Here is a 93,368-nt window from a genome sequence, read left to right on the forward strand (position 1 = left end):
AGTTAAGTGGAGCAATCGATTACGAAATTATTGGTGCCGATATTCTTCAACAAGATCGTAATTGTTTAATTGTTGCCAACCATCCTAGTTTAATCGATTACGTTCTCATTGCTTCACAATTAAATCGCTGCGACTGTTTAGTAAAATCGGCAATATGGTCGAATCCTTTTATGAAGCACATCGTAAAAGCAGCCGGATATATTCCCAATGAAGCGCCGGATGATTTATTAGCACTTTGTGATGAACGATTTAACAAAGGCAACGTGTTGCTTATATTTCCTGAAGGGACAAGAACAACACCAGATGTAGAACCAAAATTACAACGCGGCGCAGCACAAATTGCGGTAAGAACAGAACGAGATTTAAGGGTTGTCCATATTACGGTAACGCCAAGTTTCCTCACAAAAGAGAAAAAATGGTATCAAGTACCGGCAACAAAGCCTTTTTTCAGGGTTGAAGTTAAGGATAAAGTTGAGATTGACCCTTTTATAAAGCAAACTACGTCGCCGACAATAGCGGCGCGACGCTTACAACAGCACCTAGCTGAAAACATTTTTCCAGAAAACTTTTATTAATAAGCAGGTCCCAGTGGAACAGTTACACAACGACATTAAGCAACTTATTATTGATGCTTTAAACCTTGAAGATTTAACCGTAGATGATATTGAAACGGATGCACCACTTTTTGGTGATGGACTTGGCTTAGATTCTATCGATGCACTTGAGCTTGGACTCGCAATTAAAAAACAATACAACATCGTTATTGATGCCGACGACTCAAACACGCGCGAACACTTTGCTTCTGTAGCAAACCTAGCGAAATACGTTTCTTCTCAAACTAATGAATAAGTTGTAGGTATATTCATGACTGATGTAAATAAAGATCAAGTATTTGAACAAGTTAAAGATGCGCTTGTTGAGCTGTTCGAAATTGACGCAGCCGACATTCAGTCAGATGCGCACTTATACCAAGATCTCGACCTTGATAGCATTGACGCCGTTGATTTGGTCGTACACCTACAGAATGTCACTGGCAAAAAAATCAAGCCAGCAGAGTTTAGTGCTGTAAGAACCGTTGACGATGTGGTTAACGCCGTCACTGAGTTATTGAAGGAAAGTTAATGCGCCAATTGCTGACTGGTCTGTCTGCAATTGTACTGTTTGCCTACCCCTTCGCCGTCTATTTCGGTATAGATAAATTTGGCTTGAACTTAGTCGGGGGCTTGTTAATTGCTGCGTTACTTTTGCGTGTTTTCGTCGCAAATAAGACCCCACTAAAAGAGTTTAAATTCTTGGCGCTCGCTACGGGCGCTGTTGGCATTGTTCTAATTACACTTGGCATGGTGTTTAAACAACACGGGTGGCTTCACTTTTACCCTGTGGTTGTCAATGTATGTATGCTGTGTGTCTTTGGACTGAGCTTAAAACAGCCGCAATCAATCATTGAAAGGCTTGCTCGCTTGCAAGAGCCTGACCTTCCGGCTAGTGGCGTGGCTTACACACGCAAAGTGACGATGGTTTGGTGCGTTTTTTTTACGCTCAATGCTGCCGTTGCGCTCTATACCTGTTTCCTACCAGTAAAAATATGGACGCTTTATAACGGCCTCATCAGCTACTTACTTGCTGGTGGCTTGTTCGCTGGAGAATGGATCGTGCGTCAATTTGTTCGAAAGGAACACTAATCGTATGAATACAACGTATTCGAGCTTTACCTCCCTAGCGACCTTATTCGTCGCAGAGAGGCCTGAGCAATCCCCTGTCTCTTACGATCGCGACACAGTTATCACTTGGGGTGATTTCCAGCAGCACGTCGCAACGCTTGCTCAGCAGTTAGAAACCCAACCAACGCAAAACATTGCGTTGTGTTTTGGCAACAGCTGCCTGTTTGCCGTTGGCTTTTTCGCTTGTTGTTATGCAGGAAAATCCATTGTATTGCCTGGTAATTACCAACCAGAAGCACTCAAAGAACTCAGCGAGCACTACGATTTATTGCTGCATGATGCCGATGTCTCTGTTCCAGAACAGGTGAGTTCGCTTTTAATCGAAGCTAGTTCATTGTTAGAAACCACATTGACTAACAAACAACAAGTTGACCAACCTTATGTTTGGCGTGAATTAAACCTGGCGGAAATACCGGTAACGCTATTCACTTCTGGTTCAAGCGGCAAACCAAAAGCCATTGCAAAAACGCTGAAACAGCTCGATATCGAAGTTGCTATTCTAGACAACCTGTGGGGCGACACGGTTGCCAACACACGCGTTGAAAGCACCGTCTCTCATCAACACATTTACGGCTTGCTGTTTCGCGTATTGTGGCCTTTGTGTTCTGCACGTCCATTTTCAGCACGCAACCTCGAATTCCCTGAGCAAATTGTCCATCACGCCGATGCTGACACCACGCTAGTAAGCAGCCCTGCGTTACTAAAACGACTCAGTGAAGAGCACAATCCGGTTGCGATTCGGTGCGTATTTTCTTCTGGAGGCCCCTTGTCAAACCAAGCGGCGCAGCACAGCCAGCTGTTGTTTGGGTCACTTCCTATTGAAGTTTTTGGCAGCACAGAAACCGGCGGCATCGCCTACCGTCAGCAGCACGTAGCCAGCACTCCTTGGACGTTATTCCCTGGTGTTGAAGCCGAGCTTAACCATGAAAATTGTTTAAAGCTCCGCTCGCCACACATTGATGAAAACACTTGGTACCAAACTGCGGATGAATGCTATTTCCATGATAGTATTTCTTTTGAATTGCGTGGACGCACTGACCGAATCGTCAAAGTCGAAGAAAAGCGCATTTCTCTTGTCGAAGTGGAAAAACGTTTAGAGCAACTGCCGTGGGTTCAAGAAAGCGTGGTGATCCCAGTGGAAGAATCGGGTCGCCTCACGTTAGTCTCGATCATCGTACTTAACGATAAAGGCAGCGATGTGCTTAATGAACTTGGTAAAGGCAAGTTTTGGCTTGAACTTCGCAAAGCACTGCGCAATTGGTTAGAACCGATCGCTATCCCGAGAAAATTCCGAGTGGTCGACGAAATTCCATTGAACAGCCAAGGCAAACGCCAAGTTGCTGAAATTGAAAAATTATTCCAATAAAGCTAGTAACATGGAAAAAAGAAAACCAACTATTCAGAATATTGAAGTTAGTGACCACACCGCGGAGCTGTCGCTGCGTGTGGATGCTGACATCTTAGATTTCCAAGGTCATTTCAGTCACTTTCCTCTTTTACCCGGCGTCACTCAAATTGACTGGGCGTTGTTCTACGCCGTTCAATATTTGAACACCCCCAAGGTATTTAAAGGAATGGAAGTCATCAAATTTCAAGAGCCGATTCTGCCAAACGCCGACGTTTGTCTCTCACTCTCTTGGGACAATGAGCGCGAGAAATTGACCTTTAAGTACACATCGAAAAACGGTGAAACCTTGGTGACTCACTCGTCAGGCAAAATGAAACTGGGTGAGTCACGTGAGTGATTACCGTCCCTGCTTTTTAATTCCTTGCTACAACCACGGCAGCACAATTGCAGACGTGGTTGCATCGTTATCCTCTTTCGATTTGCCAGTGCTGGTCGTGGACGACGGCAGCAATGAAGACACCAAACAAGCGCTTTCAGCGTTGAGTGAGCAAGGACTGATAAAACTGATTAGTCTGAGTGAAAACCAAGGCAAAGGTGGCGCGGTGATGGCTGGCCTACATCAAGCTCACCAGCTTGGTTTTACGCACACCATTCAAATCGACGCAGACGGTCAACACGACCTAGAAGCACTACCCAAATTGCTCAGCGCCAGCGAAACAAAACCAGATAACCTGATTTCTGGCCAACCGATATACGACGAGAGCGTACCTAAAGCCCGTCTGTATGGTCGCTACGCTACGCACATTTGGGTGTGGATAGAAACCTTGTCACTGTCTATCAAAGACAGCATGTGCGGCTTCCGCGCCTACCCAGTGGCGAAAACGGTCGCCGTGTTGAACAAGTACAACATCGGCAAACGCATGGATTTTGATATCGAAATTCTGGTGCGAATGTACTGGGAAGGCGTCGATATTGATTTTGTTCCAACGCGCGTGATCTACCCTGAAGGTGGCATTTCCCACTTCGACGCATTGTGGGATAACGTCAAGATAAGCTGGATGCACACTCGCCTATTTTTTGGCATGTTGCCACGCATTCCTTCGCTACTCGCCAGAAAGCGCCGTCATACAGACGACAGCAATGCCCACTGGTCGAAACGAAAAGAACAAGGCACGATTTTAGGCATCAAAACCTTACTCGCGGTTTACCGCTTGTTCGGTAGAAAAGCGTTCGACCTGATTTTAAAATTAGTCATGCGCTACTACCACTTCACGGGTAAATCTGCCCGCGAAGCGTCTGAGATTTACCTGCAAAACTTACAGTACTACGCAGCGCAGCAGAACATCACACTACCAAAACAGTTGGACAGCTATCATCATCTGCTTTCTTTTGGGCGAACCATGCTCGACAAACTGGCGGCGTGGCAAGGTGACTTTAACGTCGACAACCTAACCATTCACGGCCAGCATCATTTCGAAGAGATGGCGCAGAAAAAACAAGGCGTGCTCATTTTAGGCTCGCACCTTGGCAATATCGAACTCTGCCGCGCGCTTGGTCGTCGACACTCTCATGTCAAAATCAATGCCTTGGTATTTACCCAACACGCTGAACAATTTAATGCGGTAATGAAGGCGGTAAACCCAAATTCGGAACTGAATCTGATTCAAGTCAGCTCAATGGGACCAGACACCGCAATTCTACTTCAACAAAAAATCGAGCAAGGCGAGTGGGTGGTGATCGTTGGCGATCGCACTTCCACCAGCAAAGAAAATCGTGTCGTTTGGGCAGATTTTCTTGGTAAACCTGCACCATTCCCGCAAGGCCCATTCATGCTAGCCTCGGTATTAAAAGCGCCGGTTTACCTACTCTTCGGCCTACGCGACGACGAAGCAAACACTCCGCATTTTAATGTGTACTTTGAACACTTTAGTGACCAAATCACGCTACCGCGCAAGGAGCGTCAGCAGGCACTAGAACACGTTGTTCAACAGTACGCACACAGATTAGAACACCACACACTGCAAGCGCCGTTACAGTGGTACAACTTTTTTAACTTCTGGACTTTAAGTAATCAGCCACATGACAAACAACAATAATCACAACATCACTTTTGGTGCCCAATCTTTAACCATCGAAGATGTCGTTGCCATTGCTCAAGGTGCAAAGGCAAACATGAACACCTCGCCAGAATTTACCGCGAAGATCGATCGTGGCGTGGCGTTTCTGGAACGATTACTGAAAGAAGAAGGTGTTATTTACGGCGTGACCACGGGTTACGGCGATTCATGCACTGTGGCGATTCCACCCGCTCTTGTAGATGAACTTCCGTTGCACCTTACGCGCTTCCATGGCTGTGGCTTAGGTCAAATCCTCTCTCATGAGCAAGCTCGCGCGGTATTGGCGACACGTTTATGTTCATTGTCGCAAGGCGTATCTGGCGTGTCTCACGATCTGTTGAACCAAATCGTTACGCTTATCAACCACGACATTGCGCCGCGTATTCCACAAGAAGGCTCGGTGGGCGCAAGTGGCGATTTAACGCCTCTGTCTTACCTAGCGGCGACCTTAATTGGCGAGCGTGAAGTGCTTTACAAAGGTGATGTGCGACCAACACAAGAAGTGTTTGCAGAGCTGGGCATAGAGCCAATTCGCCTAAAACCAAAAGAAGGTTTGGCGTTAATGAACGGTACTTCCGTGATGACTGCACTCGCCTGTCTTGCCTACAAACGCGCAGAATACCTAGCGCAGCTGTGCACCAAGATTACCGCAATGGTCTCTGTGGGTATGCAAGGTAACGATTTCCACTTTGATGAAGCGTTGTTTGCAGTAAAACCTCACCCTGGTCAACAGCAAGTTGCAACTTGGCTGCGTGATGATCTCAATGCTGAGCGTCCGCCACGCAATAGCGACCGACTGCAAGATCGTTACTCACTGCGTTGTTCGCCACACGTGATTGGCATGGTGCAAGACTCACTGCCTTGGCTACGTCAATTGATTGAGAATGAACTAAATAGTGCCAACGACAATCCAATTATCGATGGCGACAACGAGCGCGTTCTGCACGGCGGTCACTTCTACGGTGGTCATATCGCAATGGCGATGGATACGTTGAAAGTGAACATTGCCAACTTAGCTGATTTGCTGGACCGTCAGATGGCGCAATTGATGGATTACAAGTTCAATAACGGCCTGCCGTTTAACTTAACCGGTGCAGAAGGCGAGCGTAAACCGATCAACCACGGCTTTAAAGCGGTTCAGATTGGTATCTCAGCTTGGACGGCAGAAGCGTTGAAAAACACCATGCCAGCGAGCGTTTTTTCTCGCTCAACCGAATGTCACAACCAAGACAAAGTGAGCATGGGCACCATTGCGGCTCGTGATTGCCTACGCGTACTTGAGTTAACAGAGCAAGTTGCTGCGGCTTCACTCCTAGCAAGCGTTCAAGCGGTTGAGATTCGTCGCCGTCATAACGAATTGGACGAACACCACATGAGTCAGAGTTTGCGAGTAATTCGTGACGCCGTACTGAGCGAGTTTGAATTTGTGATTGAAGATCGCCCGTTAGAACAAGATTTGCGTCATTTCATTGAACGCATTCAGCAACGTCATTGGCCACTCTACGCGGAGGTATAATGCAAGAGCAGGTTCTCTACCCATTAGAAGCGGAGGTGACTATAGTCACCTCATTCCAAGATGCTGACCCGATGGGCGTGATTTATCACGGCAACTTCTTTCGATATTTTGAAGAAGCGCGTCGTGTGCTGATGGAGAAGATCCAATACAGCTATCGCGATATGCAAGACTCTGGGTACATGTGGCCGATCATCGATACGCGCGTTAAATACGTAAAGGCGATTCCGTTTAATCACACCATTCGTATTACCGCGCAACTCACTGAGTGGGAAAACCGCTTGCGTGTGGATTACGTGATTTACGACGCCGAAACGAATCAACGTATGTGCAAAGCGCATACAACGCAAGTCGCCGTATCCATTGAAAAGCAAGAGATGTGCTTTGTTTCTCCAGCTGTTTTTTTAGATAAAGTAGAGCAATGGCACAACCATGGGAGCCTGAACTAATGCAAAAGTGGTTACTCTCTTTTTTGCTGATATTTTCTGTTCCAGCACTGGCCACACCGACTGCAAACGTAACGGATTTAGCATCGCTTCAGCAGCAGTTGTCTCAGCATGAAATCGTACGCGGAGATTTTACGCAGCAGCGTCATCTGGAAATGTTTAGTCAACCTTTAACCTCTAAAGGTCAGTTCACACTGAGCAAAACACATGGCCTGTTGTGGCAACAAACAGAACCTTTCGCAGTCAATTTGGTATTGACGGAAAACAAACTTCGTCAGACTTTTGCCGACCAAGCACCGAAAACGATCTCTGCACAAGAAAACCCAATGGCGTTCTACTTTAGCCACGTGTTTTTATCCGTGTTCCACGGGGATACTTCTGCACTGCAAGAACAATTCACACTCGATTTTTCAGTTGAGAACAATCAGTGGCAGCTCGTTTTAGTGCCAAAACAGTCGCCATTAAATGCGGTGTTTAAAGCCATCACCCTTTCCGGTAAAACGCATATTGATCGCCTAACCCTGCAAGAGCTGCGCGGCGATAAGACCGAAATCACGTTTACGAACCAGACCTCTCTACCTCAGGAACTCACGGATGCCGAAGACGCTCAATTCCGTTTCTAAACTCAGTCTTGGCACTCATACCTTTGCTCTGGTTTGGCTCAATCTCGTTGTTTTAGCGGGCGCGTTGCTACTCAAACAATGGGTTTGGAGTGCAGAATCTCCGATTGAGACCAACATTTTAAAACTGTTGCCGAAGAACCAACAAAACCCGGTGGCTGAGCAAGCCTTTGAGTCGGTCTCGGCAAGTATGAGCGACAAAGTCATTTTCGTGATCACAGCGCCGGACAAAAATGCCCTTTTTGCAGCGGCCGCTGAATTTGATAAGGGGTTACGCCAAAGTGATCATTTTCGCGATGTGGTGGGAAAAATCTCACCTCAAGAACAGCAAGCTTGGGCGAGTTACTACTTTAAGCACCGTTTCCAATTGCTGACGCCTGAACAACGAGAACGTTTAAGCCAAAATCCAGAACAGCAAGTGCAGCATGTGATTCAGTCTCTGTACAACCCGTTTTCCGGAGTGACCGGGCAAGAGTTACAAAATGACCCTTTCTTGCTATTTCGGGATTATTTAAGCCAAGTTACCCAGCAATCGTCCTCTTTCCGGTTGGATAACGGCTATCTATCCGTCGAAAAAGACGGTGCTCAATACTTGCTTATTACTGCCGAACTAAAAGACTCGCCTTATAGCCTAACTGGACAGCTTGCCGTCCCTGATATTCAAGCACTAGAACAAAACGTCGCGCAGAAATATGGCGCTGAAGTGGCACATACTGGCGTTCTATTTTACGCCGACTTTGGTACGCAAAGTGCCAAATCGGAGATCAGTACCATCGGTGTGTTCTCTCTGCTCGGTATCATTGCATTGTTCGTATTGGTCTTTCTTAGTGTGGTGCCACTGTCCCTAGCACTGTTTTCCATCACCATTGGTTTGCTCGTTGCGTTGTCCGTTACGACGTGGATTTTTGGAAAAGTCCATCTGTTCAGCTTAGTGTTTGGCGCAAGTTTAATCGGCGTGTCTATCGACTACGCATTCCACTACCTAACGGAACGTCTTGCGGCGGGAAATGAATGGGATAGCGAGCAAGGGTTAAAGCATATTTTCATAGCTATCACACTGGGCTTAATCACCAGTTTGATCGGCTATTTGGGCATGTTGGTGGCACCGTTTCCTGGTTTGCAGCAGCTTGCGCTGTTTTCATCCATTGGTCTGATTGCCGCTTACATCACCGTGGTGGCTTGGTATCCGATACTGGCTCGTAACCCATCGCGATCCATTTCGAACTTACCAGGACAATCATTGTTGGCGAAATGGCTAACGCTTTGGAATCAACCTCGAATTAAAGTCGGATTGCCGATGTTATGTGTGGTTGTGAGTGGCTTTTTCTTGCTGCAATTGAACTACGATGACGACATTCGTCTGCTGCAAACGATGCCGAACGATCTCAAGCAGCAAGAAACCTTGATTACGACGCTCAGTGGTATGCAATCTTCTCAGCAAATGTTGGTCGTTACCGCCGACGATGACGAAAACCTAATGAAAAAGCTGGAGTCTTTGACGCCAACATTAGAAGCGTGGAAAGCGGACAGCACCATCGAAAGCTACCAGAGTCTGAGTCGCTACTTGAGCTCGGTGGAGCGTCAGCAACAAGACTATCAATTGATTCGCGATCTTTACGCGACACAATCCAGCCCACTAGCTTCCGGACTGAGCTTAAGTAAAAAGCCTAAAATGGACGCCGACTTTATCCCTGTCACGGTTGATCAGTACTTGCAAAACCCAGTATCAGCGCCTGTGCGTTTTCTCCATTTGGGTAAGATCAAAGGAAAATCTGCAACGGTAGTGGTGTTAAACCAATTGCAAGACTCCGCCGTTGTTAAGGCATTTGCCAAATCGCAGTCTGATGTTGTTTACCTAAACAAAGCTGAGGAAATATCCGCCCTATTTGGTGAATACCGAATCAAAATCATGGAGCTATTGGCAGCCGCTAGTGCTGTGATCTTTCTGGTATTAATCAAGCGGTACGGTCTGCAACACAGTTGGCGAGTTTTACTGCCATCATTGATTGCTTGCGCCTGCGGTCTGGCAACGGCAGTCGCGATGGGAACAACATTAAACCTGTTCAACTTGCTTGGCTTGGTGCTCATTCTTGGTATCGGGATCGATTACACTCTGTTCTTTGCCGAGAAAGCCCGCAGCGTGAGCACACTATTGGCGATCACCCTTTCGGCAATCACCACTGTGTTGTCATTTGGGTTGCTGTCACTCAGCCAAACTCACGCGATTCACAGTTTCGGCATTACGGTATTAAGTGGTATTTTTGTCGCTTGGCTGCTCTCTCCGATTGCAATTAAAACAGAGGAAACGACGTCATGATTTTCAATCACGCTTTTCGCTACGCGACGTTCATCACACTGAGTCTGTTTTTAAGTGCATGCAGCTTGGTACCTCACCAATCGACGCCTCAGGTCGACATTGCCGAGCACACCCAAGTTAGCTTGCCCACTCCCGCAAGCTTGGGCTATCAGTTGTCTGCCAGTCAGTTGATTACGGCTTCTTGGGCAATAGATGGTAAAACCACATCTGAGCAACTTCCGGTACAACTGCAAGTAACCAACAACGAAGTGGTGCTGGCAGGCTTCTCATCCTGGGGGACAAGAGTACTCTCACTGTCTTACGATGGAGAACAAATTCAAACCGAAGTGCTCAACGGTTTACAAGGTTCGCTACCGCAGCCAGAACAGGTATTATTTAACCTGATGATCACGCTCTGGCCGAGTTCCGCTTGGGAAGGGTCGTTAAATGAGGTAAGGTGGCGAATTATTGATAAAAATAATTCTCGCGCCATCTTTGATAGCGACGGTGAAAAGATCATTGAGATTCAATACAGCTCTTCTAACAAGTTAGAGGGTAAAATTGATTTTCATCACCTCAAACATCAGTTTTCAATTTCTATTCAAACACTGCAACATCAGATTAATTAAGAACAATTTAGAATAACAATATGCCTATTCGCTCTTCTCAACCTTTGTATATTCAGGCCTGTGGCTTCCACTCTGCCATGGGGCAAGATGACACGCTCATCCACCAGTGTTTATCGGGAGCGAAGCCATCCAACATGGTGGTTGACCAAGATATTTTAAATTCAGGCCGCCAAACCGTAATCGGTCGAATTGCACAGACGTTACCGCAATTACCGACCGCACTCAGCCAGTTTGATACGAGAAACAACCGCCTCGCACTTTCGGCTTTGCAGCAAATCGAAAGCGACGTGCATGACGCCATTGCTAAATATGGTCGAGACCGTATCGCAGTCGTGATCGGCACCAGCACGTCTGGCATTTCAGATGGCGAAATCGCATTTGGCGAAAAGCTGGCAAATGGTGAGTTTCCTGCCGACTACCATTACACCAAACAAGAACTTGGCAACTGCAGCGATTTTATTGCCGCCTACTTTGATTTGAGCGGCCCACATTACTCAGTTTCAACCGCCTGTTCTTCTAGTGGTCGTGTCTTTTTAACCGCGCAACGCCTGATTCGCTCTGGCATTGTTGATGCGGTCATTGTGGGTGGTGTGGATACCATTTGTCGCCTCACACTAAACGGCTTTAACGGTTTAGAAGCTCTATCCGATACCCTTTGTAAGCCGTTTGACCAACATCGCAACGGCATCAATATCGGCGAAGCCGCAGCATTAATGTTGCTAAGCAAAACACCTGCGCCCGTTGCTCTTCTCGGAGCTGGCGACAGCTCAGACGCACACCATATTTCCGCACCACATCCAGAAGGGTTAGGCGCAGAAGAAGCGATGAAAAAAGCGTTGGCCAATGCAGGACTTACAGCGCAAGACATTGGTTACATCAACGCGCATGGCACAGCAACGCCGTTAAACGATGCGATGGAAAGCAAAGCCATTCATCGCTGCTTTGGTGACTCCGTTCCCGTAAGCTCGACAAAGCCACTTACCGGACACACATTAGGCGCAGCAAGTGCAACGGAAGCCGCGATCGCTTGGCATATTCTCAAGTACAACCTTGATTTGCCAATACAACACTGCGAAACCAAGGCAGACGATATCCATATATCGTTAGTTGAGACGCCAACCAAACTGGGTAACAAAGCGATTCTCAGCAACTCTTTTGCTTTTGGTGGCAATAATATTAGTCTTATTTTTGGTTACGCTCATGACTAAACTTCCTCCCATCGAACAACTTTTGCCACACGACAAACCAATGATCTTGGTCGATCGTGCTTTGGATGTTCAACAAGATACGATTCACTGCCAGGTTGATATCGCAGAACACAACCCGTTCTTCGACTCGGCATCTCAAACTGTGCCAGCTTACGTTGGCATTGAGTTTATGGCGCAATCTGTCGCGGCGTGGTCTGGTTACCACGCATTAATGAAAGAACAAGCGCCACCGATTGGCTTTTTGCTTGGTAGCCGTCGATACACGTCTGAATGCGATACGTTTTCTCGCGGACAGGTGCTCGATGTGTATGCTGAAAAAGTTATGGAAGATAACGGTATGGCGGTTTTTTCAGCCCGTATTGAGCTACAAGGAACTGTTGTAGCGACTTGCCAATTGAACGTTTACGTTCCATCAGAAGAAAAATTACAAGAAATGAAAATCAGGAGTCAACAATGACCCGACAAGTCCTCGTTACAGGTGCCAGCAAAGGCATCGGTAAAGCCATTGCCGTTCAATTAGCCAAAGATGGTTTCCAAATCATTGTCCATTACATGGGCGATCAACAAGGCGCGCAAGACACCCTAGACACCATCGAACAGCGTGGTGGTAGCGGTCGTCTTATCCAGTTCGACATCAGTGACCGCGCAGATTGTCGTGAGAAGCTAGAAGCCGATATCGCCGAACACGGCGCTTACTATGGCGTCGTGAACAACGCTGGCATCACAAAAGATACCGCTTTCCCTGCGATGACCGAAGAAGAATGGGATGGTGTGATTCATACCAACTTAGATAGCTTCTACAACGTTCTTCACCCTTGTGTTATGCCAATGGTGCAAAAGCGTAAAGGTGGTCGAATTGTTACCCTTGCATCAGTATCTGGCCTGATGGGTAACCGTGGTCAAACCAACTACAGCGCAGCAAAAGCGGGCGTAATTGGTGCAACAAAATCACTCGCACTTGAACTGGCAAAACGCAAAATCACCGTTAACTGCGTTGCTCCGGGGCTTATCGACACAGGCATGGTAGACGAACACGTAAAAGAACACGCGATGCCGCAAATTCCTTTGCGCCGCATGGGAGAGCCAGAAGAAGTCGCTGGTTTAGTCAGTTACCTTATGTCTGACATCGCAGGCTATGTAACTCGCCAAGTCATTTCGGTAAACGGAGGCCTAGTATGAACCGTCGAGTCGTTGTAACCGGAATGTCGGGCGTGACTGCGTTTGGTAACGATTGGCAGTCTGTCGAACCAAAACTGCGTGACTGCCAGAACGCGACGCAATACATGCCTTCTTACGAACAGTATGATGGTTTGAACACCAAGCTCGCGGCACCAATTTTAGATTTTGAACTGCCAAAGCACTACAAGCGCAAGCAAGTACGCGGCATGGGGCGTGTTTCCAAATTGGCGACCGTCGCAACAGAAAACGCACTAAACCAAGCAGGTTTGATTGGTAACGACGTACTCACCAATGGTCAAACGGGTATCGCATACGGCTCATCAACAGGCAGTACTGACGCAATCGGCGCATTTGGTGTCATGCTGAATGAGAAAACCACGAAAGCGATCACTGCAACGACTTACGTGCAAATGATGCCGCATACGACGGCAGTGAACGTTGGTCTATTTTTCGGTTTGAAAGGCCGAGTGATCCCAACCAGCAGTGCATGTACCTCCGGCAGCCAAGCAATCGGCTATGCCTACGAAGCGATCAAACACGGCTACCAAACGGTCATGGTTGCTGGTGGCGCTGAAGAATTGTGCCCAACGGAATCCGCGGTCTTCGATACCCTTTTTGCCACCAGTCTGAAGAATGAAGACCCGAAAAGCACACCAAGACCTTATGACTCCGATCGCGATGGTTTGGTGATTGGCGAAGGTGCGGGAACGCTAGTTCTGGAAGAGTACGAACACGCCGTCGCTCGTGGCGCGAAAATCTATGCAGAAATCATCGGTTTTGCCAGCAACTGTGATGCCGCACACGTCACTCAACCTCAGATGGAAACCATGCAAATCTGTATGGAAATGGCTTTGCAAAACGCGGGCATTCCTGCTGAGAAGATCGACTATGTATCTGCTCACGGCACTGCCACCGACCGCGGTGATATTGCAGAAAGCAACGCAACAGCGAATGCTCTAGGTAAAGTGCCAATCAGTTCACTCAAGAGCTACTTTGGCCACACACTAGGCGCGTGTGGCGCGATTGAAGCGTGGCTAGGTTTAGAAATGATGCACACGGGTTGGTTCAACCCAACGCTCAACCTAGAAAACCTCGACGAGCAATGTGGCGATTTAGACTACATTGCCGGACAAGGCCGAGAGCTGGACGTGAAATATTTGATGAGTAACAACTTCGCCTTTGGCGGCATCAACACCTCCATCATCTTTAAAAAGATGTAATGCCCTTAGTAAATGCAAAAGCGCTGGTTAACCAGCGCTTTTTTGTTAGTTACCAATCAAACTTCATTTATCACGAGGTAATAGCAAACGAGATATTACCATTCCGCGATACACAGGCGACTTTTAACACCACGAATTTGTAATCCCATCGCTTCAAAGACATGCTCAAAATCTTGGCAAGATGCAGGTACATTAGGCAACGACATTGAAGCCTCAGTGAAAAATGTCCGACTCAAAGTATCCGTCTCTCCCCACGCTAACTGCCACCAATCCAAAATTCGCGGCTTGGATGCGTTTAATCGATAGCTAGCAGGAATACGATCACGCTTGTTTAGGTTTTCAACCTTAGATGTTGGTAGTAAGTTCCACTTATCATTATTGGGCCAATAAGCAAAAGGCAAACAGTGATCAACGTGATACTCATTTCGTAATTTGCTTCCACTCCATACACTGACAATGTCGCAATGGCTGAGCTTCAACTGTTCAATTCTCTTTCGCACGACTCGCGTATCATGGTCTTTATCAATCCAGACCAAACAATCATGATACGTTTGCAGTGGAATACCCCGCTCTTGATTAGACCGAAATCGTTGCATTTCCATAATCCACTGGTTGACCACCAGCGGCTCAATCCAAGAGTTATACAATCGAAAACAATCCCAAAGGCTTTCATCCAACACAAACAGCCCATAACTTTCGAGGAATTCGCTATCCACAACAATTGAACTTTTTGGCTTCTTAGCTGAACGAATCATTTCAAAGTAAGGGTTTGATTTATCACCTTGATAGGTAAAGGTGACGGGACCATCTTTTATGGTTTTTAAGCTGTCTTTTATTGCTTTATCAAGCGCCACTGCATCTTCACCCAAAAATGTCGTGCCTATAGCAAGATCATCAGGACTTAAATGGGAAAGTCTGCCCCAACCATCGGGCTTTATAAAACCTAGCCCTTTAGACGAGTTCGAGCTTTGCTGGATGTTCTCTTTATCGATTAAACGCTTAAATTGACGAATCCAATATAAGCCGACTAATCCTAATGGGATGGCAACTTTACCTTCGCTGCGATCAACCACTGCACCAGAATGAGCGTCTGCAATACGTAGTAAAGTACGTAGTAGTGCTAGTTTATAGGTAGCCGATTTGGAATCATTGACGATAATGTGGCGAACCTTATTCAGATCACCAGAACCATCATCAGGCAAAGACATCACTACCGTTTGCCAAGATACGCCCGTTCGCTTTAACTGATCATCATCGAGAGATACGTTTCTCACCATTAAAGCGCTATTCTTTGCAAACTTTTCGAGCTCTTCAACCGATACCGGATAAGCTTTACGACCGTCAGAAAAGTCACCGTGACGAAGGCTAATCACCAATCGACCATTAGGCGCTAACAAATTTGCAAGTTTGCGAAATGCACGTTCACGGTGCGTAGGCGCAAGATGCATCCACACCGCACTGACAAGAATTAAATCGAAGCGAAAGCCAAGATTAATGGTTTTCTCAAGCTTAGGTAATGCATCTTCAAGCCAAGTAACGGAATCGCCACAGTAAGACTTACCAAGCCTTAGAAGTGCTTGAGCAGGCTCAATCGCAACAACTTCACACCCATGTTCAGCCATCCATTTCGCGTCTCGACCAGAGCCCGCGCCAACATCTAACACGCGATCTCCAGCCTGGGGCCAGAAAACTCTCCAACTCGCGTGGACATCCTCAAACTGGAGCGATGTGTATTGCTTCGCGAAAGAGTCGGCGTGTTGGTCATAAAAATTAGAAGTGGCAGGCATAAAGACTAACGAAAGATAATTAATATGCGTCCATATTAATTGCTAGAAATTGCAATGGCTAGAATGCCATTCAAAAGTTGTAGATAGAGTGGTAATTATAGCCAAAAACCTAAAAACGACAAAGCCCCGACAACTCAAAGAGTTATCGGGGCTTTTGAATAAATGGCACGCCCTATTGGATTCGAACCAATGACCACATCCTTAGAAGGGACGTGCTCTATCCAGCTGAGCTAAGGGCGCGCTACAGGGACAGGATTATACGAGTTCAAACGGGTAAATCAACGGGTTTTCATAACATTCTGATCTGAATGCCTAAAAAAAGTCCATCAAAACGCTTAATGTTCAAAAACACCACAAGGCAAACGTTTGCGTATGGATGTTAATAAGAAATTCTGCGACAATGCGCCGCAGATAATTTGCCTTCTTAATTTATAAGGAAAGTCATGACTGCTCAAAATATAGACGGAACTCTCATTTCCCAAACTGTTCGCTCCGAAGTGGCTGCACGTGTTAAAGCGCGCGTTGAAGCTGGGCTACGTGCTCCTGGTTTAGCAGTGGTTCTAGTTGGTGAAGATCCTGCTTCTCAGGTTTATGTCGGTAGCAAACGCCGCGCATGTGAAGAAGTTGGGTTTGTTTCTAAGTCTTTTGACCTTCCTGCGTCTAGCTCAGAAGAAGAGTTACTAGCGCTGATTGATGAATTAAACAACGATGATGAAATTGACGGCATTCTAGTGCAATTACCCCTTCCTGCGGGCATCGACACAACACATGTTTTAGAGCGCATTCACCCAGAGAAAGACGTGGATGGCTTCCACCCTTATAACGTTGGTCGTCTTGCGCAACGTATTCCAAAGCTTCGCTCTTGCACGCCAAAGGGCATCATTACCCTACTAGACCGTTACAACATAGAGCTTCGTGGCAAACATGCTGTTGTGGTCGGTGCATCAAACATTGTTGGTCGTCCTATGACACTTGAGCTGCTGCTTGCGGGCTGCACGACAACAACATGTCACCGTTTTACCAAAGACCTAGAGAGTCATGTGCGTCAAGCTGACGTTGTCGTGGTTGCGGTTGGTAAGCCAAACTTCATCCCTGGAGAGTGGATTAAGAAAGGTGCAGTGGTTATCGATGTCGGCATTAACCGTCTTGATTCAGGCAAGCTAGTTGGCGACGTGGAATACGATAAAGCACGTGAAAGTGCGAGCTTTATTACTCCTGTCCCTGGTGGTGTTGGCCCAATGACCGTCGCAAGCTTAATTGAGAACACGATGCTCGCTTGCGAGCAGTTCCACACAGACAAATAACGTAAACTTCAGATACGAAAAAGGCTCCGCAAGGAGCCTTTTTGCTAATTTTAGGTATCTCTTTCAGTTACAGACTTAAAATCACGCCCGCAATTGAAGCGCTCATTAAGTTCGCCATCACACCAGCGATAATCGCACGGAAACCATGCTTAGAAACAAATGCACGCTTTTCAGGTACCAATGAGCCCAGTCCGCCAATCAACATCGCCATACTTGAAATGTTTGCAAAACCACACAAAGCAAACGTCACGATTGCTTGTGAGTGTTCACTGAGTTGAGACTTCACTTCAGCAAGCTGGATGAAAGCAACGAACTCATTCACCACAATCTTATTACCAATCAGCGAGCCTGCTGTGGTTGCTTCTTGCCATGGTACACCTAATAACCAAGCGACAGGTGCGAATACATACCCTAGGATCAACTCGAAGCTTAGTGGCGTCCCAACAAGATCACCAATCCAACCTAGCATGCCGTTTAACATTGCAATGACACTGATGAAAGCCAATAGCGTACCACCTACCGATACAGCAATGCGTACACCCGCCATGGCACCATCGGCTAATGCTTCTACTACGTTGGTTGCACGTGGAATTTCAACTTGGCTAATGTCGATATCTGCTGCTTTATCCGTATCTTCTGGCATTAAAATTTTTGCCATCAGCAAGCCCGCAGGTGCCGACATAAATGCAGCAGCAATAAGATAGTTAAGGTCGACACCCAGTGATGCGTAACCGACCAACGTTCCACCAGCAACTGATGCCAAACCACCTGTCATCACCGCAAAAAACTGCGAGTCAGTCATGTGTTTTAGGTAAGGCTTCACCATCAATGGCGCTTCAATGGTGCCAACAAAGATATTCGCCGTAGCAGACAAAGACTCCGCACGACCGATACCCAGCAGTTTTTGAATACCGCCACCGATAAAGTTAATGATTTTTGGCATCACACCAATGTGATAAAGACCGGAGATAAGAGAGGAGAAGAAAACGATGATACCCAGAACATTGATCGCAAAGGTGAAGCCCCCTGTCGCCAAATTACCGAATAAAAACGCAATGCCTTCTTGACCGTAGTTGATCAAATTCGACACGACGCTGCTTACTGAATTCAGCGCATCTCGTCCTGCTGGTACATATAAAACCAACAATGCAAACAGCACCTGTAAAGCAAACGCAAACGTCACTGTTCTCAGCTTTATATTTTTTCTATTTGTAGAAAGTAGCCATGCTACGAATAGTATGGCTACGATACCAATAATTGAGTTCATAAAATGAATCCGACAGAAGGGGGATATGGAAGGCACCGGATTGTATAGCGGACTCAAAATGCTGCAAGTTGAGGATGTTAACAGTGTGAAAAGTTTAAGCGCCCAACAATTAACCTTAATTATAAGGCATTGAATTATAAGAATATAAACGTTTGCTTATTTTTATTGTTTCTATATAGAAAAGATGTTTCTAGTTCTGGAAAAATTTTTGTGAAGTGAATCACCTTATGTGTCGTTCAATAACGTCATTGATCCTGTTACTTAGGAATAGATATGTAAGGCGCTAGACGTTGATCCCAATGACACGGGTTACCGATCTTCTGTTTGATGAAGTTAATCACTGCGGATATTTTTTTGGGCATATGTTGGCGGCTTGGATACACCGCATAAAACGGCATCGACTGGCTGGCTTTCCAGTCCGGTAACAACTGTATTAACTTACCCGTCCTAAACTCATCACCCAGTAAGTAAGTGGCAAGGTAGGCAATACCCCAACCTGCAATAGCGGCATCCCGAACGGCTTCTGCCAGATCCACTGAATAGTTGCCCGAAACTTTTACGTTCAACTCCTGCTGATCTTTAGTAAACGCCCACCCCGTATAGTCACGCTCCCAGCTTCTGTATATAAGACAGTTGTGAGAAGACAAGTCATCCGGCTCTGTTGGCGTATCATGTTTCAATAAGTAATCTGGTGATGCCGCTACAACAAACTGGCAATCCGTCAAACGCTGCGCAATGTAGCCTTCAGGCAAATGCTCGTTGTTGGTTACCCATAAATCGAGCCCTTCGGCTAACATATCGACCTTATAGTCAAACAGATGTACTTCCACTTGAAGTTGAGGATACAGTTCGCGTAACTCTTGAATCGCAGGGATAATGTGCAAGGTACCAAATGATTGCGACAATCCAAGACGTACCAAACCTGCCACTTCATCCCGCTGGGTTTCCATCTCTAATGTGGCGCTGCTCACCGCTTGTACCACTTGCTCACAGTGATGAAAAAAGGTTTTCCCTGCCTCAGTCGGCGTAAAGCTTCGCGTAGTGCGTTGAACAAGCTTGATACCAAGAGACGCTTCTAGCTGACTCAACTGTTTACTCACATGAGACACCGACACGCCTAAGCTCTTTGCAGCAGCAGTGAAACTTTTATGTTTAAGAAGAGCGGAGAAGATCACCATTTGTGCAGCACGTTCAGATAACACGCTTTACCTCGATTTGATTATAGGAAAAACAAAGGACTCCGAAGAGCCCTCATATTGAATACTGGATGCCAAATGATTATTTGATAACAGCTCAGTATTTAATTCGGTCAGCCAAGTGACTCACGGCGAGTGCGAAGTAGTAAGAGCGGTTCCACTTCATCAGTACGTTGTAATTATTGTAAACCAGATACGTACGACCATTTTCGTCGTCCGGCATGATCAACCATGCTTTGATGTCTTCATCCAGTTTTGGCAACGGACTACCGTCGTATTTTGTGATGCCAAGTTTGCTCCACTCCTGAAGGTATTTACCTTTTTCAGCTGTGCGCCCTTCTAAGCTGCGATCAATGCCTTTAGGAACTTTCACTTGGCGACCCCAAGTGTATTTGTCATCCCAGCCGGACTTGCTCAAATAGTTAGCGGTTGATGCAAACACGTCGGCTTCAGATTGCCAAATGTCTTTTTTACCATCCCCGTTGCCGTCAGCGGCAAAACGAAGAAAAGAGCTTGGCATAAACTGACATTGCCCCATCGCACCAGCCCAAGAACCTTTAAAATTATCTAGCTCGATATGGCCTTGATCGAGGATCTGCAATGCCGACATGGTCTCTTTACGGAAAAACTCTTCACGACGACCTTCAAATGCCATTGTCGACAACGCGTCAATCACTTTGAAGTTACCCGTAAATTTACCAAAGTTACTTTCTACACCCCACAGCGCCACGATAAAGCGAGGCTGCACACCGTACTCATCGCCTATACGCTTTAGCTCGGTGTAATGCTCTTTATAGAGTTGTCTTGCTTGCTTCACCTTCCATTCAGGCACCGCGCGAGGAATGTATTCATCCAACGTCAGTTTCTTCTCTGGCTGGTTTCGGTCCGCTTTTACTGCTCGAGGCTTGTACTCAACATTCGCAAAAGCAGCACTAATGACCTGCTCTGAGATACCTTTATCACGCGCTTCAGCACGCAGCTTATTCAAGTATTCATCGAAACCCTCGCTACTTGCAAAAGCCGAGGTACACACACCAACGCTAAGCATGGTAGCCAGTATTTTTTTCATATTGCCCTCCTTGAGCAAGGCAGAAATCCCAGATGAAAAACGATGACGTTATTCGCCTTTCTGCTGGGCTTTTTGTTCTTTGTACTTTTCTAGTAGGTTCTCCGGCGGAGGCGGAACCTGCAAAAAGAAGCCATCATTTTGCAATGAAGCCTTCACTTTTTCGATATCAACTTGTGCCAATTTACGGCCATCAAGTTTAATCGTCATAACAGCGATAGGCTTACCGAACATCTGCATTAAGGTGTCAGGAACCTGTGAAAAATCATCCTTTTTCGGAATATAGAGATAAGTACCTTCTTTTTTCGAGCTTTTATAAATAGAACAAAGCATGACACGCCTTTTATGCTGATTTAGCCGCGTTGAGTGCGGATTAGGTTGAAAACGTCAAATTCTCGCAAACTTAATAGCAAATTTGAGATTAATTCACCTATTTGCCCACGAGAGAACTTGCTGCGTCAAAGGATGAAATATAACATGACAGACCTAGTTTAAGGCAACGCTCTTTCAATAAAGGCAAGAAGTCCACGATGACCCATTCACCAGACCTTAAAGGTAGCAGTTTTACATTGTCAGTTTTACACCTTTCTGACAATGAGATCGCAAAGACTGTCGAATTTTTGCAAGAAAAAGTTTCTCAAGCACCTTCTTTTTTTGCATCCGCGCCTTTGGTAATCAATATAGCAAAAGTACAAGGCGACATTGATTTCCCTAAGCTTAAACAAGGCATCTCAGATGCTGGTTTTATTCCGGTCGGTGTAACGGGCTGTAAAGACAAGCGTGTACAAAATCTTGCTTCCGAAGCTGGCTTCGCCATTATGTCGGCAAGCAAATCACCAAGCCAGGCGCCAGCCAAAATGGCACCAACGAAAGTAGTTCGCACGCCTGTTCGATCAGGACAACAGATCTACGCGAAAGATGGTGATTTGGTGGTGTTAGCGCACGTAAGTGCTGGTGCTGAAGTCATCGCTGACGGCTCTATTCATATCCATGGCACACTTCGAGGCCGTGCGATTGCAGGCGCAAGTGGTCAGCAGGAAGCGCGTATTATTTGCCACGATTTACAAGCAGAACTGGTATCCATTGCGGGTGACTACTGGTTAAGCGATCAAATTGAAAGCGAGTACTGGCAAAAGAAAGTAATGATCAGTAAAGCCGATGAATCATTACATTTAGAAGTTCTCGCGATTTAATCTAAAAAGGAAAAAAAATGGCACGCATTATTGTAGTAACGTCTGGTAAAGGTGGCGTTGGTAAAACCACTTCAAGCGCAGCCATCGCCTCTGGTCTAGCTCTGAAGGGAAAAAAGACCGCGGTGATCGATTTTGATATCGGTTTGCGTAACCTCGACCTAATCATGGGCTGTGAGCGCCGTGTCGTGTATGACTTTGTAAACGTCATTAACGGCGAAGCGACATTAAACCAAGCGCTGATCAAAGATAAGCGCACGGACAACCTATTCATTCTTCCTGCTTCTCAAACTCGTGATAAAGACGCACTGACAAAAGATGGTGTTCAGCGCGTATTCGGCGAACTTGATGAAATGGGCTTTGATTTCATTATTTGTGATTCACCAGCAGGTATCGAGCAAGGTGCATTAATGGCCTTGTACTACGCCGATGAAGCCATTGTCACAACGAACCCAGAAGTCTCTTCTGTGCGTGACTCTGACCGCATTCTCGGTATTTTAGATTCTAAGTCGCTGCGTGCAGAACAAGGGCTAGAGCCAGTAAAACAGCACCTGCTACTGACTCGCTACAACCCATCTCGCGTCACTCAAGGCGAAATGCTAAGCGTTGAAGACGTAGAGGAGATCTTACATATTCCACTACTGGGCGTGATTCCAGAAAGCCAAGCCGTGCTTAACGCGTCAAACAAAGGTGTGCCAGTCACTTTTGACGATAACACCGATGCAGGTATGGCTTACTCTGACACCGTTGATCGCTTATTAGGCAATCAGGTTGAATTTCGTTTCCTTACTGAGGAGAAGAAAGGACTCTTTAAACGACTCTTTGGAGGCTAGACATGTCATTATTAGAATTTTTCCGTCCACAGAAGAAAACTTCTGCGAATCTAGCTAAAGAGCGTTTGCAAATCATTGTTGCTGAGCGCCGCAGCCAAAATGATCCAGCGCCTTCTTACTTACCTCAATTGAAAGAGGACATCTTGAAGGTGATCAGTAAGTACGTGGCAATTGATCCAAATATGGTTGACTTAACATTTGAGCACAAAGACGACGATATCTCAGTTCTTGAGCTCAATGTGAAGCTACCAGACGACGAGAAGTAAACCACTTTTCCTCGCGAGATTGAATGCTCAGATTTGAATGAAAAAGGTTGGCACCGAGGCCAACCTTTTAACCTTTTATTACTTTAATGCTTTGTTCATCTTGTCGCCGAGTAGATCCAAACGCCACCCTTGCATCAAGTCAGGCAACACTTCTGGATCGCGATCTTTTTTCCACACCCAACTGATCAACTGATTAATCTGCTTTTTAGAAGCAAGGAACTCCGTCGCTAAGCCAGACTTCTGCGACGCCGATTTCACTATGTCTTTCATATTTTTGAAGACTTGTTTGTAACCTGGATAATCCATTAAGCGTTCAATTTTCGCTGGATACTCTTCAGAAGGTGTTTGCTTCGCTTGTTTAACAATCGCGGCAATCTTCGCGCCATGGCGGTTAATCGCTCGGATATCAATATCTTCTGCTTCCATCTTCTTAAAGTTCGTTAAGCCAAGACGAGCGACTGTTAATAGGTCACCTTCTTTGAAGATAAAGTTCAGCGCTAAATCTCGTTTGATTGCTTCACGATAACGCCACGTCGCCAATGGCTTTAAAATCGCCAGTTCAGAAGGTTTTAACTGCCAAGCACCTTTAATATCAAGGTAGGCATTCTCCTCATTAGTGACGCGAATGCGTTTTGAAACCAACAAATCACTTTCTTGTTGTACGGCTTCCCACCAACCTGCTTGCGTCACCTTATCGAACAGCTTTTCGTATAACGGTAATAAGTAATGCACGTCTGCAGCAGCATAATCTAATTGCTTTTGCGTCAACGGTCGAGCCATCCAGTCAGTACGTGATTCACTTTTGTCGAGCTCTACGCCTAAATATTCTTCCACCAGCGATGCGAAGCCTGTCGATAGGCCGTGACCGAGAAAGGCCGCCATCAACTGAGTATCTACCATAGGGAACGGCGTACAACCAAATGCATTTTGGAAAACTTCTAAATCTTCACCGCAGGCATGCAGCACTTTTAACACGGAAGTATCTTTTAATAGCGCTACGAACGGCGTCATATCCGTTAATTCGGTCGGATCAATCAGCGAGAGGCGATTACCATCGAAAAGCTGAATCAGACCTAACTGCGGGTAGAAAGTGCGAATACGGACGAATTCGGTATCCAGCATCACTACATCTGCCTCTCGGGCGTGAATGCAAACTTCTTCTAGGTCTTTGTTTTTGGTAATAATTTGATAATTCACATACTTCTCGCTATAAAAAATGCCAGCAAAACGCTGGCATTCTATCATTTTTTAAATCTTTCGACTCGACGAAATCGGCTTATGCGCTTTTCTTCGCAAGTTCAGCGTCGTTCTCTTCACGCAGAACACGACGCAAGATCTTACCGACATTGGTTTTAGGGAGGTCTTCACGGAACTCAACCAACTTAGGCACTTTGTAGCCAGTTAAGTGCTGACGACAATGCGTAATCACTTCATCTTTGGTCAAGCTCGGGTCGCGTTTCACGACATAGATCTTCACTAATTCACCAGAGACTTCGTGCGGTTGACCAATAGCGGCCACTTCAAGGACTTTGCCGTGTAGCGCTACAACGTCTTCGATTTCGTTCGGGTAAACATTAAAGCCTGATACCAAGATCATGTCTTTCTTACGGTCAACGATGTGCAGGAAGCCTTCATCATCGAACTTAACAATGTCGCCCGTTGATAGCCAACCGTCTTCGTTGATCGTATCTTTCGTTGCTTCAGGTCGTTGCCAGTAGCCTTGCATAACCTGAGGACCGCGAACTTGAAGTTCACCAGTTTCAGTGTTCGCAAGAGCATTGCCTTCTTCATCCACAATGCGAACTTCCGTTGATGGCACAGGCAGGCCAATCGATCCATTGTATTCAACAAGGTCATGCGGGTATGCCGCAACCAATGGAGAACACTCGGTTAGGCCGTAGCCTTCTAGTAGGTAACAACCCGTGGTCTTCTGCCATCTTTCTGCCACTGAGCGCTGCACTGCCATGCCGCCGCCAACGGCTAAACGTAGGTTACTGAAATCCAACTCGTGGAAGTCTTCGTTGTTGATCAAAGCATTAAATAAGGTGTTCACGCCCGTAATCGCAGTAAACGGATGCTTTTGTAGCTCTTTCACGAACCCAGGAATATCTCTAGGATTGGTAATAAGTAGGTTACGGCCACCCATTTCGACAAACAGTAAACAGTTTACGGTAAGAGCAAATACGTGATACAGCGGTAGCGCTGTCACGACCAATTCACGGCCTGGAGATAAAACCGGCCCGTACGCGCCTTTCGCCTGTAAAACGTTCGCAATCATATTACGGTGTGTAAGAATCGCGCCTTTCGCGACGCCTGTCGTCCCCCCCGTATATTGCAGGAATGCAATGTCATCCCCAGACATAAACGGTTTAACGTATTGTAGACGACGACCTTTACGTAGAGCCTGACGCATTGAGATCGCACCAGGTAAATCGTACTTAGGCACCATGCCCTTAACGTACTTCACAACAAAATCGACAATCGTACCTTTCGCTCGTGGCAGCATTTGACCAAGGCTGGTTAACACCACGTGTTTAACTGGTGTTTTATCGACGATTTGTTCTAGCGTGTTCGCAAAGTTAGACACAATCACAATCGTCGTCGCACCTGAGTCATTCAATTGGTGTTCAAGTTCACGAGGAGTGTAAAGTGGGTTAACGTTTACGGCGATACAACCTGCACGCAAAATACCAAACAACGCCACTGGGTATTGCAGTAGGTTTGGCATCATCAGAGCAACACGGTCACCCTTTTGCAGTTTTAACTCGTTTTGCAGATACGCTGCGAATGCGCGACTACGCTCTTCCAATTTACGGAAGGTCATAACCGAGCCCATGTTCATGAATGCTGGTTGGTCTGCATATTTTTGTACAGACTGCTCAAACATTTCTACCAAAGACTCATATTGCTCTGGATTAATGGTTTCAGGTACGTCACTTGGATAACGTGAAAGCCATGGTTTATCCACGATGTTACTCCTCGTTTATAACTGGCTAAAAAATAGCGTCCTTTTTATTTTGAAAGCTATTACAGCACAGCGAACGTGCTTGAGCACGCAACTCTCAAACACTTGTTTAAATTTTGTTAACTACACCAAGAATTCGCGTTGCGACCTCGAGTATTTGCTCTAAATGACAGTGATGACCACCCTTGACAGAAACCACTTGCGGTGGGTTCTCTCCCCAATCAGCTTGGTTAGATGGTAAATTCTGAAATCCTTGATCGCCTAATACGATCAAATGAGGACAACGTATTTGGCTGGTAATCGAGTTAGCATGCGCTTGCGCCATTCGGTAAAGCGACGCACATTTTAACTTGGCGTCATGCCGCCAATACCATTTATCTCCTCGCTGCTCCGTTCCTCGCTCGACTATCGGCAGAAGCTGCTCAGCGGTTAATTGGTTGGCTTGCACGCGTAATTTTAACGCCAGATCGAAGGAGGCAATGGCTCGCTCTGGCTTGTTTTGCTGTCTTATTCGACTTAAAACGCCATCGCGAAGACGAGGCAAACTGTTAGTAGGATCTTCAGTAAGAGGTCCTGCTCCCTCAATTTGCACAAGAGCTTCGACCTGCTCTGGAAACGCAGCACTATAGCAACTTGCGATTAAAGCACCAAGTGAATGCCCTACTAATATCAGTCTGTTTGGCGATAATTCGTCCAACAACTGATATAAATCGGCAATATAGTCGTGAAAGGGGTAATAGTTATCGTGAGATTTATGACTCGATAAACCGTGACCAAAATGATCGATGGCGAGGAGGTGTAAGTGAGGATTAAGTTGGTTCAACTGCTCCATGAGCGCTTTAAAGCTGCCCGCATTATCTAACCACCCATGAAGAAAAACGACTGACAAGTCAGCCGTTTTTTCGTTCCCTATCTCTAGGGCTGCCATTTTGCCGGCAGGAAGCTCGAATTGACGCTCATGCATCGCAGATTATTTGACCTGTTTTATCACTTTACCGTCTTGTGGGAAATCATTACGCCACATACGGCAGTTAATCGAGTAACATGGGTAAAAGTAGGTTGGCGAGTCATACATGCGTACACGTTCTTCAATTTTCCACAAACGGTAGCCTTGCCCCTTAATGATCGGGAATACGTATTCGTGCTCACCAATCTTTCCTTCTTCTTCTCCGGCGCCTTTACCTACAACCGTCACCAAACGGCCTTCACTAAAGGCGACAGGCTCTAAATAGCCATCAAAATAGGCGACAAAACGTCCCGTAGGCTCTTCATCAATATCCGGTTTACCAGATTTACTGATTGGTAGGTTTACAATCTCTAGACGGGTTTTATCTTTAAAGTTATCCACTTTAGCGATGATTCCACCAAGGCGAACATCTTCACTCACTTGCCCCTGAGACTCAGCAAAAGCTTTATAGTCTGTAACGACCAATTCTGTGCTTGCATTTAGCTCCTCTGGCAACGAGCTACACGCAGACAAACCAACCGTAGCAAATAATGCGAGAAAAAACCGTCCAAAAACCTTCATAAACCACCTTTCAATATTAGTAACCCCAAGCTGGGGAGATCTCACACGTAAATATCGACACCAAGTAATTGAGCCAGTTCCTCTTTTTTAGCTCGATTCATGACATCCATGTACTGCTCCATTGCTTTACGTGCGCTCCCTTCAGGAAGGTCATATTGCACTTGAGCTCGGTGAATTTGGGACTCATCCACGTGTTTTATGGAGTGCGCCACAGCGTTAGCAACCTTTGAAGGCTGACCTACAGGCTGCTTTGTTTGTGATTTATTTACCTGCTTCTTTTGACTGGCTTTATTAGTGCGATTTGCACCGGGAATCAAAGAAGGAGGCAAGCCATTAATCGACGCCATAGCACTCCATAAAAATACAGGGCAAACGCCCTGCTTTTTGTCAGGTTAATGAAAAACGGACTATTCGCGACCAGGAAGTTTTTTCCATGTCACATTATCACGTAAATAGACAGGGCTCGAATCTTCGACCGGCACGGTATTACCCTTTTTAAATTCTTGTTCAGCAAGAATCACGATGTCTTGTGAATCAGGGTACAGAACGTCACCATGCGTCAAATTAAACGGTAGGTCTGCTAATACTTCTTGGTAGGCATCCCAACCAGTACCTGCTGTCGTCCACGTTTTGTCGTCTGCTTGTGCTTCTTCAATTAGACGTGCTGGTGGAATTACGCACTCTGCATCCCTCCCTGCCCACTCACCGTTTGCTTGGCGAGTGTAACGTGCCCAGTAAACTTCACCCATACGTGCGTCAATAGCCACAGCGACATCGGTCACACCATGTAAGCGATAGCTACCTTGAGCCATTGCAGACAGGGTTGAAACGCCGATCATAGGCAAGTCAGCGCCGAACGCCAAACCTTGTGCGATACCAATACCGATACGAACGCCAGTAAAGCTACCTGGACCACGTCCAAACGCTAACGCATCTAGCTCTTGTAGAGTCAGGCCAGCTTCTTTTAGTACTTCATCAACCATTGGCAGTACTTTTTTGGTGTGATCGCGTGGTGCAACCGCGCTACGTGAAATCACTTGATCATTAGCCAACAACGCAACTGAACAGTTTTCAGTCGCTGTATCGATAGCAAGAATTTTTGCGCTCATTTAACTCTCTACAACTCTCATTTATTGGGTTATGCCTCAGCACTTGCGTCTGTGACAGATTGTTCTGCTTTCAGGAATGCTTTGATTCCATCTAAGTCTCGCGTTCTTGGGATAGGTGGTAGGCTTCCGAGGAAAATACCACCGTAGTCTCGCGTGACAAGGCGATTATCACAAATGATCAACGCACCGTGATCCTTCTGATCTCGAATTAATCGCCCTACACCCTGCTTTAACGTAATCACTGCATCCGGGATTTGTACTTCAGCAAATGGTTCACCACCACGTAATCGACAATCCTCGATACGGGCTTTGAGTAACGGATCGTCAGGGGCGGTAAACGGTAATTTGTCGATAATAACACAGCTCAGCGCATCACCTCTAACATCAATCCCTTCCCAGAAAGCGCCTGTCGCCACGAGTAAAGCGTTACCCAGTTCCATAAACTCCGCCAAGGTTTTCTGCTTACTCATCTCCCCTTGCATTAACACAGGCAGATCAAGTACTTCTCGGAACTTCTCACCTAGTTCACGCATCATGCTGTGCGAGGTACATAAAAAGAAGCAGCGACCATCATTTTCTTCAATCACCGGAGCAAGCATTCGGACTAACTTATCCGCTAAGCCGTTACTGTTTGGCTCTGGCAGATACCTTGGCACACAAAGGCGCGCTTGTTTTTGATAATCAAAGGGGGACGGCAGAGAAAATTGCTTTGTAGGCTTGAGGCCAAGGCGCTCAGTAAAGTGCTTGAAGTCGCCCGATACGGCTAGAGTTGCTGACGTGAAAATCCACGCGCCTTGTTTAATCTCTATTTGCTCATGGAACTTGTCCGCGACAGAAAGAGGCGTAATGTGCAGAGCGAAATGACGAGGCGAGGTATCGTACCAGTATGAGTAACCGGTAATATCGACATCGCATACCCGGTCGATGCGGCCTTTGATCAAATTGGCACGTTCAAAGGCGGTATCCAGTAATTGACTGCGCCCTAAGGCTATTTTGAGTACATCAATCGCCAATTCGAGGCTATCAGTTAAGCGCAACAATTCTCGCTTAATAGAGCCTGATTGCAACGCCTCACGCCAGTTGCCACGAAAGCCAGGCTCACCCAGTACAATCCGCATGTCCATTGCGCTTTGCATGAGTTTGTCGCCCACTTTTTGCAATTGGCGCATATCTTTTGCTTCGGTGCGATAGGCTATTTCAATGTCTTTGGCAAGATCGTGAATTTGGCGACTTGATACTGACTGGCCGAAATATTCGCTCGCAATATCTGGCAACTGATGAGCTTCATCAAAAATAAACACATCGGCTTCTGGAATCAGTTCGCCAAATCCTGTTTCTTTGATCGCTAAATCAGCAAGAAACAAGTGATGGTTCACCACAACAATGTCGGAATCCATGGCGCGCTTACGCGCTTTCAATACAAAGCAATCGGTGTAGCTCGGACACTCTTTACCTAAACAGTTATCATTGGTTGAAGTGATGGTTGGAATGATCATGCTGTCTTCTGGCAGATCATCACAATCACCAAGGTCACCTGTTTTGGTTTCTGATGACCAAGCACGCACTTTAACCAATTGAGTTAATAGCGTCGGGTCAGATTCATTAGTATGGCTTTCGACCATTTGGCGGCTCAAGCGATCCAAACACAGATAATTAGAACGCCCTTTTAATAACGCCACTTGACCATAAAAACCAAGCGCATTGACCATGAGCGGTAAGTCCCGATGGTACAACTGCTCTTGCAAGTTTTTCGAGCCTGTACTGATGATCACTTTTTTACCACTCAACAGCGCAGGGACTAGGTATGCGAAGGTCTTACCGGTTCCGGTTCCTGCCTCCACCACCAACTGGGTTTGATCTTTGATCGCACTGCTGACGGCTTCCGCCATATCGATTTGTGGCTGACGAGCTTGAAAGCCAGGAATGGCCTTACCTAACGCGCCATCAGAGGAAAAAGTTTTTGCGATCATGCTTGGTATTGAGTTTGAAAAATTATCGAGAGTATATCAGAGGAATAGGAGTGACATCAGCCCACAATCTGGCCAGCTTGCGGCGATGCACGGATATTTTGTTGAAACCAACGTAAGAATAGATTATTTATGGTGAAACATGGCAGTACAGTTACACCCGCCTGGGAATAATAACAAATTCGTACGCTAAAATATTAATGCATGGAAGTACCTGATTTATGGAAAAGAAAACACTGTTGACCCACTGTTCTGACGCCCCGGGTCTCATCTCAAAAATCACTAACATCTGTTACAAGCACCAACTCAACATCGTTCACAATAACGAATTTGTTGATAATACCAGTGGCCACTTTTTCATGAGAACGGAGTTGGAGGGATACTTCAACGATCAAACGTTTCTTGCCGATTTGGACCAAGCACTCCCGCAAGGTGCTAAGCGTAAATTGGTTGGCTCTCGCCGTAAGCGCATCGTCATTCTCGTCACAAAAGAAGCGCATTGTTTAGGCGATATTCTGATGAAAACCTACGATGGAAGCCTAGATGTTGAGATCGCCGCTGTGGTGGGGAATTACGACAAACTTCAAACTCTCACCGAGCGCTTCGACATTCCTTACCACCACGTGACCCATGAAAACCTTAGCCGTGAAGAACACGAGCAGAAGATGCTAGAAGTGATCGACCAATACGATGCTGATTTTTTGGTGTTAGCTAAATACATGCGCGTATTGACGCCTACATTTGTTGAGAAATACCACCACAAAATCATTAATATTCATCACAGCTTCTTACCTGCTTTTATTGGCGCGAAGCCATATCAACAAGCTTACGATCGCGGTGTGAAAATCATCGGTGCAACGGCACACTTCGTGACCAATGATTTAGATGAAGGGCCGATCATCAAGCAAGACGTAATTCCTGTCGACCATACATTCAATGCCCAAGATATGGCACAAGCGGGACGCGATGTAGAAAAGAATGTGTTGAGCAAAGCGTTGAATAAAGTCATTAACGACCACGTCTTTGTTTATGGAAATAAAACAGTGATCCTGTAATCCCTCCGCACTAGTGACAACGAGAATGAAACCCGTCCAACTTGGCGGGTTTCATCTTTTCAGGGATATCCCCCCGACTCTAACCATCAAAATTAAACCGATATATTATAATTTTTCATTTCACTACAACTATTTACTGAGAGAATGATTCCGTTTATCATTTGGTCCCCTTATAATAAACCACGTTAATATTACGGAATTAAAATGAAAAAAACGTTAGTGGCTTTTCTGATTGGGCTGACTTTGCCAGCAACCACAATCGCAGATACTCTTAAGCCTGTTCAGAATGATGTATCCACTCGCATTATTGGCGGCGAGCCAGCTAATACTTCCGACTGGAAGTTTATTGCTTCACTGGTCCGTAAAGGACAGCCAACATCTATTGGTCACTTCTGCGGCGGTAGTTTCCTTGGTGGAAAATACGTATTAACTGCTGCGCACTGTGTGGAAGGTCTTAATGCGGACGATATTGATATCGCTCTTGGTCTTTATGATCAAAACAACGAGTCTCACGCGCAGCGCATCGCGGTTAACAATATCTACTCGCATACTGCATATAACAGTAATACAACGAACAATGACATCGCTCTTATCGAATTAGAACGCAATGTCGATAGCGCGACTATCGATCTGGCAACGCCAGAACTTTTAGATAGCGTACGTGTGGGAGACAAGTTGCACGTAGCTGGATGGGGAAATACGTCCACGACAGACAGAATATACCCAACCGTTTTACAACAAGTAGATTTGGAATACGTAGATCGAGCTACCTGCCAAAACCTACCAGGAAACTACTCTAATGTATCAGATGACGGCATTTGCGCCGGATACTATTGGGGAGGTAAAGATAGCTGCCAAGGAGATAGCGGCGGTCCGCTCATCGTTGACGATAACGGCATCAACAAATTATTAGGGGTGGTCAGTTGGGGTGATGGATGTGCTCAACCAAATGCTTATGGTGTTTACGCAAACGTCGCTCATTTTCAGCACAACGGCTGGATAGATAGTCATCGTAATACTATCAGCTACACTCAGTATCGAGATCTTCATTTCGTTGAGCGAAAAGCGCAGCAAGAGACCTTTACTATTCGTAATGACGAGGTGAATACGCCAATCAACATCACGGGCGTTACCCTAACAAGCGGAATCAGCCTCGCCAAAAATACCTGTACTGCGACACTGGCACCATCTCAGAGCTGTCAAATTACGGTGGGCTACTACCCAAGCTACTCGCACTCAGTTGAAACGATTGAAGTCTCTACTGATCATCCGAAACTATCTAAACTTTCGACTACCTTAATATATAGTGGTATTGATAAAGCAAGCAGCTCATTGAGCAGTGCCGTTACGCTAGCTGGCGCAAACGTGTACACCAATGAACACGCTTGGACCGCTGAAAATGGTGAACTTCAATCAGCAGACATGGGAACGTCTGCTGGCGCATCCATCTTGTATTTAACCGATCTTCCAAAAGGCAAACTATCAATGGACTTTAAAGTCTTGTCAGATGGTTTCGATGTTTTTGTCGTTTACGTCAATGGCCAAGAGTATGACTACACTCGCCAGCTTCTTGAGTACAATGAACTTTCTATCGATCTTTACCGGAAGTCAAACACGGTTACTTTTGCTTATCTGAAAAACTACGAGTTTAGCAGTGGTTACAACGCGCAAGCGTATATTCGCAATATCAAGATGTCAGTTAGTTCAGATAACACTAGCGAGAGCAGCGTAACAAAAACATCGAGTTCAGGCGGCAGCCTCTCAATTAGCCTATTAATGTTGCTAGCTGCAGGTCCTTTCCTGCGTCGCAAAAAAGGATAACAAGATGCAATATATACTCAAAACAATGCTGCTTGGTTTGAGCTCAATCAGCTTAGTCGCTTGCTCGGCAAATACAGAAATGCAGCAAGGTCAAGAGTCTGAACACCAAGCAATCATGGTAGAAGCGTACCGAACTAGCGATAGTCAAATTTCATTTATCGCCGAGTCTAATGGCTGCAGTAAGAACGATGACTTTAGCTTAAAAATAGAGCAAAACTCTTCAACGGAAGCCCTGCTCACAATCGTCAGGAACAAAGTGGATCATTGTAAACGAATGCCGTTTCCAAAGACTTTCACACTAACTCTAGATGAAGAGTTGAAAGGCAAAAAACTTTCCATTACCAACCCAAAAAGCAAGTCACCGGCTAAATAGTGATTCGCTTACGAAAGGGAGCCTCGGCTCCCTTTTTGCCTCTCGCAACTCAGCAATTTTCACTCTAGCGTTTTACGCCTGCTCAGACTCCACAATACGCTTAAGTGAATGCGGGTGCAGCTTGATACAAATGCCTTGGTACTTAAACGCCACGGTTGGGTTGTTCAAGCGTTCGCCTTCCCCTTTCGGGCTCGACAATTTGATCTTCACACCCAGCTCTTTTAACTCATCAAAACGCGCGCCAAACGCTGGGTAAGTGTGTTTCAAATCAGCAAGAAACTCATCTGCGGTTTCGGCATGAGACGGAATCACAAACTCCACATGTTCCCAGCTTTCATTTGGGTAGATTTTGCCTTCCGCAGGGTATGGCAGCTCTAGACACTCAATCTTCCAGCCACTGCTTTCCAACGCTTTGTCGAATTCGATAACGATGATTGGGCGACCGTTTATTTTCGCTTGTGAAATCACCTTACCGTATTGATTCCATGCTTCATGCGCGGCTTTCGCTGTTTCAGTATCATTAATACGCAGCGCAATATGGTCAGCTTGAGCAAAACTCAGATCCAGTTTTAACAGGGTTGCAAGCTCTTCAATCTTCGCCATAAATGCGTCCAGATCTTGGATCATCAATTCAGGCGTTAGGCGCTTTTCAACTAGTTGAGTCGTCATTGTGGCTCTCTTATGGGGCGATTTATCTCATTACTTTGAGCGCAATAGTAAACGCAAACTAAGCCACATTTCCATTCAATCGAAAAAGTAAAAATTTCGCCTATTCATCTCTGTATGAAAAGCAATAAAGTTGTTATGATTAGCCCCATTTTTGTGAACTCTAACAGAGCTCGGCGTACATTTTGCCGAGTTCTTTGTCCTTGAATTGAAGGAAACGCGTGTGAATATCCAAGCACTTATTAATGACAAAGTATCTCAGGCTCTAGAAGCCGCTGGCGCACCTGCAGGCAGTCCTGCAGCCGTTCGCCAATCAGCAAAGCCACAATTTGGTGATTACCAAGCAAACGGCGTAATGGGCGTTGCTAAAAAACTGGGTACTAACCCTCGAGAATTTGCACAGAAAGTACTGGATGTTCTGGACCTAGATGGTATTGCGAGCAAAACAGAAATCGCTGGCCCTGGTTTCATCAACATTTTCCTAAGCGAAGAGTTCCTTGCGAAACAAGCCGACGCGGCGCTAGCAGACGAACGTCTTGGCGTAGCTAAAGAAGAAGCACAAACCATCGTCGCTGATTACTCTGCACCAAACGTAGCAAAAGAAATGCACGTTGGTCACCTACGTTCAACCATCATCGGTGATGCGGTAGTACGTACGCTTGAGTTCCTAGGTCACAAAGTGATCCGCGCGAACCACATCGGCGACTGGGGTACTCAGTTTGGCATGCTTATCGCAAACCTTGAGCGTGTACAACAAGAGTCTGGCGAAGTTTCTATGGAACTTGCGGACCTCGAAGGCTTCTACCGTGAGTCGAAAAAGCTGTACGATGAAGATGAAGAGTTCGCAGTAAAGGCGCGAAACTACGTGGTAAAACTGCAAAGCGGTGACGAGTACTGTGCAGAAATGTGGAAAAAACTCGTTGATGTAACCATGATCCAAAACCAGCGCAACTACGACCGTCTAAACGTGTCACTGACTCGTGACGACGTAATGGGCGAAAGCATGTACAACGACATGCTTCCTAAGATCGTTGCAGACCTAAAAGAACAAGGTCTTGCCGTTGAAGATGATGGCGCGCAAGTTGTATTCCTAGATGAATACAAGAACAAAGATGGCGAACCAATGGGCGTTATCGTTCAAAAACGCGATGGTGGTTTCCTATACACAACAACAGATATCGCATGTGCAAAATATCGTTATGAAGAGCTAAGCGCAGACCGTGTGCTTTACTTCATCGACTCACGTCAACACCAGCACCTAATGCAAGCTTGGACGATTGTTCGTAAAGCGGGCTACGTGCCAGAGTCAGTATCTCTTGAGCACCACGCGTTCGGCATGATGCTGGGTAAAGACGGAAAGCCATTCAAGACTCGTGCGGGTGGTACCGTTCGTTTGGCAGATCTTCTGGATGAAGCAGAAGTTCGCGCAGCACAGCTGATCGAATCTAAAAACCCTGAACTAGATGCAGAAGAAAAAGAGAAGATCTCTAAAACAGTTGCAATGGCAGCGGTTAAATACTCTGACTTATCTAAACACCGTACGACTGACTACGTGTTCGATTGGGACAACATGTTAGCGTTTGAAGGTAACACAGCACCATACATGCAATATGCATACACTCGCGTAGCTTCAATTTTCGCTAAAGCTGGTGTTGCTATGGATGCTCTCCAAGGTGACATCAAAATCACTGATGAGAAAGAGAAAGCACTTATTGCTAAACTTATGCAGTTCGAAGAAGCGGTGCAATCTGTTGCTCGCGAAGGCCAACCACACATCATGTGTAGCTACCTATTCGAACTAGCAGGTCAGTTCTCTAGCTTCTACGAAGCGTGCCCTATCCTAGTTGCTGAAGACGAAGCAGTGAAACAAAGTCGTCTGAAACTAGCTGCGCTAACAGCGAAGACCATCAAGCAAGGTCTGTCTCTACTGGGTATCGATACTCTAGAGCGTATGTAATCCGCTTTTACGTAGTTAGCTTAAGTAGCACAAGCTAAATGATGACAAAGGTTGACGTGAAAGCGCCAACCTTTTGTTTTATCTGTCGTATACTAATTCAAACTAAAAATTAATCGGACAGCAATAATGAGTTTTGAACTTCATCCTCAATTGGCAAAAGACACTTCGGTGATTGGTCACTTCCCACTTTGCGTCGCGCTTCTTCATAAAGATAATGCTGTGCCATGGGTTATCTTGGTGCCTAAACGCGAAAATTTGAAAGAGCTACACCACTTGCCAATGCAAGAGCAACAACAGTTTTTGCTCGAATCTCAAGCGGTAAGCCAAGCACTCGAAGCGACATTCCGCCCAGACAAGTTAAACCTTGGCGCCCTAGGTAACATGGTGCCACAGCTGCACATTCACCATATTGCGCGCTTTAAAGACGATATGGCATGGCCAGGACCAGTTTGGGGGAATACAAAAGGAGAGTTTCGTACTGACGAAGAACAAGAAGAGATTCTTAACCGAATTCGTAATGTGTTGTCGTTAAGCTCTATCTTCCGTAAAGCGTAACCGTTATATAACTTTTAATTCAGGTAGAAAGTAAAAAGCCGCATCATTGCTGATGCGGCTTTGTTGTTTGTGCGCGATGGTTCATTGCTCCTACTACATGGTCACGGTAAGTGACAAACCATCGTGCTTTGTGACTGCATAGCGTATTCGCGTTATATGATGAGCTTTATTTGTATCTACCAAGCGAGAAATGCGACCTTTGTTAATCCATACACTTAACATGGCGTCTGCACCGTCTTCACTCATTCCGAACTGTTTTGCTAGCTCAGATTGGGAAACCGTTCCTTTTTCGGCAATATATTGATAAAGCTCTTTTAAAATCATACGACTTGCGCCTCAAACTCGCCTTGATGTTTCTTGCCTACGCGCTTGAAAACGCGGTACGTGCCAAAGAAAATCGCAATAATTATGGCAATCCAAACGCCGCTGGTGATAGGGCTATCAGCGAAATGCATAAGCTGATGATAGAAAGTCGCACTCAAGTACGCGAGCCCCATTGTCCATACCGCTATAAAGCGCGCAAAGTTATTGCCGAATTCTCGAACATAGGCACCCATCGCAGCCACACAAGGAGTGTAAAGTAAGATAAAAACTAGGTACGCAAAAGCAGCATGACCAGAAACAAATTTCTCTTTTATGTTACCAAAGATCGATTCATCAATTTCTTGCTCCTCTGCGACTGCATGAGAATCTGCTAAATCACCGACGTCAATCCCCAGAGGATCAGAATAGCTCAGCCCTGCTAGGTTTTCAGGAATGCTCATCACCGCTTCTTCTAGGCTACCCATAAGATCAAATTCTGCATCCTCTCCATCGGTTGGCGTAGTATATAAGCTGTTCAATGTGCCCACGACTGCCTCTTTCGCGAAGATACCAGTAATAATACCAACCGTTGCTGGCCAGTTATCCTCTTGAATACCAATTGGTGCAAACACTGGCGTCACAACCTGAGCGGCTTTTGATAGAACCGATTTATCACTGTCTTCATTACCGAATGTACCGTCAGTTCCTAGCGAGTTGAGGAAGCTCAAGATAGCAACAACCACTACGATGGTTTTACCTGCACCCAATACAAAACGCTTAAGCTTTTGCCAAGTTTTGATCACGACGTTCTGCAACGTTGGAAGCTCATAGTCAGGCATTTCCATCACCAAGCTATCACTGCTGCCAGGATACAGCGTGTGCTTGAGGAACAAACCGGTAAACACCGCGGCGACAATACCAAGTAGGTAAAGTGCAAACACAATGTTTTGACCAGAGGCTGGGAAGAAAGCGGCAGCAAATAAAGCGTACACAGGTAAGCGAGCACCACATGACATAAACGGTGCCATCGACGCAGCCAACTTGCGCTCACGCTCTTGGTCTAGCGTGCGCGTTGCCATGATTGACGGAACGTTACAGCCAAAACCAAGAACCAAAGGGACAAACGCTTTACCCGGCAAGCCGATTTTCTGCATCACTTTATCAAGCACAAACGCAGCGCGTGCCATGTAACCCGAGCTCTCGAGCACAGCAAGGAATAAGTACAAACACGCAATAACCGGGATAAAGGTCGCAACTGTTTGAATACCGCCGCCTAAACCATCAGCAATCACCGTAACTAGCCATACGGGGAGGTGACCATCTAATAAGTGGTGTCCACCATCAACCAGCAATGCGCCTACACCAATGTCAAAAAAGTCGATAAATGCACTACCGATGTTAATCGAGAACATAAACATCAAGTACATAACAACAAAGAAGAATGGGATCCCAATCCACTTGTTCAAAATAAATTGGTCGAGTTTTTCAGTCACGCTACGGCTCAATTTGCCTTCGCTTCGGCGAACTTTTTTACACTGTTCATGCAGGTATGTGTACTTGGTATCCGCGACATGCAAATCGATATCCAAATCTAAAGTCGCAATGACTTCCAATACTTTGCTTCTATCAATATCGGAAAGGCTATTGAGAACCATCGTATCTTTTTCAAGCGCACGAATCGCTAATGCACGATGGGCGACGGTTTGATCGTTAAAAAGTGCGGAAACAGTTTGAATCGCCAACTCCATCTTTTCACCGTAATGCAAAGATAACTCTTTAAGCGCGACCCCTTGAACAATGGACTTATGAAGTTTTTCTTTAAACTCTGCAACTTGAGTTTTATTGGTTGCAGATAAACTTACTACAGGACAACCTAACGTTTTCTCAAGCTCTGAAACGTTAATCATTTGACGTTCACGTTTTAGTGCATCCATTTTGTTGAGAACAACAATCATAGGACGGCCAAGTTCGCGAAGTTGTAACGTCATATATAAGCTGCGCTCTAAACTCGTGGCATCAACCACGTTGATAATGAGGTCGGCAGGATGAGTTAGAACCGCACGCGATGCAATGGATTCGTCAATACTATTGCTATCATTACCACTGTCTAACGAGTAAATACCAGGAAGGTCAGTGAGCAAAAACTCGTCACCCGCATGTTTGAATTGCCCCGTTTTCTTTTCAACGGTGACGCCTGCCCAGTTACCAACTTGCTGTTTTGCGCCAGTCAAACCATTAAATAGCGTCGTTTTACCACTATTAGGATTACCTACGGTAAGCACTTGATATTGCATTACACTCGCTCCACTTCAATTTTCTGAGCAATGGTTTCTCGCAATGCGACAGACACACCACGGACTTCGACTTGTAAAGGATCGCCCATTGGAGCACGTCGAATCACTTTGACTTCTGTATTGGGAAGCAGCCCCATTACCATGAGTTTCTTTCTGATATCTGATGAAAGACCATCTAACAACCGAATCGTCACCGTATCGCCAGGATTAATCTCTGATAACTTCATAGTGGCCCTTAAGAGTATTGCTAATGAGAAATATTATTATTTAATAAGTTTAGGCTGCCAATATTACTCTCCTATAACCCTTCAATCCTTGTGTGAAATCAAAGATTTCATAAATGTTTTCATGCTTTCAAACGTCAACTCCGTAAATTTCCTCTCGTTATTTACGTCAAAATTAACAATTAAAAATCACGACCAATGAAATAAAAATGTCACAAACAAATGGTAAAGATAAAAATCTCCACACAAAACAAAAGGTTAGATGACATTTAAAACTTTGTCGTTTTTCTCATATCAACATGGCGTTATTTTTATAAGAAAAATAAGTAACCTCTCGTATAGTTACTCCATCGAGAGGGCAACCTCTCAAATGAATTCCAGAGGTGGCATGGCAACATGTCACTCCGGCAGCAAGCGAAGGTGTCATTGACACCCGTGGTATAGTCCCCCCGGCTATACCACGATATTTTTTTTCATCTCTCTCTAAACTCTTTATCTTATCCACCTTTTCAGCACAGTTCTGTTTTCACGAATTTCGCATACCCCCACTACTCAAATGAACCAACGCACTCTAGATACAAAAATACAACCATTCATCTATTTGTCGCCGTAGGTAAATCCGTCCTCTTAAGCCATGTATGGTTATAGCTAAGAACAGCGCTACTAACAGATAGAGCGTGACCGTGCTTACGTATTGAGAATGGATTTGTAGGCTAGATGTGATGAAGAAGCAATGAGAATCACTGCATTGGTAGCTCTAGCAATAGTAGAGCACTATAAGCAGCTCCCCAGTCTTTTGAATATTCACTAGGGAGTGTGTAATGAGGTTTTTTAGTTGGTTTCTTGGCTTTCTTGAGTCAAAGCAAACTTGGAAGGAGGCAAACCAAAATGCAATTTAAACTTTTGGCTAAAGTAAGAAGGATCATTAAAGCCGCAGTTAAACGCTACTTCGCTGATTTTCTCGCCCGCTAATAACTGCTCACACGCCGTTTCTAAACGAACTTCGGTTACATAATCTTTTAACGTTCTTGACGAGGCTGATTTAAAGCGCCTCTGTAAAGAGCGTTCTGACATGAACAGCATTTTAGCCGCTAAAGCAGTACCAAACTCAGGGTCATGGTAATGCTCAGCCACCAGCTGATAGACTTTTTGCAACCATTCTTTCTCTGGGGTCACTTTATCTTCGACGATAGGTTCAGACTCAAATTCTTGCAAAGATTCATCCACATAACTCATTTCCTTCGCAGTTGGCCATGTAATTTCGATTTTATTTTGAGCGTCGGAAGTAAATACCGCCAAGTATCCTCCACTCGTTGTCACTAACTGGGCAAGATGATCAATACTCAATTCAGAGTGGTTCATATTAGATGGACGCCCGGTCGAGACTTTATTAGGCAGTTGCGTCCCATAATCAAGAAAACTCAATGAAACAATATCATTGCCCTCTTCTAGCATGATTCTCACCGTTTGGCCTCGGAAAGAACGCTTGATGATATTGGCAAAAATGCTGTTGAAGATAACATCAAGGTTAAAGCTTTCCAGAGCAATTCGACTTGTTTTTCTCTCATCTTCAAGCTCCACCATAGTCCCAGCCTTCGCAAAATCATCTTGCCATACATCAACCACCGATTGAGTTATCTGACTCAAATTGTAATTGTGACTACCGCCGCTAGCTTCGCCAGGAACACTTTTTAACTCATTTAATTGCCATGTCGTTTTCGCCAGATGATCTTCCGTAGCTGCATCCAAAGGTATGGGTAATTTTGACGCTATAAAATCCACACTGGACTTAATAGATTGCGCCACGTGATCAACCAACAGGTTTCTGACTTGAATCTGTTTACGTAGCTGTTGGTTACTCGTCAACAACACTCGGCTTTGATGCCTCAACTGGTTAGTTTTGAGTGTCACTTGCGCAGCTAAATCACGGTTAGCCTGTACAACATAGCGAGAACGCCAGTACATAAGTAGTGCAACCATGGCAATACTCGCGACCACAAAACCTAAAATTGCGAGTTGCGATAAATACCAAGGATTAAGCACAATAAAATACGACTCGAGCCCAACCAATCCAGCAGCGACTTGAGACTCATTACTTACCTGCAGATGGTATTCACCGGAATTGAGATGCTCTAGAGTCAGTTGGCCTCCCTCTAGCGCTTGCCAAGGATCATCGCTATTCAATCGATAATACAAATTTTGGCTGTCTGGTTTTGGCATCACGCCAAATAAGAAACTTAGAGAAGAGCCATACGGTAATTTTATTCCATTCAAATCGGCGCTACCAACTTGTAGAACCTCGTTTTCAAGCACAACTTGGCTCACGATAAACTTCGACTCTGGAGGGTTGGACACAAGCAGCTTGGATGCTTCAGCTTTTACCAACCCGTATTTCGACCCTAGGACGAGCTCTCGCTCACCACCTTCTTTTTGCTGTATAACACTGCAAATTCCTGGTAGAAACTCGTTGTTCATTAAGCCAGACGCCGATGAATAATGCTTCACTAATTCACCCGAAAGGTGGTAATAGCTTAATCCGACAGAAGAGGCTAACCACACACCTTGCCTGTCTCTGATCAAGCAAGCAGGTCGCGCGTTGGGCACACTCATTTCAACAACATGTTTCTCGTCACTTCCTTTAATCGTTTTAAAAACGCCGTAAGATGACGCAAACCACTGACTGCCATCAACCGCCGTGACCATGTCTAATGATTCACCAAATTTTTCGGAATAGCGGATGAACTGGATGTGTTCATTGCTGTATTGATAAACCCCATGATCGGTCCCTATCAATAGAGAATCTTCAGTGTCGTATAAACGCGTAACCTTAGCTGGTAAGTACTGACTTACTAGCCACTCACTTCCAAAGTTTCTTACGCTTTGCTTGGTTATATCAACATTGTAAAGATGGTATCCGCTTGATACCCAGAGACGCTCACTACCATCTACAGTCACGTGCTCCACTGCGTGTCCAGCCATAACCTGTAAATAAGGAAATGTCACTTTGTTAAGACCATTCAACTCGAATATTTCGAGCCCTTTAGAGGTCGCAAGCCAAAGCATCCCACCTTGAAATGCAAATTCATTGATCTGCGAATCAAGCTCCAAGACTTTGATATTGCCACTCTCACCTGTCCGATAAAGCTTTCGGTCATCCGCGAACCAAAGCGCATCATCAGGTCCTGTGGCGGTTTGTCGAATTCGCCCTGATAATGTTTGCGAGTCGTAACTACTGAAGGTTACTCGTTCAAACTTTTTACTAAACAAGGAGTAATAACGAATGCCTTGGTTAGTCGCGATCCACATCCCTCCCATGTTGTCACTCAATAGCGAATAGATCTTTGTATTATCCAGCTCCAGTTCAAGAAAGCTTGCAGGCTCGACTTCTGTCACTTCGCCTGACAAGAATGAGTATAAATACAGACCATGCTCAGTCCCCACCCAGTACTCTTGATTTGTCTCAGCGAAAGTCAATACATGAGAACCGCCAATCTTAATCACCTCTTTATCAGGTTGATAAATATTGAAAATTAATGCCCCACGCAACGTTCCTACCAGAATTTCTCTGCGCGTGTGTGAGTAGTAGATCTTTTCAATGTAGTTCTGACCTGAAGCGACTACATGGTCAAACTTATCTCCTTCTGAAAGATAAAAGCCAGAAGTTGTAGCAAGTGCCCACTTCTCTTCGAGCAGAACTGCATCGTTAATATAAACATAGCTATTGTTGCTATGTTGATAGAGCTGCAACAAAGAAAAGGACTTTAACTCGTTAGTATCGATGTTGTAAGTATAGAAATGTGCGCCATCACTAACCCAAATATAATCTTCAGAAGAACCGATTTTTCTTATTTGCGACCCGGGGTTTAAGCTAAAGACTAAACGTCTTTCTTGATTTGGATAAGTTTGATACACCTCATTCTCAACAAAGGTCCAGAACGAGCCTTCATGATAAGCCAGTTGCTTGGCAGACATTTGTAAAAAACTGCCTGATTTAGGTAGGATATTTTGGCCATCATAAAACAACACCCGCCCATGCACGTCGTGAATCCACAAGCCCCCTTGCTCACCCAAGAACAATTTTTTAGCCGCAATAAAAGTACCCTTAACCTGAGTCGGCAAAGGGTAAAAGATGGCATTCGCATTATGAAGAGCAAATGCTTGGAAAGATAGGAAAAAGCCCAACAAGACAAGGGCTAATTGGCGTAGCAAGACGAAAACCTTTTATATCAATTTGTGCTCGGCGCTCACCGTCCATATCTTCTACAGCATGGACTTATACGGTTATTTTGAGCTGCTAATTATTGATAATGATATCTCAATTACTGTTTGAGAAAAGGCTCGCCTTGCCAAAGGTTGTAATTCTTACTACTGGATCACGTTAAAAGGACTATTCCTACACAACAACACTACTTAATCCGTCTTTTGGCTCAAGCACTGCTCAAAATTATTCGCCATATTGTTGAGAAAAGTAAAGTAACTGCCCGGTTTTGCTTCAATTGTGCTCCCTAATGGGTCAAGTTCACCTTTGGCAACTTTGCTACCTCGCATCACGCTCTGAACGACAGCTGGAGTAAACTGAGGTTCAGAAAACACGCAGGCTACATCTCCTGAACTTAACTTTTGACGAATTTGGATTAAGGTTTTTGCGCCCGGCTTACGATCCGGGCTCACGGTGAAGTGCCCCATTTGATTTAACTCATAACGCTCTTCGAAATAACCATAAGCATCGTGAAACACAAAGTAACCTTTGTCTTTCACTGGCGATAATTTCTTCTTGATCTCCAGGTCCGTCTGGCTGAGCTCAGTTTCAAATTTTTTAAGGTTTTCTTGGTACTGTGCTGCATTTTCCGGATCAAGTGATCCCAGTTGATTCACGACAGCCTTGGCAACTTGTTGTGCTTGACTTACACCTAACCAAAAGTGCGGATCATGTGAACCATGATCGTGGCCATCATGGTCATGGTTGTGCTCACTATCAAACTCACGCAAATCTAGATCTGGAATTTGACTAATAGTCAGAATATTCGATCTGTCTGACACGACTTTTTCCAGAAACGGTTCGAGATCATGTCCGTACCAAATAACTAAATCAGCAGAAGCGATTTTCTTAACATCCGATGGGCGTAAAGCGTAATCATGGGGTGAAGTGTTGGACTGCAGTAATACATCTGGCGAAGTCACACCTTGAGTAAGTTCTGTCACTAATAACTGAATCGGTTTGATACTCGTTAGTACCGTTACTGCGTGTGCTGGCAACGTTAGCATCGCTGACGCAGCAAGAATTAATGCTCTTTTCATAGTTTTACTTGGGATATGGTGTAGAAAGTGTGATAATGTTACATTATAACATTATTGATTTGCAAATGAGTTTCATTCATGTCTTCCTTAGTCCATCTTGAGCACTTATGCGTCGAGTTCGATGGCCGCAGAGTTCTCGATAACATTAGTATGGAATTACAAAAGGGCAAAATAACAACCCTAATTGGTCCCAATGGAGCGGGAAAATCAACGTTAGTCAAAGTCATTTTAGGCCTTCAAAAACCGACTAGCGGCAAATTAAACCGACAAAGAAAACTAAAAATTGGTTATGTTCCTCAAAAATTGAAACTCAATGACTCTCTTCCATTGAATGTCACCCGTTTTCTAAATTTAGCAGGAAAATACAGTAAACAAGAATGTATTGATGCATTAAGGCTTGTTGGCGCTGAGCATTTAATTAGTAGTAACATGCATCGCTTATCAGGTGGTGAAAACCAACGCGTATTACTTGCGCGTGCTTTGCTTCAACGCCCAGAGCTGTTAGTGCTAGATGAACCTGCGCAGGGTGTGGATATTCAAGGTCAAATCGATCTCTACGATCTAATTGAAAGCATTCGTCACCGATTCGATTGCGGTGTATTTATGGTGTCACACGACTTACATTTAGTAATGGCCAAAACAGATGATGTCATTTGTCTGCATCACCATGTTTGCTGTTCTGGTTCACCTGCCACGATTACTCAGCACCCTTCTTACATCGCGCTATTTGGCAATGCAGCGAGAGAATCGCTCGCGTTTTATCATCACGACCACGAGCATCATCATCACGATTTATCCGGAACGCCAGTAACTGGCGATGCGACATCATGCTCCAACCATAAACACGGACATCATCACCATGATTGAGTTTCTTCTACCTTCTATTCTTGCTGGTATTGGCATCGCGATCATTGCAGGTCCTCTTGGGTCATTCGTCGTTTGGCGCAAAATGGCTTACTTCGGTGATACCCTGGCACATGCTTCATTGATGGGTTTGGCATTAGGCTTTCTGCTCAACGTGAACCTTTATCTTGCACTACTCGTTTGCTGTTTAGCACTCGCCGTATTGCTCGTGACATTGCAGAAACAACAACTGGTCGCAACCGATACGCTTCTGGGTATACTCGCCCATAGCGCATTATCTGTTGGTCTAGTTTCTGTTAGTTTCTTGGATAATGTCCGTGTAGATCTGATGAGTTACTTGTTCGGTGACTTACTCGCAGTATCTCCGCAAGATCTGATGTTCATTTACGCAGGTGTCGCTGCTGTTAGTGTGTGTCTTTACGTTTTTTGGCGACCTTTATTGTCGAGCACAGTTAGTGAAGAGCTTGCTGCCGTCGAGGGCGTCAATACAGACTTGGTTAGATTGGTGTTAATGCTTATGGTAGGTGTTGTGATTGCCGTAGGAATGAAGTTTGTTGGGGCACTTATCATGACTTCTTTGCTGATCATCCCAGCAGCAACAGCACGTAAGGTCTCTTCATCACCAGAGCAAATGGCACTGTTCGCATCTATTATTGGCTCTGTGGCAGTACTAATGGGGCTTAGCCTATCATGGCACTTCGATACGCCGGCTGGCCCATCAGTAGTAATCAGCGCAACATCTCTGTTTATGCTTAGCCAATTTATTCGCCAAAAATCGTAAAAAGTACCTTGATACAAAAAAGCCTAGCAATAATTGCTAGGCTTTTTTAGCTTTAAGCTTCGAGTTGGAAATTACCAGCCCGTTACTTCACGTAGACCTTGGCCGATCTCTGCTAGAGATTTCACAGTCTTAACGCCCGCCGCTTCTAGTGCAGCAAATTTGTCTTCAGCAGTACCTTTACCGCCAGAGATAATCGCACCAGCGTGGCCCATACGTTTACCAGGAGGAGCAGTTACACCAGCAATGTAGGAAACTACTGGCTTCGTTACGTTTTCTTTAATGTATGCTGCTGCTTCTTCTTCTGCAGTACCACCGATTTCACCGATCATAACAATCGCTTCTGTTTCAGGGTCTTCTTGGAACAGTTTTAGAATATCAATGAAGTTTGAACCTGGGATTGGGTCACCACCAATACCAACACAAGTAGACTGGCCGAAACCTTCGTCTGTTGTTTGCTTAACTGCTTCGTAAGTTAGAGTACCGCTGCGAGATACGATACCTACTTTACCTTTCTTGTGGATGTGACCAGGCATGATACCGATCTTACACTCGTCAGGAGTGATAACACCCGGACAGTTAGGACCGATCATGCGAACGCCAGTTTCTTCTAGCTTCACTTTCACGTCGATCATATCTGTTGTAGGGATGCCTTCCGTGATTGTTACGATTAGCTCGATGCCAGCATCAATCGCTTCTAGAATTGCATCTTTACAGAAAGGTGCTGGAACGTAGATTACTGTCGCTGTTGCGCCAGTTGCTTCTACTGCTTCGCGAACTGTGTTGAATACAGGTAGACCTAGGTGAGTTTGGCCACCTTTACCTGGAGACACACCACCAACCATCTGAGTGCCGTATGCGATAGCTTGCTCTGAGTGGAAAGTACCTTGACCACCAGTGAAACCCTGACAGATTACTTTAGTGTCTTTGTTAATTAATACAGACATTATTTAGCCTCCGCAGCAGCAACAACTTTCTGAGCAGCATCCGTTAGCGACTCAGCAGCAATGATATCAACATCAGAATTAGCAAGAACTTCGCGACCTAGGTCAGCGTTAGTACCTTCTAGACGAACAACAACAGGTACGCTTACACCTACTTCTTTAACCGCACCGATAATACCTTCTGCGATCATGTCACAACGTACGATACCACCGAAGATGTTAACAAGTACCGCTTTCACGTTGTCATCAGATAGGATGATCTTGAATGCTTCAGCAACACGCTCTTTCGTCGCGCCGCCACCTACATCTAAGAAGTTAGCTGGCTTGCCGCCGTGTAGGTTTACGATATCCATCGTACCCATTGCTAGGCCAGCACCGTTAACCATACAGCCAACGTTACCGTCTAGTGCTACGTAGTTCAGTTCCCACTGAGCTGCGTGCGCTTCACGCTCATCTTCTTGTGATGGATCATGCATTTCACGAAGCTTAGGCTGACGGTAAAGAGCGTTTGAATCGATGTTGATCTTACCATCAAGACATAGCAGGTTGCCTTCACCAGTAACCACAAGTGGGTTGATCTCTAGCAGAGCAAGGTCGTACTGAGAGAACATAGTGCCAAGACCCATAAAGATCTTAACGAATTGTTTGATTTGGTCACCTTCAAGACCAAGTTTGAACGCGAGCTCGCGACCTTGGTAAGCTTGTGGGCCTACTAGTGGATCGATTGCTGCTTTGTGGATAAGCTCCGGCGTTTCTTCCGCAACTTTTTCGATTTCAACACCACCTTCTGTTGAAGCCATGAAAACGATCTTACGGCTTGCACGGTCAACAACCGCACCTAGGTATAATTCGTTTGCAATGTTTGAAGCTTCTTCAACAAGGATTTTTGTAACTGGCTGACCGTTAGCGTCAGTTTGGTAAGTCACTAGGTTTTTACCTAACCACTTTTGTGCAAACTCTTTAACGCCTTCTTTTGTATCGTGCAGCTCTACACCGCCCGCTTTACCACGGCCACCAGCGTGAACCTGACATTTAACTACTTTCTTTTCTGTACTGATACGGCCTGCAGCTTCAAAAGCTTCTTGTGGTGTATCACACGCGTAGCCTTCTGGCACAGGCAAACCGAATTCTGCAAACAGCTGTTTGGCTTGGTATTCATGCAAATTCATTTCGATATTCCGTTTGTTTTTCCCTTAAGGGATTTATTATTTCCATAACGCTGCAGTCTTGGCTGCTTGTACGTCTGTAGGGTCTTCTCAAATCAATCCCTCATCACGAGTACTCATGGTGTGGGATTCAAATGAAGGCCAGACGTTGAGCTAGTCTAGCCATTGAAATTTTTAACGTCTAGCTACCTACGATAACTAGACGTTTTAGCGATATTAAACGTCTAATAGGAGACGTGCTGGATCTTCTAGCAACTCTTTAATCGTCACTAGGAAGCCAACAGACTCGCGACCATCAATTAGGCGGTGATCGTAAGACAGCGCTAGGTACATCATCGGCAAGATTTCAACTTTGCCATCCACTGCCATCGGACGCTCTTGGATCTTATGCATACCAAGAATCGCTGATTGAGGTGGGTTGATGATTGGTGTAGACATTAGTGAACCGAACACACCACCGTTTGTGATAGTGAAGTTACCGCCCATTAGCTCGTCTACCGTTAGCTTGCCATCACGACCTTTGATAGCCAGTTCTTTGATGCCTTTTTCAACATCAGCGAAACCAAGCTTGTCACAGTCTTTTAGGACAGGTGTAACTAGACCACGTGGCGTTGATACCGCCATGCTAATGTCGAAGTAGTTGTGGTAAACAATGTCATCGCCATCAATCGAAGCATTTACTTCTGGGTAACGCTTAAGCGCTTCTGTTACTGCTTTTACGTAGAAAGACATGAAGCCCAAACGAATACCGTGACGCTCTTCGAACTGATCTTTGTACTGCTTACGAAGGTCCATGATTGGTTTCATGTTCACTTCGTTAAACGTCGTTAGCATTGCCGTGTTGTTCTTCGCCTCTAGTAGACGGTTAGCGACTGTCTTACGCAGGCGAGTCATTGGAACACGTTTTTGGCTACGAGCCGCTGCCGGCACGTCAACCACTGCTGGTGCTTCTTCTTTTGGCGCAGCTTTAGCGTTCGCAAGATGCGCTTCAATATCTTCGCGCGTAATACGACCACCAACGCCAGTGCCTTTCACTTGGCTTGCTTCTAAGCCATGTTCAGCCAATAAACGACGTACTGCTGGGCTTAGTGCATCATTGCTTTCTTCGCTAAGCGCAGCTTTATGACGTTTATCAGGAGATGCTTCCGTACCTTCTGTTTTGTCTGCGGTAGGCTCACCTGCAACTGCACCTGGCTTCAATTTAGCAATGATTTGTTTAGAAAGTACTGTCGCACCTTCTTCTTCAACGATAGCTTCCAAAACGCCTGCTTCCGGAGCTGGCACTTCTAGCACGACTTTGTCTGTCTCGATGTCAACCAAAACCTCGTCACGCTCTACTGCGTCGCCTGGTTGTTTGTGCCATGTCGCTACGGTTGCATCAGCAACTGATTCAGGTAAATCTGGAACCAGAATTTCAATTGTCATATCTGTTTCTTCCTTTAACTTCTAGTTCTTAATTCGAAGTTTTTAAGTTCACGTTCAGAGCGTCTTCAACCAACGCTTTTTGTTGTTTCAAGTGCACCGACATGTAGCCAACTGCTGGCGAAGCAGAAGCTGGGCGACCTGCGTATTTAAGATCTGCACCTGCAGGAATAGCGGCACGGAAGTTGTGTTGGCTACAGTACCAAGCACCTTGGTTCTGAGGCTCTTCCTGACACCACACGAAGTCTTCAACGTTGGTGTATTGAGCAATCGCTGCTTGTACTTCTTCCATCGGGAATGGATAAAGCTGCTCGATACGCACGATAGCGACATCGTCTTGCTCGTTGTTACGGCGCTGCTCCAGTAGGTCAAAATAAACCTTACCTGAACAGAACACGACGCGTTTTACTTTGCTTGGGTCTAAATCATCTACTTCTGGAATTGCAGATTGGAATGTACCGTCCGCTAAGTCTTCAATTGTCGAAGTACATAGAGGATGGCGCAGCAAAGATTTTGGCGACATAACAATCAGAGGTCGACGCATTGGGCGTACAACTTGACGACGAATCATGTGGTATACTTGAGCCGGTGTTGAAGGAACTACAACCTGCATATTTTGCTCAGCACACAACTGAAGGTAACGCTCTAGACGTGCAGAGGAGTGCTCAGGGCCTTGACCTTCGTAACCGTGAGGTAGAAGCATTGTGAGACCACACAAGCGTGCCCATTTCTGCTCACCTGACGAGATGAATTGGTCAATCACAACCTGCGCGCCGTTGGCAAAGTCACCAAACTGCGCTTCCCAAATAGTCAAACCACCTGGCTCTGCTGTTGCGTAACCGTATTCAAATGCCAATACCGCTTCTTCTGACAGTACTGAGTCAAACACTTGGAATGGACCCTGATTGTCATGAATATTCGCTAATGGAATGTACGTACTTGCATCTGTTTGGTTATGAAGAACCGAGTGACGGTGGAAGAAAGTACCACGACCCGAATCCTGACCAGAAAGGCGAATTCGCTTACCATCATCAACTAATGTTGCATACGCCAATGTTTCGGCCATACCCCAGTCGATTGCTTTTTCACCGGTCATCATTGCTAGGCGATCGTTGTAAAGCTTATTAACACGGCTTTGCAGTTTATGGCTTTCTGGATACTGACAAAGACGATTACCCAACTCGATAAGACGCGTCTTGTCATATTTTGAATCCCACTCCATATCCCATTCATGCCCTAAGTAAGGGGACCAGTCTACAGAGTGCAACGCCATTGGACGCCATTCTTTAACCACCACTTCACCGCGGTCTAATGCGTCGCGGTACTCATTGACTAACTGAGTCGCTGTCTCGATATCTGATTCGTTTTTATCGATCAGAATATCCGCATACAATTTGCGTGGTGTAGGGTGTTTTTTGATTTTTTGGTACATCAAAGGCTGAGTCGCGTTTGGCTCATCGGCCTCGTTGTGACCATGGCGACGGTAACACACCAAATCAATCACGACATCGCGCTTGAACTCGTTGCGGTAATCCAAAGCAATACGAGTAACAAAAGCAACCGCTTCTGGGTCATCGGCATTCACGTGGAAAATTGGCGCCTGAACCATCTTCGCGATATCTGTACAGTACATCGTTGAACGCGTGTCACGAGGGTTAGACGTCGTAAAGCCAACTTGGTTGTTAATAACGATACGCACCGTACCACCGACTTGGAAACCACGAGCCAGTGACATGTTGAACGTTTCGGCAACCACACCCTGACCAGCGATTGCAGAGTCACCGTGGATAGTGATAGGAAGCACTTTGCTACCTTGATTATCACCCAAGCGATCTTGACGTGCTCGCACCGACCCCATGACTACTGGGTTGACGATTTCTAGATGCGATGGGTTAAATGCAAGAGCTAAGTGAACATCACCACCTGGGGTAGCAAAGTCGGCAGAGAAACCTTGGTGATATTTCACATCACCGGTGCCCCAAGTTTCGTCGTGTTTACCGGCAAACTCATCGAATAGATCTTGAGGCTTCTTACCAAGCACGTTCACCAGCATGTTCAAACGACCACGGTGAGCCATACCGATAACCACTTCACGCATCCCACTTGTTCCCGCGTGACGGATCAACTCTTTCGTCATCGGAATCAGTGCGTCACCACCTTCTAGAGAGAAACGTTTTGCACCTGGGAATTTCGCTCCGAGGTAACGCTCCAAACCTTCAGCGGCTGTTAGCTCTTCTAGGAATGTGCGCTTCTCATCTTTGTTGAATGATGGCTGGCCTACGACAGACTCAAGACGTTGTTGGATCCAACGTTTTTGCTCTGTGTCAGTCATGTGCATGTATTCAGCACCGATGGAACCGCAGTAAGTTTTGTTGAGGGCTTCATAGATGTCTTTCAACTTCATGGTTTCTTGCCCAACAGCAAAAGAACCTACGTTGAAAGTTTCTTCGAAGTCATCTTCGGTAAGATTATGAAAAGCAGGGTCTAACTCCGCCACGGTTGGGCGTTGCCATAGACCTAGTGGGTCTAATTCTGCAGCTTCATGTCCGCGGAAACGGTATGCGTTGATTAGCTGTAGAACTTTTACTTGTTTTGCATCGACATCTGGGTCACTAACTTGGACATTGTAATGCTTTGTTTCTCTAGCGAGTCGACGGAAGTAGTCACGGACACGTGAATGTGGTTGTTCTGCCACTTCTTCTGACGGCTTAGGTAAGCCTTCAAAAACACGTTTCCACTCCTCACTTACCAGATCGGGATCACTTAGATACAGTTCGTAGAGGTCCTCTACATACGTTGCATTGGCGCCAGCCAAGTGTGAAGACTCGAGCCATGCCTTCATCACGCCGTTGTGCATATTTTCCCTTAACCAGTAGTTTTCACGTTTGCTTCGGTCTTTGCCGAGCTATAAGAGCCGACCAGAACTAGTCGGCAATTTTTGTATTCTTTACTCGAAATATTCTTGAAGCAGTGAAGCGGTCATATCGGGTGATCCGCAACACTGCGACATTCCTAAGAGCGAGTAAATTAAACCGAGCGATTAACCAGCATCGACTTAATATGGCCGATGGCTTTCGTCGGATTTAATCCCTTAGGACAAACACTTACACAATTCATGATGCCATGGCAACGAAAAACGCTAAATGCATCATCAAGATCAGACAAACGTTCATCTGTTGCCGTATCGCGGCTATCAATTAGCCAACGGTACGCCGCAAGAAGACCAGCTGGACCGATGAATTTGTCAGGGTTCCACCAGAATGATGGGCAAGACGTTGTACAACATGCACACATGATACATTCGTACAATCCATCTAAATGCGCACGATCATCAGGCGATTGTAGGTTCTCGCGTGATGGTGGTAATGCACCATCATCAATCAAGAATGGTTTAACTTTCGCATAGTTATCATAGAACTGCGTCATGTCAACGATAAGATCGCGCACGACAGGTAACCCTGGCAGTGGACGAATAACTATCTTATCACCTTGTAGAGCAGATAACGGTGTGATACACGCTAGACCATTTTTACCATTCATGTTCAAACCATCAGAACCACATACCCCTTCACGGCATGAGCGACGGAACGCGATGCTTGGATCTTGCTCTTTTAGCAGAATCAATGCATCAAGCACCATCATGTCTGAGCCTTCGTCTACCTCAAGGGTATACTCTTTCATGTAAGGCTTGGTATCTACATCCGGATTGTAACGGTATAAAGAGAAGTTCAATTTCATAGTCGTATCCTCCCTTTAGTATGTACGTACTTTCGGCGGGAAAGCTTCACGATGCGTTGGCGTCATGTTCACATCACGCTTAGTCATCGCTTCTGTTTCCGGGTTGTAGATAGAGTGGCATAGCCAGTTCTCATCATCACGCTCAGGGAAATCGAAACGTGCATGTGCGCCACGGCTTTCAGTACGGTAGTTCGCCGCTACGGCTGTAGAGAATGCTGTTTCCATCAAGTTGTCTAACTCTAGACACTCAATACGTTGCGTGTTGAATTCAGAAGACTTGTCCGCTAGATGCGCATCTTTCAGACGTTCGCGAATTACTTTCAACTCTTCTAGACCCGTTGCCATTGCATCGCCTTCACGGAATACCGAGAAGCTGTTTTGCATGCAAGCTTGTAGGTCTTTACGGATTTGAACTGGATCTTCACCGCCAGTACTATTTTCCCAACGCATGGTACGCGCTAGAGATGCTTCAATATCAGATTCAGTTGCAGGGCGTGCCTCAGCTTGCGCTGCGAGCGTTTCGCCAAGGTGCAAGCCAGTCGCGCGACCAAATACGACTAAGTCTAGTAATGAATTGCCGCCTAGACGGTTTGCTCCGTGTACTGATACAGAAGCAATCTCACCACATGCATATAGACCTTGTACTTCCATCTCGCTGCCGTCAGCCTTTTGCTTGATTGCTTGACCAGACACTTGAGTCGGTACACCACCCATCATGTAGTGACAGGTTGGAATTACTGGAATTGGCTCTTTCACTGGATCAACGTGCGCGAAAGTACGAGACAGCTCACAAATACCAGGCAGACGTGACTCAAGCACTTCTTTACCAAGGTGATCCAACTTCAGCTTAATGTGTGGACCCCAAGGGCCATCACAACCGCGGCCTTCGCGGATTTCGATCATCATTGAACGAGCAACTACGTCACGACCAGCAAGGTCTTTCGCGTTTGGAGCATAACGTTCCATGAAGCGTTCGCCATCTTTATTTAGAAGGTAACCACCTTCACCACGACAACCTTCTGTTACAAGAACACCTGCACCAGCGATACCCGTTGGGTGGAACTGCCACATTTCCATGTCTTGCATAGGTACACCCGCACGCAATGCCATACCTACACCGTCACCAGTGTTGATGTGTGCGTTAGTGGTCGACGCGTAAATACGACCTGCGCCACCTGTTGCTAGAATCGTTGCTTTTGATTTGAAGTAACAGATTTCGCCTGTTTCCATACAAATCGCAGTACAGCCCATTACGGCGCCGTCTTGGTTTTTCACCAAGTCTAGTGCATACCATTCCGAGAAAATGGTGGTTTTGTGTTTCACATTTTGTTGGTAAAGCGTATGAAGAAGCGCGTGACCTGTACGGTCCGCAGCTGCTGCTGTACGTGCAGCTTGCTCACCACCAAATTCTTTTGACTGACCACCGAATGGACGTTGGTAGATAGTACCATTATCAAAACGAGAGAATGGAAGACCCATTTTTTCTAGTTCGATAACGGACTCAGGGCCATTCTTACACATGTATTCAATCGCATTTTGGTCACCGATGTAATCGGAACCTTTAACGGTATCGTACATGTGCCATTGCCAATTGTCTTTGTGCGAGTTACCCAGAGCAACGGTAATACCGCCCTGTGCAGACACAGTATGAGAACGTGTTGGAAATACTTTTGACAACAAAGCACATGATAGGCCTTGTTCTGAAATTTGTAGTGCAGCGCGCATACCTGCACCACCAGCGCCGATTACTACGGCGTCAAACTCACGAACTGGAATAGACACTTACGCACCCCACAGAATAAATAGACCAGAGAAGACATAGCCGAATAGCACGGCAATAACACCAAGTTGCAGTGCGCCACGCAGTTTCGCGCACTTAATGTAATCCGTTAATACCTGCCACAAACCGACCCATGCGTGGATCAGGATCGAAACAAGTGCCAACATGGTGAATACTTTAGTGAAGGTACCACCAAAGAATTGGGTCCAAGATGCGTAAGAGATATCTGAAAATGCACAGAAGCTAATCAGATAAATCGTGTATAGCGTCATAATGATTGCAGTTGCACGAATCAGTAGGAAATCGTGTACACCATTACGACCAAATGAAGATACGTGTTTTACCATACCAAGATCCCCGCCAATAATGATAATACTGCTGTTGCACCAAACGCGACTTTAGCGCTCATCGTGCCAGAATCTAGCTCTTCAAAGTGACCTAGATCCATCAACAAGTGACGGATACCACCTGCAATGTGGTAGGCAAGTGCAGTAAGAATTCCCCACAGGATGAATTTTACGAAGAAGCTATCGACGATGTCAGCGGCTTCCATAAAACCCATTGGGGATGACAGAGAAATGGACAGTAACCACAGTAGTATACCCACCGCAACAAACGTAATTACCCCAGACACACGGTGTAGGATGGATGCGATTGCTGTGATAGGAAAGTGGATGGTCTGTAAATCTAAATTAACAGGTCTTGACTTTCTTTCTTTCACGGGCTTGCTCACTCAGCTCCATTGAGCATTTATTGTTATAACCAATTTCAGCTTCCAAACGTACAAAAGTTAACATCTATTTAACAAATATCGCGAGTAACCACCCAGATAATTGTAAACAACTTGTTAACAATCGGAGTCCAGCAACAAACCTCACTCTTTGTTTCTAGCCCCGAATTTATAAGGATTTAACTAAAATTTTCTTAGCCAATATACGGCGAGCAACATTCTAATACAATTGGTGTAACAAATTATGCTACATAGAACAGATTTTTAACGATTTTCATGAGAAAAATCATAACAAGTGCACACAAAGATGGAGAAAAATTGACTTTAAGCTTTAACAACAGTACAAAAATGGCACATAAACATCCTGGACGGATTAAATAATAAACAAAGGAGATTGTTATGGCGGATAAGAAAGCGACCCTTCATGTTGAAGGTCAAGCGCCAATCGAACTGCCAATTATGGACGGTACGCTAGGTACACCTGTAATTGACGTTCGTAAGCTGGGAGCCAATGGTTACTTTACTTTTGACCCAGGTTTTCTTGCCACTGCATCTTGTGAATCATCAATCACGTACATCGATGGCGGCAAAGGTATTCTTTTGCACCGCGGTTTCCCGATTGATCAATTAGCCAATAACGCAGATTACTTAGAAGTATGTTACATCCTTCTTTATGGTGAAGCCCCTACCCGAGAACAATACGAGCAATTCAAGACGACCGTAACGCGTCATACTATGGTCCACGAGCAAATCGCAAGCTTTTTCCATGGCTTCCGACGTGATGCTCACCCAATGGCAGTAATGTGTGGTGTAGTCGGTGCACTTGCAGCCTTCTACCACGACTCTCTTGACATCAACAACGACGAGCACCGTGAGATCGCGGCGTACCGTCTGCTATCGAAGATGCCGACACTGGCTGCAATGTGTTACAAATACTCTATCGGTCAGCCATTTATCTACCCACGCAATGATTTGAGCTACGCAGAAAACTTCCTACACATGATGTTCGCAAACCCTTGCGAAGAGTATGAAGTAAACCCTGTCGTTGCTCGTGCGATGGATAAAATCTTCACGCTACACGCGGATCACGAACAGAATGCGTCGACGTCAACTGTACGTCTAGCTGGCTCTTCTGGTGCTAACCCATTTGCATGTATTGCCGCTGGTATTGCATCACTTTGGGGACCTGCTCACGGTGGTGCAAACGAAGCGTGCTTGAGAATGCTAGAAGAGATTGGCAGCGTCGATAACATCCCTGAGTATGTAGACCGCGCGAAAGACAAAGATGACCCATTCCGCTTAATGGGCTTTGGTCACCGCGTTTATAAAAACTACGATCCACGTGCGACAGTAATGCGCGAAACGTGTCATGAAGTTCTCAAAGAGCTAAACATTCAAGACCCTCTACTAGATGTAGCAATGGAACTTGAGCGCATTGCGCTTTCTGATGAGTACTTCGTTTCTAAGAAGCTGTACCCGAACGTAGACTTCTACTCAGGTATCATTCTTAAAGCGATTGGTATTCCAGTTTCTATGTTTACGGTTATCTTCGCGATTTCTCGTACCATCGGCTGGATTGCTCACTGGAACGAAATGCACAGCGATCCACTGAACCGCATCGGTCGTCCTCGTCAGCTATACACTGGTGAAACACAGCGTGAGTTTTCTCCACTTCACGAACGTGAATGATCTTTTTAGTTAGAAGATAAACAAACAAAAGGGTTGAGATTTTGTCTCAACCCTTTTTTCTTTTCAGCGTTTCACGATATGAATAGCGAACACTAAACCGGATTATCAATATCGATAAACTCGACATGTAGGCCGTATTCATCCGCTAGCCATTTTCCTAAAGCCTGAACACCATAACGCTCAGTAGCATGATGACCTGCAGCAAAGTAATGAATGTCCATTTCTCGCGCAGTATAGGTTGTACGCTCAGAAATTTCGCCAGAGATAAACGCATCTAATCCGTGTTGTACAGCAAGCTCAATAAAATCCTGCCCTCCACCAGTGCACCAACCGACCGTCTCAATCATCTTATCGGTATTCTCTGGAGCAATATGCAGTGGTTCTCTATCAAGAACTTGATTGATCTTGCTCGCAAACTCAGCACCAGACATCGGTTTTTTCAAGCGTCCAAACATGGCTACTGATTGAGGATGTCCTTCAAGTCCACCTTCTACTTCGATTTCAAGTAAGCGAGCTAATTCGGCGTTGTTGCCTAGCTCTGGGTGAATATCCAGAGGAAGGTGATAACCATATAAGTTGATATCGTTTTTGATCAGACTACGAATTCGTTTACCTTTCATACCACGAATTGGCTCAGGTTCACCTTTCCAAAAATAACCGTGATGAACGAGTAATGCGTCTGCATTAAGCTCAATCGCTTTATCGATTAAGGCTTGGGAGGCAGTTACGCCAGTGATAATACGCTTTACGGCTGGCGTCCCTTCTACCTGTAACCCGTTTGGTGCGTAATCTTTAATTAACTGCGGTGACAGTTTGTCATTAAGAATCTGTTCTAGCTTTAAGTTATTCATTATTACTTCCAATTTCTAGCGCATGTAAACCTAAATAACCTCTCGATGAAATCAGACCGAGAGTGTGCAACCTAGTTGATACAACAACGTTTTGACATCTGGCACCTTGATATCATTTAGGTATTTAAAGTGTATCTCGAACCCTAATATCGATGCTAGCCACCCTACCCTCAAAAGCAAATTTAGTTACAATAACAAAGCTTGTCGCCTCACCATACATTTAGGGATACGGATGAACCAACTGCAACGCTTTTACCAATGGATCGCCACTTCACCTCCTCTTTTCAAGTTACGCCCTCCGTTTGCAACCTTAGAGGATCTTACGGTAACGCCTTTAAAGAACACTGAGCAATACAATGGTAATCCAAGATTGGGCTTTTTATATCAGCACTTATGCACTGCAGTTCTCTCTAGTTCAGAACGATATCAGGTTATCGCGGAAGAGGTTCAGTTAAACGACATCGAAGGTAAGACCATTGGTGCTATAGATTTGGTGTTGCGGAATACAGAATCAAATCAAATAGAACACTGGGAAGTGGCGATTAAGTTTTATCTTCTTTATAACGGCGTTTGGTATGGTCCGAATGCTCACGACCAGCTGCATACAAAACTGAATAGAATGCTTACTCATCAGTTGAAAATGAGCGATCGCCCGGAATTTCAAAAAATAATTCCGTTAAACGACGCCCCACAAGAGCATCTATTGATGCAAGGACGACTCTATATTAATCCGTTTACTCCAGAGCCAACTCCTAGCGAGTGCTTGGGTTATGAACTAAATCCAAGTCAGATTAGTGGTTACTGGTGCTACCAGAGCCAATGGGAGTTAATCGGTAAGCCACTTTATCATTTACACAAACCATGCTGGGCGATTGGTACGGACGATTTCTCTCAACCCATTGAAAAGCCTTCAGACCGATTTGTACATGCACAAACGGAGGACGGTCAATTCTGGTTTGTGGTACCGGATTCCTGGCCCGGCAACAACTCAGTTCAGGAATCTTAAAACGCAAAAGGGTTGATGCTTGCACATCAACCCTTTGTTTTCTAAATCGACTATTGAATGGTTTACAGGCCGGCAGCTGCAAACACTTGATTAACGATCTCTTGTGCTTCTGCTTCGATTTGTTTTAGGTGTTCTTCACCTTTGAAGCTTTCACAGTAAATCTTGTAGATGTCCTCTGTGCCTGATGGACGAGCAGCAAACCAGCCGTTGGCAGTCGTTACTTTTAGACCACCGATTGCAGCACCATTACCAGGCGCATGCGTGAGACGAGCCGTAATTGGATCACCCGCTAGTGTTTCAGCCGCGACCATTTCTGGTGACAACTTCTTCAGTACGTCTTTTTGAGGGCCATTCGCTACAGCTTGAATACGGTTGTATTTCGACTCACCGTGTTTCGCCGCTAGCTCTTCATAGTAGTCTTGTGGGTTCTTACCCGTTACCGCAGTGATCTCTGCCGCTAGAAGACATAACAAGATGCCGTCTTTGTCTGTTGACCAAGGCGTACCATCTTTACGAAGAAAAGATGCCCCGGCACTTTCTTCGCCACCGAAGCCGAATTTACCAGTGTACAGACCATCAACAAACCATTTAAAGCCTACTGGTACTTCACATAGCTCACGACCTAGATCCGCAACAACACGGTCAATCAGTGCACTTGATACTAGTGTTTTACCAACAGCTACATCTTTACCCCATGCGTCACGATGGCGGTATAGGTAGTCGATACAAACGGCTAAGAAGTGGTTCGGGTTCATCAAACCTTTTGGCGTAACGATACCGTGACGGTCGTAGTCAGGATCGTTACCAAATGCTAAATCGTATTCGTCTTTCAGTGCCAATAGACCCGCCATTGCGTAAGGAGAAGAACAGTCCATACGTACAACACCGTCTTTATCGAGAGACATGAATTGGAAAGAAGGATCAATCGCTTCACTTACTAGCGTTAGGTCTAGGTTGTATGCCTGACCAATTTGACGCCAGTAATCGATGCCGCTGCCACCCAATGGATCTACACCAATCTTCAGATTTGCTTTTTGGATTGCTTCCATATCGATAACGTTCACCAGATCATCGATATAGGGTTTAACCAAGTCCATCTCCACAAACAGATCCGATGCTTTTGCTTCTGCTAGTGGTAAGCGTTTAACACCTTGTAAACCTTCGGCAATCAGTGCGTTCGCACGATCTTCGATAGCTTGAGTCAACTCAGCTTCTGCTGGACCACCGTGAGTCGGATTGTATTTGATACCGCCGTCTTGTGGTGGGTTATGAGATGGCGTAATCACAATACCGTCTGCTTTTTCATCGTGCTTGATGTTGTAAGTCAGAATTGCGTGCGAGATACCTGGTGTTGGCGTGTAGCCGTTATCCTGCTGTACGATGACTTTTACGCCATTCGCAATCAAAACTTCAATCACGCTAGAAAATGCAGGTTCAGACAAAGCATGCGTGTCTTTACCGACAAACAAAGGACCTGTGGTCCCTTGCTGGGCACGAACTTCTGCAACCGCTTGAGCAATAGCCAAAATGTGGTTTTCGTTAAATGTATGCTTATCAGCGGTACCACGGTGACCTGATGTGCCGAATTGAACCTTGTGATCGGGGTTCTTAGCATCAGGTTGAAGCAAGAAGTAATTGGCAACAAGTGCCGGAATATTATGGAGATCTTCCTGCTGCGCTTTTTGCCCAGCACGAGGGTGCATAGCCATGTTTGACATCCTTTCTTTAAATACAAATAAAATTAAAAAAGCCTCATAATATCCGCAAACTGCGACACATTATGAGGCTTCTATCAGGTTTCTTAGATTGAACCTGTTACTTTTTCTATTAAGTCAGGTTGGTACCCCATGTGTGTCATCACTTGTTCAACCATCTGTCTTTTACGACTGGTATTGTTGTTCGTGATAACCCAAAACGGTGTGCCAGGAATGGCTTTTGGCTTGGTCGTGTTGCCATTTGCCAACAAGGTTTCTTCATTATCTGCAAAGTACACGCGTTTGCGTCCCTTTACATTCGTAGCCTGTGCGAAACCTTCTGGATTTAATTTATGTAAGGTCGATAGTACTAACATAAAGCGATCAATCGCTTTTTTTAGACCGGCAAACTCATCAGAAATAAGCAGCGAACGCATTTCTTTCACTACATCAACAGATTCCGTTTTACCCGCATCTTTACTTACTACAATCCCTTGTGGCTTCTCTACTACAGGCGCGGCTTCAGCTTCCTGCAACTGACCATCAAGGTTTAAAAGGCGTCGCAAAATATCCGAGGCGCTTTCACCGATATGCTTAGTTTGGCTAGCAATGTAACGGTATAGATCCTCATCAACCTCAATTGTTTTCATTCGCTTTTCACATTCTCAATGTTTAAACTCTGGGGGATTATAACGAGATCCTCTCGGATACTCCACGTTAAACCCATCACGAATAAGATAAAATGTCAGCATTACTCAACTATAAGCAGGAAGGCCAAGGCCAAACAGTTGTTTTGATTCACGGATTGTTTGGTAGTTTAAGTAATCTGGGTCTACTAGCCCGCGATCTTACTAAAGATCACACGGTGATCAGTATTGATCTGAGAAATCACGGCCTCTCTTTTCACTCAAACATTCATAATTACGCCGACATGGCAAAAGATGTGGCACAACTCCTACAACACTTAAATGTTGAACCATCTATTATTATTGGGCATTCAATGGGTGGAAAGGTCGCGATGACACTGGTGGACATTGCTCCAGAGCTCGTCAAACAGTTGGTTGTGCTCGACATGGCACCTGTCGCCTACACAGCAAACCGTCACGACAATGTGTTTAATGGTTTACACGCCGTAATTAACGAAAAGCCAGCAAGCCGTCAACAAGCGATGGATATCCTAGCTCAACATGTTGAGATCGACGGTGTAAGACAATTTCTCTCTAAGTCACTATACAAAAATGGCGATAAAATGGACTGGCGGTTTAACGTACCGAGCCTTTTTGAGAATTACGCACAAATTATCGGCTGGCAGGAAATTGCCCCAACAGACATACCCACTCTGTTTATTAAAGGTGGTGATTCCGATTACTTAATGCCAGAGCACCAACCTGCGGTGCAAAAACAGTTCAAACAAGCAAAAGCACATATTATCGCTAATACTGGCCACTGGCTTCACGCCGAAAAACCGGCTGAAGTAATGAGAGTCATTCGGAAATACATTTCGAGTTAACAAATTCGAAAAGCAACAATAGATTATTGAAATAACCCTTCTTGTAGTGCATTAACTTTACCGTTTAACAGTGGTATAGTGCGCCCAAGATTTTTCGGCATGAAGGACTAAAATGCTTTACGACTATATGGATATGCTCGAGTCTATTGGGCTCGATCTTCTTTTTGCTGCTATCTTCTTTTTCATCGGGATGGCGATAAAAGATGTGCTAAAGCAAGGCAATGTACCTGTTTTTGGTCGTCGTATTGTGTGGTTAGTCCTTTTCCTAGGCTGTGCTGGCTTTATTGCAAAAGGTGTAATTCAGCTAACTTGGGAAGGCTCTGGGTTAGGTTAAACCCTTAGTACCATCGCCAATAACAAACAATGTAAAGGTATAGACTCTATGGCAAGTGTAGGTATCTTCTTCGGTAGCGACACAGGTAATACTGAAGCCGTTGCAAAGATGATTCAAAAGCAACTAGGTAAGCATCTAGTTCACGTTCAAGACATCGCGAAAAGCAGCAAAGAAGACATCGATAACTTCGATCTTCTTCTTCTAGGTATCCCAACTTGGTACTACGGTGAAGCACAATGTGATTGGGATGATTTCTTCCCAGAACTTGAGCAAATCGACTTCTCTACTAAGCTAGTGGCTATCTTTGGCTGTGGCGACCAAGAGGACTACGCAGAATACTTCTGTGACGCGATGGGCACAGTACGTGATATCGTTGAGTCTAAAGGCGGCACAATTCTTGGCCATACTTCAACAGAAGGCTACGAATTTGAAGCGTCTAAAGCACTTGTTGAAGGCGACGACAGCCAATTCGTAGGTCTATGTATCGATGAAGACCGTCAACCGGAACTGACTGACGAACGTGTTGAGAACTGGGTTAAACAGATTTACGAAGAAATGTGTTTAGCTGAGCTTGAAGGCTAAATAAATCGAATTATACAAAGACCTCCGATTGGAGGTCTTTTTGTATATTTTCACAAAGCATCGGTGAGCACTTCCTCTTCGCGATACTGAGGTTTCTTTCTTACATAAAGCTTGCGTTGAACCTCTGAAACCACATTCCCCTGCTTATCTTTTACATGGGTAATAAATTCAGGAAAACACTTTTCTCCATTCCGTGTCATTTGATAAATGTTTTCTAGCATTCCTTCAGTGACCTCGAATTCTGCAAATAAATCACTTTGCCCTGGCTTAATAAAGTTAATACTCGCCTCTTTATCCCACACATAATACTCCTCGCGTAGAATCCCCATCAGCATCAACGAGTAAATGGGATCAGTTAAAGAGAAAATACTGCCACCATACTGAGTACGATTGGCGTTTTTATTCCACCAGCGAAGTTTCAAACGCACCTTCACAGCACGAAAGTCTTCAGAAATATGTAAGATTTTAATACCAGCGCCCCAAAAAGGTGGCCAAATATTGAGTGCGAATTTTACAATTCCTGGTTTGTATATCTTCGCAAGTCGCTTATTCATCACAGTCCGTGCCCTCTCCAAGCTCAATGTTACATAATTGTAACTGGTCAGATCTGTAATATAATCGACCTGTTTCTAATTTACAAAAAGATTCTATTAACCCTTTGAAGTTCGTGGTTTAATGTTCTGAGCGCATATCCTATAATGGTAGGAAGATTGAATTCTGTTAAATCGCTGCAGATGATCCAACGGGAAAGTATATGTCAGATAATAATCAGGCGCTGAAGGATGCGGGTTTAAAAGTAACCCTTCCAAGGCTAAAAATTCTAGAAGTACTTCAGCAGCCAGACTGCCAGCACATCAGTGCTGAAGATTTGTACAAAAAGTTGATTGATCTAGGTGAAGAGATTGGCCTAGCAACTGTTTACCGAGTTCTAAACCAATTCGATGATGCTGGTATTGTAACTCGTCACCACTTTGAAGGTGGTAAGTCAGTCTTCGAATTATCGACTCAACATCACCACGACCATCTAGTGTGCCTAGACTGTGGTGAGGTAATTGAATTTTCTGACGATCTTATTGAAGAACGTCAAAAAGAGATTGCAGCTAAGTACAATGTCACGCTAACAAACCACAGCTTATACTTGTACGGCAAGTGCAGTGATGGTGGTTGTAAAGACAATCCAGATGCACACAAACCAAAAAAATAACGGTTTGTTGATTTAAAATAAACGTCAGCTCATGCTGGCGTTTTTTGTTTCTGAGGGCGATATCTTTCAATAGCTGAATTGCCGTACCAACTTTTGTAAAGCGTCGATTAGACTTACCAATTCAAACCTTAATAAACATCATTGTTTTGCTTCCAAACCGAACATTTATCAAACGTCCCTCGTTCTTAAGCAACTCCCTACATTACCTGTAACCGCCGAATTACGATAATGAGAATAAAAAAATGCCAGCATTTGCTGGCATTTTTATCGATTTTTGCATTAATCGAGATTATTGGTTCTCAATTTTTGCCCAAGTATCACGTAGGCCAACCGTGCGGTTGAATACTAGTTTATCTGCTGAAGAATCTTTCGAGTCTGCGCAGAAGTAACCCATACGCTCAAACTGGTAGCCTTTTTCTGCTACTGCAGACGCTAAGCTAGGCTCTACAAAACCATTGATCACAACTAATGATTCAGGGTTGATTGTAGAAGCAAAGTCTTCTGCTGCACCCGGGTTTGGAACCGTAAATAGACGATCGTACAGACGGATTTCCGCTGGTAATGCTTTATCAGCTGATACCCAATGAATCACACCTTTTACTTTACGGCCATCAGCCGGGTTCTTACCTAGTGTGTCTGCATCATAAGAACAGAAGATAGTCGTGATGTTGCCTTCGGCATCTTTTTCAACGCGCTCTGCTTTGATCACGTAAGCACCACGTAAGCGAACTTCTTTACCTAGCACTAAACGCTTGTACTTTTTGTTCGCCTCTTCACGGAAGTCTTCACGCTCAATCCACAACTCACGAGTGAATGGTACTTCACGCACACCCATCTCTGGTTTGTTTGGGTGATTAGCAACCGTCAAGTTTTCTACTGCACCTTCTTCAAAGTTTTCGATAACAACTTTAACAGGATCCAGCACAGCCATTGCACGCGGAGCGTTCTCGTTTAGGTCATCACGAATACAAGATTCTAATGAGCTAAACTCGATCATATTTTCTTGCTTCGTTACACCAATACGCTTACAGAATTCACGGATAGATGCTGGCGTGAAGCCACGACGACGCAGACCAGAGACTGTTGGCATACGTGGGTCATCCCAACCGTTAACCAGTTTTTCAGTGACGAGTTGATTAAGCTTACGCTTAGACATCACTGTGTACTCAAGGTTTAAGCGACTGAACTCGTATTGATGCGGACGGCTTTCGATCGTGATGTTGTCCAGAACCCAGTCGTACAGACGACGGTTATCCATAAACTCAAGCGTACAGATAGAGTGTGTAATGCCTTCTAATGCATCAGAGATACAGTGCGTGAAGTCGTACATTGGGTAAATGCACCACTTATCACCAGTTTGGTGGTGCGTAGCAAAACGCACACGGTATAAAACTGGATCGCGCATAACCATGAATGAAGAACCCATGTCAATCTTGGCACGAAGACACGCTTTACCTTCTTCAAATTCACCAGCGCGCATTTTTTCAAATAACGCTAAGTTCTCTTCAACAGAACGGTCACGGTATGGGCTTGGTTTACCTGGCGCCTTTAGCGTGCCACGGTATTCACGAATCTGCTCTGGACTTAGCTCATCTACGTACGCTAAGCCTTTGTTAATCAATTCAATTGCATATTCGTAAAGCTTATCGAAGTAGTTTGATGAGTAACATACTTCACCACTCCACTCAAAGCCCAACCAGTTTACATCTTTCTTGATAGACTCAACGTATTCGATGTCTTCTTTTTCAGGGTTCGTATCGTCGAAACGTAGATTACATTGACCCTGGTAGTCCTGAGCAATACCGAAGTTCAAACAGATAGACTTAGCATGACCGATATGCAGGTAGCCATTTGGCTCCGGCGGGAATCGAGTATGCACGCTAGTGTGTTTACCATCCGCTAGATCTTTATCAATGATCTGGCGAATAAAGTTTGATGGACGAGCATCAGCTTCACTCATCTATAGCACCTCAAAAATATTAGTATTGTCAGAGAAAACGGAACTCTGCATCCAAGTATGGTTCTGCAGAGTACATTGTTTCTAATGATCCACAATTCTAAGCAATTAGACAACAAGAACTCGCGCTAAAACGACAATATTTATCGAGTTAGTGCGAAAGCACAGCAGATTCAAAGTGCCAAAACAAAAAAAGACCTCCCGAGGGAGGTCTTAGTCAGATATCAGTTCGATGTAATTAAGGCAGTTTTACATTCGATAGGTCTTCATTAGCACCGATTGCTTTCATTTCGCCAGCAACGATTTCAGCTAGAGGGCCAAGGATAACTTGAAGGTTGTTTTCACCAAGTTTAACCACACCTTTCGCACCCAGTTTCTTCAGTACTTCCTCATTAGCGACTGAACGATCTTTTAGCGTCAAGCGTAGTCGAGTGATACATGCGTCGATTGAAGTTAGGTTGTCATGACCGCCAAGTGCTTTTAAGTATTGGCGAGCTAGGTCACCACTTTTCTTCTCACCAGCAGGCGCTGCTGCTTCGCTGTCGTCATCTTCACGACCAGGCGATTTCAAGTTGAATGCGCGGATTGCGAAGCTGAATGTGAAGAAGTATAGAGCACCAAAGCCAAGACCAACTGCACCAAGTAGTAGCGGCTTAGTTGCTAGACCGTAGTTCAACAAGTAGTCAATTAGACCAGCTGAGAATGTGAAGCCGTGTAGCGTACCAAGCATGTTAGCAACAACAAGCGACAGACCAGTGAACACTGCGTGAATCGCGTATAGTGCAGGCGCTAGGAATACGAACATGAACTCTAGAGGCTCTGTGATACCAGTTAGGAATGAACAGAATGCAACAGAGAACAATGCACCACCAACTTGGCTGCGTTTCTCAGCAGGAGCCGCTAGGTACATAGCAAGCGCCGCACCAGGTAGACCGAACATCATTACTGGGAAGAAACCGTTCATGAACACACCAGCGCTCTTATCGCCGCCGAAGAAACGGTGTAGGTCACCAGATTTAACTGTTTCAGTTACTTCCTTCACTGTTGCAGTGATTTCAGGAGTGACAGAGTTAGCGAATTCAAATGTATGAGTTTGACCAGCCACAAGCGTTTTCGCTAGCGCAGGATCAACACACAGTTGTTGTAGAGCAGGAAGCGCTTGACCCGCAGCATTTGCACCAGTTACTAGCACTTCTTGACAAGACCCCATACCAAACCAGAAGAATGAGTTAAGTACGTGGTGTAGACCTACAGGAATAAGGGCTCGGTTCAGTGTACCGTAGATAAACTGACCAATAGCGCCAGAAGTTGAGATACCATGCGCAAGCGCATCTAGACCACCTTGAATTGTTGGCCATACAATGCCACCAACTGCACCAGCAACTAAAGCGAATAAACCTGCCATAATCGGCACTAAACGTTTACCAGAGAAGAAAGCAAGCCACTCAGGAAGACGTGTAGCATGGAAAGCGTTGTAAGAGTGGCCAGCAATAATACCTGCGATGATACCACCAAAGAACGACATGTTTACTGATGCATCAATTGTTGACGCTGTCGCTGTCAGTACAAAGTACGCAACTGCACCAGCAAGGCCAGCTGCACCTTGACCATCTTTAGATAGACCGATCGCAATACCAAGGCCAAATAACAATGGAAGGTTAGAAAAGATTGAGTTACCTGCTTGTGCCATAAATGCGATGTCAAAAACATCCGGCTGGCCCAAGCGCAGTAACAAGCCTGCGATTGGCAAAGTCGCAATAGGAAGCATAAGAGCTTTACCTAACTTCTGCGCGTATCCGAGAATATTCACCTTAAGTTCCCCCTATAGGATTAGATGTTATGTTGAATGACTTATTTCAGTCGTCCAATTTAGTCATCCTCAGTTTATGACATTAATTTTGCTCCGCAAATTAAAAGCTCACCGTTTGTGATCATAATCACCACAATTTGCCCTTTCGGAAGGTTTTTGCTAGCGAGATCATAAAACTTATTTTATTATACGAAAAAATGGCGTTTTAAAGATAATATTCTCGCACTTTATGCAAGGCAGAATCAGTGTTATTTTGGTATCTAGGCGGGTAAATCACTGTAACTTTGCTCTGAAAAAGAATCATAAAAAACCATACAATTATTACTTTTCAGTTAGTTACTATGACAATAACATCGATAAAACGCGACTTGCTGTATGTGACTCGTTATCTAATTCAGTGATACAAACTAAGTACCCATATGACTAAAGCAGTCTCCACTTAGGTAACGATATAGAAATTGAATTCTCATCTATAAGGACTAGCTGACTATGTACGCGCTAAGTAACTGTAAAATTTATACCGGTAGTGATGTTCTTACCGATCATGCGGTCATCATCGAAAACGACCTTATTCAATCTATTGTACCGGCTGCAGAGCTACCTCAGGGCATCGAAGTGAAAGACCTCGCAGGCGCAAACCTAAGTCCGGGCTTTATCGACCTGCAACTGAATGGCTGTGGCGGTGTAATGCTAAACGATGCAATCACACCGGAAACCATGCAAATCATGCACGAAGCAAACCTCAAGTCCGGCTGTACTAGCTTCTTACCAACGCTCATTACTTCATCAGACGAAGATATGCGAACTGCAATTTCTGCCGCTCGTGAATACCACAACCAATATCAAAACCAATCACTTGGTCTACACCTAGAAGGTCCTTATCTTAACGTCGCGAAAAAAGGTATCCACAACGTCGATTTTATTCGCCCGTCAGATGAAAGCATGATTGATCTTATCTGCGCAAACGCCGATATCATCGCTAAAGTAACGCTTGCACCAGAGCAAAACGATCCAGAGCATATTGCACGATTAAAAGCAGCCGGCATCGTGGTTTCTATTGGTCATACAAATGCGACCTACGCCGAAGCGCGTAAAGGCTTTGAAGCAGGTATTACTTTTGCCACACACCTATTTAATGCGATGACACCAATGGTTGGTCGTGAACCTGGAGTTGTTGGTGCAATTTACGATACTCCTGACGTTTATGCTGGCATTATTGCTGATGGTTTCCACGTAGACTACGCAAACATCCGAATTGCTCATAAAATCAAAGGTGAAAAGCTTGTTTTGGTGACGGATGCCACAGCTCCAGCAGGTGCTAACATTGATCACTTTATTTTTGTCGGTAAGAAAGTATATTACCGAGATGGTAAGTGTGTTGATGAAAACGGCACACTAGGCGGCTCAGCTTTGACAATGATAGAAGCAGTTCAGAATTCAGTTGAGCACGCGGGGATCGCTTTAGACGAAGCTCTACGAATGGCCACGTTATATCCAGCAACTGCAATTGGTGTTGAGGATCGCCTTGGCCGAGTTCGAAAAGGGATGGTTGCAAACCTAACCATTTTCGATCGTGACTTCAAAGTAAAAGCGACGGTTGTTAACGGACAATACGAGCAAAATTAAGCATGAATGGCGGACAGATTGGTAATGTAGATTTAGTAAAACAGCTTAACAGCGCTGCGGTATATAGGCTGATTGATCAGCAAGGTCCTATCTCCCGTATTCAAGTCGCAGATGTGAGCCAGCTCGCACCTGCTAGTGTTACCAAAATAACCCGCCAACTTTTAGAGCGCGGCCTTATTAAAGAGGTCGCCCAGCAAGCTTCAACTGGTGGTCGTCGTGCAATCTCTCTGACCACCGAAGTCAAACCCTTCCACTCTATTGCGGTTCGTTTAGGTCGAGATTACGTACAATTTTGTTTGTACGATTTAGGTGGCACTGCACTTGCGGAAGATCAACACGAACTGCATTACACCAACCAAGCTGACTTGATCGCTGGGCTTATCGATTTACTTAAAGACTTCGTAAACCGTTGCGAAGACAAAATTGATCAGCTCATCGCAATTGGTATTACGCTACCGGGCCTTGTAAACCCAACAACAGGCGTGGTTGAGTACATGCCGAATACCGATATCGATAATCTGGCGCTGGGTGAAATTGTTGGAGAGAAGTTTAATACCGCATGCTTTGTTGGGAATGACGTACGTGGCATGGCGTTAGCGGAGCACTACTTTGGGGCAAGCCAAGACTGTCAGGACTCCATTTTAGTTAGCGTTCACCGCGGTACTGGCGCAGGTATTATCGTTAACGGCCAGGTTTTTCTTGGCTTTAACCGCAACGTCGGTGAAATTGGTCATATTCAAATCGATCCGCTTGGTGAACAGTGCCAATGTGGGAACTTTGGTTGCTTAGAAACCGTAGCAGCGAACCCAGCCATTATCCAACGAGTAAAACAACTGATTGCTCAAGGCTATGAGTCAAGCTTGACTGACCTTGAAAACATCACGATTGAAGCAGTGTGTCAGCATGCAATGGATGGTGACGAACTTGCAAAGCAGAGTTTAGTGCGAGTGGGTAACCAGTTAGGTAAAGCGATTGCAATTACCGTTAACTTGTTTAACCCTCAGAAAATTGTCATTGCGGGCGACATTACTGCTGCACAAGACATAGTCTTCCCTGCAATTCAACGTAATGTCGAAAATCAATCTCTCAAAACTTTCCATAACGACCTTCCTATCGTGGCTTCACACATTGATAAGCAGCCAACGATGGGCGCATTTGCGATGATTAAACGCGCAATGCTAAACGGAGTTTTGTTACAAAAGTTACTTGAAGACTAAGTTTATACAACTAATTGAGTTACAATCTCGGGCTGTGTTTTCACAGCCCGTTTTTGTATATCAGGAATACAGCTCAACAGTATGGAAATTATTCTAATTACAACAGCTTTTTTAGCTGGCTTTATTGCGCTTAAATGTAGCCTCCCTCCCCTCGTTGGTTTTCTACTGGCAGGATTTGGTTTGCATGCATTTGGCTATCAAAGCAATGACGTTATCGTCACTCTTGCAGATCTTGGTGTCACTCTTCTTCTATTCACGATCGGACTCAAGCTTGATGTCAAAACGCTACTGTCCAAAGAAATATGGGGAGGAGCGACCGCCCACAACATACTGTCTACCGCTTTTTTTGCACTAGCGCTATCAGGTTTAAAACTACTGGGCTTAACTTCGCTCGCCAGTATGGATAGCGGTCAAATCCTACTTTTAGCTTTTGCACTATCGTTCTCCAGTACCGTTTTTGCCGTAAAAGCATTGCAAGAAAAAGGGGAAATGAACGCGACCTACGGCACACTCGCGATCGGTATCTTGGTTATGCAAGATATTTTTGCCGTGGTATTCCTGACTGCTTCAACCGGCAAAGTCCCAGAATGGTATGCCATTGGTTTGTTCGCATTGCCTTTCCTTCGTCCACTATTCTATAAACTGTTAGATAAAGTTGGCCACGGCGAAATGCTGGTGCTGTTCGGTATTTTCTTCGCGCTTGTTGTTGGGGCAGGGCTATTCGAACTGGTCGGAATGAAACCAGACTTGGGCGCGCTGATTTTAGGCATGCTACTCGCTGGCCACCCTAAAGCTTCAGAGCTATCCAAATCGCTATTCAATATGAAGGAGCTGTTCTTAGTCTGCTTCTTTTTAAACATTGGCTTGTCCGCTTCATTGAGCGTCAATGGCGTCGTACTCGCCCTACTATTTATCTTACTGCTGCCAATAAAAGGGCTCTTGTACTTCGTCACGATTAATCACTTTAAGTTTCGAGTACGTACCTCTTTGCTCGCCTCTTTATCGCTGTTCAACTACAGTGAGTTTGGCCTTATAGTCGCAGGGTTGGCTTACAAAATGGGCTGGATGCCAAGCGATATGCTCGCTGCGATTGCGGTTGCGGTGTCTGTGTCCTTTATTATTTCTGCGCCACTTAACCGCCTTAGCCACAAAATTTATCAACACTCCGGCAAGTGGCTGCAAGAGACAGCCGCAGAAAAGCTTAACCAGCGTGACCAACTCATTAACCCTGGGCATGCCCAGGTATTGATCTTAGGCATGGGCCGCATCGGGACAGGGGCCTATGATGAATTACGTGCGCGCTATGGCAAAATTTCACTAGGCATAGAAATTCGTGAAGATGCAGCACATCAGCACCGTTCAGAGGGAAGAAACGTGATCGCTGGCGATGCCACAGACCCAGATTTTTGGGAACGAATTTTAGATACAGGTCATGTCAAACTGGTGCTGCTTGCCATGCCTCATCATCAAGGTAACCAAACCGCACTTGAGCAGCTTAAACGCAGAAAATATAAAGGGCAAATAGCTGCTATCGCCGAGTACCCAGATCAGTTGGAAGGTTTGCTGGAAAGCGGAGTTGACGCCGCATTCAATATATACAGTGAAGCAGGTAGCGGTTTTGCTCGACATGTGTGTAAACAACTTGAACCTCAGTTCACACCAATAAAATAAGCAACCATACTAATATTTTTTAAAAGCCTTTCTATCAATAGAAAGGCTTTTTTGTATGGTTTTTATACCAAACCTTGATTCCATTCACCAAACCAGCCATTAAATTAAATAATATTTACACAACAAGGCTTTTTATCATTTTTATAATCACAAAACGTTGCTTTTTTTACTAGTAATGGCAAATTGAAGCCATACCGATTAGAAATTATTTAGTTTAGTAAGGATGTAGTATGTGTTCAGTATTTGGCATTTTAGACATTAAAAGCGATGCAGCCGCATTGCGCCCTATCGCATTAGAAATGTCGAAAAAACTTCGTCATCGTGGCCCTGACTGGTCTGGGATTTACTCTTCAGAGCGCGCTATTTTAGCGCATGAGCGCTTGGCGATTGTTGGTCTAAATAGTGGTGCGCAGCCGCTATACAGCCCTGATAAAAAGCTCATCCTTGCAGTCAATGGTGAAATCTACAACCATAAAGAAATTCGTGCTCGTTACGAAGGAAAATACGAGTTTCAAACCGATTCAGACTGTGAAGTCATTCTTGCACTGTACCAAGATATGGGTGCAGACCTCCTTGAAGAACTAAACGGTATTTTCGCTTTTGTTCTGTACGATGAAGAAAAAGACGAATACTTAGTCGGTCGCGACCACATTGGCATTATCCCTCTTTATCAAGGTCATGATGAGCATGGCAACTACTATGTTGCATCAGAGATGAAGGCACTTGTTCCAGTATGTAAAACAGTGAGCGAGTTCCCTCCTGGTAGCTACTACAGCTCAAAAGATGCCGAGCCAACGCGTTACTATGTTCGTGACTGGAACGAATACGCTGCCGTTCAAGGTAACACCACCAGCAAAGAAGAACTGACTGAAGCACTAGAAGCAGCGGTTAAACGCCAACTAATGACGGATGTTCCATATGGTGTTTTACTATCAGGTGGTTTAGATTCATCCATCACCTCTGCTGTGGCTAAACGTTTTGCTGCAATGCGAATTGAAGACGATGAAAAGTCAGAAGCTTGGTGGCCACAACTGCACTCTTTCGCTGTTGGCCTAGAAGGCGCGCCTGACCTGAAAGCCGCTCGCGAAGTTGCCGACCAAATCGGTACCGTTCACCATGAAATGACTTATACAATTCAAGAAGGTCTCGACGCGATTCGCGACGTGATTTACCACATCGAAACGTACGATGTGACCACCATTCGCGCATCCACGCCTATGTTCTTAATGGGTCGCAAGATCAAAGCGATGGGCATTAAGATGGTACTTTCTGGTGAAGGTGCAGATGAGATCTTTGGTGGTTACCTATATTTCCACAAAGCACCAAACGCGAAAGAGTTCCACGAAGAAACAGTACGTAAGCTGCTTGCTCTGAACATGTTTGACTGCGCGCGCGCAAACAAATCGCTAGCGGCATGGGGGGTTGAAGGCCGAGTACCATTCCTTGATAAAGAGTTTATTGATGTTGCAATGCGCCTAAACCCAGCAGATAAGATGTGTGGCAACGGCAAAATGGAAAAACACATTCTACGCGAGTGTTTTGAGCATTACTTGCCAGAGTCGATCGCATGGCGTCAAAAAGAACAGTTCTCTGATGGCGTAGGTTACAGCTGGATTGATACGTTGAAAGAAGTCGCAGAGCAAAAAGTGACGGATCAGCAGATGGAAACGGCTCAATACCGCTTCCCATACAACACGCCAACCACAAAAGAAGGTTACGTGTACCGAGAAATCTTTGAAGAGCTGTTCCCACTACCTTCAGCGGCTGAGTGTGTGCCTGGTGGTCCTTCGGTAGCTTGTTCATCAGCGAAAGCGATTGAATGGGATGAGTCATTCCAAAACTGTGTAGACCCGTCAGGTCGTGCGGTGCAAACCGTCCATAACGACGCTTACTAAGCGACTAAGTAGGGTGTCATGCCCTACTCCTAATCGGTAACCATCGTTGTTTTGCTAAGCTCGCTAAACAGCGTCCCACTGCTGGTGATTACCAGCAAGATTAAAAAAGAGGTGCCAAAGCACCTCTTTTTTTGTTTGTACACATTAGCTATTTCAAGTCTAAATCGCTGTTATCAATACTGACAGGCACTCGTTTAGTGATCATCTGCACTAACATGATTGAGCGTTTCTCACCATCTTGCTCTTGGAAGATAGCATCTATACCTGCAAACTGACCGCTCTTAACTCGGATTTGATCACCTGGTTTTGGCATACACTCAGAAGCGGTATTTTCATTACAGCATTTTTCTAGCTGCATCAATTCAAAGACTAAGTCACCTTGGACTTCTTTCGGTTGAGCACCAAAACGCACAAAATCAACAACCCCTCGAGTGGAGCGGACTGAGGTGAAGTTAGGTCCCTGTTCATAATCAAAGTACGCAAACACATAACAAGGAAACAGCGGCTCTTCGACTTTTTGTCTTTTCCCGCGCAAAATCTTCTCAACTTCTACAGTTGGATAAAAGCACTCTACACCTTGGTTTTCAAGGTGCTGTTTCGCCCTAACCTGCTCCCCACGTTTACAATAAAGTAGATACCAACGTTTCATCTTTTTTACTAGCCAATTCTATTTTGTTTTTATCCTAGCATTAAGCCAAAGTTGAGTCATTGACATTCAGTTTATCTATAAAAGTATGATTATACATCGCTCGCATTAACGGTATCTTTTCAAGAACTTACGAGAAGAAGTCCATAGACAAAAATGGAAATTAAGTTTGTAACACAGCCAACACACCATCATATCATCTGCAAATTCACCCCAAAACAGTCACTTAACAAATAACTTTAGTCGTAATGCAAAATTTTATTGTTTGTCACTCATTAAATTGCAATGTATACGTAGAAGTCGTTAAAAAATGTAATAACTATTATTAGAAGAGCTTATGTCAAACCAACATCAATATTTCGGCCATCCTCGTGGCTTGTTCTTATTGTTCGGTACTGAACTGTGGGAACGCTTTTCTTACTACGCAATGCGCGCCATTCTAGTACTTTACCTTACAGATACAACGATGAATGGCGGCCTTGGCTGGTCAACCAAAGACGCACTAGACCTATACGGTATTTATACTGGTCTTGTGTATATCACACCTCTCATCGGAGGTTACTTAGCGGATAACTATCTAGGTCAACGCCGTTCAATTTTGCTTGGTGGCGCGTTAATGGCTATCGGCCAGTTTACACTCGCACTTCCTGCTGACGCTCTGGGTATTGGTTCGCTACACAGTTTCTATTTAGGTCTTGGTCTGCTTATCACTGGTAACGGCCTCTTTAAGCCGAATATCTCAACCATGGTTGGCGATTTATATAAAGAGGGTGACAACCGTCGTGACGGCGCATTCACTATCTTTTATATGGGTATCAACTTAGGTGCATTACTTGCCGGCGTCGTTTCTGGCTCTGTGACAACCTCTTACGGTTGGAAAGCAGGCTTTGTTGCCGCTGGTGTGGGTATGCTGGTTAGCCTAGTGATGCAAATGGTACTGGCTCAATCATGGCTTGGTGACATTGGCCGCGAACCCGCAGCAAAACGAGATCTAAACAACAAAAACTCAACCACGAAGCAGCCACTCACCAAAGAAGAAGTGAATCGACTAAAAGTAATTCTGGTCATGAGCTTATTCACTATTGTCTTCTGGGCAGGCTTTGAACAAGCTGGTGGTCTGATGAACATCTACACTCAACAATATACTGATCGCATGATTGGTGGTTTTGAAGTTCCTGCTGCGTGGTTCCAATCACTAAACCCATTTTTCATTATTACTCTAGCGCCAGTTCTGGCTGTCCTTTGGGTAAAATTAGGTAAACGAGAACCCACTTCGCCAGTGAAATTTGCGATGGCACTATTTTTCTTGGCAATTGGCTTCCTATGTATGGTTGGCGCTGTGCTAGAACAAGGTGGAGACACAACGGTAAAAACATCAATGTTGTGGCTGGTGGGTGCTTTCTTCTTCCATACATTGGGCGAACTGTGCTTATCTCCAATTGGTCTTTCACTGGTGACCAAGTTAGCACCGCTTCGCTTAGCTTCACTCATGATGGGTGCATGGTTTGGCTGTAATGCGATTGCAAACTACGTTGCGGGCTATGTGGGATCTCACGTAGGCGAATTGGGCGCAATGGCTATCTTTAGTGGCATTGCCGTCAGCGCTACCGTGAGTGGTGTCATCCTACTTCTATTCTCGAATACGCTCGTTCGCTGGATGCATGGTGCAGAGAATACTCACAGCACAGCAGAACAAGTCGAAGAGCAGCAAGTACAAGTCGCTTAATCGCTCTACAAAAAAGGGTCGCTTTTGCGACCCTTTTTTGTACCTAAAGCTTAGAGTGAACTAACTCAGCCATCATTTCTATATGAAGCTCACTATCGTTCAAACAAGGAATGTAGGTAAAGTTTTCACCACCTGCTTCAAGGAAAATCTCTTTACACTCTTCCGAGATTTCTTCCAACGTTTCTAAACAATCCGAAGAGAATGCTGGTGTCACTACATTGATATTTTTTACCCCTTTTGCAGGAAGTGCCTCTAGGGTTTTATCGGTATAGGGCTGTAACCACTCTTCTCGGCCAAATCGAGACTGATACGTCATACCTATCTGTTGCTCGTTTAACCTTAACGCTTCAGCGAGTAAGCGAGTCGTTTCTTCACAGTGCTGAGGGTAAACATCTCCATTATCAGCGTAACGTTTTGGAATACCGTGATAAGAACATAGCAAGTAGTCTCCCTTACCATACTCTTGCCAATGTTCACGAACTGAATGCGCTAACGCTTCAATGTATTTCGGGTGATTGTAGTAATCCCGAATAAAGCTAAAGCCCGGTATCACGGGCAGGTTTTTAAACGCTTTAGTGATTCCGTCAGAAACCGCTGCCGTTGTTGTGCCCGAGTATTGCGGATACAAAGGTAAAACGATGACTTCCCCTACCCCTTGAGCCAACAGCGCTTCAAAACCTGATTGCAAACTTGGATTTCCATAAGTCATGCCAAGTTCGACTGGCATATCAAGCTTTTGAGCCAACTTTTCTGTTTGACGCTTAGAGTACACCATCAGTGGTGAGCCCTCTTCCATCCAAACTGATTGATAGAGTTTAGCAACCTTGGGAGCTCGGATTGGAAGGATAACGCCGTGCAATAGCGGACACCAAAGCCATCGAGTCATGTCTACCACTCGGTGATCATGAAGAAACTGACTTAAAAAGCGCTTTACGGCAGGAGCGGTTGGTGCGTCAGGAGTACCCAGGTTCACGAGGAGTACACCCTGTTTATTATTCTCTTTCATAACATCCTATTCATGGTAAACGGCTTGGTTCATATACTTAAATAGCCTCACAGCACTGCATCGCTGCAGCTTGAAGTTATTTAGATATATGTTTACGAGTAAACTAAAAAAAGCGACCACTTGGGTCGCTTTCAATATATCAAAATATTAAATTTTTGACTTCAGCAAATTAAGAAAGTGCTTTCTCGATATCTGCACTAACTTCAGCTACTTGCTTAGTACCATCAAACTTAAGGTACTTAGTGTTGCCTGCTTCAGCTTCTTTACCGTAGTAGTTGATTAGTGGTGCAGTTTGCTCGTGGTAAACACCTAGACGTGCACGTACTGTTTCTTCTTTGTCGTCATCACGAACAACAAGATCTTCACCAGTTACGTCATCTTTACCTTCCACTTTAGGTGGGTTGTAAACCACGTGGTAAGTACGACCAGAAGGAAGGTGAGCACGACGACCTGCCATACGCTCAACAATCACATCGTCAGCAACGTCAAATTCGATAACGTAGTCTACATCAACGCCCATTTCTTTTAGGCCGTCCGCTTGAGGAATAGTACGTGGGAAACCATCCAGTAGGAAACCGTTCGCACAGTCTTCTTGAGCGATACGCTCTTTGATAAGACCAAGGATGATTTCATCAGAAACTAGCTGACCAGCGTCGATAACAGCTTTAGCTTGTTTACCAAGCTCTGTACCTGCTTTGATAGCAGCACGAAGCATATCACCAGTAGAGATTTGTGGAATACCGTATTTTTCCATGATGAAGTTTGCTTGTGTGCCTTTACCTGCACCTGGAGCACCTAGAAGAATGATGCGCATGATTTATCCTCTTTAATATTTAAGATTTATACCGAAGCTCACAATAGCTGGGCTTCTTAGACATCAAACCCGAGAAGCACTCGCAACGATAAGTTTCGGTATAACGTATATAGGCGAGCAAAAATACACGCCTTATTACTCACATTCAAGTCGCAGATTCTATCACAGGTTCGCCGCGCAAAGAGTGTATTAAGACTAAAGAATGTTAACGATACCCTCTTTCACGCCCTATTGATTATTAACTCAACACCTGAGATGCAAAATTTTGCGACAACAAACAAAAAGCTCGCGAAATGCGAGCTTTTTGATGTACTGAGGTTATTACACCTTAGTCAAAAGTTTATTAACAGCTCCTAAGAACTCCGTTGGGTCCTCAATTGAGCCTCGCTCTGCAAGCATTGCTTGACCAAGCAGGACTTCTACCCAACGACCAAATGCCTCTTCATCCGCTTCGTCAGCCATGCGCTTAACCAGCTCGTGCTCAGGGTTTAGCTCAAAGATGTACTTCACTTCTGGCACTGCCTGACCCGCCGCTGCAAGAAGCTTCGCCATTTGAGTGCCCATTTCGTAGTCGTCCGTTACCACAACAGCAGGTGTAGACGCGAGTTTAAAGGTCGTACGAACTTCTTTCACACGATCGCCTAGGTAAGACTTCGTGCGTTCTACAACCGACTTAAACTCTTCTTCAGTTTCTTTCTGCTTCTCTTTTTCTGCTTCATCTTCAAACTGACTTAGATCGAGCCCAGCTTTTGTGATTGACTGGAACTGCTTACCATCAAACTCAGTTAAGTAGTTCATCAGCCACTCATCAATGCGGTCGTACATCAAGATAACTTCAATGCCTTTCGCTTTGAACTGCTCTAAGTGAGGGCTGTTTTTCGCAGCTGCATAGCTGTCTGCCGTCAAGTAGTAGATTTTATCTTGACCTTCTTTCATGCGCTCAACGTAAGCAGCTAGACCCACGGTTTGCTCCGCAGAATCCACTTCAGTTGAAGCAAAGCGCAATAGGCCTGCAACTTTCTCTTTGTTTGCGAAGTCTTCTGCCGGCCCCTCTTTCATCACAAGACCAAACTCTTTCCAGAATGATTGGTATTTCTCTTCATCATTCTTTGCCATGCGCTCTAGCATCGTTAGCACACGCTTAGTACAAGCATTACGTAGAGATTGAGTCACTTTGTTATCTTGTAAGATCTCACGCGATACGTTAAGTGGCAGATCATTGGAGTCTATTAAACCTCGTACAAAACGTAGGTAAGACGGCATGAACTGCTCTGCATCGTCCATAATGAACACGCGTTGTACGTACAGTTTCAAGCCTGATTTGTGGTCGCGGTTCATCATATCCCATGGCGCTTTAGATGGGATGTAAAGCAAGCTCGTGTAATCGTTTTTACCTTCTACACGGTTATGGCTCCAAACCAATGGATCGGCAAAGTCATGTGATACGTGCTTGTAGAACTCTTGATACTCTTCATCTGAGATATCCGATTTATTACGCGTCCACAGTGCTTGAGCTTTGTTGATTTGCTCCCACTTCTTCTCATCCGTTTCTTTGCCTTCGTCATCGCGAACAACAGTTTGGATTGAAACTGGGATGCCAATGTGATCCGAGTACTTACTGATCACATCACGTAGACGCCATTCATTTAGGAATTCTTTACCTTCTTCACGCATATGAAGAATGATGTCAGTACCACGCGATTCTTTAGTGATGTTTTCGATGGTGTACTCACCTTCACCGGCTGAGTGCCATTGTACTGCTTCATCAGCGGCTAGGCCCGCAGCACGAGTACGTACGGTGACGGCATCAGCAACGATAAACGCCGAGTAGAAACCAACACCAAACTGACCAATAAGCTGAGAGTCTTTGCTCTGCTCTTCAGACAGTTTCGAGAAAAACTCTGCGGTCCCGGATTTTGCAATCGTACCCAGGTGCTCGATCACATCATCGCGGCTCATACCGATACCGTTATCAGAAATGGTTAAGGTATTTGCGCTTTCATCAAACGACAGTTTCACGCAAAGATCTGCATTACCTTCATATAAGTCTGGGTTAGATAGCGCTTGGAAGCGCAGCTTGTCCGATGCATCTGATGCGTTAGAAATCAGCTCGCGCAAAAAGATCTCTTTATTTGAATAAAGAGAATGGATCATTAAATGCAGTAGTTGTTTTACTTCTGATTGAAAACCACGAGTTTCTTTGTTTTGAGATACGGTTTCGCTCATGTGTGCTCCATAACATCTAAACTAATTGGCTTTTTCATGGAGATAAGTTTGTGACTTTCCCCTTGAAATTACCTTACTGAGATGTCATTTAACATGTGGCTGACAAATGTAAATTCAAGGTCAATATTGCTAAAAACGGTGTTTTTTTAGAAAAATTTAATTATCCTACCAGCCTAAAAGCATCTAAAATGTCGTGCGCACTCCATGCGCTTCGGTAATTTTGTGACATAAATCACTATAATTACAACATCATCCATCTAAGAAGAACTAAATGACTAACATCGGCACCAAATTTCTACTTGCTCAAAGGTTCACCTTTGATCCAAATAGTAATTCGCTCGCTGACCAACAAAACGGCAACGACGTTGTACGATTAGGAAGCAACGAAAGCCGTATACTTCTGATGTTGGCAGAGAGACCAAACGAAGTTTTAACCCGTAACGAGCTTCACGAGTTTGTTTGGCGTGAGCAAGGTTTTGAGGTGGATGACTCAAGCCTGACTCAAGCGATCTCTACTCTGCGTAAGATGTTGAAGGACTCAACAAAATCTCCAGAGTTTGTTAAAACGGTTCCTAAACGCGGTTATCAACTCATTTGTTCAGTGGAACGCTTAAGCCCATTATCTGCTGACTCTAATACTGACGTTGAAGAAGCCACTTCTGAAAATGAAGCGCACGCTGCGGAAATAGAAACAAGTGACGCGCCGTCAACAGAAGCGGCGGCAGACACCACGACTGAAGTAGAGCCTCAAGTAGAACTACCTAAGGCACAGCCAAAACCAGCAGCCAACACGAATAACTGGCTGCCGCGTATGATCGTTCTTTTGTCTCTGCTGCTTCCTATTTGTGTATTGCTCTTCACCAATCCTGCAGAATCCCAATTCCGTCAGATTGGCGAGTATCAAAATGTACCTGTGATGACGCCAGTGAACCATCCGCAAATCAATAGTTGGTTGCCGTCCATTGAGCAGTGCATTGAACGCTACGTAAAATACCATGCAGAAGATTCAATGCCGGTAGAAGTGATTGCTACAGGTGGCCAGAACAATCAGCTAATTCTGAACTACATTCATGACAGTCAACATTCATATGAGAATGTGACATTGCGTATTTTCGCTGGTCAAAATGACCCAACCGATATCTGTAAATAAGGAGGCCAGAATGAAGATAAAATTAGCATCTGCGGTTTTGGCCGTATCCGTTCTTTTCAGTGGTTGGTTATATTGGGGTAGCGACCTAAAAGTGGAACAGGTCCTCACTGCCAATGAGTGGCAGTCAACCATGGTGACGGTCATTACAGACAGCTTACCTGACGATCCTGTCGGCCCACTGCGTCGTGTTAATGTTGAATCAAATGTGAAATATCTCCCTAATGGAGACTATATTCGCGTAGCAAATATCAAACTATTCGCTCAAGGTTCAACGGCAGAATCCACGATTAATATCTCGGAAAAAGGGCGCTGGGAAGTCAGTGACAACTATTTGTTGGTTTCGCCTTCTGAGTTTAAAGATATTTCATCTTCTCAATCAAAAGACTTCTCCGAAGCACAGCTACGTTTGATCACTCAAATCTTTAAGCTTGATGCCGAGCAAAGTCGCCGTATTGATGTCGTGAACGAAAAAACGCTATTGCTCACTAGCTTGAACCACGGTTCTTCGGTGCTGTTTAAAAACTAACTTTGATTTGATGATAAGGGGGCAAGACGCCCCCTTTATTTTGCTTATGGATTGGCTAGATACCCTCACCCTCTTTTTCGGCTCACTTATCGCCAATACTCTGGCTTCGCTTTCTGGCGGCGGTGCAGGCTTACTTCAATTCCCTTTGCTCATCTTTCTCGGCTTGCCATTCTCGGTTGCGCTGGGGACACATAAAGTGGCTTCCGTCGCTTTAGGCTTAGGGGCAGCAAGCACACACTTAAAAGCAGGCACAATTAAGTGGAAGGTCGCGCTCTACCTTATAGTCTCTGGCAGCATTGGCGTAGTCTTAGGGGCGAACTTAATTGTCCAAATACCTGATGGTATGGCGGAAAAAATGCTAGGGAGCATGATTCTCGCGCTCGGCATCTATTCACGATTTAAGAAATCGTTAGGCCAAGAAGAAATAATACGTAACCGTCACCCAATCGGTTGGGTCATCGGCGGTGTCGGACTAATGCTCATCGGTATCATCAATGGGTCGCTGACCGCAGGTTCTGGTCTGCTCGTGACATTATTTTTAGTTCGCTGGTTTGGGTATAACTATAAACAAGCCGTTGCTTACACCATGATTTGTGTCGGCCTGTTTTGGAATGGCATTGGAGGCATTGCCGTCGTCCAAGCTGGCGCTCCGATACATTGGGCTTGGTTGCCTGTTTTATTGTTAAGCTCATTTCTAGGCGGCAGTTTAGGCGCATGGGCCGCGACTAGATACAGCAACCGAGTGATTAAAATTGCATTCGAAATTCTCACGTTTTCCGTGGGTATCAAGTTGCTAGTTTAAACCGATTAAAAGGAAAGTTTCATGGATAAAGCAATCATTGATATTTATTACTGCCGCCAATGCAACTGGATGTTGCGTTCAACTTGGCTATCGCAAGAACTACTGCATACTTTTAGCGAAGAAATAGAAACGATCAGCTTACACCCAGATACGGGTGGTCGCTTCGAAATTTTCTGCAATGGCCAGCAAATTTGGGAACGGACAAAAGACAGCGGCTTTCCTGAAGCAAAGGTGCTAAAACAGCGCGTAAGAGACATTATCGACCCAGAACGCGATTTAGGACATTCAGACACAAAATAGGGAGCAATTCGCTCCCTATATTTTACTTAGTAAAACCGTTAAATCATGGTTTGTGCTAATACTTCGCCTTCTGGCGTTTTTACCGTTAGCGTATTGTCTTCTAAAGTACCAAAGCTTCTTGGTAAACCATTACGTGGAAATGTCATCGAGCCTGGGTTAAATATAATGGCCCCATCTTGCATCTCTGCGACAGGAACATGCGTATGACCGTGGGCGATGATATCACCTTCACGCAGTGGCGGCCGTTTTTCAGAGTTATACAAGTGACCATGAGTCAAAAAGATTCTCTTGCCAGATTCAAGTAGCACCCACGAGTAATCCATCATCATTGGAAACTTCAATAGCATTTGGTCCACTTCACTATCGCAGTTACCACGCACAGAAATAATTTGCTCACTGTATTGGTTCAATAGCTCCGCCACCTGCGGTGGGTTGTAACCTTCTGGAATCGGGTTTCTTGGCCCGTGGTTTAGCGTATCCCCCAACAAAATCAGGTGCTCCGCACCAGAGGCTAAAAATAGCTCAATAGTTTCTTTAGTTGCTGGCAAAGAGCCATGCAGATCTGAGGCAAAAAATAGTTTCACGACATCGTCTCCTCACAAAGTACGAGGTCATTCTACGGCATTTTTATGACAGCTCAACCAACGACTACTGATAGCGCAATGATTCAATGACCATAGGCAAAATATAGAACCATGCTGCATACGCAGTTCCAACCAACACCAGTATCCAAAACATCATCGACATAAATTTTGACTTAGCTAGGTGGTGCAGCGGGTCTGGCTCTCCGCATCCTGGGCATGCGTGAGCGCGCTTTGAGATTTGTTTCTCACACACAGGGCAAGAGACTAAAGGCATGATACAAATTCCTCGACAATAGACTTAGGGCGCAAAGAATAATGGTGAACTAACACATATGCAACCTAACATATATTAAATATTTTAGTTCTTTGTAACAGTCGCTGACTTGAGAAAAAATGCGTTGATTTTTCATTTATATCAACCCATTACACTTCTTCTCGCACCATGCCATTGATGACAATATTGTTATAACTCACCATGCCAATGACCTCCCCATCTTCAATGACCGGAGCTCGGCTAATGCCAAATCGTTCAAATAGGCGCGCACAATATTTCACATTCATATCAGGGTCGACACACAAAGCGGGCTTGGTCATGATCTCATAAATATTCGTGCGCTGTGGAGAGCGATTATTCGCCAGCACCTTTTTGGCGATATCATTCATCAAGACGATGCCATATTCATCGTTGTCATCTCGCTTTTTCACCACCAGCGCTTTGACTTGGTATTTTTTAGCCAACGTTATGCCTTCATAAACTGTCATTAGCCCATCAACCATGACATAAGTAGCCGCCATTACATCTCGAACTCTAATTATCGTTTGACTGCTCATAACTCATCCTCGACCACTTTGGTCAACGTCTCTACTTGATGCGCGACACCGACTGCATCCTCAATATCGATCTGAATAGCAATGCCCTGCCCCGACTCTCGGTCGAACTCACCAACTTCATTGATGGTTTCTAATATGTGTCGAGAAAGGTGCTCCTCAACGACAAACAGCAGCACATCTTTTTGTACTTCCAGCGTTAAGCCAAAAAACGTTCGCTTTTGATTTAAACCTTGCCCGCGAGCATTGTTAATCACTGTAGCACCGGTCGCACCAGCATCGCGTGCAGCGTCCAGTACCTTGTCTGTTTTGCTGTCTTCAACAAACGCAAGTATCAATTTAAAGCGCATTTTCTTCGTCCTCCGAGACATCTTTATTCAGCCATTGGGTTATTTGCGCATAGCCCATCACAGAGATCATAGGAAACAGACTGGCAAAAGCGATCAAGCCAAAGCCATCAATCATTGGGTTTCTTCCTGGGACGGTAGAAGCAAGCCCCAGCCCTAATGCGGTTACAAGCGGAACAGTGACAGTAGAAATCGTGACGCCTCCAGAATCGTAGGCGAGTGGAACAATAAGCTTTGGCGCATAAAACGTTTGAATCACAACCACGATGTAACCCGCAATGATGTAATAGTGAATAGGGTCACCGACAACAATCCGATAGCTCCCTAGCGCGATGCCAATGGCTACCCCAAATGCAACGGCCACGCGTAAGCCGTTAATACTGATGCTGCCACCAGAAACTTGGTTTGCTTTTATCGCTACAGCGATTAGAGAAGGCTCAGCAATCGTGGTACTAAAACCGATAAAAAAGGCGAAGGTATACACCCAATAGTAGTCGACCCACACTAAGGCTTTTCCCACAGAGACTTTAAACTCTTGTAAAAATTCCGGTGCCGTCAGTTGCACGGCCATGGTCTCTCCGAGCGGAAACAGAGCCATTTCTAATCCGAGCAAAAAAAGAGCGAGCCCAAGAATCACATAAACAAACCCAAGCAAAACCTTCTTAAGGTTGTTAACTGGACGCCTTAACACCGCTAACTGAAAACCAAAAATAATGCTGGCGATGGGAATGACATCTCGAACGGTCGATAATAAAGTGTCTAGGAAATGTTCAATTGAAATCATGTTACGACCATTCCGTAAACCATCACAAACATCATCGGTAGAAGCGAGGCAAAAGCGATTAAACCAAAACCATCCACCATGGGGTTGCGCCCTTTAATCGCCGATGCTAAACCAACCCCTAGTGCAGTGACCAAAGGCACGGTGATAGTCGACGTCGTCACACCTCCAGAATCATAAGCAACGCCAATAATGGCTTCCGGTGCAAACCACGTCAGGACTACAACGCCGACGTAGCCGCCGATGATCATGTAATGAATTGGCCACCCTTTTAAGATGCGCAGAACGCCAATAACGATGGCGATCCCCACAGAAAGTGCCACCGTTACTCGTAGCCCTTGTCCATAGTCCTGCATGGATTGCTCTGAGTTTGTGATCATCCCTCCTTCTGCCGCAACTTCTGATGCTTCTTCTGCTACGGCCGTTAATGCTGGCTCTGCGATCGTGGTGCCAAACCCCAAACAAAACGCAAAAACTAACAACCAGAACACGCTACCTTTTTTTGCAAAGGCTTGAGCCATACTCTCTCCGATAGGAAAAAGACCAAGCTCTAGACCAAAAATAAAAAACGTTAACCCTAAAACCACAAGCAATAAGCCAAAAAGAATGGAGATGAGATTAGGAAGTGGCTCTTGCAAAACAACTAATTGAAAAAAAGTGATAACAACAACGATGGGTAGCAGATCGCGAGCACTATTAAGGAGCGCTCGAAAAAGAGCAACAAATGCTTCCATACCTATCCTCCTTGATGGTGCAAACTGATTACGCTTTTTCCGTTAGCGATGTTTTTAGTCTGGCATAGATTTAGTTCTCCTACCGTGAACGAATTAGCGCCATGCATAACATTTAGTTACATTTTTTCAATATGTGAAGTCAGTAGCCTCGCTACAGGCTTGCCACTATCCTAGAAATAATAGTCGTGAGATGATCAAGCTCAGCACAAAACGACTATAATGTTCTAATACCTGTACATTCAAAGAGATAACATGAAGATATTACTCACAGGTGGCACTGGGTTTATTGGTTCGGAGTTGCTCAAGCTGCTATCCACTCACCAAGTTATGCTACTTACACGCTCTCCAGAGCATGCAAAACAACGCCTCCAACATGCTGATTTGGGTAATATCGAATACCTTGACTCGCTTGAGTCATTCGCCGATCTCAATCACATTGATGCCATAATTAATCTTGCGGGTGAGCCTATCGCAGATAAAAGATGGACCAGTGAGCAGAAAGAAAAAATCTGCAAAAGTCGCTGGAAAATTACCGAACAAATCGTTGAGCTGATTCACGCCAGCACAGAACCTCCCGCTGTTTTTATTAGTGGCTCGGCCGTTGGTTACTATGGCGATCAACAAGACCACCCGTTTGATGAGTGCCTGCATGTTAACAGTGAAGACTTTCCTCACGAAGTTTGTGCAAAGTGGGAGCAAATAGCCAAACGCGCAGAGTCTGAACAAACACGTGTTTGTCTATTGCGAACTGGCGTAGTACTCGGCCTTAATGGCGGGGCTTTGGCGAAAATGCTCTTACCTTACAAACTTGGTGTAGGCGGCCCGCTCGGGAACGGTAACCAGTACATGCCTTGGATTCACATTCTGGATATGGTCCGCGCCATCATGTACTTGCTTGAAACACCACATGCCCACGGTGCGTTCAATATGTGCGCACCTCACCCTGTGACTAACCGTATCTTTAGCGGTACGTTGGCAAAAACGCTCAAACGACCACATATCTTGTTCACGCCTAAATGGGCAATGGAACTCCTAATGGGTGAATCTTCCTGTTTATTGTTCGATAGCATGAGAGCCAAACCCAAAAAGCTCACCGAACTTGGCTTCAAATTTAGCTACTCCAGAATAGAGCCAGCACTCAAGCACTTGCTTCATGACCGGAGCTGATGAATGATCACCTCATTCAATGTTGCTTGAGGCTTAATTTATGAAAAAGTCGATTCTTATTACGGGTTGCTCAACCGGTATCGGTTACGTGTGCGCTCACGCCCTGCAAAACGAGGGATTTCATGTCATAGCATCTTGTAGGAAAGAGCAAGATGTCCAACGTCTAATTAATGAAGGGCTAACCTGCATCAAGCTAGACCTAAACAGCCCTGAAAGTATTTCTTCGGGCGTAAAGCAAGCATTAGAGCTAGCAGAAGGTAAGCTTTATGCCGTGTTCAATAATGGTGCCTATGGCCAGCCCGGTGCATTGGAAGACTTGCCCACCGAGGCTCTTCAAGCTCAATTTCAGACCAACTTTTTTGGTTGGCACCAGTTAGTCAGAGAAGTGCTTCCTCACATGCGCATACAAGGCGAAGGTCGCATAATACAAAACAGTTCTGTTCTTGGCTTTGCTGCAATGAAATACCGCGGCGCCTACAATGCGTCAAAGTTTGCCCTAGAAGGCTGGACTGACACACTACGGCTAGAGCTTGCGGATACGAATATCAAAGTGGCATTGATAGAACCTGGGCCTATCGAAACTCAATTTAGAAACAATGCATTAAAAGCCTTCGAGAAGTGGATTGATATTGAATCCAGCCCTCACCGCCTCGCCTATGAAGGACAAAGAGAGCGACTCAACAACGACAAATCTAATAATCGATTTGTTTTACCTGCAGAGTCCTGCGTCGCACCTGTTCTTCATGCATTAACTAGCACTTCACCTAAAATTCGCTATCGAATTACTACGCCGACTAAATTATTCGCAATCTTGAAAAGGTTATTACCAACCCGTGTACTTGATAAAATTTTGCGACAGGCTGCATAAAAAAGTTTTGTCGAAATGTAATTTCACCGTAACAATGTGATGTCATTATGAACATGCAGGTTAAAAAAACCTCAACCAAACGAATCAATTTCTACGCAATTCAGCGGGGATTCTTTCGCCTAAAGTGATTGAGTTGCTTAGATTTGGTATCGCCACCCATTACGTTTTGTAGCAATGTTTTTACTACTGCGAGGCAACAATGACATTAAATCAGCTTAACTGGCTTAGTGTGGGTGTAGTGTTGACCATGTTCATCCTATTTTGATACCGCACTAACAAATAGCATTAGAACTGCGCTGCTTCGGCAGCGTTTTCTTTTTGCCTTACACCTATTCAGCAGTAACACTATTCTCTTACCGCATCCTTTCACAAAATAGAATGATTCATTATTGATGACGATTAGCAACCATCGCTTGAATTTCCCTTAAATCAACTCCATATCTATTATCAACGACAAGACACAAAGCAAGGATACTCTGATGCAATCCCCATTTATCGTTGAGATAACAGAACAGAACTTTCGCGAAACTCTTGAAGGATCAATGAACACGCCCGTTCTGATCCACTTTTGGGCCAATGCTCAACCAGAAAGCGCACAGATACTCCCTGAGTTGCAATCTCTTGCTCAACAGTACAACGGTGCATTTACGCTTGCTTTATTAAATTGTGAAGATCAGCCGGCTCTAGCGTCTCAATTTGGTGTGCAAGTATTGCCAACTATCGCGCTGTTTATAAATGGTCAAGCCGTCGATGGATTGGGTGGCCCTCAGCCAATTGATGCCATTGCAACCATGCTACAAAAGCATTTGCCAAGCCCAGATGAACAGCTATTAAAGCAAGTCAGTGAACTTCTTCAGCAAGGTGAACATGCTCAGGCTTTAAGCATCATCCACACTTTGCCGCCAGAACTGCAAGAGCGTGGCGATGTGAAACTCGCGATGGCTGATTGTTTATTAGAAACCAAACAATTTGATGTCGCCCAAGAGCTACTGAACGCTATCCCTCTTGAGTATCAAGATAACTACTACAAGAGTCTAATAGCCAAGCTCGAGCTGCATTTGCAGGCTGCAGATAGCCCTGAGTTACAACGACTAGAACAAGCATACGCAGCAGACATGGCAAACTTCGAACTTGCTTGTGAATTGGCGGTACAGTACAACCAAGTGGGTCGTGATGAAGAAGCGCTGGAACTGCTGTGGAATATTCTTAAAAAAGACTTGGGCGCCCAAGACGGTGAAGTGAAGAAGACTTTTATGGATATTCTCAGCGCGCTAGGTCAAGGCAACGCATTAGCAAGCAAATATCGCCGTCAGCTGTATTCGATTCTGTACTAACTCGCTGAAAAGCGAAACTTCAACTAAAGGCCGGATATTCCGGCCTTTGTTATATAAAAAACCAATAACCTCTTAAGGTTCTCAGAACTTCAATTGTCTATTGTCTATAAATAGGTAAAAATGAATCGGACATTATGCACTTAAGGGAATAACTCATGCCAATTGATTCACTGATTACCATCGGTATTTTCGTCGTTCTTGCTGTAGTTATCTTATCTTCAGCCATTAAGACGGTGCCACAAGGAAATAACTGGACAGTCGAACGCTTCGGACGCTACACCCATACGCTAAAACCCGGCTTAAACTTGATCATCCCATTTGTTGATAAGATAGGGCAAAAAGTCAACATGATGGAGCGCGTTCTTGATATTCCAGCGCAAGAAGTTATTTCAAAAGACAACGCTAACGTGGTTATTGATGCGGTCGGATTTGTTCAAGTCATCGATGCTGCCAAAGCGGCTTATGAAGTCAACGATTTGGAACATGCCATTAGAAATTTAACTCTCACCAATATCCGTACCGTTTTAGGCTCAATGGAGTTGGACGAAATGCTGAGTCAGCGTGACATGATCAACTCCAAGCTGCTGGCAATTGTTGACCAAGCCACCAACCCATGGGGTGTAAAAGTCACACGAATTGAAATAAAAGATGTCCAGCCACCATCCGATCTAACGGCGGCGATGAATGCTCAAATGAAAGCCGAGCGAAATAAACGTGCGGAGATTCTCGAAGCAGAAGGGGTACGCCAAGCTGAAATTTTAAAGGCTGAAGGTCATAAGCAATCGGAGATATTAAAAGCTGAGGGCGAAAAGCAGTCTGCTATTCTCCATGCTGAAGCTCGTGAACGCGCCGCACAAGCAGAAGCAAAAGCGACTTATATGGTTTCTGAAGCGATTGCCAAAGGCGATATGCAAGCAGTCAATTACTTCATTGCTCAGGGCTATACCGAAGCGATCAAAAGCATTGGTCAAGCCGAAAACGGCAAAATCATTATGCTTCCATTAGAAGCGACCGGACTAATGGGCTCGGTTGCAGGGATAGCAGAGATGTTTAAACAACAAGATAAAGAATAACTTATGGACTTTTTCAGTTTGCTGGAAGGCGTCTCTTTCTGGCATTGGCTAGCCTTCGGTTTTGCACTTCTAGCGGTAGAGCTACTTGGGACTGCGGGATATTTTCTCTGGCTCGGAGTTTCTGCACTTATCGTTGGGGCACTAATGACCGTTTTGCCAATGAGCTGGCAATTACAATGGCTTTGCTTTGCAAGTTTCAGCTTAATCACCACTTGGTTATGGTGGCGACGACAATGGTCTCAAGACAAGAAAGAAGACCAAGAAAGAGATCTGAACCAAAAGTATAAGCAGTTAATCGGACGCACACTTACCATTGAAGAGGACTTTTCTGTTGGGCTCAATCGTATCAAGGTTGCCGATACCACGTGGTCGGCACAGTCGGATCAAGCACTTCCAGCAGGAACGCGCGTTAAAATAAAAGATATCGATGGTATTATTTTAATCATTGAGCCTGATTCTAAGTAATTTATGCCAAAGTAATGGGGCAAACTATGCTCCACTACTTTAATCTAAACAACCGCTTTCATTTCATTGATTTAATTAAAATCGAACAAAAAATAAGTAGTAGAAATATTATTAATATCCTACCCTCTTCTTCCAATTATTTAATTCTTCATCATACGATAATCAATAAGATAGAAATATATCGATATAAATTATCTTTCTA

Annotated in this window: 89 protein-coding genes and 1 tRNA gene (1 of these 90 only partly in view); 47 read left to right on the forward strand and 43 right to left on the reverse strand. The window is 45.0% G+C overall.

What is annotated here, in order from left to right; genetic code table 11:
* The 16 genes in view from EX191_RS12900 to EX191_RS12975 are tightly spaced (at most 20 nt apart) and all read left to right on the forward strand, a layout consistent with a single transcriptional unit that may run on beyond the window.
* A protein-coding gene (locus EX191_RS12900; protein WP_193447892.1) for a lysophospholipid acyltransferase family protein crosses the window boundary here: on the forward strand, positions 1–575 show its 3' portion. It extends 193 nt beyond the left edge of the window; 575 of the gene's 768 nt are visible here — the last part of the coding sequence; the start codon falls outside the window, past its left edge; it ends in the stop codon at positions 573–575.
* Between the two features lie 13 nt (positions 576–588).
* Positions 589–849, forward strand: coding sequence for a phosphopantetheine-binding protein (locus tag EX191_RS12905; protein ID WP_005382278.1), 261 nt, complete (start codon positions 589–591; stop codon positions 847–849).
* A gap of 15 nt (positions 850–864) precedes the next feature.
* Positions 865–1,122: an acyl carrier protein gene (locus tag EX191_RS12910; protein WP_005382279.1), complete on the forward strand. Its 258-nt coding sequence runs from the start codon at positions 865–867 to the stop codon at positions 1,120–1,122.
* A complete protein-coding gene (locus tag EX191_RS12915; protein WP_012842028.1) occupies positions 1,122–1,682 on the forward strand; it encodes a COG4648 family protein in 561 nt (186 codons plus the stop codon). The genes EX191_RS12910 and EX191_RS12915 overlap by 1 nt, the downstream gene beginning before the upstream one ends.
* Positions 1,683–1,686: 4 nt before the next feature.
* Positions 1,687–3,087: an AMP-binding protein gene (locus EX191_RS12920; protein ID WP_193447871.1), complete on the forward strand. Its 1,401-nt coding sequence runs from the start codon at positions 1,687–1,689 to the stop codon at positions 3,085–3,087.
* 10 nt (positions 3,088–3,097) lie between these two features.
* A complete protein-coding gene (locus EX191_RS12925) occupies positions 3,098–3,466 on the forward strand; it encodes an ApeI family dehydratase (RefSeq protein WP_005460551.1) in 369 nt (122 codons plus the stop codon).
* Entirely contained in the window at positions 3,459–5,165 is a 1,707-nt protein-coding gene (locus EX191_RS12930; protein ID WP_193447872.1) for an LpxL/LpxP family acyltransferase, read from the forward strand. Before EX191_RS12925 ends, EX191_RS12930 begins: the two co-directional genes overlap by 8 nt.
* Complete coding sequence (locus EX191_RS12935; protein WP_193447873.1) at positions 5,149–6,702, forward strand: HAL/PAL/TAL family ammonia-lyase; 1,554 nt, start codon at positions 5,149–5,151, stop codon at positions 6,700–6,702. Before EX191_RS12930 ends, EX191_RS12935 begins: the two co-directional genes overlap by 17 nt.
* Positions 6,702–7,148: an acyl-CoA thioesterase gene (locus EX191_RS12940; RefSeq protein ID WP_005396015.1), complete on the forward strand. Its 447-nt coding sequence runs from the start codon at positions 6,702–6,704 to the stop codon at positions 7,146–7,148. The genes EX191_RS12935 and EX191_RS12940 overlap by 1 nt, the downstream gene beginning before the upstream one ends.
* A complete protein-coding gene (locus EX191_RS12945) occupies positions 7,148–7,768 on the forward strand; it encodes a LolA family protein (RefSeq protein ID WP_017819935.1) in 621 nt (206 codons plus the stop codon). The genes EX191_RS12940 and EX191_RS12945 overlap by 1 nt, the downstream gene beginning before the upstream one ends.
* Positions 7,740–10,082 (forward strand): MMPL family transporter, encoded by a 2,343-nt coding sequence (locus EX191_RS12950; protein WP_193447874.1) that lies wholly within the window; start codon positions 7,740–7,742, stop codon positions 10,080–10,082. The genes EX191_RS12945 and EX191_RS12950 overlap by 29 nt, the downstream gene beginning before the upstream one ends.
* A complete protein-coding gene (locus tag EX191_RS12955; RefSeq protein WP_005396018.1) occupies positions 10,079–10,690 on the forward strand; it encodes a DUF3261 domain-containing protein in 612 nt (203 codons plus the stop codon). The genes EX191_RS12950 and EX191_RS12955 overlap by 4 nt, the downstream gene beginning before the upstream one ends.
* A gap of 20 nt (positions 10,691–10,710) precedes the next feature.
* Positions 10,711–11,898 (forward strand): beta-ketoacyl-[acyl-carrier-protein] synthase family protein, encoded by a 1,188-nt coding sequence (locus EX191_RS12960; protein ID WP_193447875.1) that lies wholly within the window; start codon positions 10,711–10,713, stop codon positions 11,896–11,898.
* Positions 11,891–12,355, forward strand: coding sequence for a hotdog family protein (locus EX191_RS12965; protein ID WP_017634799.1), 465 nt, complete (start codon positions 11,891–11,893; stop codon positions 12,353–12,355). Before EX191_RS12960 ends, EX191_RS12965 begins: the two co-directional genes overlap by 8 nt.
* Positions 12,352–13,077, forward strand: coding sequence for a 3-oxoacyl-ACP reductase FabG (fabG, locus tag EX191_RS12970; protein ID WP_193447876.1), 726 nt, complete (start codon positions 12,352–12,354; stop codon positions 13,075–13,077). The genes EX191_RS12965 and fabG overlap by 4 nt, the downstream gene beginning before the upstream one ends.
* Complete coding sequence (locus tag EX191_RS12975; protein WP_193447877.1) at positions 13,074–14,297, forward strand: beta-ketoacyl-ACP synthase; 1,224 nt, start codon at positions 13,074–13,076, stop codon at positions 14,295–14,297. Before fabG ends, EX191_RS12975 begins: the two co-directional genes overlap by 4 nt.
* Before the next feature lie 95 nt (positions 14,298–14,392).
* On the opposite strand, the gene EX191_RS12980 is transcribed toward EX191_RS12975, so the two are convergent.
* Entirely contained in the window at positions 14,393–16,084 is a 1,692-nt protein-coding gene (locus EX191_RS12980; protein ID WP_124008634.1) for a class I SAM-dependent methyltransferase, read from the reverse strand.
* A gap of 163 nt (positions 16,085–16,247) precedes the next feature.
* A tRNA-Arg gene (locus EX191_RS12985) sits at positions 16,248–16,324 on the reverse strand.
* Between the two features lie 203 nt (positions 16,325–16,527).
* Here EX191_RS12985 and folD point away from each other — a divergent pair.
* Entirely contained in the window at positions 16,528–17,388 is an 861-nt protein-coding gene (folD, locus tag EX191_RS12990) for a bifunctional methylenetetrahydrofolate dehydrogenase/methenyltetrahydrofolate cyclohydrolase FolD (protein WP_005396027.1), read from the forward strand.
* Between the two features lie 67 nt (positions 17,389–17,455).
* Here the strand turns inward: folD and EX191_RS12995 are convergent, their stop codons facing one another.
* The 4 genes from EX191_RS12995 to EX191_RS13010 all read right to left on the reverse strand — a co-directional run bounded on the left by EX191_RS12995 (position 17,456) and on the right by EX191_RS13010 (position 21,250).
* Entirely contained in the window at positions 17,456–18,655 is a 1,200-nt protein-coding gene (locus EX191_RS12995; protein ID WP_193447878.1) for a NupC/NupG family nucleoside CNT transporter, read from the reverse strand.
* Positions 18,656–18,912: 257 nt separating this feature from the next.
* Positions 18,913–19,857, reverse strand: coding sequence for a LysR family transcriptional regulator (locus EX191_RS13000; protein ID WP_005396032.1), 945 nt, complete (start codon positions 19,855–19,857; stop codon positions 18,913–18,915).
* Positions 19,858–19,948: 91 nt separating this feature from the next.
* Positions 19,949–20,920, reverse strand: coding sequence for a lytic murein transglycosylase (locus EX191_RS13005; RefSeq protein WP_048626139.1), 972 nt, complete (start codon positions 20,918–20,920; stop codon positions 19,949–19,951).
* A gap of 48 nt (positions 20,921–20,968) precedes the next feature.
* The gene (locus tag EX191_RS13010; protein ID WP_005382303.1) at positions 20,969–21,250 is read right to left on the reverse strand and encodes a YcgL domain-containing protein; all 282 of its coding nucleotides are present in this window, start codon (positions 21,248–21,250) and stop codon (positions 20,969–20,971) included.
* Positions 21,251–21,447: 197 nt separating this feature from the next.
* Here EX191_RS13010 and minC point away from each other — a divergent pair, with 197 nt between their 5' ends.
* Genes minC through minE form a run of 3 tightly spaced genes read left to right on the forward strand, consistent with a single transcriptional unit; the run spans position 21,448 to position 23,206 of the window.
* The gene (gene minC, locus EX191_RS13015; RefSeq protein WP_005382304.1) at positions 21,448–22,110 is read left to right on the forward strand and encodes a septum site-determining protein MinC; all 663 of its coding nucleotides are present in this window, start codon (positions 21,448–21,450) and stop codon (positions 22,108–22,110) included.
* A gap of 17 nt (positions 22,111–22,127) precedes the next feature.
* Positions 22,128–22,940: a septum site-determining protein MinD gene (minD, locus tag EX191_RS13020; RefSeq protein ID WP_005388331.1), complete on the forward strand. Its 813-nt coding sequence runs from the start codon at positions 22,128–22,130 to the stop codon at positions 22,938–22,940.
* Positions 22,941–22,942: 2 nt separating this feature from the next.
* A complete protein-coding gene (minE, locus tag EX191_RS13025; RefSeq protein WP_005396037.1) occupies positions 22,943–23,206 on the forward strand; it encodes a cell division topological specificity factor MinE in 264 nt (87 codons plus the stop codon).
* Between the two features lie 78 nt (positions 23,207–23,284).
* On the opposite strand, the gene rnd is transcribed toward minE, so the two are convergent.
* The 7 genes from rnd to EX191_RS13060 all read right to left on the reverse strand — a co-directional run bounded on the left by rnd (position 23,285) and on the right by EX191_RS13060 (position 30,778).
* The gene (rnd, locus tag EX191_RS13030) at positions 23,285–24,403 is read right to left on the reverse strand and encodes a ribonuclease D (protein WP_082244853.1); all 1,119 of its coding nucleotides are present in this window, start codon (positions 24,401–24,403) and stop codon (positions 23,285–23,287) included.
* 79 nt (positions 24,404–24,482) lie between these two features.
* Positions 24,483–26,174, reverse strand: a complete 1,692-nt coding sequence (gene fadD / locus EX191_RS13035) for a long-chain-fatty-acid--CoA ligase FadD (RefSeq protein ID WP_005396044.1) — start codon at positions 26,172–26,174, stop codon at positions 24,483–24,485.
* Between the two features lie 106 nt (positions 26,175–26,280).
* On the reverse strand, positions 26,281–27,135 hold the full coding sequence (locus EX191_RS13040; protein WP_006743344.1) for an alpha/beta fold hydrolase: 855 nt from the start codon (positions 27,133–27,135) through the stop codon (positions 26,281–26,283).
* Positions 27,136–27,141: 6 nt separating this feature from the next.
* Positions 27,142–27,699, reverse strand: coding sequence for a Slp family lipoprotein (locus tag EX191_RS13045; RefSeq protein ID WP_104971403.1), 558 nt, complete (start codon positions 27,697–27,699; stop codon positions 27,142–27,144).
* A 41-nt stretch (positions 27,700–27,740) separates the two neighbouring features.
* Positions 27,741–28,046: a chromosome partitioning protein ParA gene (locus EX191_RS13050; protein WP_124008628.1), complete on the reverse strand. Its 306-nt coding sequence runs from the start codon at positions 28,044–28,046 to the stop codon at positions 27,741–27,743.
* Between the two features lie 60 nt (positions 28,047–28,106).
* Positions 28,107–28,808, reverse strand: coding sequence for a tRNA (adenosine(37)-N6)-threonylcarbamoyltransferase complex dimerization subunit type 1 TsaB (gene tsaB, locus EX191_RS13055; RefSeq protein ID WP_193447879.1), 702 nt, complete (start codon positions 28,806–28,808; stop codon positions 28,107–28,109).
* A 29-nt stretch (positions 28,809–28,837) separates the two neighbouring features.
* Entirely contained in the window at positions 28,838–30,778 is a 1,941-nt protein-coding gene (locus EX191_RS13060; RefSeq protein WP_006743347.1) for a DNA repair helicase YoaA, read from the reverse strand.
* A gap of 218 nt (positions 30,779–30,996) precedes the next feature.
* Here EX191_RS13060 and purU point away from each other — a divergent pair, with 218 nt between their 5' ends.
* The 3 genes from purU (at position 30,997) to EX191_RS13075 (ending at position 34,024) form a co-directional block, all read left to right on the forward strand.
* On the forward strand, positions 30,997–31,830 hold the full coding sequence (purU, locus tag EX191_RS13065; RefSeq protein ID WP_005382206.1) for a formyltetrahydrofolate deformylase: 834 nt from the start codon (positions 30,997–30,999) through the stop codon (positions 31,828–31,830).
* 204 nt (positions 31,831–32,034) lie between these two features.
* Positions 32,035–33,651, forward strand: coding sequence for a serine protease (locus EX191_RS13070; protein ID WP_193447880.1), 1,617 nt, complete (start codon positions 32,035–32,037; stop codon positions 33,649–33,651).
* Positions 33,652–33,655: 4 nt separating this feature from the next.
* Positions 33,656–34,024 (forward strand): hypothetical protein, encoded by a 369-nt coding sequence (locus tag EX191_RS13075; RefSeq protein ID WP_104971400.1) that lies wholly within the window; start codon positions 33,656–33,658, stop codon positions 34,022–34,024.
* A gap of 72 nt (positions 34,025–34,096) precedes the next feature.
* Here EX191_RS13075 and EX191_RS13080 read toward each other — a convergent pair whose 3' ends face one another.
* Positions 34,097–34,693, reverse strand: coding sequence for a VOC family protein (locus tag EX191_RS13080; RefSeq protein ID WP_193447881.1), 597 nt, complete (start codon positions 34,691–34,693; stop codon positions 34,097–34,099).
* Positions 34,694–34,913: 220 nt separating this feature from the next.
* On the opposite strand from EX191_RS13080, the gene argS reads away from it, so the two are divergent.
* Positions 34,914–36,647 carry an arginine--tRNA ligase gene (argS, locus tag EX191_RS13085; protein WP_012842044.1) on the forward strand — a complete coding sequence of 578 codons (1,734 nt, stop codon included), beginning with the start codon at positions 34,914–34,916 and terminating at the stop codon, positions 36,645–36,647.
* Positions 36,648–36,773: 126 nt separating this feature from the next.
* The gene (locus tag EX191_RS13090; RefSeq protein WP_012842045.1) at positions 36,774–37,202 is read left to right on the forward strand and encodes an HIT family protein; all 429 of its coding nucleotides are present in this window, start codon (positions 36,774–36,776) and stop codon (positions 37,200–37,202) included.
* Positions 37,203–37,295: 93 nt separating this feature from the next.
* Here EX191_RS13090 and EX191_RS13095 read toward each other — a convergent pair whose 3' ends face one another.
* The 5 genes from EX191_RS13095 to znuA all read right to left on the reverse strand — a co-directional run bounded on the left by EX191_RS13095 (position 37,296) and on the right by znuA (position 45,321).
* Positions 37,296–37,526, reverse strand: a complete 231-nt coding sequence (locus EX191_RS13095; RefSeq protein ID WP_005396058.1) for a FeoC-like transcriptional regulator — start codon at positions 37,524–37,526, stop codon at positions 37,296–37,298.
* Complete coding sequence (gene feoB / locus EX191_RS13100; RefSeq protein WP_193447882.1) at positions 37,523–39,799, reverse strand: Fe(2+) transporter permease subunit FeoB; 2,277 nt, start codon at positions 39,797–39,799, stop codon at positions 37,523–37,525. The genes EX191_RS13095 and feoB overlap by 4 nt, the downstream gene beginning before the upstream one ends.
* Entirely contained in the window at positions 39,799–40,026 is a 228-nt protein-coding gene (locus tag EX191_RS13105) for a FeoA family protein (protein WP_005382190.1), read from the reverse strand. The genes feoB and EX191_RS13105 overlap by 1 nt, the downstream gene beginning before the upstream one ends.
* 828 nt (positions 40,027–40,854) lie before the next feature.
* Positions 40,855–44,232, reverse strand: coding sequence for an AraC family transcriptional regulator (locus EX191_RS13110; RefSeq protein ID WP_193447883.1), 3,378 nt, complete (start codon positions 44,230–44,232; stop codon positions 40,855–40,857).
* Between the two features lie 201 nt (positions 44,233–44,433).
* Entirely contained in the window at positions 44,434–45,321 is an 888-nt protein-coding gene (gene znuA / locus EX191_RS13115) for a zinc ABC transporter substrate-binding protein ZnuA (RefSeq protein WP_046874248.1), read from the reverse strand.
* Between the two features lie 78 nt (positions 45,322–45,399).
* Here znuA and znuC point away from each other — a divergent pair, with 78 nt between their 5' ends.
* Together znuC and znuB are read left to right on the forward strand one after the other, a co-directional pair.
* Positions 45,400–46,188, forward strand: a complete 789-nt coding sequence (gene znuC, locus EX191_RS13120) for a zinc ABC transporter ATP-binding protein ZnuC (protein ID WP_006742704.1) — start codon at positions 45,400–45,402, stop codon at positions 46,186–46,188.
* The gene (gene znuB, locus EX191_RS13125) at positions 46,181–46,966 is read left to right on the forward strand and encodes a zinc ABC transporter permease subunit ZnuB (RefSeq protein ID WP_046874250.1); all 786 of its coding nucleotides are present in this window, start codon (positions 46,181–46,183) and stop codon (positions 46,964–46,966) included. Before znuC ends, znuB begins: the two co-directional genes overlap by 8 nt.
* Before the next feature lie 71 nt (positions 46,967–47,037).
* Here the strand turns inward: znuB and sucD are convergent, their stop codons facing one another.
* The 8 genes from sucD to sdhC all read right to left on the reverse strand — a co-directional run bounded on the left by sucD (position 47,038) and on the right by sdhC (position 56,746).
* Positions 47,038–47,910: a succinate--CoA ligase subunit alpha gene (gene sucD, locus EX191_RS13130; protein WP_005382181.1), complete on the reverse strand. Its 873-nt coding sequence runs from the start codon at positions 47,908–47,910 to the stop codon at positions 47,038–47,040.
* Positions 47,910–49,076 (reverse strand): ADP-forming succinate--CoA ligase subunit beta, encoded by a 1,167-nt coding sequence (gene sucC, locus EX191_RS13135; RefSeq protein ID WP_054867849.1) that lies wholly within the window; start codon positions 49,074–49,076, stop codon positions 47,910–47,912. The genes sucD and sucC overlap by 1 nt, the downstream gene beginning before the upstream one ends.
* Before the next feature lie 213 nt (positions 49,077–49,289).
* Positions 49,290–50,498, reverse strand: coding sequence for a 2-oxoglutarate dehydrogenase complex dihydrolipoyllysine-residue succinyltransferase (gene odhB, locus EX191_RS13140; protein WP_005393012.1), 1,209 nt, complete (start codon positions 50,496–50,498; stop codon positions 49,290–49,292).
* A 28-nt stretch (positions 50,499–50,526) separates the two neighbouring features.
* Positions 50,527–53,352 (reverse strand): 2-oxoglutarate dehydrogenase E1 component, encoded by a 2,826-nt coding sequence (gene sucA, locus EX191_RS13145; protein WP_047009528.1) that lies wholly within the window; start codon positions 53,350–53,352, stop codon positions 50,527–50,529.
* Between the two features lie 170 nt (positions 53,353–53,522).
* The gene (locus EX191_RS13150) at positions 53,523–54,233 is read right to left on the reverse strand and encodes a succinate dehydrogenase iron-sulfur subunit (protein ID WP_005382174.1); all 711 of its coding nucleotides are present in this window, start codon (positions 54,231–54,233) and stop codon (positions 53,523–53,525) included.
* A 15-nt stretch (positions 54,234–54,248) separates the two neighbouring features.
* Positions 54,249–56,015 (reverse strand): succinate dehydrogenase flavoprotein subunit, encoded by a 1,767-nt coding sequence (sdhA, locus tag EX191_RS13155; RefSeq protein WP_193447884.1) that lies wholly within the window; start codon positions 56,013–56,015, stop codon positions 54,249–54,251.
* Complete coding sequence (gene sdhD / locus EX191_RS13160; RefSeq protein ID WP_005382169.1) at positions 56,016–56,360, reverse strand: succinate dehydrogenase, hydrophobic membrane anchor protein; 345 nt, start codon at positions 56,358–56,360, stop codon at positions 56,016–56,018.
* A complete protein-coding gene (gene sdhC, locus EX191_RS13165) occupies positions 56,354–56,746 on the reverse strand; it encodes a succinate dehydrogenase cytochrome b556 subunit (protein WP_017634811.1) in 393 nt (130 codons plus the stop codon). The genes sdhD and sdhC overlap by 7 nt, the downstream gene beginning before the upstream one ends.
* Positions 56,747–57,142: 396 nt before the next feature.
* Here sdhC and EX191_RS13170 point away from each other — a divergent pair, with 396 nt between their 5' ends.
* Complete coding sequence (locus tag EX191_RS13170; RefSeq protein ID WP_005382163.1) at positions 57,143–58,432, forward strand: citrate synthase; 1,290 nt, start codon at positions 57,143–57,145, stop codon at positions 58,430–58,432.
* A gap of 92 nt (positions 58,433–58,524) precedes the next feature.
* Here EX191_RS13170 and EX191_RS13175 read toward each other — a convergent pair whose 3' ends face one another.
* Entirely contained in the window at positions 58,525–59,283 is a 759-nt protein-coding gene (locus EX191_RS13175) for a Nif3-like dinuclear metal center hexameric protein (RefSeq protein WP_005393019.1), read from the reverse strand.
* Positions 59,284–59,515: 232 nt separating this feature from the next.
* On the opposite strand from EX191_RS13175, the gene EX191_RS13180 reads away from it, so the two are divergent.
* Positions 59,516–60,289 (forward strand): DUF1853 family protein, encoded by a 774-nt coding sequence (locus EX191_RS13180; RefSeq protein WP_193447885.1) that lies wholly within the window; start codon positions 59,516–59,518, stop codon positions 60,287–60,289.
* Between the two features lie 62 nt (positions 60,290–60,351).
* Here EX191_RS13180 and pgm read toward each other — a convergent pair whose 3' ends face one another.
* Both pgm and seqA read right to left on the reverse strand, forming a co-directional pair.
* Positions 60,352–61,998 (reverse strand): phosphoglucomutase (alpha-D-glucose-1,6-bisphosphate-dependent), encoded by a 1,647-nt coding sequence (gene pgm, locus EX191_RS13185; protein ID WP_012842047.1) that lies wholly within the window; start codon positions 61,996–61,998, stop codon positions 60,352–60,354.
* 92 nt (positions 61,999–62,090) lie between these two features.
* Positions 62,091–62,633, reverse strand: a complete 543-nt coding sequence (seqA, locus tag EX191_RS13190; RefSeq protein WP_005393026.1) for a replication initiation negative regulator SeqA — start codon at positions 62,631–62,633, stop codon at positions 62,091–62,093.
* Positions 62,634–62,725: 92 nt separating this feature from the next.
* Between seqA and EX191_RS13195 the strand changes: the two genes are divergently transcribed.
* The 3 genes from EX191_RS13195 to fldA all read left to right on the forward strand — a co-directional run bounded on the left by EX191_RS13195 (position 62,726) and on the right by fldA (position 64,409).
* On the forward strand, positions 62,726–63,493 hold the full coding sequence (locus tag EX191_RS13195; RefSeq protein WP_193447886.1) for an alpha/beta fold hydrolase: 768 nt from the start codon (positions 62,726–62,728) through the stop codon (positions 63,491–63,493).
* 112 nt (positions 63,494–63,605) lie between these two features.
* Entirely contained in the window at positions 63,606–63,827 is a 222-nt protein-coding gene (locus EX191_RS13200) for a DUF2788 domain-containing protein (protein WP_005393038.1), read from the forward strand.
* 48 nt (positions 63,828–63,875) lie between these two features.
* Entirely contained in the window at positions 63,876–64,409 is a 534-nt protein-coding gene (fldA, locus tag EX191_RS13205) for a flavodoxin FldA (protein WP_005393040.1), read from the forward strand.
* A 50-nt stretch (positions 64,410–64,459) separates the two neighbouring features.
* Here the strand turns inward: fldA and EX191_RS13210 are convergent, their stop codons facing one another.
* The gene (locus EX191_RS13210) at positions 64,460–64,963 is read right to left on the reverse strand and encodes a DUF4442 domain-containing protein (RefSeq protein WP_193447887.1); all 504 of its coding nucleotides are present in this window, start codon (positions 64,961–64,963) and stop codon (positions 64,460–64,462) included.
* 200 nt (positions 64,964–65,163) lie between these two features.
* Between EX191_RS13210 and fcrX the strand changes: the two genes are divergently transcribed.
* Positions 65,164–65,613 carry a ferric iron uptake transcriptional regulator FcrX gene (fcrX, locus tag EX191_RS13215; protein WP_005382141.1) on the forward strand — a complete coding sequence of 150 codons (450 nt, stop codon included), beginning with the start codon at positions 65,164–65,166 and terminating at the stop codon, positions 65,611–65,613.
* 289 nt (positions 65,614–65,902) lie between these two features.
* Here fcrX and glnS read toward each other — a convergent pair whose 3' ends face one another.
* The gene (glnS, locus tag EX191_RS13220) at positions 65,903–67,573 is read right to left on the reverse strand and encodes a glutamine--tRNA ligase (protein ID WP_047009533.1); all 1,671 of its coding nucleotides are present in this window, start codon (positions 67,571–67,573) and stop codon (positions 65,903–65,905) included.
* 235 nt (positions 67,574–67,808) lie between these two features.
* Entirely contained in the window at positions 67,809–69,380 is a 1,572-nt protein-coding gene (nagE, locus tag EX191_RS13225; RefSeq protein ID WP_104974377.1) for an N-acetylglucosamine-specific PTS transporter subunit IIBC, read from the reverse strand.
* A gap of 489 nt (positions 69,381–69,869) precedes the next feature.
* Here nagE and nagA point away from each other — a divergent pair, with 489 nt between their 5' ends.
* The 4 genes from nagA (at position 69,870) to asnB (ending at position 75,789) form a co-directional block, all read left to right on the forward strand.
* Positions 69,870–71,006, forward strand: a complete 1,137-nt coding sequence (gene nagA / locus EX191_RS13230; RefSeq protein WP_005393048.1) for an N-acetylglucosamine-6-phosphate deacetylase — start codon at positions 69,870–69,872, stop codon at positions 71,004–71,006.
* A gap of 2 nt (positions 71,007–71,008) precedes the next feature.
* Positions 71,009–72,223, forward strand: coding sequence for a DNA-binding transcriptional regulator NagC (gene nagC / locus EX191_RS13235; RefSeq protein ID WP_006742713.1), 1,215 nt, complete (start codon positions 71,009–71,011; stop codon positions 72,221–72,223).
* A gap of 81 nt (positions 72,224–72,304) precedes the next feature.
* Positions 72,305–73,894 (forward strand): cation:proton antiporter family protein, encoded by a 1,590-nt coding sequence (locus EX191_RS13240; protein ID WP_006742714.1) that lies wholly within the window; start codon positions 72,305–72,307, stop codon positions 73,892–73,894.
* A gap of 230 nt (positions 73,895–74,124) precedes the next feature.
* Positions 74,125–75,789 (forward strand): asparagine synthase B, encoded by a 1,665-nt coding sequence (asnB, locus tag EX191_RS13245; protein ID WP_005393054.1) that lies wholly within the window; start codon positions 74,125–74,127, stop codon positions 75,787–75,789.
* 148 nt (positions 75,790–75,937) lie between these two features.
* Here the strand turns inward: asnB and rfaH are convergent, their stop codons facing one another.
* Positions 75,938–76,438 carry a transcription/translation regulatory transformer protein RfaH gene (gene rfaH / locus EX191_RS13250; protein WP_005393056.1) on the reverse strand — a complete coding sequence of 167 codons (501 nt, stop codon included), beginning with the start codon at positions 76,436–76,438 and terminating at the stop codon, positions 75,938–75,940.
* A 334-nt stretch (positions 76,439–76,772) separates the two neighbouring features.
* Between rfaH and EX191_RS13255 the strand changes: the two genes are divergently transcribed.
* Positions 76,773–78,161, forward strand: a complete 1,389-nt coding sequence (locus EX191_RS13255) for a peptide MFS transporter (RefSeq protein ID WP_046874263.1) — start codon at positions 76,773–76,775, stop codon at positions 78,159–78,161.
* Positions 78,162–78,204: 43 nt separating this feature from the next.
* Here EX191_RS13255 and hemH read toward each other — a convergent pair whose 3' ends face one another.
* The 3 genes from hemH to htpG all read right to left on the reverse strand — a co-directional run bounded on the left by hemH (position 78,205) and on the right by htpG (position 82,207).
* On the reverse strand, positions 78,205–79,167 hold the full coding sequence (hemH, locus tag EX191_RS13260; protein WP_193447888.1) for a ferrochelatase: 963 nt from the start codon (positions 79,165–79,167) through the stop codon (positions 78,205–78,207).
* Positions 79,168–79,336: 169 nt separating this feature from the next.
* Positions 79,337–79,981 carry an adenylate kinase gene (gene adk / locus EX191_RS13265; protein ID WP_005393061.1) on the reverse strand — a complete coding sequence of 215 codons (645 nt, stop codon included), beginning with the start codon at positions 79,979–79,981 and terminating at the stop codon, positions 79,337–79,339.
* A gap of 321 nt (positions 79,982–80,302) precedes the next feature.
* Positions 80,303–82,207, reverse strand: coding sequence for a molecular chaperone HtpG (gene htpG, locus EX191_RS13270; protein WP_005393063.1), 1,905 nt, complete (start codon positions 82,205–82,207; stop codon positions 80,303–80,305).
* Positions 82,208–82,478: 271 nt separating this feature from the next.
* On the opposite strand from htpG, the gene EX191_RS13275 reads away from it, so the two are divergent.
* Genes EX191_RS13275 through EX191_RS13290 form a run of 4 tightly spaced genes read left to right on the forward strand, consistent with a single transcriptional unit; the run spans position 82,479 to position 84,985 of the window.
* The gene (locus EX191_RS13275; protein ID WP_005393065.1) at positions 82,479–83,357 is read left to right on the forward strand and encodes a transcriptional regulator; all 879 of its coding nucleotides are present in this window, start codon (positions 82,479–82,481) and stop codon (positions 83,355–83,357) included.
* Between the two features lie 10 nt (positions 83,358–83,367).
* Entirely contained in the window at positions 83,368–83,883 is a 516-nt protein-coding gene (toxS, locus tag EX191_RS13280; protein ID WP_005393067.1) for a transmembrane regulator ToxS, read from the forward strand.
* A 46-nt stretch (positions 83,884–83,929) separates the two neighbouring features.
* A complete protein-coding gene (locus EX191_RS13285) occupies positions 83,930–84,685 on the forward strand; it encodes a sulfite exporter TauE/SafE family protein (RefSeq protein WP_193447889.1) in 756 nt (251 codons plus the stop codon).
* Positions 84,686–84,706: 21 nt separating this feature from the next.
* Positions 84,707–84,985 carry an Rdx family protein gene (locus EX191_RS13290; protein WP_170892673.1) on the forward strand — a complete coding sequence of 93 codons (279 nt, stop codon included), beginning with the start codon at positions 84,707–84,709 and terminating at the stop codon, positions 84,983–84,985.
* 38 nt (positions 84,986–85,023) lie between these two features.
* Here the strand turns inward: EX191_RS13290 and yfcE are convergent, their stop codons facing one another.
* The 6 genes from yfcE to EX191_RS13320 all read right to left on the reverse strand — a co-directional run bounded on the left by yfcE (position 85,024) and on the right by EX191_RS13320 (position 88,259).
* Positions 85,024–85,569 (reverse strand): phosphodiesterase, encoded by a 546-nt coding sequence (yfcE, locus tag EX191_RS13295; RefSeq protein ID WP_046874268.1) that lies wholly within the window; start codon positions 85,567–85,569, stop codon positions 85,024–85,026.
* A gap of 64 nt (positions 85,570–85,633) precedes the next feature.
* On the reverse strand, positions 85,634–85,843 hold the full coding sequence (locus tag EX191_RS13300) for a hypothetical protein (protein WP_193447890.1): 210 nt from the start codon (positions 85,841–85,843) through the stop codon (positions 85,634–85,636).
* A 149-nt stretch (positions 85,844–85,992) separates the two neighbouring features.
* Positions 85,993–86,400 (reverse strand): CBS domain-containing protein, encoded by a 408-nt coding sequence (locus EX191_RS13305; protein ID WP_005393075.1) that lies wholly within the window; start codon positions 86,398–86,400, stop codon positions 85,993–85,995.
* Complete coding sequence (locus tag EX191_RS13310) at positions 86,397–86,747, reverse strand: P-II family nitrogen regulator (RefSeq protein WP_005382084.1); 351 nt, start codon at positions 86,745–86,747, stop codon at positions 86,397–86,399. The genes EX191_RS13305 and EX191_RS13310 overlap by 4 nt, the downstream gene beginning before the upstream one ends.
* Positions 86,737–87,528, reverse strand: a complete 792-nt coding sequence (locus EX191_RS13315; protein ID WP_193447891.1) for a DUF1538 domain-containing protein — start codon at positions 87,526–87,528, stop codon at positions 86,737–86,739. The genes EX191_RS13310 and EX191_RS13315 overlap by 11 nt, the downstream gene beginning before the upstream one ends.
* Positions 87,525–88,259 carry a DUF1538 domain-containing protein gene (locus EX191_RS13320; protein ID WP_046874270.1) on the reverse strand — a complete coding sequence of 245 codons (735 nt, stop codon included), beginning with the start codon at positions 88,257–88,259 and terminating at the stop codon, positions 87,525–87,527. The genes EX191_RS13315 and EX191_RS13320 overlap by 4 nt, the downstream gene beginning before the upstream one ends.
* A 252-nt stretch (positions 88,260–88,511) precedes the next feature.
* Between EX191_RS13320 and EX191_RS13325 the strand changes: the two genes are divergently transcribed.
* From EX191_RS13325 to EX191_RS13345, 5 genes are all read left to right on the forward strand, one after another.
* Positions 88,512–89,426: a TIGR01777 family oxidoreductase gene (locus tag EX191_RS13325; protein WP_145532369.1), complete on the forward strand. Its 915-nt coding sequence runs from the start codon at positions 88,512–88,514 to the stop codon at positions 89,424–89,426.
* 40 nt (positions 89,427–89,466) lie between these two features.
* Positions 89,467–90,294, forward strand: a complete 828-nt coding sequence (locus EX191_RS13330) for an SDR family oxidoreductase (protein ID WP_182019099.1) — start codon at positions 89,467–89,469, stop codon at positions 90,292–90,294.
* Positions 90,295–90,773: 479 nt separating this feature from the next.
* On the forward strand, positions 90,774–91,628 hold the full coding sequence (locus EX191_RS13335) for a co-chaperone YbbN (RefSeq protein ID WP_048626123.1): 855 nt from the start codon (positions 90,774–90,776) through the stop codon (positions 91,626–91,628).
* Between the two features lie 155 nt (positions 91,629–91,783).
* The gene (locus EX191_RS13340; RefSeq protein ID WP_005393087.1) at positions 91,784–92,701 is read left to right on the forward strand and encodes an SPFH domain-containing protein; all 918 of its coding nucleotides are present in this window, start codon (positions 91,784–91,786) and stop codon (positions 92,699–92,701) included.
* A gap of 3 nt (positions 92,702–92,704) precedes the next feature.
* Complete coding sequence (locus EX191_RS13345) at positions 92,705–93,166, forward strand: NfeD family protein (protein WP_005393089.1); 462 nt, start codon at positions 92,705–92,707, stop codon at positions 93,164–93,166.
* Positions 93,167–93,368: the final 202 nt, after the last annotated feature.

Source organism: Vibrio chemaguriensis (assembly GCF_012275705.1).
GTDB lineage: Bacteria > Pseudomonadota > Gammaproteobacteria > Enterobacterales > Vibrionaceae > Vibrio > Vibrio diabolicus.

Excerpts from the sequence above, each read along its gene's own strand:
- EX191_RS12910 (WP_005382279.1), top strand. The coding sequence starts at position 865 with ATGACTGATGTAAATAAAGATCAAGTATTTGAACAAGTTAAAGATGCG.
- EX191_RS12915 (WP_012842028.1), top strand. The coding sequence starts at position 1,122 with ATGCGCCAATTGCTGACTGGTCTGTCTGCAATTGTACTGTTTGCCTAC.
- EX191_RS12920 (WP_193447871.1), top strand. The coding sequence starts at position 1,687 with ATGAATACAACGTATTCGAGCTTTACCTCCCTAGCGACCTTATTCGTC.
- EX191_RS12925 (WP_005460551.1), top strand. The coding sequence starts at position 3,098 with ATGGAAAAAAGAAAACCAACTATTCAGAATATTGAAGTTAGTGACCAC.
- EX191_RS12935 (WP_193447873.1), top strand. The coding sequence starts at position 5,149 with ATGACAAACAACAATAATCACAACATCACTTTTGGTGCCCAATCTTTA.
- EX191_RS12940 (WP_005396015.1), top strand. The coding sequence starts at position 6,702 with ATGCAAGAGCAGGTTCTCTACCCATTAGAAGCGGAGGTGACTATAGTC.
- EX191_RS12945 (WP_017819935.1), top strand. The coding sequence starts at position 7,148 with ATGCAAAAGTGGTTACTCTCTTTTTTGCTGATATTTTCTGTTCCAGCA.
- EX191_RS12950 (WP_193447874.1), top strand. The coding sequence starts at position 7,740 with ATGCCGAAGACGCTCAATTCCGTTTCTAAACTCAGTCTTGGCACTCAT.
- EX191_RS12955 (WP_005396018.1), top strand. The coding sequence starts at position 10,079 with ATGATTTTCAATCACGCTTTTCGCTACGCGACGTTCATCACACTGAGT.
- EX191_RS12960 (WP_193447875.1), top strand. The coding sequence starts at position 10,711 with ATGCCTATTCGCTCTTCTCAACCTTTGTATATTCAGGCCTGTGGCTTC.
- EX191_RS12965 (WP_017634799.1), top strand. The coding sequence starts at position 11,891 with ATGACTAAACTTCCTCCCATCGAACAACTTTTGCCACACGACAAACCA.
- fabG (WP_193447876.1), top strand. The coding sequence starts at position 12,352 with ATGACCCGACAAGTCCTCGTTACAGGTGCCAGCAAAGGCATCGGTAAA.
- EX191_RS12975 (WP_193447877.1), top strand. The coding sequence starts at position 13,074 with ATGAACCGTCGAGTCGTTGTAACCGGAATGTCGGGCGTGACTGCGTTT.
- EX191_RS12980 (WP_124008634.1), bottom strand. The coding sequence starts at position 16,084 with ATGCCTGCCACTTCTAATTTTTATGACCAACACGCCGACTCTTTCGCG.
- folD (WP_005396027.1), top strand. The coding sequence starts at position 16,528 with ATGACTGCTCAAAATATAGACGGAACTCTCATTTCCCAAACTGTTCGC.
- EX191_RS12995 (WP_193447878.1), bottom strand. The coding sequence starts at position 18,655 with ATGAACTCAATTATTGGTATCGTAGCCATACTATTCGTAGCATGGCTA.
- EX191_RS13005 (WP_048626139.1), bottom strand. The coding sequence starts at position 20,920 with ATGAAAAAAATACTGGCTACCATGCTTAGCGTTGGTGTGTGTACCTCG.
- EX191_RS13010 (WP_005382303.1), bottom strand. The coding sequence starts at position 21,250 with ATGCTTTGTTCTATTTATAAAAGCTCGAAAAAAGAAGGTACTTATCTC.
- minC (WP_005382304.1), top strand. The coding sequence starts at position 21,448 with ATGACCCATTCACCAGACCTTAAAGGTAGCAGTTTTACATTGTCAGTT.
- minD (WP_005388331.1), top strand. The coding sequence starts at position 22,128 with ATGGCACGCATTATTGTAGTAACGTCTGGTAAAGGTGGCGTTGGTAAA.
- minE (WP_005396037.1), top strand. The coding sequence starts at position 22,943 with ATGTCATTATTAGAATTTTTCCGTCCACAGAAGAAAACTTCTGCGAAT.
- EX191_RS13040 (WP_006743344.1), bottom strand. The coding sequence starts at position 27,135 with ATGCATGAGCGTCAATTCGAGCTTCCTGCCGGCAAAATGGCAGCCCTA.
- EX191_RS13045 (WP_104971403.1), bottom strand. The coding sequence starts at position 27,699 with ATGAAGGTTTTTGGACGGTTTTTTCTCGCATTATTTGCTACGGTTGGT.
- EX191_RS13050 (WP_124008628.1), bottom strand. The coding sequence starts at position 28,046 with ATGGCGTCGATTAATGGCTTGCCTCCTTCTTTGATTCCCGGTGCAAAT.
- tsaB (WP_193447879.1), bottom strand. The coding sequence starts at position 28,808 with ATGAGCGCAAAAATTCTTGCTATCGATACAGCGACTGAAAACTGTTCA.
- EX191_RS13060 (WP_006743347.1), bottom strand. The coding sequence starts at position 30,778 with ATGATCGCAAAAACTTTTTCCTCTGATGGCGCGTTAGGTAAGGCCATT.
- purU (WP_005382206.1), top strand. The coding sequence starts at position 30,997 with ATGGAAAAGAAAACACTGTTGACCCACTGTTCTGACGCCCCGGGTCTC.
- EX191_RS13070 (WP_193447880.1), top strand. The coding sequence starts at position 32,035 with ATGAAAAAAACGTTAGTGGCTTTTCTGATTGGGCTGACTTTGCCAGCA.
- EX191_RS13075 (WP_104971400.1), top strand. The coding sequence starts at position 33,656 with ATGCAATATATACTCAAAACAATGCTGCTTGGTTTGAGCTCAATCAGC.
- EX191_RS13080 (WP_193447881.1), bottom strand. The coding sequence starts at position 34,693 with ATGACGACTCAACTAGTTGAAAAGCGCCTAACGCCTGAATTGATGATC.
- EX191_RS13090 (WP_012842045.1), top strand. The coding sequence starts at position 36,774 with ATGAGTTTTGAACTTCATCCTCAATTGGCAAAAGACACTTCGGTGATT.
- EX191_RS13095 (WP_005396058.1), bottom strand. The coding sequence starts at position 37,526 with ATGATTTTAAAAGAGCTTTATCAATATATTGCCGAAAAAGGAACGGTT.
- feoB (WP_193447882.1), bottom strand. The coding sequence starts at position 39,799 with ATGCAATATCAAGTGCTTACCGTAGGTAATCCTAATAGTGGTAAAACG.
- EX191_RS13105 (WP_005382190.1), bottom strand. The coding sequence starts at position 40,026 with ATGAAGTTATCAGAGATTAATCCTGGCGATACGGTGACGATTCGGTTG.
- znuA (WP_046874248.1), bottom strand. The coding sequence starts at position 45,321 with ATGAAAAGAGCATTAATTCTTGCTGCGTCAGCGATGCTAACGTTGCCA.
- znuC (WP_006742704.1), top strand. The coding sequence starts at position 45,400 with ATGTCTTCCTTAGTCCATCTTGAGCACTTATGCGTCGAGTTCGATGGC.
- znuB (WP_046874250.1), top strand. The coding sequence starts at position 46,181 with ATGATTGAGTTTCTTCTACCTTCTATTCTTGCTGGTATTGGCATCGCG.
- sucD (WP_005382181.1), bottom strand. The coding sequence starts at position 47,910 with ATGTCTGTATTAATTAACAAAGACACTAAAGTAATCTGTCAGGGTTTC.
- sucC (WP_054867849.1), bottom strand. The coding sequence starts at position 49,076 with ATGAATTTGCATGAATACCAAGCCAAACAGCTGTTTGCAGAATTCGGT.
- odhB (WP_005393012.1), bottom strand. The coding sequence starts at position 50,498 with ATGACAATTGAAATTCTGGTTCCAGATTTACCTGAATCAGTTGCTGAT.
- sucA (WP_047009528.1), bottom strand. The coding sequence starts at position 53,352 with ATGCACAACGGCGTGATGAAGGCATGGCTCGAGTCTTCACACTTGGCT.
- EX191_RS13150 (WP_005382174.1), bottom strand. The coding sequence starts at position 54,233 with ATGAAATTGAACTTCTCTTTATACCGTTACAATCCGGATGTAGATACC.
- sdhD (WP_005382169.1), bottom strand. The coding sequence starts at position 56,360 with ATGGTAAAACACGTATCTTCATTTGGTCGTAATGGTGTACACGATTTC.
- EX191_RS13170 (WP_005382163.1), top strand. The coding sequence starts at position 57,143 with ATGGCGGATAAGAAAGCGACCCTTCATGTTGAAGGTCAAGCGCCAATC.
- EX191_RS13175 (WP_005393019.1), bottom strand. The coding sequence starts at position 59,283 with ATGAATAACTTAAAGCTAGAACAGATTCTTAATGACAAACTGTCACCG.
- EX191_RS13180 (WP_193447885.1), top strand. The coding sequence starts at position 59,516 with ATGAACCAACTGCAACGCTTTTACCAATGGATCGCCACTTCACCTCCT.
- pgm (WP_012842047.1), bottom strand. The coding sequence starts at position 61,998 with ATGGCTATGCACCCTCGTGCTGGGCAAAAAGCGCAGCAGGAAGATCTC.
- seqA (WP_005393026.1), bottom strand. The coding sequence starts at position 62,633 with ATGAAAACAATTGAGGTTGATGAGGATCTATACCGTTACATTGCTAGC.
- EX191_RS13195 (WP_193447886.1), top strand. The coding sequence starts at position 62,726 with ATGTCAGCATTACTCAACTATAAGCAGGAAGGCCAAGGCCAAACAGTT.
- EX191_RS13200 (WP_005393038.1), top strand. The coding sequence starts at position 63,606 with ATGCTTTACGACTATATGGATATGCTCGAGTCTATTGGGCTCGATCTT.
- fldA (WP_005393040.1), top strand. The coding sequence starts at position 63,876 with ATGGCAAGTGTAGGTATCTTCTTCGGTAGCGACACAGGTAATACTGAA.
- EX191_RS13210 (WP_193447887.1), bottom strand. The coding sequence starts at position 64,963 with ATGAATAAGCGACTTGCGAAGATATACAAACCAGGAATTGTAAAATTC.
- fcrX (WP_005382141.1), top strand. The coding sequence starts at position 65,164 with ATGTCAGATAATAATCAGGCGCTGAAGGATGCGGGTTTAAAAGTAACC.
- glnS (WP_047009533.1), bottom strand. The coding sequence starts at position 67,573 with ATGAGTGAAGCTGATGCTCGTCCATCAAACTTTATTCGCCAGATCATT.
- nagA (WP_005393048.1), top strand. The coding sequence starts at position 69,870 with ATGTACGCGCTAAGTAACTGTAAAATTTATACCGGTAGTGATGTTCTT.
- nagC (WP_006742713.1), top strand. The coding sequence starts at position 71,009 with ATGAATGGCGGACAGATTGGTAATGTAGATTTAGTAAAACAGCTTAAC.
- EX191_RS13240 (WP_006742714.1), top strand. The coding sequence starts at position 72,305 with ATGGAAATTATTCTAATTACAACAGCTTTTTTAGCTGGCTTTATTGCG.
- asnB (WP_005393054.1), top strand. The coding sequence starts at position 74,125 with ATGTGTTCAGTATTTGGCATTTTAGACATTAAAAGCGATGCAGCCGCA.
- rfaH (WP_005393056.1), bottom strand. The coding sequence starts at position 76,438 with ATGAAACGTTGGTATCTACTTTATTGTAAACGTGGGGAGCAGGTTAGG.
- EX191_RS13255 (WP_046874263.1), top strand. The coding sequence starts at position 76,773 with ATGTCAAACCAACATCAATATTTCGGCCATCCTCGTGGCTTGTTCTTA.
- hemH (WP_193447888.1), bottom strand. The coding sequence starts at position 79,167 with ATGAAAGAGAATAATAAACAGGGTGTACTCCTCGTGAACCTGGGTACT.
- adk (WP_005393061.1), bottom strand. The coding sequence starts at position 79,981 with ATGCGCATCATTCTTCTAGGTGCTCCAGGTGCAGGTAAAGGCACACAA.
- htpG (WP_005393063.1), bottom strand. The coding sequence starts at position 82,207 with ATGAGCGAAACCGTATCTCAAAACAAAGAAACTCGTGGTTTTCAATCA.
- EX191_RS13275 (WP_005393065.1), top strand. The coding sequence starts at position 82,479 with ATGACTAACATCGGCACCAAATTTCTACTTGCTCAAAGGTTCACCTTT.
- toxS (WP_005393067.1), top strand. The coding sequence starts at position 83,368 with ATGAAGATAAAATTAGCATCTGCGGTTTTGGCCGTATCCGTTCTTTTC.
- EX191_RS13285 (WP_193447889.1), top strand. The coding sequence starts at position 83,930 with ATGGATTGGCTAGATACCCTCACCCTCTTTTTCGGCTCACTTATCGCC.
- EX191_RS13290 (WP_170892673.1), top strand. The coding sequence starts at position 84,707 with ATGGATAAAGCAATCATTGATATTTATTACTGCCGCCAATGCAACTGG.
- EX191_RS13300 (WP_193447890.1), bottom strand. The coding sequence starts at position 85,843 with ATGCCTTTAGTCTCTTGCCCTGTGTGTGAGAAACAAATCTCAAAGCGC.
- EX191_RS13305 (WP_005393075.1), bottom strand. The coding sequence starts at position 86,400 with ATGAGCAGTCAAACGATAATTAGAGTTCGAGATGTAATGGCGGCTACT.
- EX191_RS13310 (WP_005382084.1), bottom strand. The coding sequence starts at position 86,747 with ATGCGCTTTAAATTGATACTTGCGTTTGTTGAAGACAGCAAAACAGAC.
- EX191_RS13315 (WP_193447891.1), bottom strand. The coding sequence starts at position 87,528 with ATGATTTCAATTGAACATTTCCTAGACACTTTATTATCGACCGTTCGA.
- EX191_RS13320 (WP_046874270.1), bottom strand. The coding sequence starts at position 88,259 with ATGGAAGCATTTGTTGCTCTTTTTCGAGCGCTCCTTAATAGTGCTCGC.
- EX191_RS13325 (WP_145532369.1), top strand. The coding sequence starts at position 88,512 with ATGAAGATATTACTCACAGGTGGCACTGGGTTTATTGGTTCGGAGTTG.
- EX191_RS13330 (WP_182019099.1), top strand. The coding sequence starts at position 89,467 with ATGAAAAAGTCGATTCTTATTACGGGTTGCTCAACCGGTATCGGTTAC.
- EX191_RS13335 (WP_048626123.1), top strand. The coding sequence starts at position 90,774 with ATGCAATCCCCATTTATCGTTGAGATAACAGAACAGAACTTTCGCGAA.
- EX191_RS13340 (WP_005393087.1), top strand. The coding sequence starts at position 91,784 with ATGCCAATTGATTCACTGATTACCATCGGTATTTTCGTCGTTCTTGCT.
- EX191_RS13345 (WP_005393089.1), top strand. The coding sequence starts at position 92,705 with ATGGACTTTTTCAGTTTGCTGGAAGGCGTCTCTTTCTGGCATTGGCTA.